Source organism: Algoriphagus sp. Y33 (assembly GCF_014838715.1).
Lineage (GTDB): Bacteria > Bacteroidota > Bacteroidia > Cytophagales > Cyclobacteriaceae > Algoriphagus.
In genome coordinates this window covers 5483427-5598769 of the sequence record NZ_CP061947.1, presented here as the reverse complement: position 1 = coordinate 5598769, position 115343 = coordinate 5483427, and the positions used below count along the sequence as shown (strand labels likewise).

Sequence of the window (115343 nt, the reverse complement as noted above, 5' to 3'; positions counted from 1 at the left end):
TGATTTTGAATACTTCACGAACCTGGATGTTACCGGTGATTACTTCTTCGAATTCCGGCTCAAGCATGCCTTCTATAGCATCCTTGATTTGGTTGATCGCATCGTAGATGATAGAATAATGCCTGATTTCAATCTCTTCCTGTTCTGCAAGTCTCTTCGCATTAGGAGAAGGTCTCACTTGGAATCCGAGGATAATCGCATCAGAAGCTGAAGCAAGCAGTACATCAGATTCAGAAATCTGTCCCACACCTTTGTGGATAATGCTCACTTTCACTTCATCCTTAGAAAGTTTCAGGAGTGAATCAGAAAGTGCTTCTACCGATCCATCCACGTCACCTTTGATAATGATATTGAGTTCCTTGAAGCTACCGATTGCCAAACGACGACCGATCTCATCCAAGGTGATATGCTTCTTGGTTCTTAAGCTTTGCTCTCTCTGGATTTGCTCTCTTGAGTTGGCTATATCCCTAGCTTCGCGCTCAGTATCATAAACTTTGATAATATCACCCGCTTGTGGAGCTCCACCCAGACCAAGCACCTGAACAGGTGTAGATGGTCCAGCTTCTTTTAGCTTTTTACCTTTGTGATCAAACATCGCTTTCACACGACCGTGATGCTGACCGGCTAGAATTATGTCTCCGATTTTCAATGTACCGGCCTGAACCATAATAGTAGATACATAGCCTCGTCCTTTATCCAATGACGCTTCTATAACTGTACCTGCGGCGTTTTTGTCCGGATTGGCTGTGAGTTCCAATACTTCAGATTCTAAGAGAACTTTCTCCAACAAATCATCAATCCCTTCGCCTGTTTTAGCAGAGATATCCTGAGATTGATATTTACCGCCCCACTCTTCTATCAAGAGATTCATGTTTGCAAGCTCTTCTTTGATCTTGGCAGGGTTGGCATTTGGTCTATCTATTTTGTTGATGGCAAAAATCATCGGTACACCGGCAACCTGTGCGTGATTAATCGCTTCTTTGGTCTGAGGCATAATGCTGTCATCAGCCGCAATTACGATAATCGCCACATCCGTGATTTTAGCACCACGGGCACGCATCGCTGTAAATGCTTCGTGTCCCGGAGTATCAAGGAATGCAATCTTATGACCTGTTTTTGTCATTACATCATAAGCACCAATGTGTTGGGTGATTCCCCCCGCCTCATCAGCAGTCACTTTGGACATACGGATGTAATCCAGTAAGGAAGTCTTCCCATGATCGACGTGCCCCATGATGGTGACGATCGGTGCTCTTTCTACCAATTGTTCCGGAGAATCTTTTTCCTCCACCTCAATCTCATCTTCAATTGATTTGGTAAATTCCACCTCATAACCGAACTCATCAGCAATAATTGTAATTGCCTCTGCATCCAAGCGCTGGTTAATCGAAACGAACATACCCAAAGACATGCAAGCAGATATAATCTGATTAACAGTAAGATCCATCAATGCAGCAAGGTCATTCGCTGAAATAAATTCAGTAACCTTTAAGATTTTTACTTCATCTGTTTCAAAATCTACATCTCTATCTCTCTCGGCCTTCTTATCTCTTCGGCTCTTGCCCTTTCCTCCTCCGGCACTTTTACCTTGAAGGCGTGCTAAGGTTTGCTTGATTTGATCCTGTATTTCCTTCTGGGTAGGTTCTGCTTTCTGGGCTCTGACAGGAGCACCACCTCTTGGTTGGTTTGCGCCACGTGGCCCCCCCCCCTGTGGTCTATTTCCAGGACCGGCTCCTCCAGGACGATTTCCTTGCCCAGGAGCTCCTCCCGGCTTATCAATACGCTTACGCGGGCGTTTTTTATCTCTTCCTCTTTCATCAGAGGAAGCTACCGGACCACCTTTCTTCTTAGGTCGGTCAGCAGGAAGTTCTATTTTCCCTAAAACTGTAAGTCCCTTAAGAGACTCTGCTTTTGCAGAAATCAGCTGATCTCCTGCAGCCGGTGCGTTAGGAGTAGTAGGCTTCTGCGGATCAGGCTTTGGTTCTTCTTTCTTCACCTGAGGTGCCGGCGGAACATTCGGCTTTTTCACTTCCTGAGCAGGCTTTGGCTGAGGTTTTGGTTGCTGCTGGGCAGGCTGTTGAGGTTTTCTGGAATCCCCATGTTTTTGACCATACTTATTCTGGCCATGCTGCTTATGCCTAGGGACTGAAGAAGTGTTTTTGCTCAGGTCTATTTTACCCAAAACTTTAATACCCTCTAATTTAGGGGATTCGGTTGAAATTTTCTCTGCTTCGGCAGGCGGAGAAGAAGGTTCAGAAGACGGCGCAGGCTTAGGCTCCTCCACTGCTTTAGGAACAGGTGTAGGTGCAGGGGCCTCCGGCTTAGACTCCTCCTCGACTGCTTTAGGAGCAGGTGCGGGAGTGGGAGTAGGCGCAGGCTCAGGAGTAGGTGCCGGAGTTGGTGTAGGTGCAGGCGTAGGCTCCACTGGTTTTGGCTCCTCCTTTGCAGGTTCCGGCTCTGCAGAAATTGGCTCATGCCGCTTCCCTATAGAGAGGTGCGAAGCCTCCTCTTTATCCAGGGCAGAAGATTTGAATTCCTTATTCAACATTTCAACTTGACTCATGTTGATCTTGGAATTCGGATTATTCTCCACCTCATAGCCCTTTTTAGCCAAGGACTCAACTATGGTTGCCGTACCCACGTTGAGTTTTCTGGCTATCTGGCCTAAACGCATCATTTTTTCTTCTGACATAAGCAAAAACTTCTTTCGAAATCTTAAATAATTAGGGTATTACACGGGGATTATTTCCCGATTTATTGATCAAATTCTTGTCCGAGAATCCTAAATATCTCATCTACAGTCTCTTCTTCAAGCTCTGTTCTTCGAGTCAGGTCCTCTTTAGTCAAGCTCAATACGCTTTTGGCAGTATCTAAGCCTGTCTTTTTTAATTCATCGATGATCCAGCTGTCGATTTCATCAACAAACTCCATCAAATCTACATCTTCTTCTTCGTACTCATTCAACTCACGGAATACATCGATTTCATAACCAATCAATCTACTCGCAAGTTTAATATTGTATCCTCCTTTGCCTATGGCAAGTGATACTTGATCAGGCTTAAGGAAAACAGAAATCCTCTTGGTCTCTTCATTCGCTGTGATCGAAGAAACCTTGGCAGGACTTAATGCTCTAGTGACATACAAATCCAGGTTTTCAGTGTAATTAATCACATCAATATTTTCATTCTGCAATTCTCTTACCACTGCATGAATCCTTGACCCTTTCATTCCCACACAAGCTCCCACAGGATCGATACGATCATCGTATGATTCAACAGCCACTTTCGCTCTTTCTCCCGGCTCTCTTACAATCTTGATGATTGTAATCAATCCATCATATACCTCAGGTACTTCATTCTCAAACAGACGTTCCAGGAAAACCGGAGACGTTCTGGAAAGAATGATTTTCGGATTACCATTAGACATATCCACACGGTGGACAATAGCCTTCACTGTATCTCCTTTTCTGAAGCGATCCTTTGAGATCTGCTCTGCTTTGGGTAAAATCAACTCGTTGCCTTCACCGTCCATAAGAAGAATCTCTCTTCCCAGAATCTGATAAACCTCAGCGCTTACGATTTCACCTACCAGTTCTTCATACTTGTTGTAAAGAATATCTTTTTCGAGATCTTTAATTCGCTGAATCAAGGTCTGGCGAGCCATCTGCACGGCACGTCTTCCGAAAGCTTCCAATTCGATTTTCTCGTAAACTTCTTCTCCTATTTCAAAATCCGGCTCAATCTTACGTGCTTCTGTAAAACTGATTTTATCAAAATCCCAAATATCCTCAGAATTGTCGTCAACAATTTCACGGATACGGAATATCTCAAGGTCACCTTGATCAGCGTTAATGGTCACATCGAAGTTTTCATCAGTTTCAAACTTCTTGCGAATCATTGCCCTGAACACATCTTCCAAGATACGGATCATTGTAGGTCGATCCACATTTTTAGATCTCGCAAATTCAGCGAAGGATTCTATTAAGACTTTGGCATCCATTTTATTTATTTAAAAGATACTTGTACAATTGATTTCTTCATCTCTTCAAAAGGAAGAGATACCTCCTCTTCTGTGGCTTTTTTGCCTTTTTCCTTTTTCTTTTTCACCAGTACTTTCACACCGGTTTCTGTCACTTCAAGTAGTTTGCCCTGAATTTCTTCACCCGAGTTCAAAGAAATCTTTAGCTCCCTGTTGATATTTTTCTGAAATTGTCTCCTACTACTCAAAGGAAAATCCAGCCCTGGGGAAGAGACCTCCAGAATATAAGCTTCAGGCATCATATCTTTTGCCTCCAGCTCTTCCGAAACAGCCCTGCTTAGCTTAGCGCAAGCTTGGATAGTCACCCCTTCATCAGCGTCCAAAAGGATGTTGAGAAGCTTTTTGCCTGATTTCTCAGACATTTTCACCTCTACAATGAAATGACTTTCATCCGGAAGATGCTTCTCTACAATCTCTTCGATAGCTTGTTTCAATTCAGTCATAGTATGCATAATGAAAGAGGGGACCATATGGTGTCCCCTCCAGAAACTTTCGAATACGACGCAAAGGTAAAATAATTTTGCAGTAAAAACAATGAGAGGGCTAAATCAAGAGCTAGAGATAATTAGGTTTTTTTTTGAAATAATCCCGGCAAACTAAGGCTGCCAGAGATTCATTTGATTTTGTTGCCAAAAAATATCCCGATTCTATCAAATTTGTCCCATTAAGATAATAATTTTGCCGACCCCCGTTTAATATGAATGCTTAGCATAGTATATTAAACTCCTAACTCCAATAAATACAATCAATACCTAAAAATGGGATTATTTGACTTTTTCTCTAGTGATATTGCAATTGACCTCGGTACCGCAAATACTCTGATCATTCATAAAGATAAAATCGTAGTTGACGAGCCTTCTATCATCGCAATAGACAAAACCACCAACCGCGTATTGGCAGTGGGTCGTGAAGCGATGAACATGCATGAGAAAACACACGAAAACATAAAGACTATACGTCCACTGAAAGATGGTGTGATTGCCGATTTCTACGCCGCAGAGCAAATGATCAGGGGGTTAATCAAAATGATCCCCGGCCAGAAAAAAGGACTATTCCCCCAATCACATCGCATGGTGATATGTATTCCTTCGGGAATTACTGAAGTGGAAAAAAGAGCAGTACGTGATTCGGCTGAACACGCCGGAGCAAAAGAAGTGTATATGATTTTCGAACCAATCGCCGCGGCAATCGGAATCGGTATCGATATAGAAAAACCTATGGGATCCATGATTGTGGATATCGGAGGAGGTACTACAGAGATTGCTCTGATCGCATTATCGGGTATAGTAGCGGATCAGTCTATCAGGGTGGCGGGAGACACATTCACCAAAGACATCTTGGACTACATGCGCCGTCAGCACAACTTGCTGATCGGTGAGCGTTCTGCCGAAAAGGTGAAAATCGCAATCGGATCGGCGCTGACTGAACTGGACGAGCCTCCGGAAGATTACGAGATCAGAGGCCGTGACTTGATGACTGGGATTCCTAAGGTGATCAAAGTCTCTTATTCTGAAATTGCCTTCTCTCTTGACAAATCGGTTTCGAAAATTGAGGAAGCCGTACTGAAAGCATTGGAGATTTCACCTCCGGAACTCTCTGCGGACATCTATGACAACGGCATTCACCTGACTGGCGGTGGAGCATTGCTGAAAGGTCTGGACAAAAGACTGCATCAAAAGACTAAACTCCCAATCCATATTGCAGAAGATCCGCTTAGAGCTGTGGTGAGAGGAACAGGCACTGCCTTGAAAAACATACAGAATTTCCGAACAGTATTGATGACTTAAACCCAGAATGCTACGCATCCTTCAATTCCTTTATAGTCTAAGGTCTTTCCTCTTATTTGTTTTACTTGAAGTATTGGCGATAGGGTTAATTGTCTCCAATAATTCACCGCAGGGTGCAGCTTTCTTCAATAGTTCCAATGCAGTAACAGGCTCTATTCTCAAAGTCCGTTCGGATATTCTGGATTTCTTTACTCTTGCTGAAGCCAATGAAGTGCTCCTTAGTGAAAATGCTGATTTAATCGGGCATCTTAAGACCATGAATGCTATTCCGGACAGTGCTACTCTCGAATTGGATTCTGCATTTGAGGCACAGTTCAATTTCAAAGGAGCTCGAATTATCAGCAATTCCCTGCGTTTTGCCCAAAACCACATTACCCTTAACAAAGGGGCTAAAGACGGTGTAAGACCTGGAATGGGAGTATTCAACGAACAGGGAGCTATTGGAAGAGTGAAGTCCGTGTCTGAAAATTACTCGGTAGCCATTTCCCTGCTCAACACGGAGATGAGCCTTTCTTCCAAAATCAAGACAAACGGATCATTCGGCACAACCAAGTGGGACGGCAAGGACTCCAAGAAAACCAAGCTTCTCTATGTGCCCCGCCATGTGACCGCTAACGTCGGTGACACAGTCATCACCACTGGATACAGTGCGGTTTTCCCGGAGGGGATCCTTGTAGGCTTCATCGAGAGCATAGATCAAGGTGAAGATCCAAACTATTTGGACATTGTAATAAACCTAAGCACGGATTTCAGCAAGGCTCATTACGTATACCTGGTAGAAAACACTCAATTGGCTGAGCTTGATTCTCTTTACAAGCAATCCGAAATAGAAAATGAATTTTAGAAACCTGATCACTTATGTCTTCTTAGTGACTTGTCTGTTTTTGGTACAGGTTTTACTGCTGAAAAACCTTGCGCTTTTTGGTGTGGCTTTCTGTTTCATTTATTTACTGGGTATTCTGAGTTTCCCCATAAACATGCGGAGCTTTCCCCTCATCCTGATCAGCTTTGGGTTAGGATTGCTTATAGATGTATTTTATGACACACTTGGACTCCACGCAGCGGCCGCGACGCTTATGGCGTTTTTGAGAACTTACTGGCTCAAAGCCATCAGCCCAAATGGCGGGTATGATGATGCGAATAACCCTACCCTCCCGGAAATGGGAATTGGCTGGTATATAAGCTATTCATTGCCTTTGGTTTTTGCCTTTTCATTGACGTTTTTCATTGCCGATCAATGGGGTACCGGAGGATTATATGGCGTACTAAACAAAAGTCTTTTCTCTTCCATATTTACAGTCATTTTGGCTATAATTGTACAACTACTGTTCTTCAAACGTAGGAGAGGAATCTGATGAACGACCAAAGGCCCGTAGTAATAATCATCTTTGTATTCTTGGTAGGTTTGGTTCTATTGACCAAGCTATTTATGATACAAGTGATGGACGACAGCTTCACAAAAAGAGCTGAGCGGAACGCCATTCAACGAGTGGTGGATCACCCCTATCGAGGACTGGTATATGACCGCAAGGGAAAACTACTCGTATACAACAATCCCATTTTTGATTTGATGATCGTGCCTAAAGAGTTTCAAGTGGGAGATACTACCCGTTTCTTGGAACTTTTTGGGATTACCAAAGAGCATTTGATCGAATCCTATCAAGCTGCCCGAAAATACTCTTACGTAAAGCCTTCTACTTTCATCAAGCAGATTTCTACCAATGATTTTGCCAGAATCCAGGATTTTCTGATCGATTACCCGGGACTCTTCATTACTACCCGGTCAGTACGTTCCTATCCCGAGCCGGTAGCTTCCCATGCTCTCGGCTACATAGGCGAGATCAGTGGCAGACAACTGGAACGCGACAGTTCTAAATATTACACACAGGGAGACTATGTGGGGCTGAGTGGAATGGAACGCTTCTATGAGGATCAGCTCCGCGGTACCAAAGGGGTAAAATATAAGATGGTCAACGTGCGTGGGGTTGACAAAGGTCCTTTCAAAGAAGGGGAATATGACACCGCATCTATAGCAGGGCGCAATATCAACTCTTCCATAGATCTGGAACTACAGAAATATGGGGAAAAGCTAATGATGGGAAAAACAGGATCAGTAGTAGCCATTGAACCAAAAACCGGGGAAATTCTATCCATGATCTCCGCTCCTTTTTATGACCCAAACAGCCTGACAGGATCTGATTTTGGCAAAAGCTATACTGCTCTAAATAAGTTGGAAACAAAGCCTTTGTTCAATCGCCCTATCATGGCTACTTATCCCCCAGGCTCTATCTTTAAAATTGTCCAAAGCCTAATAGGCCTTCAAGAAGGTATTTTGACCCCTGAGACTACCTTTGCCTGCAACAGGTCTTTGGTTGCATGCCATAATCACCCTTCACCCGTCAATCTATTTGGTGCAATCCGAAACTCCTGTAATCCGTACTATCACCAGGCTTTCCGTCAGATTATCAATCAGGAAGTATCTAGCAATACCTTCAAGGATACGGAAATTGGGCTTAACGCCTGGAGAGAGCAGGTGTTAAAATTTGGGCTTGGCTCCCCGCTAGGAGTAGATATGCCAAATGAAAAGAAAGGTTTGGTGCCAAACAGTGCCTATTATGATCATTATTATGGCAATGGCCGCTGGAAATACTCCACCATCTACTCTTTGTCAATAGGGCAGGGAGAATTATTGGTCACACCGCTTCAAATGGCTAATTTGGCTGCAATTTTTGCCAATAAAGGTTTTTACTATACTCCCCACTTGATAAGATCAATTGACGGAGACAAGAATCAAATTCCCCAAGAATACCTGACCAAGCATGAAGTAGGTGTGGATGCGCACCATTTTGACATGGTACAGGACGCTATGGTACAGGCTTTGTTTGGCACAGCCCAGCGTGCACTTATGAAGGATATTCAAATCGCAGGAAAAACCGGAACTGCACAAAATCCCCATGGAGAAGATCACTCCGTGTTTATTGCTTTTGCCCCAAAAGAAAATCCTCAAATAGCGATAGCCGTCTATGTGGAAAATGCAGGATGGGGAGGCAGAGCCGCAGCAAGTACAGCTTCTCTGATGATAGAAAAATATCTAAAGGACAGTATCTCCCGGCCTGAACTTGAGCAATACGTCATGACAGGAAATTTCATTTATTAATGCGCGAAAAGGATATCAACATAAATCGGGTGGATTGGGTCACCGTTATGATCTATTTCGCATTGGTAATGGTAGGTTGGTTTAATATCTATGCCGCAGTCTACGACGGACAAGTAGATAAAAGCATCTTCGATACCTCCATCAATTCCGGAGTCCAACTGGTATGGATAGGAACAGCAATCGCGATTATCATCGTAATCATGGCTGCGGATTACCGGCTCTTCGAAAATCTGGCTATCCCCCTATATCTGGTAATGCTGGTATTGTTGCTACTCACTCCTTTTCTGGGAAAAGAAGTAAATGGGCAGATACTCTCGATTGGCATTGGCTCTTTTCGTATCCAACCTGGGGAGTTTGCCAAATTTGCAACCGCATTGGCATTGGCCAAGTTTATGGAAAGACCAACCTTTGATCTCTCCAAAACCCAATATCAACTACAGGCATTCGGTGTGCTCTTATTGCCGATAGTATTTATCATTCTTCAGCCGGATACAGGTACTGCAATGGTGTATTTCTCCTTTTTGATCATGTTCTATCGTGAAGGTCTTCCGCAAAAATATTATGTGCTTGGTATCGGTTTAATCGCATTGGTTTTGCTCGCTTTGGGGATAGAAAACAATCTTTATCTGGCAGGAGCGATTGTGGTGATAGTCATCATCCTAATTCTGCTGGGAAAAAAGACCCCTCAGCAGATTATCGCATTCAGTCTGATAGGTATAGGGTTGATAGCATTCACCTACAGCCTTGATTATGTAGTATCCAAGCTCCCCCAGCATCAGCAAAACAGAGTTATGGTGCTGTTCAACCCTGACCTTGATCCGCTTGGCGTCGGCTGGAATGTCACTCAGTCGAAAATAGCGATTGGTTCAGGGGGACTTACAGGAAAAGGTTATTTGCAGGGCACCCAGACCAAGTTTGACTTTGTCCCAGAGCAACATACCGATTTCATCTTTTGTACTTTAGGTGAAGAATTTGGCTGGCTAGGCAGCCTAGTAGTAATTTCACTGTTTGTAGCTTTGCTTACCAGATTGGTTTTTATGGCTGAGCGCCAAAAGAATAGATTCAATAGAATATATGGTTACGGCGTGATTTCAATCCTGACATTCCACTTCATGATCAATATCGCCATGACCATTGGTCTATTCCCTGTGGTAGGGATTCCGTTGCCTTTCTTAAGTTATGGAGGTTCTTCGCTGTGGTCATTTACCATTTTGCTCTTTATCTTCATCAAAATGGACAGTGCCAGAGCGCTTCAGTTGGGTAGAATGGGTTAAGAATCCAGCAGTTTATTTAGCCAAATTTGCTTCTGTGGCTCCCTATATCTGATTGCAAACGGCGTATGAAAATGATGTGTCTTCAAGAAATTAATCTGGAGATCCCTCCATTCCAAGTCGGTAGAGATCGCATTCATATTTTTTAATTCCTCGAACAACTTCCGGCTGGTTTGGGGATAATCATCCCTGCCCAAGTAATCCAAATCAGCGTCACAAATGATCCGTTGAAGATGGGTTTGCGGTTTTTGGGGAATTCTGGTGGCCATCACCAACCCCTTTACAATCTCTATATCTTTCTGATTCACTCCCAGATCCTTCAAAATAGTCTCTGCCATACCCGCCCCCACTTCTTCATGATTCTCCGAGCCTTTGAGAAAACCCATATCGTGAACAATCGCTCCGACTCTAAGCAAGTACCGCTCTTTCTCCGGAAGCTTTTCCCGCCTGATGTACTGATTACACACATTCAATACATCCAGAGTATGGTCAAGCGCATGGTACGTCAATTCCTTGGGTAGATTAGCCTCAAGATTGGAGAGAACTTGATTACGAAGCGTGCGATATCCTTTCATGGACGAAACAGGGCTAATTGCTAAAAAGCTGTCTTTATGGCATAATACAGGATAAAGACAAACATCAGAGCAATGTTAAACGATAAATATCGAACGGAAAGGTTGACATTTCTGAACTTTGCTGCCGTGATCTTGGCGTTGATATAAACTTGCTCCCCTAACTGATCAAAGAGCGGCCGCCTGCTGGTGTTTACTTTTTCCAGCTCTTTCACATAATCTTTAATCGGGCCATAGGAGGAAATAATGTTCCCAAAAAAGAAAACGCTCTTGTCATAATTGGTCTCAATCTGCGGCATAAAGCATCTGAAACTATAATAAATAGAAACCACAGTGAATACAAACCAAGCTCCCATGAATCCGTATGTGAGAACATCTGAAGAAGCCAACGCTATCAGATGCTCATAAAACTGAAAAAAGACATTCATCAATAACCCATAAAAAGACAACACTAAGCCGGCTTTGATCTCAGAAGCTTTGATCAAATCACGCAAATACATAATCAGATACCAGTAATTATCCACTGCATCTATACCCGGGTCCAACGGGGGCAAGTCTTTCAGGTCTTGAAGTTTCTTACGCATTGGGTGAAAAATGCTTATTCAAAATTATCGACATGTAAAAACAAGATAATCTGTCAATTAAGCAATTCCTATAAATTAAGGAGATTTGATTGTTTAAAAAGAAAAAAGAGCTAGAAATCAGCTCTTTGCAATTCCCCGATAGCATGATATTACACTTCGAATTTTCTATAAACCAGCAAGAGAAATTCCTGCACGGGTTCCGCATCTGATTCCCATCGCAGCTCCGAAGCATAACGCGAATTTACCAAGCCTATAGCCTCATCAAATGAGTTACACTTATCTATTGATTTAAGCGCATGCTTGAGCAAATCAGCATTTCCGTCAAAAAGCACTTTGGTAAACATAAAGCGCTGATTGATGGCAAGACTTTCTGCCAGCTCGCCCATGATCCCTTTCATTCCTTTATAAGAGAGGGTTTCAAATTTAGCTCTCAAATTATAAGGGTCTAGTGTCCCCACAGTCCCGTTAGTATAGGTGGCCTGAACTGGCCTAATCGCCTCAGGTTCCTCTATCTTCATCCGCCCAGGTTCTACATGCTTAATGTCTGAGGTCTCTATTTCTACCTGATCGAAAAAGGAACTTTTAGATTCTTCTTCTTTACTTAGCCCAGAAGTCGGGGCAGCGGGGGGATCTATGGATTCCTGAACCAAATAGGCATCCAGGTCAAATGGCTTTACGTCTCCAAATGTAGCCAGCAGTAAATTCACCGATTCCAAAGACTCCTTTATCACCTGATAATTGGCGGCCACTGCACGCAGATATGCACTCTTATCATGCCCAAACCCAGCCTTATCTATTAGGAATGAAACCACTTGGTCATGCCATTTGTAGTACTTCTTGTTTTCCTTCAGAAATTCGTTGATTTGCCCCACCGGAGCTTTAGAAATCTCATTTTGGTAAAAGGTAACCGGATCAGTCGCAAGCTGAACAGCCTGTTGCACAGCTGTAGACAGTAGCGGCTGCAATTGCTCTTTTTCAATTTTGATTCTTCTGGAAAGCACGTTCATAAACTCAGTCAACGCCTCATGCACCGTAATGTCCCTGTAATCAAAATATGGGCTGCTTTTGAGCTTCGCCAGCTCTTCTTGCCACAGTTCAAACAGTCTTTTGATAATAAAAAAATTCACCTGGGTACTATTGGTCAACTGTACGATATCCTGCCCAGTCATGTATTGTTTGGTGGAGAAAAATTGCCCACAGACAATTGCGGCATAGTCTTCGGCGTATTTTTCTAAATAATTGCTGTTAATTTGAGTTGTCATTGAAGAGTGGTGTTTACAAAAGTCAACGAACAAATGCCTCAAATCGTTATAGAGAATCTATTTAATCTGAGGATCGATTCCATTAGCTTTCATCGTAAAGTTATCGAAATTATTCATGAAAACGGTATAGATTGGATGCATGCCTGCGGGAAAAAGGGCAGATGTACTACTTGTAAAATCATCCTAAAATCCGGTGAAGAGCATCTCTCCCCTCCTACCAAGTCTGAGCTTGATTTTCTACATCAAGGCCGGTTGAAGGTTGGAGAAAGGTTGGCTTGTCAGGCGGAACTCCGCACAGGTGAGATTGTCGTCAGGGTGGGCGAATTCAATAAGTTTCCACATATAAAGTATAGCGAATAGCATCAGTCATGTTTATAGAACCTTCCATTGGAAAGCTGAAATCTTCAGGGAACAAAGGTCAGATCGAAGTGATTTGTGGATCCATGTTTTCCGGTAAAACTGAAGAGTTGATCCGTCGTCTGAACCGTGCCCGTATTGCAAAGCAAAAGGTCGAAATATTCAAACCTGCAATCGATAAGCGTTACGATGAGAATGATGTGGTTTCTCACAATGACAACTCCATCCGCTCCACACCGGTAAATTTCGCCAACGACATCTTGTTACTGAGCGGGGATTGTGATGTAGTGGGGATAGATGAAGTGCAGTTTTTTGATGAACAGATTGTACCGGTAGCTCAAAAACTTGCCAATCAGGGTAAGCGTGTAATCCTTGCCGGACTTGACATGGATTTTGAAGGCAATCCCTTTGAGCCCATGCCAAAACTTATGGCCATAGCAGAATATGTCACCAAGGTAAATGCCATTTGCATGAAATGCGGGGGATTGGCAGCATTCTCATTTCGACTATCCGATGCTAAGGAGAAAGTGGTTCTGGGAGAAAAGGAAAGCTATGAGGCGAGATGTAGAAGGTGTTTTTATGAAGATAAAAAGTAGTCGGATGTGAAATGTCCGATGTGGGAATCTAAGAAAAACAGACCAACTTAGAGTCGTGTTCTCTGTTAACAGGCCGTGTACGCTTTGGCCAAGTAGATGTCTCCAGAAGCCCATTTGAATAAGACTTCACAAACTGGATAAATTATAGGATTGTATTACTTAGAATCCGCAGAGATTTGCGCACTTTTCTACGTAAATCTGCGGGAAAGATGAAAGGATGCTCAAAAAGACCCAAGGGATAGTTCTCAGCTCCATTAGATATAAAGAAACGAGTATTATCGTGAAGATATTTACGCGGGAACTCGGACTTAAGTCCTACTTGGTGAACGGTGTAAGATCTCAGGGCAGCAAATCAAAAATAGCTTTGTACCAACCGCTCACCCTATTGGAACTGGTAGTCTACGACAAAGACAGTGGTGGTTTGCAGCGAATCTCCGAGGCCCGGCTGCATAGAGCGAACCAGTTGATACCGTTTGATTTTAGTAGGACAGGAATTGCGCTTTTTCTTACCGAAGTGATCAGTAAGTCTATCTATGAAAATTATCAGAATGAATTACTTTTTGATTTTCTCAGAGAATGCGTCATAAGATTGGATAGCAAGGATGCTCGCTTGGGACAGTTTCCGTTGATTTTCCTTATCGAAAAAGCAAAATTTTTGGGCTTTGCACCGGAAGAAGCTCTTGGATTTTTGTCAGAAAGCCGGTCACAACCATTTTCTCACTCTGAGCTAACCCAAGCTGAAATTTATTTAACAGCACTGATGAATGACTCTTTTTCCAATGAAACCAGAATAAGCAAATCACTCCGTCAGAAGCTTTTAGATCACCTGCTTGACTTCTATAGTCAGCACTTGGATAATCCCGGAAACTGGAAGTCTTTGGAGATTTTGAGACAATTAAACAGCTAATCTCAACTATATCACTGAAATAAAGGTTAATCCCAAATAATTACTTGCTAAATACAAACTCATAAGTTAATATTGTGACATCACCGTGAATGAACAAGCCAGCCCACTTTTGGCTTGAGTATTTCCTGCAGATCTTTTTTGCTCAGAAAATCATCCACGATCTCAAATACCGCATTTACTACATTTTATTTATTTCATCCCCTCTTTATGTACAACATAGAAGAACTCAGAGTCAGATTACTATCTGAACTGAAGGAAATCGCTGAGGAGCTAGGTGTCAAAAACCGCAAATCTCTAAAGAAAGACGAACTCGTCTATGCTATCCTTGACCAACAAGCCATCACCCCGGAGCAAGCTTTACCCAAAAAGAAGCCTTCGACCGCCGTAGAGCCAGCTAAAGCACCTGAAATACCTGCAGAAGGACCAAAGCCCGCTGCTGCAGCTGCACCCAAACCCTCCGAAGAACCGGAATACAAGCCGAAGTTCAAAAGACAAAACGTAACGGCAATTCCAAAGTCAGAGGAAACGCCATCCCAAGAGCAGAAAAACGCACCGGAACCTAAGAACAGTGACACTAAGTCTGACTGGAAAGCTAAAAAAGAAGCGCAGCCGGAACGCCCGGAAAGAAAACCACTCCCTCAGCCTGAGTCAAACACTGAAGAACCAAAAACTTTTAGACCTAGGCGTAAAGCTGTGGAAGAAGTAGAAACTACGGCATCACCGGAAGTCAAAGAAGGAAAATCCGCACCTATCACTAAACCTGCACAAGTTAAGTCTGAACAGGAAATCGAACTTCCGAAAAGAAGAAATTTCAAATCGCCCGATGAAGTAATGGCTCCTACAGCCGAAACAGTGCCTCATTCAAACCGCAGACGCCCGGGAGTGAATCCTAGGGAATTTGATGGAGTGATAGACAATGAGGGCGTTTTGGAAATGATGCAGGAAGGCTACGGATTCCTTCGTTCATTGGATTACAACTACCTTGCTTCCCCTGACGATATCTACGTATCGCCAAGCCAGGTAAAACTTTTTGGTTTGAAAACCGGCGACCATATCAAAGGATCAATCCGCCCACCAAAAGAAGGTGAGAAATACTTTGCCCTCCTGAAAATCGCCACTGTAAACGGCAAGACCACGGATGAGATCAGAGACCGTGTTCCCTTTGAATACCTGACTCCCCTTTTCCCGGAAGAAAGATTAAACTTATCTACCACCGGTGATAAATTCTCCACACGGGTAGTGGATCTATTTGCTCCTATCGGAAAAGGACAAAGAGGCATGATCGTAGCCCAACCCAAAACAGGAAAAACTGTTTTGCTACAGCAGATCGCAAATGCTATTACAAAAAATCATCCCGAAGTCCACTTAATGATCTTGCTGATCGATGAGCGGCCTGAGGAAGTGACCGATATGGCTCGATCAGTAAATGCAGAGGTGATCTCCTCCACATTTGACGAGACAGCTGACAGGCATGTAAAAGTATCAAATATCGTATTGGAAAAAGCCAAGCGTATGGTAGAAGTAGGCCATGATGTGGTTATCCTGTTGGATTCCATTACCAGACTTGCCAGAGCACATAATACAGTAGTACCAAGCTCGGGAAAAATCCTTTCCGGTGGTGTGGATGCCAATGCGCTCCACAAGCCGAAGCGTTTCTTCGGAGCAGCACGAAACGTAGAGAACGGTGGTTCACTGACTATCATTGCTACTGCATTGGTGGAGACAGGCTCCAAAATGGATGAGGTGATCTTTGAAGAATTCAAAGGAACAGGCAATATGGAACTTGCCCTGGACCGTAAGCTTGCCAATAGAAGAATCTACCCATCCATCGATGTACTTAACTCAGGCACCCGTCGTGAGGATCTTCTCATGGACAAAGAAGAAATGCAGCGTGTGTGGATCCTTCGTAAGCTGATGAGTGACATGAACTCTCAAGAGTCTATGGAATTCTTACTGCAGCGAATGAAAGGAACGCGTGACAATGCCGAGTTCTTAATCAGCATGAATGGATAACCCTCCATTTCATTTATAAGGAAGCCCTTGACTTTTTAGATCAAGGGCTTTTTTCGTTTTTAGCAAAAATCCAAGCCAGATCTTAACAAATTCGGTTTTTTATATTTCAATTCTATATATCCTGTTTTCTGCCATTAAGGAAATAAAAGCAATATAGGATTTGGTAAACTCTAGCATTGAGGCTGCCTCGCTGTGGCGGATCACCCGTCATGCCCGCCCTCAACATACTGGCAGGGGTCTTCCTGCCAGTAAGGCAAGGAAAATACGGCTACTGGTATCATTGGGGATATACATATTTCATATTATTCTTCTTCGTCTTCCTTCTTAGGCACCGCCGGTTGGCCAAGTCCTACAGCTCCTCTTAATCCGCTAAAAGTAGCTCTCCACCATCCTCCAAAAATAAATTTGGACTTATCCCGCTCAAAATAAACCTGAGATACCACCCTTCGATTAAACAACTTGCGTGGGTTGCTTTTCTTAGTTATAATATTTGCCAAGAAAGTCATCACTCCAAGCTTTCCCCTGCCCCGTTGAAGGGTCAGTGAATCCACAAATTCTATTTTCAAATTCTCATACCGAAAGTTCATTTTACCCACTGCTGCGTCATCATCCATTTTGAAACCCCATTTACCATCGGTTACTTTCCCATCGAGAATCCTTATAAAGGAACCCCTTGTCAGTATACTGTTCAACTTGGTCAGATCGAATTTTCCCAGCTCCACGTCCACATCCATCGGATAAGGGTATCCAAACTGCATGTCGGCTGCTAACGTAACATCCCCATCTCCCATCAATTGAGCTGTAGCATACAATAAACTAGATTTCAACGGAAATTCATCCTTGCTTTTTCGCATCATAAAAGGAGCTATAAAAGCATTCAGATCTTCAAATCGAATAGACCCAGGCAGCAAGGACTTGGGTCCAAACTCTTGATATCGAATAATACCATTACTCACTACTACCGAGTCCAGTTCCATATCAAATGGGGAATTCTCCATCAAATATTGAGGCATGGGTTTGACTACTCCTTTTTTAAGCGGAATTCTCTTATCCCTGAAAACATCCAAGTTCAAACCTTCAAGCCTTAGTGCATGAGCCTTCAGGTTCTTATTGCCAAAATACGCTTCGAAGTCTATTTCCTCCAGTTTAATCCTAGCCACAAAAGCATCCAACACATCGTCTTGATAACCTTTTGTACGCGAAGACTCGTACCGCCCCAGTACAGGGCGGTAATACACGCTATCCAAAATAAGTGCATTATCCAGATATCTGATTTTTCCGATACTTAATCTGCCAAGGCTGTCTTTGGTGTAGATATGATAATTGGTAAGCGATAGACTCAAGTCCCTTTCCAAAAGAAGCCGTGGGCTTACCCCAATACTTTTTTTCATCAAATCCAGATTCAGATCCTCCAATCCAACACTAACATTGCTGAATGCCATTCTTGGGATCGGGCCGGTTTCTTTATTGTGCAGGACAATGTTACCCTTGCTGATCTGCACATCCTGCAGTAGAATAGATTCTATCAATCCGCCATTCTTAGTGCTTGACGAATCTGCCTTTAGTTTTGAATTCCGCGATTTGCTTACCGTATCGAGGTAAATATCGATTTTGGGATTCATCAGTCTAAGCTGCGTAAAGTCAATCACGCCCGTGGATTGAATCTCCCGAATGGTATTATTTCTCACGCCCAATTCATCGATTCTTGCCGAAAAAATAGGAGCTCCCGGATTACCCGATGTAGTGCTCGGGACTATTTCAAAGTTAGAAAATATAGTTTCATCTGCCGTATTATCCACATATAGATCAGAGAACCTTATGGTATGGATACTATCAGGCAGTGTGTATGAGAAATCCTTCAGCGTTAGATTGATCTTGTCAAATAAACTAGCGATGTCCTTTTGAGCATTTGCTGCAGAATCTAAATTCAAGCCTGTTATCCCCAGGTCAAAATCAGTCTGAATAGATTCAAAATCATCTCTCCCTACCCTGTAATTCAGACTCAATTTCGAGTTTTTAGCTTCTATTGCTCTGATGGAAACCAACTCAATAGATTTTGGAAGGGTTTTAGCCTCTCCTTGCCCGGCATTCTCTTCCACGACTTCTTTTTGATAATCCTTATTAATCTCCAATTTAATATCACTTCCATCAACGGCAAGCATATCTAATTGCAACTGATTTTCAAATAAGAATAATTCTATATCCACACCCTTTAGAGATAAGCTGGGAAGATTCAGCGACAACGCGATCTTGCTTTTGATTGAAGGACTGGGTCTTAATGTAAGGTTATCTATCTCAATCGTTTTAGACTTGGAATTAAACCGGAGCCCATCTGTATCCACCTCATAGTTCCCGCCAGCCACGTTGAAATCGTATTTTCTAAGGATCAGATCGATCTCATCCGCGAAAAACGTCCTCCCGGGGCTCTTAGCCAATCCTTTCTCCAGATAAAAGCCTTTCAAATTTAATGATAAGCTATCCTCACTTAGGGAAATATCCTTCTTGCCTGCGAAATTTTTGTACTGTACCTGACCATCGCTAAAGCTTATAGAGTCAATCTGTATTGTAGAAAAATAGGATGTAAGCAAGTCTTGAACTTCACCGGATGATTCTACCTGTATCCCGGCTACACCTGTGCTCTTCTTTCTAAATCTTGTGAAATTTGCCACAGGGGATGGTATCAAAATTTGATTTACCATCAACTTTTCATTCAAATATGCAGACATCAAATCAATTCCCTCCACACGAAACTCAGGGATGGATATATCCATAATCACAGACTTCCCATAAGAATCAAGAATTACCTGTATTGAGTCCGGCTTCTCAGGCCTTAGGGTGAAATTATTAACCACCACTAGGGAACGCTTGGAATCTATCAAGACTTTATCGGCCAGAAACTCGTGGAGATTATCCCGTAATTTCAACCTGTACTTATCCAAACTAAGCACCATTTCCTCCGCAAGGAACTGGTTTCTCATATCGTTGCTCGAATTGGGTTGCAAAAAGACTTTCTCAAGTAATAGGCTGAATTTCTCAAAACCTATGTCATCGCTTCTCACTCCCTTTTCATTCTTGATCTGCACTTCCCCATCTTTAAGGTCCATTTTCCCAATGGCAACCTCATTCATATAACCTTCCAGAAGCTCCTTTACAGGTACGCCATTTAGATTTTCATCACGCTGACTGAGCTCTGTGATCTCCACTCTCGGGGATTGAACCACCATCTCTTCAATAGTAAAAACCCCCTCGTTGTACAACCGCTTCAAATTGGTATTTGACAGCACCATTTTAGGCAGGGAGATACGCATAATATGATCTGCCTGCGTAATATCCAAAGCGTCTTCCCGGGGCTCCATACGCACATTCTCAATGACAATTTCATCTTTGAAAGACGATACGCTCACCCTGTCTCCATAGATCACATGGACATTATCAGACAGATACAAGTCAGCCTTTTCAATATCCATAGCAGCATCCTGTCCATAGAAAAACTGATCCTTCTTTTTGGATTTATCTTCCCCTAAATAAAAATTGATCATCTTGAAATCAAGCTTGTTGATATCAATTCGGTTTTTGAGCGTATCTGTCACGCTATGTGTGATGAATTTCCCATTATTCACAGACAACTCCTTTACTGTAAATGACTTAAGAATCCCTTCAATCAGTTCATTTAGATCTCCTGTGGCTGTACTGTCTTTTTCAGAGGAATCATTATTCTGTACCCTAAATTCCGGATCGTTTAGGATAATCTCATCAATTCTGACATCCGAAGTCCTAAACGCTTCATTCAGATCGACATTCCCAACCCGCAACTCACTCAGGTAAACATCATAATAAGCCTTACTTTCTATGGATTTATCCGAATTGAGGTTAAACCCATTTATATCAATCACATTATCCAAGGAACTTATATATACCTTCTCAGAGCGGATGGAATGCACACCATCGGGGAGGGGAAAATTCACATTCTCAAGATCAAACTCAAACCCTTTGGCATTGAACGGAGTCGTCCATTCATCCTTCGTTGCCCAGTTGATGTCCTTTATTAACAGCCTGGTATTTTCCGCGTTGAGAGAATTATGACTTAAAAAATTCAAAAAGAACAAATCGGCATGATCAATCTCCATCTCACTGATAAAAACACCCGTGAAATTTGTTTTGTCAACCAGCTTTTTAACTTCATCCTCAAGTGCTTTTATCGGAGAGCTTTTACTATATCTTTCATTTGCCCTCTCTGAATTTACGTTAGGGGGCAAATCCATGCTGATATTTGGATTGTCAAACTCCAATCTGCCTACATATAAAACTCTCTCTGAAAAGTCATACCATAGGTTTTTGAGAGCCAGTTGATCTAAAGTCAGGTCAAACAACGCCTGATTTTGGTCAGGCTTTCGTTCCCCTTTAGGTTTCATCACAATACCATCCATGAATACTCCACGGCGTATCAAGGACAATCTAACTCTATTGAAGTCAACTACATAAACATCTTTTGCCGCTTCATTGATTTTTCTTCTTGCCCAGTTGGAGAGCATCAGATTGGAACCAAAGTAGACTACGAATTCCAGAAAAAGTATGGCCAGAAAAATAAACATGAACCATCTCAGAACCTTCTTTCTCAGAGGATGCCTGGAATGCTTCTCTTTGTGTTCTTCTGTCATTCAGTTGGTTTTTGTCTAAAATAGGCATTTAACGACAAATGTAAACGAAAAAAGCAGCACTAATGTGCTGCTTTTTCTATGCTGTAGGAGAAGGATTCGAACCTCCACGGGGCAGTTAGGCAATAGTCCGGTAGAATTACGCTTTATCCTTCCGACCCCGATAGTTATCGGGGCAGGATCCCCACCCCCGAGACAGGAGGGCTTGTCTGCCAGTTTCAACATCCTACAATGATACTTAATACTACCGGCCTTTTGCCGGCAAGCTGATGCCTCACTCTAGCTAGCTAGTATAGAAACACAAAGGTTCAATAGGTCTGAGAAAGCAAGGTTTCATAAATACCGAAGGAAGCAAATCCCGACAGATATAAATTTTGCTGGGTCAAAATTAGAAATACCAATCGTTTATTAAAATTATAATAACATTTAATTATTTTTTTTACAGTATTTATATCAATTAGTCAATAAAAATATCATTATACTAATTTTCAGACCCAATTCAATATCATAATTACTAATTCATTAATATAGCCAGTGTACATTTATACAAAATCTTATTGGGAAAAAGTCTCGAAGTTCCAAATTAAAAAAGAAACCAAATTTAAAAAGGGCATAAAAAAAACCATGAAACAAAATTTCATGGTTTTAGTCAATTAACAATAAACCCAAAATAACCTGCTGTAGGAGAAGGATTCGAACCTCCACGGAGTAGTTAGGCAAATTTACGAGCTCGCTAAATGCTTTATCCTATGACCTCCACCCCCGAGACAGGAGGGCTTGTCTGCCAATTTCAACATCCTACAGTGTAGTGTAATTTCAATGTATTTTGAGTGCTTACCGTTTGTTTGCTCTCTTTGTATGATTCAAATATAGCAGGTCGGTTTGTTTATTAAAAATAATTCAAAAATAAAACTGAATTTTTACAGTTTTTTTAATGAAATCGTTTGAAATATACCGTATCGTTAAAAATGAGTTTAGTATTGTACCAAATATTGACTATTTTTCAATGGAAGACCCAAATATTGCGAAAACAGCCTTGAAATGGTCTTTTTATTACGAAAAACGCATTCTTTTAGTCCTAAAATTACTCAATCAGCAATATCAACACCCTATTCGAAGTGTACATAATTTTCCCATTTGTCCAAAACCGTCTGAAAATCTTCCGGAAGCGGAGCTTCAAAATATAGTTTTTCCTTGGTCACAGGATGTATGAAACCCAAAGACTTTGCATGTAATGCCTGTCTTGGCAAAAGATTAAACGCATTGTGGACAAAGGTCTTATACTTAGAAAACTGAGTCCCCTTCCGTATTTTATCCCCACCATAGGTTGCATCGTTGAAAAGCGGATGCCCCAAATACTTCATGTGGGCCCGGATTTGATGTGTTCGCCCGGTTTCCAGATTGCATTGAATCAGCGACACATAGCGCAGCCTATCCAATACTTTCCAATGGGTCACCGCATGTTTACCCTGACTTCCGTCCGGAAATACGTCCATTATCTTTCTGTTTTTGGCACTCCTGCCTACATTTCCGACCACTGTACCTTCATCCTCTTCCATCTCTCCCCACACCAGTGCCAAATAAGTCCGCTCTATCGTATGGCGGAAAAATTGCGATGCCAAATGGGTCATGGTCTCTTCAGATTTGGCTATCACAAGCAGCCCCGAAGTATCCTTATCGATGCGGTGCACCAATCCAGGCCTCCCTTCATTACCTTTCATCTCCGGGAGATTCTGAAAATAAAACACCAAAGCGTTCACCAAAGTACCCGTCCAGTTGCCATGAGCAGGATGGACTACCATTCCCGCAGGTTTATTCACCACTAACAGATGCTCATCTTCATAGACTATATCCAGCGGAATATCTTCGGGAACCACCTCTGTATCACGTGGCGGCTTACCCATCAGCACACGGATGTCATCCAGCGGCTTTACTTTGTAGCTACCTTTGATTGACTCCCCATTTACCTGGATCGCACCTGCATCTATGGCCTGTTGGATTTTATTTCGGGTGGCAAAGGCTATTTTGTCTGTCAAGAATTTATCAATCCTAGTTGGAGTCTGTCCTTTGTCAATTACAAATTTGTAATGTTCATAAAGTTCTAACTCTTCCTCATCAAAATCTTCGTCTGCTTGCATGCTCATGCTGCAAAAATAAGCTTATCAAGCTTAACTTTAGCACTTCTGTAAAAAAGTGCCACAAATGCTTCTTCCAAATCCAGTCCCAATCCAATTCATTAACCATCCTATCCTTGTAGAAAAAGGAATTAAACTGGCCATTAAGCGTTTGGATTTGGTGCACCCAGACATTTCCGGAAACAAATTCTTCAAGCTTAAATACAATCTGGAGCAAGCTAAAAAAGAAAGAAAAACCAAGATTCTGACCTTCGGAGGGGCATTTTCAAATCATATCTTCGCCACCTCAGAAGCTGCGAAAGCTGAAAACCTTCAAGCCATCGGCATTATACGGGGAGAACGGACAGAACCTCTCAATGCCACGCTGGTGCACGCCGAAAGGCTTGGCATGCACCTACACTTTATTGACAGAACTGCCTACAGAAATAAAGCAGAACCTGCATTTATAGCGGGTCTGAAAGAAAAATTCGGAGATTTCTACCTGATTCCTGAAGGAGGAACCAATGAACTGGCCATAAAAGGAACCCAAACGATTCTAGGTTTGGAAGATCGTCAATTCTCCCACATCTGCTCATCAATCGGTACAGGAGGTACTTTTTCAGGGCTATATTCTTCACTGTCCAGTAACCAAAAGCTGCTTGGTTTCTCTTCTCTAAAAGGTGAATTTATACGTACGGAAATCTCTGATCTGATTGGTGAATACCGTCTGGTCAGCCAAGGATCGTATGAGATTTTTACCAATTACCACTTTAGAGGCTACGCCAAATACACCCAAGAATTAATCGATTTCATCCGATGGTTTTATGAGGCTTTTGGAATAGTGCTGGATCCGGTTTACACAGGTAAAATGGCATTTGGAACCTGGGACTTGATCCAAAAGGATTATTTCTCCGAAAACTCAAAAATCCTGATGATCCATTCCGGCGGGTTACAGGGGAATGTGGGATTTATGGAAAGGACAGGAATTAAACTCCCGAATCTTTCAGCGTAAAATAATCGGCAGATTCCTGAGGGTGAATCTGAAGCACATTGGCCAGAACCAACCGGACCAATGTTTTGGATGCCATAAATCTTGACAGATTGGCCAACTTAGCAAATTCATTGAGTGTGATTTTATCGGACTCGTCAAGAGCCTTCATTAGGATTTCTTCATTTCTCCCATAAGTAAAAACCATATCTCTGGGAGTTTTTCCTCTCCTCAAAATCTCCCATACCTCCCTACTCGCCTTCACAGAGCGGTCCGCCACACGGATGAAAGCCTGCTTTCTGTCTTTCTCTTTAAGATAATGTGGACGCTGGGCACTTACCGGAACCGTGAAGATTGCCACACCCTTCTTCTCATTTAATTTCAGTGAATACAACTCGTATTCCAACCTTGGAAAAACAAGCTCCTTAATGGCCTTTTCCATCACAAAAATCTCCTCTTCTATGTAGCGCTGACCGCTCACAGTCCCATCATCCTCCACTCCTATCAGCAGATCTCCTCCCGAGGTATTGGCGAAGGCAATCAGTTCACGGACAATTTTCTCGGGAAAAGCCGCTTTCTTCTTAAATTCGATTCTCAGCCCCTCACCTCTGGCAGCGAGTACCCTCACATCCTGCAGCGTCATTTTTGTAAATTTTCAGTAGAAATGATGATGAATGAACGGTTTAAGATTGGGAATGTTAGTAAAAGGAGCAACTAGCCTCTCTAGTAATGATCAGAGGAAGAAGAAATAAATATATAAACCGTCCACTTTATACATCCGGACCAGTAACACAAACTCAATAGCGCACTTTGCATATCTCTGGCAGCCTATGCGGTAAAGCTCCCTACTTGCTTACTCCCCGATTCAATTGTTCCAATCTGGATTTTTGGGATTGCCATTCGTCCCGAAGGCGTGCAGCTTCCATGAAATTTAGTTCCTTTGCGGCTTTCTCCATCAGCTTCTGTGTTTGCTGAATCAGCTTCTCCAGCTTATCCTTACTTAAGTATTGCACCACAGGGTCTGCTACCATTCTTTCTTCGCCTGGCATAGGTTCGGCATAGAACTTTGCGTTTTTCTTTGAATCCGCCACCTTGGTCTGGCCCATGATTTTATCATGGGATTTCACTACCGTAGTAGGCGTGATACCATGTTCGGTATTGTATTCAATCTGTATTGCCCGCCTTCTTTTCGTCTCATCAATCGCCAATTGCATAGAATGGGTGATTTTATCCGCATACATAATCACCCGTCCTTCAGAATTACGGGCTGCACGTCCGATAGTCTGCACCAGGCTACGTTCATTTCTCAAGAAACCTTCCTTGTCAGCATCAAGAATTGCCACCAGAGAGACTTCCGGTAGATCCAATCCTTCTCTCAGCAAATTCACCCCCACTAGTACATCAAAGATCCCCAGACGTAATTCACGCAAGATCTCCACCCGATCCAGAGTCTTCACCTCGGAGTGTATATACCGGGACTTCACGCCTGCCCTTTCAAGGAATTTCTGAAGTTCTTCAGCCATCCGTTTTGTCAATGTAGTCACCAGTGTTCTCGCCCCAGCTTTAATTGTCTGGTCTATTTCCTCCAGCAGATCATCAATCTGATTTTGACTTGGTCTCACTTCAATGGTCGGATCCAAAAGCCCCGTTGGGCGTATGATTTGCTCTACCACCACTCCTTCTGTCAACGACAATTCATAATCCGCCGGAGTAGCAGATACGTAGATCACCTGATTGGTTAGTTCTTGAAATTCCTCGAACTTCAAAGGCCGATTATCCAATGCTGAAGGAAGTCTAAAACCAAAATCCACCAAGTTGACTTTTCTGGATCTATCACCGCCCCACATGGCACGTACCTGCGGTAAAGTCACATGGCTTTCATCTACAACTAACAGAAAATCATCCGGAAAATAATCTATCAGGCAGAATGGTCTCGCTCCGGGGGCTCTTCTGTCAAAATACCTTGAGTAATTCTCCACCCCAGAACAGTAGCCCAGTTCACGCATCATTTCCAGATCGAATTCTGTTCGTTCCTGAAGCCGTTTTGCCTCAGCGAAACGACCTTCTCTTTCAAAGAAATTTACCTGATCCACCATGTCATGTTGTATTTCATGAATGGCAGTTTGCAATGTATCCTTACCTGTTACAAATAAATTGGCAGGAAATATCGAGATGATCTTTTCGTCATTTAGTTTTTTGCCTGTAGCCGGATCAAAACGCTGAATCGCCTCGATCTCATCTCCCCAGAAGAAAATCCTGTATCCCCAATCCGCATAAGCTACAAAGATATCCACTGTATCTCCTTTCACCCGAAAAGTTCCCCGTGTCAGCTCATGCTGGGTTCTGCTATATAAAATATCTACGAGCTTGAAAAGAAACTGATTCCTTGGAATTCTATCTCCTTCCTGAAGTCTTATGACATTTTTTCCGAACTCATCGGGATTTCCTATACCATAAATACAGGATACAGATGCCACCACGATCACATCTCTACGTCCTGTCAGTAATGCCGAAGAAGCACTCAACCGAAGTTTCTCAATCTCCTCGTTGATCGAAAGATCCTTCTCTATATAAGTCCCCGAAGTAGGGATAAATGCTTCCGGCTGATAATAATCGTAGTAAGAAATAAAGTATTCGACGGCATTTTCAGGGAAAAACTGCTTGAACTCTCCATATAGCTGAGCCGCTAAGGTCTTGTTATGACTTAGGACCAGGGTTGGCTTCTGCGTCTGCTGAATCAGATTGGCTACAGTAAACGTTTTGCCTGAACCTGTCACACCTAGCAAAACCTGCGCCTGATCGCCATTATTCACACCTGCGGTCAGCTGTTCTATAGCTTTCGGCTGATCGCCTGTAGGTTGATAATCTGAGGTAAGTTTGAATTCCATATGTTGTGTCCGAAAATACCCAACACCAATCCCCTATGCAAAAGTTTGATTAAGAAAGAATTTCTATAGGGAGACTGATTGAGGAAAAAGGGTTTCGACTCCGCTCAACCTGACAATGCTGTGTCACCTTGTGCGAAGCCGAAAGATTATTTCACCTTCTTAAACTTCCCAAGATTATAATACAAATAGTTCGTCCTAAGAATAATTACCAAAAGCAAGGGGACAAGACTGGGATGAAAAGACTGCCAACCCAAAATCCAGAAAACCACAGCCGCATCCGCCATGATCAAGGCAAAAAGCAAATAGTGCAATACCCAGGGTTTAACGGTTTTTTTGAGCAAAGCCAGCGCCAACACCAGATGCCCCGGAAAAGCCCATAGAATATTCCAGTTCCACTTGGTAGATGGAATCAATGAGTAAACCCAAAGCCAAGCCATCACTAAGCCTATAACCCCCAATATTCCAAATAAGGACACATCAAAACCTATATAGAGCTTTTTCTTCTTGAAGCCTACAAAGGTGAGGACTGTAAAAATGATCGCTACCACCCAAAAGATCCAATAAGGGTTGACTGCTCCAAAAGAGCCTTCCGGTTTTTCAAAATCCAAAATAGCCCTACTTTCTTTTACCAACGGACGGGAAGGACCATCTCCTTGGATCTCTGCTCTCGAAAAGGCTCCCTCAACATATTTTGGCAAAAATTGTTCTTCCAACGGTGTAGCGTCTCTGTCTAGACGGGAGCCCAATGCCAAATCAATCCCCAGATCGGACCAAGTCATATAATAGACCATTTCATCGATCAGCTCACGAAAGCTCTTATCCACAGCTTCCTGTTCCTCATCATGCCAGACCAGCTGATCCCCCAGCACTGCACTGATAGCGTCCCTCACTCTGGTGGCGCAATTATCAAAGAAAAAATCGTAGCGATAAGCTCTGTTCTCAGGCAAATAATTTGTCTCCAGAAATCTGATCAAATCCAATTTCTGCTGCTCATTGAGATCAAGAATTTGCTCCCGCACACTTCTGTTAAAATAATCATACTCTGCAATAAAGCGATCAAAAGTGGAAACAGAGAGATAATAATCAAGCCTGCCACCGGCAAAATTCAACACAAAATTAGGTGCGCCGAAGTCAAAAGTACCGTAGTTGAATACCATATCTCTGCCCGTAGTGAGGTCAATCACCCTTATTCCACTATGGCCAAATGAGCTGTAAATCTCCTCTCCCGGATCGCAAGTAAGCAAACTTATTTGGTATTGATCTGCAATCACAGGACACAAACCACTGACAGTCAGTAAAAAAAATAAACTAACAACTGTTTTTTTCAAAATCATCTCACTAAATTGATAAACGCTTTTTTCAGATACCTTTTTTTGGATGGAAAGACAGGGCCATACATCAGCCCAAGAGGCAATTTTTCCATGCCGAATATACTTCATATTCCCGGCAGTTGTTTTCTGGTGTCTATGTTTCCACACTTCATTTTGTCAAGAAATCGGTTCCTGCCGAACAGTTGCTTCGGGAAATTTTGAAAATCCGGCGATATGGCAAGTATACGATGGATCAACATGGGCAGCCGTTACCATAAAGCCTACCTTTCTAAATGATATTTACATAGATCAAACTCACACAGTCACTCTGACAGGCAACGAGGAAGTGAAAAGCTTATTCATTAATGCTGAAACAAATGCAGGAGAAAAATTGAATCTGAATGGATTCAATTTAAACGTGTACGGAACACTACAGGCTTTTTCCGGATCCGCACCCGGTATTCCGTCAGGATCATGGAATAGCCAAAACTGGATCGGTAATTCTGCCGCAAGCACCATCACTTTCAAAGGTACTTCAAGGACAATTATCCAAAAAAATACTTGGAGTGGATTTACTACACAAAGTCGGTATTCAGTAATATTTGATCCCGGAGAGGGGAGTACTCTGACAATTGAAGAGCCTTTTAAAGCTGTTAAGTTCATTGTTAGATCAGGGATACTGTTTCAAAAGTCGGATGATTCTGTAGTTCCCAATTTTTGCTCAACCCTTTCCTTTAATACCGAAACGACCTTCTATCCTTCTGGACCATTCGGTGACTTCATCATTGAACCAAACGGAACATTAATTACTGAATGCAATCAGAATATAATAGCCAGATCAATTTCAGGATCAGTGAGTGCCAACCTCTTCGATCTCCAGCCCGGAGGTGAGCTAATACTTTCAGGAACCTCTCCACAAATTGAAGCTGCAAATCTGGAATTAAACGGAAAAGTTACATTTAGAAAAAACTCAGGTTCTCAAAATTTTATATCCAAGTCCTTCCCAGGTTCAGCAGTGCCCGTCACATTTCACGATCTGGAGATTCAAGGTTCCCAGGATGTCATCCTCCCGGCTACTTTGTTTCTTCGGGGCAATATGACTCAATCAGGTTCAGGGCAATTTATTGCAAACAACACGCATCTAACACTGGAGGAGTCCCATAATCAAGACATTGCAGGCTTTTCACTAAGCCCACAAGATTTGACAGTGAATAAGTCGGGAGGCAAGGTTATCTTAGAAGACAACTTGTTTGTTATCAGAAACTTAACAATGGAAGACGGGGTTTTGAACTTCCAAGACAACACCCTAACCATTAACAGCTCTAATGCGGGCCTTCTAAATTATCAAAGCGGATCTTGGGAGAACCTAGCTTCTTTCACTTACGCCAATGCTCCTACTGTCTTTACAGCCACAAACGGCACTTTCCCATTTGGTGATAGATACCAAGGTGGTATTCGAAAAGTTCAGCTTCTCGGTACAAATTCAGGCGGAAATCTAACCGTCAACTATACTGAATATTCAGGAGCTGATTACGCTCCCGATTTCAATGACACAGATGGAACACCCATACTTTACCGCCTTTTCAGCTACTTCGATTTCTCTGGGCTAAACCCAAGCTCAACTCCCTTGGATCTGAAAATCTCTGCAGACAAATTGATCGTCGATGAACCGGAAGATCTCCGATTGGTTGGCACCGGATATGCTACTCCCGGGAGCCACATCGAAAGTACAGATGAAGTCAACCTTTGGGCAATCCGAAATCTGACTTTTGACGATCTTCCGGGCAGAAACTTCACTGTCGGCAGCACCACTACACTCAGCATATTGCCGATCACTTGGCTCTCTGTTTCTGCCAAACCCGAAAATAATTTCGTCCAAATTCAATGGTTAATAGCTGCTGAAAAAGATATTGAAAAATTTGAAATCTATAGCTCAGAAAACCCGTTGGATACACTTGTGAAAATCGGGGAATTGCCTAGTCTAGGCAATTCTGACGTACCCGTATCCTATTCCTATAAAGATGAAACCCTTCGAAGCTTCTCTCCAATCTACTATCAAATTAAAAGTGTAGATATTTCGGGACATATTAATTGGAGCAACACAGTCCGGTTAGAGAATAGCCACGAAGCGATAAATAATCAATTCTCAATTTTCCCAAGCCCTCATCTGTCCGGAAAAATCCACTTAACACTACCCGAAGGTCTTAATCCCCAAAATGCGCAAATCAGTATTTTTACCAGTCAGGGACGTTTGGTTTCATCCTTTAGTTATAATGAATTTCTACTTTTAGAAAAATTAGAACATACAAATCCGGGTTTTTATGTAATCATCATCTCAACCCCTAAAATTACCGCCCAAATCAAATGGATTAAGCTCTAACACTCATTTTTACGGAATCAGCTTGGCCAAATAGACTTTACACCATTTTTTTTATCTTAGCCAGTCAAACCCAACCTATTCCTATGACCATTATTCTTGTATTACTCAGTATTGCTATTTTAGTGCTGCTGATAGTCTGGGCAAAGCTCAATCCATTTTTAGCATTTCTGATATCATCCATTGTTGCAGGATTTCTTTTGGGACTTCCCGCAGACCAGATAGCCGGCTCTGTGCAGCGGGGGATGGGAGGATTACTCGGAGACTTGGTCATAGTGATCGTCATGGGCGCCATGCTTGGCAAACTGGTAGCAGAAAGTGGAGCTGCACAAAAGATTGCAGGTGTGTTGATGAAAATTTTTGGGGAGAAACACATTACTTGGGCGATGTCCTTTACCGGACTGATCGTCGGCATTCCACTTTTCTATAATGTAGGTTTTGTGCTCTTAGTACCCTTGGCTTTCACGGTAGCATACCAGTACAAAATCTCTGCAGTTTATGTAGGCATTCCACTGCTGGCTGCACTATCTGTCACTCACGGATTTCTTCCCCCACACCCATCCCCCGCAGCTTTGGTAGCCCAATTTGACGCGAATATGGGTTTAACTCTGTTTTACGGCTTTTCGATAGCTATTCCTACTATTGTAATAGCAGGTCCTCTTTTCGCACGGACTCTGAAAAACATGAAAGCCAGCCCACTCAAAACTTTTCAGGCAGAAACCAAACCTGAATCAGAACTCCCAAGTTCGGCAAATAGCTTTTTCACCGCTTTGCTCCCTGTATTTTTACTGGTAGGCACTACGGCATTGAACCTAAACATTTCTGAGGAAAGCAACCTCGCTCCTATCGTTGCATTTGTGGCAGATCCGGGAATAGTCATGTTGATCTCTGTACTTATTGCCACCTATACCTTGGGGTTAAGAAGAAACTTTGGTATGAAGCAGATCATGGAAATCTATACAGTAGCGACTAAAGATATCGCCATGATTTTATTGATCGTAGCAGGTGCCGGCGCATTAAAGCAGATTTTTACCGATACTGGCGTCAGTCTGGTAATCGCAGAAGGATTGCAATCATGGGACATCCATCCGCTGATCCTAGCTTGGATTATTACCGCCATTATTAGAGTATGCGTCGGCTCAGCGACTGTTGCCGGATTGACTACAGCGGGCATTATCGCTCCACTTGTAACTACAATGAATGTGGATCCGAATCTCTTGGTACTTTCCATCGGAGCAGGAAGCCTGATGTTCTCACACTTCAACGATGCCGGATTCTGGATGTATAAGGAGTTTTTCAATGTAAGCATCAAAGACACCATCAAATCATGGTCTCTGATGGAAACCATCGTAGCCGTAGCCGGCTTGGCAGGGGTTCTGATCCTCGACATTTTTGTATAATTTTACCGAAAAACTAAACTAAATGGAATCTCCTGAAAGTAATTTCTCAAAATTGAGCCTCTCTCTTCCACCAGCTCCGAAACCTCTGGGTGTATATAAGCCCTGTCTGATTGACGGCAAATATCTATACCTATCAGGTCATGGTACAGTACAGGATGACGGCAGCCTGATAATGGGAAGAATCGGTGAACAGCTTGATATAGAAGAAGGGAAACTTGCTGCAAGACAGGTAGGACTGGCGATGCTTGCTACCATCAAAGCAAATCTTGGCTCTCTCAATCGTGTGAAACGTGTGATAAAAGTCTTGGGTATGGTCAACTGCGTGTCTACTTTCGAACGCCATCCCTATGTGATCAACGGATGCAGCGAGTTGTTCGCACAGGTTTGGGGAGAGGAATATGGGATAGGCGTACGATCCGCTGTTGGAATGGGGACGCTACCCGATAATATCCCAGTGGAAATAGAAGCAATGTTTGAACTACATGAAGGTGCTTAAGCCTAAAAGAGAGCCCTGATAGTTTTAAAGGCAGCTTGGCCTGTGGTCGAACGCAGACCAAGCTCGCATACTTGCAGGAGGGACCTAAGGCTCTACCAGTGCCTTGTACGATTCGAATACACTCATCACATCTTTGACATAGTTGACTGCCAAATGCCCTTTGGCGAAGCCGCTTTTGACAATAGGATCCCGGTAATAATCGGGATCACTTTTCAATTCCAAGAATTTCGACACTGAAGACCAAGCCTGCGTATTCTTCCCATATTTCAAAGTCAATCTCCAAGCATCTTCCACGTGTCCATGGCCAATATTGTAAGAAGCCAACACGAATTTCAAACGCTCACCGGTATCAGGCACCCTTTCCATCCAAAATTTATCCAGATATCTCAAATACCGAACTCCTCCCATTAAAGATTGTGAGGGATCGTTAGGATTGTCTACCCCAAATCGCTCTAGAGTGACTGGCATCAATTGAAGCAATCCCTTTGCACCGGCATAAGAGGTAGCTACCGTATCAAATCTCGACTCTTTATAAACCAAGGAGGCCAACAACCGCCAATCCCAGCCTAGCTGTTCCGCTCCATTTTTGATAATGTCATCATATACAGAAATCTGATTGCCTGCCAAAGAGGAAAAGGGACTATTACTTCTAAAATAGCTGTTTTTAGAATTTAGAAAATACTTAGCATACAAATCAGGAATGAATCGCTCTTGCTTATCTTCCAACCAGTGATTCAATGAAGCCAAAAGTTTGGGCGAACTCTCCCTCACCATCCAAGCCACGTCGCTTTCAGCCCGGACTTTCCAAGAGATATCCAATCCCCCATAGTAGGTCGCATTCGCTTGGGCAATATTCTGATCAGCTATAGTCCATTTGATCTTGCCCTCGGCCACTTGATCAATTAGCGTTTCTTCATGCTCGAGAGTGGGAATAATTGTATAATTCAGCTGAAGTGAATCTTTAATGCTGCAAAGTTGTGATTTATAAATTGTCCCTTCGCGAACATATATAGTGTCGGAAGCAAGTTGATCCCAGGAAGTAATTTTTCCGGAAGATTCATTGCCCACCAGAACTGTGTTCATTTTTCCCAGAGGAAGTGAAAAAGATGCTTTTTCAGCTCTCTCCATATTCTTTTCAAGGTTCATGGCCATCAAATCCACTTTACCATCGTTCAGGTATTCGAAGGCCCTATCTATATCCGACACCATGACTAAATGCAATTGGACATTCAATCTTTTGGCAAGATCTCGGAGAAGCTCATACTCATAGCCCATTCTCCGTCCACGATAGATGTAATAGCCGGTAGAATTATTATCCACTGCTGCACGGATAAATCCACGATTTTGGATCCCTTGAAGATCAAGCAAGTAGGCTTCCTTTCTGATTACAGAACCAAAATTCTTCTCAATGAAGGTGCACTGTACACCAAAAAGAAGCAGAGTCAATATTGAGGAAAACAGAATTAGTACTTTTTTCATTCACAAGAGCCATTAGGCTCCGGATGTTACGAATGCCCATTTGGCAAATGCTGTGCCAAAATAAAAACAACCCATTCGTTAAAAAAAACGAAGAAAAAAACGAAGGCTATTGTATAAGCCTTCGTTTTCTAACTAATCTTCTGAAGGCAATACAAAACTCTCTGAGCTGTTTTGGAAAAAAATCTTCCCGGAAAGCCTTCTCAATTCGATTTCTTGCTCCTTGATATTAAAAATTGATGTAATCAATCTGTTCTCCGCAGTAAGTAAATTCACCTGCGCATCCCTGAATTCAAGGTAAGAAGCAATCCCCAATCTAAACCTTTCCAAGGCGATTTCGGAGCTTTCTTTAGCTACGGCATAATTCTTTCGCTCTACCTCCAATAAGTTTCGGTTGGTGATGTATGTGTTGAAAGCACGGTGAATGTCAGAGCGGAGCTGAATCTCGTATTGATCCACTGCATAAGACTGGATTTTCTGCTGAACTTTCGCATTTTGGATCCTTCTGTTTAGGGTAAACCCATTGAAGATATTCAACTGAATATTGCCTCCGTAATTAAATCCGGATCGCTGGTTCTGCGTCAGTATTCCAGCATCTGAGTTGGAAGTATTCGTTGAATACGTTCCATTAAGATTGATCACCGGAAGTCTTGAAGCCCGAAGTTCTTTCATCTGAAGATATGCCACATTTTCCTGGCGTTGCGTGATTAAATAGTTCTTATTTTCCAGAAAAGCATTTTCCTCCAAGTCCTGCAAAAGCAATGGTTCTCCTATAAGGATAGTATCATTCACTGTGAAATGTTCATCAGGGTTTAAAGCCATCAATTCATTAAGATTAACTCTAGCATTTTGAATCACTTGCTCCTGTCCCAGCAGTAAACTTAAATCCGAATTGTAATCCACCTCAGCGGTAAGAAAGTCCCGCTTCCCCGCTCCCCCTAGTGAATACTGCGCTTCCGCTATATCTAATCTGGCTTGACTGAGCTCAAGAGTACGTTCTAAAACTTCATATCGCTGAAGCTCCAACACCAAGGTGTAGTAGGCAGAGGAAATACCTGCAACTGTGTTTTCCACAGCGATTTTTGCGTCCAACTCAGAGATTTCAGTCAAAACCCCCAAACGCTTCATGACAATAAAACTCTCTGGCCGGAAACCATAAATAGCGGCCATACTGAAATTTTTTGACCGGGATTTTGCGTTGTCTATGGTTCTGGGGTCAGGATCAGTGGCAAAAACCTGCTCCACATCCTCCGTGCTATATGTTCGTGTATATACAGCATCCAAAACCGGCAAAAGGTAATCCCCCGCACCTATGCGTTGATTTCCCTCTTGAAGTGCGATTGTCTCTACAGCAATTTTCACATCAAGGTTTTTTTCCAAACCAATGGTAATAGCTTTCTCCAAATCCAGAGCTTCATTACTTTGGGCATATAGGCTTGTTCCGAAAATACTCAATAAGAGCAATAGGCTTAGTTTCTTCATCAAATTCTGGCTAATCTTCCTTCTTTGGAAGTGAGATAAGTATATATGGCAGGGATGACAAAAAGAGTCAAGATAGTAGCAAAGGCCAATCCACCAATCACGGCGGCTCCCATTGGCACTCGACTTTCGGCTCCCGCTCCCAATCCAAGAGCAATAGGCAAAATCCCCAATATAGTGGACAAACTTGTCATCAAGATCGGTCTGAATCGGGCTACAGCTGCTCCAAAAATCGCTTCATGAACAGTCATTCCGGTAGCTTTTCTCTGGTTTGCGAATTCCACGATTAGAATACCGTTTTTGGTTACCAGACCTATCAGCATGATAATACCAATCTGACTGAAAATATTAAGGGTAAACCCACTTAACCACAAGGTAAAAAGTGCTCCAAAGAGTGCCAACGGTACCGTAAACATGATTGTAAGTGGATCCAAGAAGCTCTCAAACTGGGCGGAAAGCACAAGATAGATCAAAACCAAAGCAAATAGGAATGCAAACAACAAACTGTTTGAGCTTTCCCTAAACTCCTTGGAAGGACCTGATACATCAGTAGTGAATGAGTCGTCTAAAACTTCGCTCGCTATACGATCCATTTCCTTCAAGCCATCTCCAATTGTATAACCTTCAGCTAGGTTAGCAGATACTGTTCCTGCTACGAATCGATTGAATCTATATAGTTGTGGAGGAGTGCTTTTTTCTGTCACAGTTACCAAATTATCCAGTTGAACCAATGATCCATTTTCGGCCCGAACATAAAGCATTCTTAGGTTCACCGGCTCATTTCTGTCCTCCAGTCTCATTTCACCTACAACTTGATATTGCTTGCCATTCTTGATGAAATAAGCGAATCGCTGCCCAGAATAGGACAACTGCAATGTTCTAGCTATCTCCTGGACAGAAACCCCTATGTTTCTGGCTTTTGCCCGATCAATTTCTATTTCCAGCTCAGGCTTGGTAAATTTCAAATTGATGTCGGAGAAAATAAACACCTCGCTTTTGCCCACTTCCTCCATAAACACAGGAATCACTTCTTTCAGCCTTTCCAAGGTAGGTGCTTGCAACACATATTGCACAGGTAGGCCTCCACGACTGTTCCCTATAGATTGAGCTTGAGAGGCGAAGGCTCTAACGGAAGTGTAGTTTTTCAATTTTTGATTAATCAGATTGAAATATTCCCCCTGAGTTTTTTCTCTATCCTCTGCATTACTTAAAATAAATCGCACAAATCCCGAATTAGTACTGGATGAACCGAATCCCGGGGAAGTCACAGAAATCAATCCTTTCACATCCTCCTTCGGATAATCTGTTTTGAAATCCTCTACCATTTGGTCAATCACCCTATCCATATATCCAAAAGTGGCTCCTTCAGGCCCTGTAAGGTTAATGCGGATCTCGCCCCTATCTTCCGTAGGAGTCAATTCACTTGGGATCTGATTGAACAGCCAGTAAATCCCAAAACCCATAAGTCCCACTAAGACAAAAGAAAACCAGCGGACTTTCATAAACCATCCCAACCCTGTTTCGTATTTATCGTTGATCCATACGAATACCGGCTCCGTTACATTGTAAAACTTATTATGCTTTTCTCTCCTTTTCAATAGCTTAGAGCTAAGCATGGGGGTCATGGTCAGTGCCACAAATGAGGAGATAATCACAGCACCCGCTACTACAATTCCAAACTCACGGAATAAGCGTCCCGTTGTGCCTGTCAAGAATATTACAGGAAGAAAGACTGCCGCAAGTGCTACTGTTGTGGCAATTACTGCAAAGAAAATTTCCTCAGATCCCTTCTCAGCAGCTTTCTGTGGTTCCTCACCCTTTTCTATTCGGGAATAGATATTTTCCAACACCACAATAGCATCATCTACGACTAGTCCAATCGACAGGACTATTCCCAAAAGTGTAAGTACGTTGATGGAAAAATCCATCAGATACATGATGAAAAATACCCCCACAAGGGAGATAGGAATCGTAAGTACCGGAATAAAAGTCGTTCGCCAATCACGGAGAAAGAGGAAGATAATCGCCACAACAAGGACAAATGCAGTGATAATCGTCTCCTGAACCTCAGAGATGGAGCTACGGATATACTGGGTAGAATCAAAACCAATCTCAAGACCTACATCAGCAGGGAGATCTTTCTTGATAAACTCTAATCTCCTATAAAATTCATCTACAATTTCTATACTGTTAGAGCCCGGAAGAGGCACCAACACTACCCCCACCATCGGTACTCCATCTCTCTTCAGTACTGTCCGTTCATTCAATGCTGACAATTCCGCTTTCCCCACATCCTGAAACCGGACAATATTGTTCTGGTCTTCTTTGATGATCAAATCATTGAATTCCTGAGGGCTACTTAATCTACTTTTGGTACGGACAGAAAGTTCTATCGTCTCACCCTCAATTCTTCCGGAAGGGAGCTCGACATTTTCACTTTGAACCTTGGAGAGCACGTCCAGAGGAGTTACACCGTAGGAGGCCATTTTCAACGGATCCATCCTCAATCGAATTGCGTACTCTTTTTCTCCCCAAATCTGCACCCGGCTTACTCCGGGAATGGTCTGAAGTCTTTCTTTGAAAACATTCTGTGCAATATCCGACAGGTCTAATAAGCTTCTCTCGTCACTTTTCACATTCAAAAAAACGATTGGCTGAGAATCCGCATCCGCTTTGGAGACCACGGGGGGTTCTGCATCAGGAGGAAGGTTTCGCTGTGCTCCGGAGACCTTATCCCGCACATCATTTGCGGCAGCCTCCAAATCAGCCCCCACATCAAATTCTACAGTAATGCTACTTGCACCATCGTTACTCGTAGAAGTAAGAGATTTGATACCCTGAATACCATTGATCGCTTCTTCAAGAGGTTCTGTGATCTGCGCCTCAATCACATCCGCATTCGCACCTACGTAGGTTGTCCTTACATTAATTACAGGGGGATCAACACTCGGAAATTCCCTGACTCCCAACAGAGAGATCCCAATCGCCCCAAAAAGTATGATGACCAAGGACATCACAATGGCCAATACCGGCCTGTTGATACTTACATTTGATAAGCTTGACATGTTAGTTGATTTGAGTGAATTCAACAGGTGTTCCTGTCCTTGCTTGCAATACACCGGTGGTGAGTACCAGATCTCCCACATTCAAACCACTCATGATCTGAACATGTGTATCTGTACGGGTACCGATCTCTACTTTTCGCTCCTCAGCTTTATTATCGGCACCAACTACGAAAACTTTATAGCCCTGTAATTCAGGAATCACAGATTCGGAAGGCACCATCAGCGCATCTTCCGTTTCCGCCAATACAAATCGAATTCTAACAAACATCCCCGGCAAAAATTTTCTATCCTTGTTTGGACTCTCAGCTCTCAGTTTAAGTGTACGGGTAGCTGCATCTATCTGATTTTCAAAGGCAAAAACCTTTCCCACCACTTCCTCAGGCGAGGACTCGTTGGAGAAATAGATGGATGAACCCAACGTCACTTGGTTGGCATAGCGCTCAGGAATCGAAAACTCTATTTTGATTGGGTCGATATTCACAAAGTTAGCAATGATGTCACTTGTAGCAATTACAGATCCTTCACTGACCTGCCTCAGTCCCAAAATCCCATTAAAAGGAGCCCTGATAACCGTTTTGGAAAGCTGGGCCTCTACCAATTTCAAGTCAGAAAGTGTGGTATTGTATTGATTTAGAACAATATCATACTCTTCCTGGCTAATTGCCTCACGGGCCAAAAGTTGCTTCTGCCGATTCTCCTGACTTTCAAAAAGTTTTTGTGTGTACTCCAGTCTCTGATATTGTGCCTGTAGTTCGTCATCGTTCAGGTAGAGGAGTGGAGTTCCTTTACTTACATACTGCCCCTCTTTAAAAGCAATTTTAGTCACCAAGCCTGAAATCTCCGTCCGAAGATCCACGGACTCGTTAGGAAGGATGGTGCCTGTCACCGAAAGTTGGTTCCTTAGTGTCTCACGTTCAAGCTTCACTACTCTTACAGGCAACTTGGAATTGACATCAGGCCCTGCACCCACAGAGGCAACCCCCGTATCATTGCTTTTACGAGTGTCCAATCTAGGGTAAAAGTATGCGGAGGCTGCAATCAAGATTACCCCAATGATCAATATGGTCTTAGTTTGCTTTTTCATGTAGAAAAGTGATAGGCTTTTTAGGTTTGGTTTTGGATAAATGCGAGTGAAATCCGGTTAAACTCCCTGGGTCTTTCCACATTCACTACATGGCCGCATTTTTCCAAAATAGTTAGAACTGAGGTTTTGTGTGTTTTAATTACATTCTTTACGGGTTCCAGAAACATTACATCCTGATCTCCCATCACATACAACGTGGGGATCCCAAGATCGGATTCCTTGAAGTATTGAAGAAGCGGATTAATCCCCTTTGTCAACTGAAACCACCTGATAAATTCCTTTTGACACAGCTTTTGTGCTTCCCTGACAAATATATTTCTTGACTCTGCATGCTGCTTTCTGGGCATGATCACAAAAGCAAACAGTCTGTAAAGCCACATATAGGGGATCACACGCTTAAATGCGCTCCCCAAGGAGACCAATATTCTGGACTGAGTGGTCAATCGCGTGACCGCTCCTGCCAACACAAGTGATTTAACCCGCCATTGCTCAAGCTCTGCCAATTGACGCACAATTATCGTCCCCAATGACACCCCCATAAAATGGGCAGGCGGGATTTCCAGATGGTCAAGAACTTCAACCACATCTAGTGTGACCGTTTCAAAAGTATATTCCTCGTTATAAATTGCCTGAGGGAGATCGGCAGACTTGCCGTGCCCGCGAAGATCAACCAAAAGAAGATTGTACTTTTCTCTGAAATCCTTAAGCTGCTTAAACCACACCGCAGACGATCCTCCAGCCCCATGTATAAACACGACCCATTCCTTACTCACCGAATGAGAGAATATTTTGTAGTACAACATGATAGGTTAACCTTGGGATCATTCTTAAGGTTGTCAGATTACAAAAATAACTTAGAATAAGCAGTAAAAAGCAATAAAACTTACTGGTGGCGAATCTCCACTATCAATGGAAAAAAAAGAGGATGCTGAAGGCACTTCGTAGACATCTCAAAAAATATTATATGATTATCCGCAATGATACCAGTAGCCTCATTTTCTTTGGTGTAACGGCAGGAAGACCGATGACAGAAGACCGAAGTGGCCTCGGCGCTAGTGTTTTCCAAATCCTATAATGCTTTAGTCTCTTTACTGCCAGAAAAGCGGATATACATAAAATATTACCTTCTTTCAAACTAAGAATAATTTTAAATGAAATTAAATCCAACCGCCCAAAGTAACATCGGATGCATAATTGCATTCTTATACAACAAAAAAGCATCCCCGAAAAGGGATGCTTTTTAACTATTGGAAAATATTACGATTAATCAAATGTATATCTGATACCGATTTGTCCTCTCCATCTTGAAAGAAAATCACTGACAAAATATGGCTTCCCGTCATTTAATCCTGATCCAGTATATTCATACACAGGAGTTCTGGTGGATCCATTAACATCAACTCGGTCTAAATCTATCACAGAGAACGCATTGTTGCTTATACCATACTGTCTACCCCATTCTTGATTAATAAGATTACCCAAATTCATGACATCAAAAGTAAAGGTCAGTCTATGATTAGTTTCGTCTTTTGTATTCAACTTGATTTCATGCATCAAACGAACATCCAATTGATTTGTCCAAGGCAGTCTGTTAGAGTTTCTTTCAGCGTAGCCCCCTCTGTTTTCACTTAAATACTTATCATTTTCAATGTATGCATTGAATGCATTCCATTGTGCATCTTGCTCAGCCTGCGTGCCGACAAACTGAATTTCATTTCTAGAGGCGGGGATGTAAATCAAATCATTCCCGAAAGTTCTATCGTTATTCAAATCACCATTGACAACATAAGAGAAAGGAATACCTGACTGCCCATTATAGAAGGCAGAAACAGTTGTGGCAGATCCACCGGTATATTGGATCTTATAACCCAATGAAGCAACTACTCTAGATCTAACATCAAAATCCGCAAAGCCTATTTCTGCGTTATTTCCTCCATTGACCTGCTCTACATATCTCCAGTTGGAGAACGCTTGGCTAGAGGTACCACCGTTAACATCTTTTGATCTTCCATAAGTATAAGCTACACTTGAAGTAAGACCGGATTCGAAGCTCTTCTGCAACTGAGCTGTCAAGTTATATGCAAAGCCCTTGTTTGTGTTTGTCAACAAGATCACATCGTTATAATCCGAATTTGCGTAATTTCTATCGAAGTAAATTCTGTCATCAGCTCCTGACAAAGTTCCATCTTCTAGCTTATTGAGGTTTTTAAAATCAATATTCTTAAGGTTTTTTGTGTATATCGCTTCGAATGTACCGATAATTCCGCCAGGCAATACATGATCGATTGCAGCATTTGCTCTGAATACCTGAGGAAATTTAAAATCCTTGTCAGTTACATTAATTTCAGACACACCCAAAGATTTTCCTACATCAGCAGCATCTGCTTGATTGAATGGATCTGGCTGAAAATTAAATCCGTCGGGGTAATCCCCCGTAGAAGTTTCTGAACTTCTAAACAATGCTACTCTACCAAATTCATTCCCTGTATTGGTGTATTGGTTAGATATCCATACAAAAGGAACACGTCCGGTAAATAGTCCTAATCCACCTCTAACTTGAGTTTTCCCATCATCATTCACATCCCAGTTGAAACCAACTCTAGGTGAAACCATCAATTGAGATCCCGGCACTTGATCCGTAGCCACTCCAGACTCTGCAAAGTCACTGTTAAAAGCTGTATTGACAGAAGGCTTATCAGAAAATGTTGGAATATCCAATCTTATTCCGGCCGTAATTTTCACATTTGGCTTCCATTGATATTCATCCTGTGCATAAAAACCCAACTGGAAAGCATTGAATTCTGCTCCTTGCTGAGGATTATCAGTTCTGGAATAAGAATAGTCATAACTTCTTGGCAACACCTCATCAGCTGTACCTACTGTCTCCCAATCCTCCAATGAATAGTAGGAATAAGCTCCATAATTCTGTCTGATAAATAAGTTGTAAGTAGAATAGAACTCATTATGTGTACCGAATGTCAAGGTATGCTTTCCCTTATAGACAGTAAAGTTATCCGTAACGGTAAACACATCCTGATCCAACTGATTTGCTACCGAGAAAGCCTCAGACCCCATATTGATAGAACGTCCACCTGACAATCTGATATTAACAGCCGGGAAAGGAGACCCCAAAGGGTTTCTATCATCCCTTACAGTAGTATATCCGATACGCAATTCATTGGACATGTTATTGCTTAACCTACTTGTCCATTCAAATACAGATGTATTTGTAGTAGATGGGAAGAAGATGCCGCTATTGAAAAAGTTTACAGCATTAGGGCTTCTAGAAATACTAATTTGCTCTCCATACACATAGGAGTGCCTTAAGGTAATCTTATTTTTATCGTTTACATTCCAGTCCAATCTGGCAAAAAACTTCTCAGAACTCTGACTGCTACTGTATGCTCCATAAGATCCTGGATCATATCCTAACCTTTGGGCAACAGACTGGGCTCTATCTAGCTCATCTACCGTAATATTAGAACCTCCTGATGCACTAGTCGGGTCAAAAAGAACAGGGGAGGAATTTCTGGTGACTTCACCGTTTACAAAGAAGAACAATTTGTTCTTAATGATCGGGCCGCCCAATCTGAAACCCGCTTGATAGTCTGTATAATCATCCAATTTGGTTCTAGCTTCATTTGGGCTTTTACCTACGAGGTTTTGATTATTCCCAAAATAGAAAACAGAGCCTTCAAAACTATTTGTCCCTGATCTGGTTACTGCGTTAATACCGCCACCGGTGAATCCACCTAGCTTCACATCATACGGAGCAATTACCACCTGCACTTCATCAATTGCATCCAATGAGATCGGATTAACTCCTGTTTGACCACCGTTTGTACCATTTCCTGCAAGACCAAAAACATCATTGTTTACCGTTCCATCAATAGCAAATTGGTTGTATCTGTTGTTTTGGCCACCAAAGGAAACACCACTTCCAGCTGTAGAAGCCTGAGGCGTAAGTCTTACGAAGTCATTTACACTTCTTGAAATAGAAGGAAGATCCGATAATTGTTGATTTCCTATGTTAGTGGCAGCACCGGTACGATCTGAATTCATCACACCACTGCTACTGCCCAATACCTCAACGGTTTCAAGCTCTACACCGTCAGACAAAACTGCATTGAGTGAATAGGTCTGTCCCAATCCCAAAACTATCCCTTCATAAGATCGATTCTCATATCCCACAAATGAAATAGTAACAGTGTATGGTCCGCCCACTCTTAAGTTGGGTAAAACAAACCGACCATCCAAATCACTGACAGAACCATAACGGGTACCTGAAGGTACGTGGGTCGCCACAACATTGGCTCCGGGTAAAGTTTCTCCACTTGCCTCCGTCACAGTGCCCTGCATATTCGCAGAAGTAACACCCTGTGCCATCAACAATCCTGAGCTCAGGACCATAAGAAACAATACACTAAGACTTTTAAGTAAATTTTGCCTCATAATTTGTACGTTTTGATATAAATTGGTTCGAAATAAATTTCAACAGCAAAGGTAAATTCACCTTTTTGCTTGTAAGGGTACTTACCGTTAAATTTTACTCCCCAAATTTCACAATTTTTAACAATTTGTTAACAAAGAAAGGTGAATATTATTCTGTTTTAAATGCAAAAAATATGTTTGACATACTTCTGATCATGTAAAACGCCCCTAAATTGGAAGAATATTCTAAGATTAGCCCTGACCATTATCAAATTGTTAAGACAAGTTTTCACCAAATTAATGTTGGTAAAAAGATTTCAGCTCAAACTTTTACCCATTATATTTCCAATCCCCCAAAATTTATAACACCTTGAAAAAGAAAAATATACTGTGGCTATACCTATTTTTATTCGCTACCCTTACTGATATTGCCTTTATAATAGAGCAGAAGCAAGACCTTCGATTTTATTCCAAACCTTTGATAATTGCAGGGTTAATTAGCTATTTCTACCACATTACTAAACCTATTTCCAGCACTTTACTGGTAAAAGCAATAATTGGAGCTTTAATTTTCTCCCTGCTCGGCGACATTCTACTATTATGGGACCATCTTTTTATCTATGGAATCGGTGCCTTCCTACTAGTGCATGTCTGCTATATTATCGGATTCAAAGTAGCCCAAAAAGCCTCGGAGTCTATTCTGAATGTGAATTTCATAAAAACCTTCTTCATCAACCTGCCAATTTATTTCTTGGCCGCTTTCACTTTTTATATGATCAATCCCAATCTGGGAGCATATAAAACCCCGGTGATCGTGTATATCATCCTCATTGTAAGCATGCTTACCACAGCTCGGGAGCGGTTTGGAAAATGCAATCCGGCTTCTTTTTGGCAAGTGTTTATCGGAGCCTGCCTATTCTTTGTCTCCAATGGCGTTATTGCGTTGGACAAATTCTACCAGCCAATTCCGGATGCAGGAATTATCGTTATGGGCACTTATGCCATCGCCCAACTTATGATTGTAATGGGAATCAGATCGCATATTATACAGCCTACTTTAAAGTAGAAAATGTCTGAGTCGCTTACCGGAAGTAATTTATGCTGCTAGTCAAAAGACCATTACCAAAGACTACCTCTAAAGTGGTAGTTCTACTGAAAGGCGTCATTTAAATCTATCCCGGCCTTTATCCAACAGCCTCGATGCCTTTATTTAAAGCGCATATCTAAGCGTAAAGGCCGCTTCGTCCTCCCAAAACTTCGTGAAGTTGGTGAAATTATAGGCAGGCTTCCAATAAAGACCTACATAGAAACTACTTCTGTTGATGTTGTATTCCAATCCTACTATCGCGTCAATGCCGTAGGCATTGTAGTCTTGATCTATCTTATCCACCCATGGAGGCTCTCCCTTTCCGTCTTGCCACATGCCATAATGAGCCCCTCCCCCAACGTACCATTCAAGCCCTCTGAATTCTCTAATATCCATGTGATGTTCGTACAACGCCGCCGCAACCCAGCCCTTCCACCTTCTATAGACAAGAAGGTCAACAGCTCCTTCCTCAGAAACAAACTGCTTTACAGTCCCGCCAATATTGGTTCCGCCTGTAATTCCAATCATAGTATTGTAATCCCGCATCTGCGCCATACAATCTACAGCAGATGAAAACACAAGAGAAAATACAGCGACTGTCGCCAAGAAAATAAACCGCATGAAATAATCAATTTAATAACTGATCAAAAAGTAATGATATTTTCCGGGGTAATGCAATAATCAAGGGGGATATCATGCAATTCGGACGGAATACCCGATTCAGCCGAAAAAAAACTCAATCCGATCTTCAAAACCGAATGGTCTAAGGAATCCAAAAAAACATCGTAATATCCCTTGCCAAAACCTATCCTATTACCGTATTGATCAAAAGCCAACAATGGCACAAAAACCACTTGGATCGACTTGCTGGATACCAACTCAAAATCTTCGGGAACGGGAATGCCCCATTTATCCAATTGAAACTTCGTATACGGCTTTAAAAGCAAAGTCTCTAAAAAAAGTGTATCTGCCCCGACTCTAGAGGTATAAATGGTACTCCCCCTATTTTCCAGATAAGCTTTGATAGGATAAGTATTGATCTCCCGATGTCTGGGAATAGGAAAAAACAAATGAAAATGTTTGAGTTCCTCTCTTTTACTCAAAAAAGCCATCACACGGCAAGTAATCTGAAGAGATTTCTTCTCCAATTCCTCCTCAGTCAATGCTGCTCGAAGGCCTTTATAAAAAATTCTTAGCTGATGTTTATCAAGACTCATGGGCCAATACCATCATTCTAAAATCCAATGGATCAAAGCAGTCTAAAAGCTCGGAGATCAAATCAGGGTTGCTCAGGTAAAACTGCATCATATTCACGACCCGCTCCTGTGGGCTGCCTCCCGGCTTCACCGACTCCTGAATACAACAGGCACGTGCGATCTGTGTATGCAACCTACGCTCCTCTGCCTTTCGGAGTTTGCTCACCATCTGATCAATAATCTTCAATGAGCGGACCTTGCCTGCTTCAAAGGCATTTTCCAAACCCTTCTCCAGATGTCCCGCCTCCTTTCCTTTTGCATCAAAAAGAGCAGAAATCACCTCTTTCTGCTCAGCCAATTCAATATCCATACTGGCTTCTGACTTTACAAACGTATTTTTCCACTGATCCAAATCAACAAAAAGATCTTCCACTCCCCAGTTCAGTTGCTTCATTTTACGCTGCACTTTCCCACTGAGAAGCAAAGCAAAATTACGTGGTAACAATACAGGAAAAGGAACTCCAAAATGACCAAAAACATCCTTCAACTGGAGCCAATACACTACCTCCGCAGGTCCACCCAAATAAGCAAGATTTGGCAGAATCACCTCTTGATACAAAGGACGCAATACCACATTCGGACTAAATCGCCCGGGATGCTCTTCTACTAACGCTCTCATTTCTTCATCTGTAAAGCGCAACTCAGTATTCACCACACCAAAACCGGATTCTGTCTTTTCAATACGCTCCCTAATACCTTTGTCCAGATAGAAAAAATTGATCTCGCGTGGAAATATCTGACTACTATAACCTAATTCCTCCAATTCCTTCGTAACCTTAGTCGCTTTCTCAAAGGGCTTATGCTCAAACAAATCCGAGAGAATTACTTCAGAAAATTCTCTTTTCAATGCAGTATTATCACCATCCACTACCACCAACCCTTCTTCCCCGAAGAGCGAATTGACATACTTGCGTACTGCTTCTGATAAAGTCTTGGAAGTATTGTAAGCTTCCAAGAATACTTCAGGAGCAAAGGGAACTGACTTAAGAAACTCCTTGAACCCCTTATCCAATTCAAAATCCCCCACAGCTCCTGTCTGTTCTGAATTCCACTGATATTTCTTGCCATCAAGCTTGAAGTAATTTATCTCGTCAAAATCATGATCCTCCGTCGCCATCCAGTATACAGGCACAAACTTGTAATTCGGATACGTCCCCGCCAATTTCTTGGCAAGGTTGATCGTCGAGACAATTTTATAAATAAAGTATAACGGTCCGGTAAACAGGTTTAGTTGATGTCCCGTAGTCACCGTAAATGTGAAATCCGAAGCCAGCGACTCAATATTGGCGGATACAGCATAGCTCACTTCCTGATTGGCGTATTGCTCCTGCAGTGCTTCAAGCAAAACCTTTCTCTTATGATGCGAAAAACTCTTCTGTTCAATAGCATCCTTAAAGCTTTCCAGCTTTGGAGAATAGCTGTAAAAAGGTCTTAGCTCTTTCTTCTCTCCCAAATAATCCAAAAAAAACTGTGAAAACTGTCCGGTTCGATGGAGTTCTACGCAATGTTTTTTCATAGGGATTTTTGCTGAAGGTTATATTGGAGCACTAACTTTGGCAAGTCTTCCAAAGTTCGCTTTTTTTTCCAAAAAGTCAGAAATGCTTATACCAAAGGAATTGTTTGTGGTTAAACTGGAGTTTTAACACGAAGGTTTACATAAAATCGCCTCCCTGATTAGCCAAAATTGGCAATTATCTTAGCTTTGCAAGCTACAATTATGCTACCCTACCAAAGATTTTTCCTAGACAACGGGCTTGAAGTGATCGTCCACGAGGATCATGGCAGTAAAATCGCCGTTTTCAACCTCCTTTATAAAGTCGGATCCCGAAATGAAAAACCCGGTAAAACCGGACTTGCCCACTTCTTCGAACATTTGATGTTTGGAAGCTCAGCCAATGTTCCGGTCTTTGACCGGGAACTTGAACGAGTTGGTGGTGCCTGCAATGCATTTACCAGTCCAGACATCACCAATTATTACATTACCCTTCCTGCAGCGAATCTGGAGACAGCTTTTTGGCTGGAGTCAGACCGCATGCTACAATTAACACTGAGTGAGAAAACCATAGAAACTCAGCGGAAAGTAGTGATGGAAGAGTACAAGCAACGCTACCTCAACCAGCCCTATGGCGACGTGTTCCATCACTTGCGGGGCTTGGCTTTTGACTCTCACCCCTATCGCTGGCCTACCATCGGCCAGAATCTGGATGATATAATCAACTATACACAAGAAGATGTTTGGGCCTTTTACCAGGCAAATTACCGACCTGACAATGCCGTACTGGTGGTAGCCGGTGCAGTGTCTCAAGCAGAAGTGGAGCGGCTGTCCAAGAAATGGTTTGAGCCTATCCCGAATCTTTCCAAATCTAATCTCCACATTCCGGTTGAGCCGGTTCAAACCGCCAAAAGAGTCAAAAAAATAGAGGCAGCTGTACCCACAGATGCCTTATATAAAGCCTATAAAATGCCTGCCAAATTGGCTCAGGGATATTTGGAAGCTGATTTGGTTACTGATATCATTGGCTTTGGAAAATCTTCCCTCCTGGAGCAAACCCTAGTGAAAAACGGAAAATTATTTGCAGCAGTCGGGGCATATATTCTAGGCTCTGTGGATCCGGGGTTATTGATTTTCTCCGGAAAAATGGAATCCGGTGTATCTGCAGAAGAAGCTGAAAATGCACTAGACGAAGTCGTTTCAAAATTTCTGACTACCGAGGTTTCCGATTACACGCTTCAAAAGGTAAAGAATCAAGGGGAAGCCATGAAAACTTACGAATCCATTCAAGTTCTCAACCGGGCAATGAATCTTGCGAACTATGCCCAGTTAGGAAATCCCGAGTTGTACAATGAGGAATTTGACAACAAATCAAATATAAAGGGAGATGAAATCATGGCTTGGGCAAACCGCCTGATCCGTGAAGAAAACTCCTCGGTCTTATATTATAAATCTGTACCTGCATGAACAAATTCAGAATAGGTTTTGGCTACGATGTCCATCAACTCAAAGAAGGTTACGACTTCTGGCTGGGTGGAATCAAATTAGAACATGAAAAGGGTGCAGTCGGCCATTCCGATGCAGATGTTTTGATCCATGTCATATGTGATGCCCTCCTTGGCGCTGCCAATCTGCGTGACATAGGCTATCATTTTTCCGATCAAGATCCAAAATTCAAAGGCATAGACAGCAAAATCCTCCTTGCCGAGGTTATGGTTCTTCTTCGTGAAGCGGGATACGAAGTAGGTAACCTGGATACGACGATTTGCCTGCAATTACCAAAAGTCAATCCACATATTCCCACGATGAAAAAATGTCTGGCGGAAGTGATGAATGTCTCAGAAAATGACATTTCCATCAAAGCTACTACCACGGAAAAACTGGGATTTGTAGGCAGAGAGGAAGGAGTATCGGCTTATTGTTCAGCTTTAATTTACTCAATATGAGCGAAAATCTGAAAATTATCACTACGGAAGACGGTTCGCATTCTTTATATAATGAAGCGTTGAAAGAAACCTACCACAGTTTTCATGGGGCTTTCAAAGAATCCATTCACGTATTTATGCTCTACGGTCTGGACAGTTGGGCAATAAATAATCCCAACAAAAAACCCCTACGCATATTTGAAGTTGGGTTCGGGACAGGTCTAAACGCCTGGCTTACCTTAGTCTGGGCAGAACAAAACCAGATCCCCGTACTTTACCATAGTATTGAGCCGTTTCCGCTGACTGAAGACCTCTATTCCCAGTTGAACTATGGTGATATGGACGATGCTATTTTTCATTACAAGCCTTATTTGCAGCGGTTGCATAAGGCTGACTGGAACAAGGGCATAATCATGTCCGAATATTTCAATATGAAGAAAGAGAAGACCACGCTTCAGGATGTGGTTCTTTACCCAACTGATGTGATTTTCTATGATGCTTTTGCTCCGAGTAAACAGCCTGAAATGTGGCAAAAAGACGTACTTGCCAAAGTATGTTCATCGTTGAATCCGGGTGGGATATTCACCACTTACTGCGCTACCGGCCAACTGAAAAGAGATCTGAAGGAATTGGGTTTAGAAGTGGAAACCTTACCCGGGCCTCCAGGCAAAAAAGAAATGACAAGGGGCTGGAAAAAGTAAACAAGTGAAATCCCTTGCATCCTGTGGCATTTTTGTTGTAAGTATGTTAATCGCTGTATTCCTTTATATTAGAAGTAACCAGTTCATGAACTTCCCGAAATAGCGGAGTTCAGTCACTTATCCTCTTAAGAAAATGACCTTCGGAATAATTCTATTGATTTTAAAGCTATTTATCCCACAATTCACAGAAGCCGGCCAGGCTAAACTGGAAAAAATGGTTCAGGAACGAGACATGCTCACCCAGCAATGGAAAGAATCAGAACGTAAAAAATCAGGAATATTCGGTAACCGAACCAAAAAGGACATGATCGAAACGAATGAATGGCTGGAGCGGATCATTCAAAAGGACAATTTGATTATGGATGAACTCCGGATGATCGGCAAAATCGAAACTACAACTGCAACCCAAACCGGAGAGGACTACAAGGCTATTGCTTTCAAACAGGAAAAAGATGTACAAGCACTTAAAAGAGCCTTGGCAGATAGAGATAAATCCATTGAGAAGATGCTTGCCAATAGAAGAACCTTTGAATGGACTACTGTCATTTTTTTCCTAAGCACGCTAGGACTTGGATTTGTAGTCTATAAAAAAGTAATCAAAGCATGACAAAAAAAAGCTGGCTACAACAAGATATTGACACAACCAGCTTTTTTACATGTTTTTTAATCAGCTCTCAGGTATTCTATCGCATCAAAAGGGACATCGCAAGGAAGAAATTCTTCAGGGCAATCCTCCTGAAAGATCATCTTAGTTCTATTATCTACAAAAGAAATAGTAGCAGTCGGTATTCGGAAATAATCGACTATACCATCCACTAACTCCTCCTTTGGCACGTAAAAATCTTCCTCTCTATAATCAATCCAAGAAGTTAGGTCAGGGGAATAAATAAAAGTACTCCCATCCCATTCGTAACCATCATCATAATAAGACCGATAGCCTAAATCCGGCCCAGTTTCAAAATCTCTTACTGTAGTTCTGAACTGATAGACACTGTCATTTTTGAATTCGAGTGTATTTACCACCCAATAGTCCACCGAATCGACAAAATAACGATTTTCCCAAGTCCCAACTAACCGGTTTGGAAGCTCTTCATTATCCTTGTCACAAGCAAAAAAACAAAAGGACATGAAGAGGAGTGTAAATAAGGAAAGATGTTTCATAGCCGAAAAGAAGTTTGGTTAATATCCACCAAAACGGTACAATTGTTCAATTCGCTACAAAACAAGGATAAAAACCCTTATCCATTCAATCTCGCAATCGGAGTCCTTCCTCCTTTAGTTTTTGCTTCTAATGACACAAGGATTTCAGCGTCCATTGGAAGAAACACATCAACGCGGGAACCGAACTTAATAAATCCGAATTCTCCGCCCTGTTCTAGTGTAGATCCCGGTTTCACATACCATTTTATTCTTCTTGCCAATGCTCCGGCTATTTGCCTTACGAGCAGTTTGGTCCCATTCTCATGTTTCACCACCATGGTAGTACGTTCATTCTCCGTACTTGACTTAGGATGCCAGGCAACCAAGTATTTGCCCGGGTGGTACTGAAAAAATTCTACTATGCCTTTGATCGGAGATCTGGTGATATGCACGTTGATTGGCGACATGAAAATCGACACTTGCCTGCGGTTTTCTTTCAGATACTCCCCTTCAAATGTCTCTTCAATGACTACTACTTTACCATCTACCGGAGCATACACCAGACTTTCATCAGATGGTAACTGGATAATCGGACTTCTGAAAAACTGGAGGATTATCAGATAGCCCACAATACTCCCCAAAACGGCAACATTGGAAAGCACCCTGGCATCCGGCATAAAGTAGATGATCAGGTAATTACCGGCCACTAAGATAATCAGTAGCCAAAACAACAAAACTCTTCCTTCTCTGTGTATAGTCATAATATAAGTCGTATTAATCTATAAATCAACTACTTACAATCGTTTTCAAAAATGATAGAACAACGATTTTGCAAACAAGTATTGATTTCCGTGCAATTTACGGGCATTTGCATTGAGAAAAAAATATTTCGTTTGGGCACAAAAATGCCCTGAGATGATCAGGGCTATTACTTTTCCTTTTTTCGTTTAGATTTAGACTTTTTCTTTTTAATTTGGTTAGTCAAGAGACTTTCGTTCTCCTTCTTTTCCTCCAATTCAAACGATATGGATTTGTTGTCGGTATCTAGCTCGATTTTAAATCTCGAATTATTTTTAATCCCATCGTGAGCTTCATTTAGGATCATAACCTTTCCCTCATCTGTCAAATTACTAGCCTTGAGATCCTGTTTTTGGGTACACGCCCGCAATTGTTACCTCCCCGTTTCTAATAGCTAGTACATAACAAAGTCTATATGCTCCACTGCCTCCAAAATACCTCTTTATAAAATGAAAATTTTCATTATCCAAGCATAACCTAGAGCCTGATTCCCAATCTTGAGGCTTAGAATGGCTAACCAAATACTCATAAAACAATAGCCTTAAATTTGAATAGCTAGGCTTTTTCTCCAGCTTTTCAATATCAGTTTTAACTCTATCGGTACAAAAAAAAATCAATTGTCAAGGAGTGAGAATTTGTCACATATATCCTTGAAGGCGGGGTTGTTTGGTAGTCTAAAAAAGATTGCATGAACATCATCAATCGTCTCTTCTAGAATAAGGATATTGCTCTCTAGTAGCTCAGTCGCGTCTGGGCACTTCTCTCTGAAATCTTGAGTAAGAATTCTATCCTTAAAATTATTAAGTTTCTGAGTTGTTCCTCTAGACATATCCAAAAGGCTATTCAAAGCTTTTAGTGTCCTCTCATTCGGCTTGTTATATTGCCAAGTAAGATCTTGCAACCCTTCAATAATATCAATGATCAAAGGCACAATCTCTTGAATCCTGTTTATGCCAGCAGAAAATGAATCCAGATATTTATCAACAACTTCCTGAGGATCTAAAATTTGCTGAATGGAAAATGAACTATCCTCCAACTCCCGTTTAGTCCTTGAAATATTTTTAGGGACAGCAGTGCTCATATGTAGTTAAGATTTGTCGTTAAAAAAAGTATGCGAAAGTAAGGCCAAATAACAGGAATGCAATAAGATTTAACATTTTAGCGTCACTTTTCTTACACTTTGCGTTACTATTCTATACATTTTATGTACGTAAAACAAGAGTTTTAGGGTTTAAAAATTAAAATTCTTCAACTTAACCGGCGGCAACACCACGTAATGAGGTTACTTAAAGTCTCCCATTCAGCCATTCAGTAAAATATTCTGGTTAACGGTCCCGTTTACAAAAACTTCCCATATCAAAGCTGGTTAAAAATCCATATCAGGAATACAATAAGCAGGATTAATAGTATTACCGCCAAAATTTTAGCCCCTGTAGTGTCAGAATCTTTTCTGACCTGGTCAATAACCGAGGATAGATCAAAATCATAGGGCGTACCGGGGCTTTTATCAGAATAAATCTTCAATGCCTCTTCTTTTTGCCCGAATCGTAAGCCTTTACAACTTCTTGCTTGCAAAGCAATTCCTTTACTTCACTATCAGACTTTTCTTTGGCTGCTTGAATCTTAGGACCCCATGTATGCCCACAAGACAAACAATAGACTTTTATTTTTCCGCTGCCATGAGTTCCGGCAAGAGCGCCAACAGATCCCGCAACCAAAGCTCCAGCTTATGCCTTTCCTCCACTGAATCCTTTCTTTTGGGCGGTTACTTGTTCGGATGAGCATTTGGGACATTTTACCATTGCGTTTTATTTAAGCGACACAATTTTAATGATTTGAAAATCAATTCTATGCACCATAATTAATAGTTTTCCTTCAAAATCAATATCTTGATCTGATAAATAAAGTGATATACCCAGACAACCCGCCAACCCTTACAGCAAATATTCCAAAAGGAAAGCTAGGAGGGAGTTTTAGGAGCGATATGCTAAAATGTCCCCTGAAGAACGTACAAAAATAGATAATTCAAGTGGAGGGATACTTTTACTTATCGTGGTTGTAGTTTTCGGGCTAGCGTTTTTATTTGGAGGAACTGAAGGGCTTTCCTGCGCTGCAAAATGGGCTTCGAGATGAGTGAAATAAAAGACCCTAAATTTTGGGCTTCAATCTGTGCTTGGGCGGTACCTGTAGTAATATTGGTAGGAGTTTCAGCCTCTAGGGCACTTTGTTGGAATGTCTCTGAAACTTTCACATTCGTAGGCGCATTGGCGGGACCGTTTGCTGCTCTAGCAGGTTTTTTTTATATCTATGCAACCTTTCAATTACAAAGTGATCAATTCAGGGAGGATCAAACTAACCAGATGTTTTTTAGACTACTTGATTCCTTTATCCTACTGCGGGACAGGATACATTATAATGGTGATTCAGTTTATAGGAATATGTTAATTAAAACCGGGAATTCAGAGGAAGAATTGAAATCAGTTCAAGGAGAAGAGTCTTTTAGCTTACATAATGGGTTTCTTGGGTTTTGGGCAACATCATCAGGGGGATGGCGAGTATTGGCAAAAAATATTTTTGATAAGCGGGGCAATGATTATGAATATGTCCCATATCGAAAAGGATTTACAATGGAAACATCCAGCCAAAAAGAAATAAAGTTCTTATTCCAAGCGACTTTAGATGAGGCTTCTTTCGGTAGCTATTTGAGGTCTATAAAATACCTCTTGGGATTTTGCCTTAAAAACAACAAGCCTGAATTTCTGTCAATTATAGAAGCTAACCAAGGTAGGGATGAAAGAGTTTTTCTTTTCTACTATTTGAGTCTAATTGAAAAGCCGGGTCTTAGGGATTTCCTCGTTGAAAACGGATATCTTCAAAGTGTTGCAAAGAAGCATCTGCTGAGCAAAAATCATTACAAGTTTTTGTACAAAGAGTCTAATCCCTCTTCAGAAAAATGATTAAAAGGCGTGGAGAAATCTCCACGCCCCAAAGATAAAATAATCTATCGTTAGAAAAGGCTTAGAATCCCCCTCTGTATGTATACGTCTTCGCTACTTTATCAATTGCAACAATATATGCCGCTATTCTCATCGGGACATCGTATTTCTGGGAGGCCTGATAAACCACTTCAAACGAGTCTTTCATGATTCGATCAGATCGGCGGTTGACACGGTCAGCAGTCCACTTGTATCCCAGTCTGTTCTGAACCCACTCGAAATAAGAAACGGTCACCCCGCCAGCATTCGCCAAGATATCAGGTACAGCCATGATTCCTTTTTCATTGATAATGGCATCAGCTTTTGCCGAAGTAGGTCCGTTGGCACCTTCTACGATAAGCTTTGCTTTGATATCATTCACATTATGAATAGTAATCACATCTTCCACCGCAGCCGGTACGAGCACATCTACTTCCAGTGTCAGAAGATCTCCCGCATCCAGCATTTTTTCTCCCCCCAAAAAACCTTCCAGATTGCCTCCATTTGCATCGCGGTATTCAATAGCTTCTACGATATTGATTCCTTTCTCATTGTAAAAAGCTCCGGTATGATCGGAGATTGCCACGATCTTCAAGCCCCTTTCTTCCAATAATCTGGCTGCCCAAGAGCCTACATTCCCAAATCCCTGAACAGCACATGTTGCCTGAAATGGATTGATTTTTAGTTTTTGCATAGCCGCCAGTGCAGTAACCATAACGCCCCGACCGGTAGCCTCTGTTCTTCCCAAAGATCCTCCTAGTACCAATGGCTTGCCTGTCACTACCGAACTTACTGTCATACCTTTTGCTTTGGAATATTCATCCATAAGCCAAGCCATTTCTCTTGGACCAGTCCCCATATCCGGAGCAGGAATATCTTTGTCGGGGCCGATGACGTCGATCATCGCCATCGTATAAGCTCTTACAAGCCGCTCAATTTCTCCCTTAGACATTTCCCTGGGGTTACATCTCACACCGCCTTTACCGCCTCCGTAAGGAATATCCACCACCGCACATTTCCAAGTCATCCAAGCCGCCAGCGCACGCACCTCATCGATGTGCACATCAGGAGCAAAGCGGATACCGCCTTTTGCAGGCCCTAGAATGTTGGAGTGGATTACCCGTGTGCCTTCGAAGACCTGGATTTTACCATTGTCCATCGTGATAGGAAGGGATACGATAACTTGTTTGGCTGGATTTTTCAGAACATTGTACACCTCGTCTGAGAGGCCGAGCTTTTCAGCTGCAATGTTGAATCTTTCCATCATTGACTCCAAAGGATTCTCTTTATCCTTAATCGGAGCCGGTTCAATGTAAGCCATATTCGGGTTTGATTTAGTTATTCAAATACGATGCAATATTAAGCAGATTTTCAATCAGGAGGGCTTCAAATTAGAATATTTTCAAAAAGGCAGTGATAAATGGAGCCGAAAGTAACAATCCGTCAAATCGGTCCATAAATCCACCGTGACCGGGAAGTCCTCTCCCGGAATCTTTAATCTCAATGGACCGCTTAAATAGGGATTCAATCAGATCTCCATAAGTTCCTGCAATTATGATAATCCCTGCAATTACCAGCCATTTCCAGTCTTCTATTACGTGAAAATATCGTGTCAGGATGAAAGCCACTCCTATTGCTGAAAAAGCTCCCCCTAAAAAGCCTTCCCAAGACTTCTTAGGCGAAACCCGTTCGAATAACTTAGTCTTGCCAAATTTTGTTCCCGCAAAATAGGCTCCCGTATCGCTAGCCCAGAGAATCAACAAACAGCCAATGATAATCTCGTAATTATAGGTAGCATCTACTGAAAATACTGCAAGATTCAGCAGGGAAAACGGCACCGCCACGTAGAAAAGACCCAAAAAAGTATACGCAACTCCGGTGAAGGGTTTTTTGTCTGTTTTGCGATAAAGCTTAATAAAAAAGGTAAGTGAGACTATCGGAAAGATAAGATAAAAATATTTCCCGGACAGATGCTCCTTCTCCACCATAAAGGTCAAGCAGAAAATCATCAGTCCCAGAAAGGTGCCGAAACTCTTCAGAGGAAGCATCCCATCAAGTCCGCTCAGTTTATAGAACTCCATTTGGGAAAACCCTAAAATCCCCGCAAACACAAGAAAATACGTCCAGTCAGAATAAATACATCCCCCAACGATAATCAATGCTCCAAACAACGCCGTGATGGCTCTCTGCCCCAGATTACTGTAATTGTTGATACTAAAACGTGATCTCATTCTGGATTAGGTTAGTTGCCAACATCATATCTTCGTGCTGCACATGCACCTCGTAATTCCCAAAAATCTGATATACTGTTTCCTTTTTATTCAACACTACGGCCTGAATTTGATGCTCCTCCAAAATACTTCTGACAATCTCAGCCCTCACTTGCATAGGACTTTCAAACACCTTGTTCCAGTTCTCCATCGGGTTTATTTATTTTCTTAAAGTAAAAGATTCCTGCCAAAAGAACCAATAAGCCTACAATAGCCGCAGGATAAGATACCGTATCTGTCGATTCCATATCAAAATCAATCATCCCTTGGTTAGAAGCATAGACCATCAATATCGTAAAGGTATTATTCACAATATGGGCTAATATCGGATAGGTAAGGCTACCGGAATAGTAATAAAGGTAACCAAACATCCCACCCAAAAACAATCGAGGCAGAAAACCATAGAATTGAGCATGTATTGCAGAAAAGATAAACGCAGTCAACCAAATACCCACATGGGCATTACCTGTGTACTGATGCATCTTGGGCTGAATCAGCCCCCGGAAAAACATTTCCTCACCGATTCCGGCAAGTATACCGATCACCACTACCCCCATCAAAAGCTCCGGGATTGACTGAAAATCGGTCAGGAAAAGCGTAAACTTAAGTAATTGATCCTCCATCTCCTTCATCCAAGACTCTATCCCCGACATAGATTCAGGAAAAATCAACTGGGAATTCCAATAAATAAGCAATCCATTGAAAAGCATTCCCCCTAAAGTGATTAACAAAACCAAGCCCCCGCCTGAGACATTAAACCGTGACAATTGGATTTCCCAATGAAGATCCACTTTATCAATGTAATGAATGATCACATAAGCGGCTACCCAAAAGCCAATTCCAGAACCGATTCCCTGAATAAAAAGTATGGCCATCCGACCATTCTCTGCTGAAAAATCTCCCGTCATCAGCCCCAAAATCTCCTGAATAGATAAATTAAAAAGAAAAGGAGCAACTGCCAGTGCAACAGACTGAAGAACCAACAAAATGCCTATTGTAACTAAAACAATGACTATCAAGGACAAAAGCCAGTTCTTCCGCTTAGCTATTTCTGAATCCGTTTCGTATATCTCCATAATTGGGGTAAATTTACGGCAAATTTAAAATAAGAAGTGGTTAAGATAGGAAACTTGGAGTTAGGGGACTTCCCCTTGTTGCTCGCACCGATGGAAGATGTCAGTGATCCGCCATTCAGGGCTGTGTGCAAGCAGAACGGAGCGGATCTGATGTACACAGAATTTATCAGTTCGGAAGGTTTGATCCGTGACGCAGCTAAGAGCGTGGCTAAACTGGATATTTTTGATTACGAGAGACCTATTGGGATTCAGATCTTTGGCAACGAGATCGATTCCATGCGAGAAGCGGCAGCTATCGTCGAAGAAGCTCAGCCAGACATTTTGGATATCAATTATGGCTGTCCGGTAAACAAAGTAGCCTGCAAAGGTGCCGGTGCCGGGATTCTTCTGGACATAGACAAGATGGTCTCCATGACTGCGGAAATCGTGAAAGCCGTAAACATCCCTGTGACAGTCAAGACACGTCTTGGGTGGGACAATGATACCATCCGCATCGTAGAAGTAGCAGAGCGGCTTCAAGACGTGGGAATCCAGGCCATCAGCATACATGCACGTACGCGAAAACAGATGTACAAGGGCGAGGCAGACTGGAGTTACCTGAATAAAGTGAAAGAGAACCCACGCCTACACATCCCTGTATTCGGAAACGGAGACATAGATTCACCTGAGAAGGCGCAAGAATACAAGGATAAATATAACGTGGATGGCATGATGATCGGCAGAGCATCTATCGGATACCCCTGGATTTTCAATGAGATCAAGCATTTTCTAGCTACCGGAGAAAAGCTTGCCCTTCCGGGATTGGAAGAAAGAATTGCCGTAGCAACGAAACACTTGGATTTTTCTGTAGAATGGAAAGGCCCAAAACTCGGGATTCTTGAAATGAGGAGACACTACACGAATTACTTCAGAGGAATGCCAAACTTCAAGCAATACCGTGCCGAAATGGTTACTGCTGAATCATACGAACATGTCTGTGAGATATTAGAGCAAATCTCTGATGTCTATGCTGATCACGTTTTTTAGAAGCAATAAAGATGAAAAGTGGTAAGGTTGAAAGGTTAGCTTCAACTTTACCACTAGACTCAGCCAGATGACAATCTTCGGAAAAGCATGCTTGATTTAAATCGTTATTCCTTGAATCAGAAAGTATGCAACAAAAAATCGGATAAATGGATATGCTGCACGCCTTCAACGGATTCTTTCCAAAAATCATCCAGTGTGACCACAAATTTTGGATATTGATCCTTGACAGACAAAAGTGTGGAAAATTCCCGCTCGACTGTTTGCTCGCTTTCCAGCTTATATGCCACTTGGGCATATATTTTTTGCCCTTGTTTCTCCGCTATGAAGTCAATTTCTTTATCAATGTATTTTCCTACATAAACGGTGTATCCTCTTCTTTTGAATTCCAAGTAAACAATGTTTTCCAAAATACCCGAAATCATTCTATCCCGATAACCCATGGTAGCGTAGAGTAAGCCCACATCGCTCAAATAGAATTTCTCTTGGGTCTTCAAAATTTCCTTCCCTTTGATATCATACCGGGATGCACGGTATAAAATAAAAGCACCCTCCAACGCATTGAGATAATTATATACCGTATTGATATCTATTTTCCGTTGTTGGCTTTTGAAGTAGTCAGCTACATTTTTGCCGGAAAAAGTATTGCCAATATTGTCAAAAGCATATTTGACAATCCTCTCCAATAGCTCCACATCCCTTATTTTGTAGCGTTGTACCGTGTCTCGGAGGATGACAGAAGAATAGATATCATACACTACTTTATAGGCTGTTTCTACTGAATAATCAGCGGTATGTATTACAGGAAAGCCACCCAAACGCAAATAGGAAAGAAATGCGGTTTTGTTATCAGCTTTTTCTTTTGGGAAATAGGCAGACCTAAATTGTAAATATTCGGAAAAAGAAAGCGTATAAACGGGAATCTCCACATAGCGTCCAGCCAAATAGGTAGCCAACTCAGAAGACAATAGATGGGAATTGGATCCGGTGAGGTAAATATCCACATCAAAATCCACCAAAAATGAGTTGACAGCTTTTTCCCATTCCACCACCTCTTGGATTTCATCCAGAAGCAAGTACGTTTTCTTCCCTTTTTGTATCCTGTCTGCGACATAATTGTGTAACTGTGCAGCTGTGCGCAATTCGGAAAAAGTAAAACTTTCCAAGTTGATCAAAACGATTTGATCGACACCGATCCCCCTTGACAACAACTCTTCCTTGAGTAGCAATAGGGAGGTGGACTTGCCACTTCTTCTTATTCCTGTCAGGATTTTGATCTGTGGCTTGTCGATGAATTCTCTTAATTGTTCGAAATAAGTCGTTCTTGAAATCATTTTTTATGGTTATAACCATAAAATTAACAATAAATTTGATTTAAAAAATGGTTATAAACATAAAAACTTTCTTGATTTGATGGGTTTGTTTGGCTATACCCATAAACTTTTAACTGTTACCGGCATATTTTACAATGCAATTTGCCATGGTAAAATCAGGAGCATCCAAATACTTGTTTTATTGCCAGTTCAGCTTGGCTATACAAATGTAAGAACCCGTTCACTCTTCCCAATTTGTAGATAGCTGTCAATTGATGTCTAACTTCCAATTTTCTCCGGCACTTGGTAAGAAACTTTTCTAGGGTTTTGCTTCCTTTGCAAAGCAGACAATCCTCTGTCATAGCCGATGCCCACTACCACTACCGACAACAATCTCAAGAACTGGGGTTTACTTATCCTTTTGTCTCTCATTTGGGGCAGCTCATTTATCCTTATCAAAAGAGGTCTGGAAGTATTTTCAGCAGGAGAAGTCGGAGCCTATAGAATAGTAGCTGCGGCTACATTTCTGCTCCCCTTGTCTATTCCAAGGATCAGGAAACTTGATAAAAACCAGATCAAAAATCTAATCATCGTGGGATTGGTTGGAAGTTTTATTCCTGCTTTTCTTTTCGCAAAAGCCCAAACCCAACTTAGCAGCTCACTTACAGGCGTACTGAATGCGCTGACTCCCCTATCCGTAGTGGTCATAGGCGCATTGTTTTTCCACTCCAAAATCACACTAAGAAATGCTATAGGTTTAGCGATTGCATTTATCGGAGTTTTCGTGCTAGTCACTGTCAAAGAGGGATCAGGATTCGGGGCTTTTACGGACATCAACTCGCATGCATTCTATGTGATCTTAGCCTGTATCTGCTATGGATTCAATCTGAATATTATCAAATACCGCTTTCAAAAACTCAAACCCATAGAGATCACTGCTATCTCCCTGATCATGGTTTTACCGGCGGCACTGATCTATTTGATGGCCGGCACACAATTTTCTTACAAAGTGGTGAATGTAACAGGGGCACTCCCTGCTTTGGGGTACCTTACTATACTGGGCGTGATGGGCACAGCTATCGCATTAATTATTTTCAATGTGATGGTAAAGACGGCTACTCCGGTCTTTGCCGCCTCGGTGACCTATATTATACCTATTGTGGCCATCTTTTGGGGAGTGCTTGACGGGGAAGTTCTATTGCTGGGCCATTACATCGGTATAGTGGCTGTCATTGTAGGTGTATGGGTGGGAAATCGAAAGAAGTAACTCAATCTTTTTTTGACTCATAAATCTTCTTCTCTTTTTTACTCATTTCCGCCGTTATTACCTCCATCGGATGCACCACCTCTATTTCTTGCATTTCGGAGATGTCTGACTCCCCTCCCTTGAAAACAAACTTGATAGGATCCATCTTATACCTGAGCCTACCTTTTCCATCCTTCGCAGGCTTCATATTTGCCACCCGCACATGAAACCCCGAATTGTAGTCTTCCCCAGCAGATTCGGCGATCACATCACCCGGAAAAACCACCTGCCCCAGCTTCACTTTTTCACTCCCGGGTCTCAAAACCATTATCTTGGTAAGTGAGCCATCCCCATGGAAAAGTTCTATGTAGTTTTCTCCACGATCAAAATCCAAATTATTCTTATCCGCATAGTTATCCATACTGATCTCTGAAACTACCCCCTTGCGGGGTGCAACAATCTCAGTAGGCAACCCAAACCTAAAGGAAACTCCCACATAGTCTTTATTCTCCTCTTTAGGCCGAAGACGGTTTTCGATATGAGTCAAACGAATTCCAGTAGCAATAGTCCCTTCCGGCAGAGGAATCAGATACAGGGGTTCAATTTTCGATTTCGAAAAATAATCGCCCTTAATAAAAGAATAAGTGTAACGCATATTAGTTGCCTGGCCTTCAGTTCTAGGCTTAAGTGTAGATACTTTAGATTTGCCCGGACGGGCCATTACCAAGCCTGAAGACCCAATAGGAAGTATATTGGTGAGATCTGAATAATCAATCAAAATAGTATAGGGAACCTGAGCTGAATTGATAGCGTAGATCTCAATACTGCCGTCATCTTTCCGCTCTGTATCCATAGTGATTTGAGCAATACAGATTTGACTGAAAAAGAAGACACAAAGCAGAACTAGAATTGGGCGCATAAGTAAGTTTGTTTTGGTGTGAAAAATGAGTTGATCCAACTAACCGAAAAGAATCAAGTTCAGTAAAGCAAACTCCAAACTAGTGATTTTGTGAAATCACATCAAACTAAAGAGAAAAAAGGTAAACAATCAATTATAGCAGGCCTATTCCCACTTCATCCGTTTTCGCCACGCAAATGCCAGCTTGGGCAACTGTTGATAGCTATTAATCCCAGCTTTTACTCCTTGAGTCTTTAAGAAGACATCATTGGTCTTTCTACTCAATTCAATCGAATAAGCTTTGATTGCCTCACTTGCTTTCTGTAAGGAAATGAGATCATTCCGCAGCCCACGATCCAGCGTTTTTACCCATACTTTGTACTCTTCAGGAGCCATTCTATAATAATCTCTAATCTGATAAGTAAGCAATCTCAATTGCCCTGAATAACGTAATAAGGGGTCATCCGAATTTGTGCAGATCACCCAAGCGATAAAATTAGCCTCCCCCTCATCTGTCACTCCATAACTGTGAGCCATCTCATGAGCCACAGTGAATGGTTGCTCCAACGCATGCAAGGTAGGATCGATGTAACTTTCTCCGGTAAAAGGAAAATAAATACCTAGGATACCCATTTTTCTCATAAATCCCGGGGGTGGGAAAAGCTTGGTTCTAGGCCTTCCTGTAAAATTCAACCCCAACATATCAAGATTCGCTGCGATGTTGGCCCGGACGAGCTTCTCCAGCTCGGGATAAGGCATGATCTCTTCGATAGCCAGTGTGTCCCCAGTAAGAAAATTCCGGTACTGCTGCGCAAGACGTTGCGTGATCAGCAACTCGCTTTTCAACTCCTCCAAATTCATGGCTTGTGGCTTGAGTCCCAATTGTTGCACTATAGGGGTCCGCTGATAGTTAAACCCCCAAAGAAAAAGGAAAAAGAAGACAAGGGCACCAAGTCCATTGGCTAGAGCCCGGAATGAGTAGAACACCCTATTTCTCCAGCCTTTTCTTTTGCGTAACCTCAAAAAATATATGAGCAGAACGAGCATCACCGATACTATAAACAAATAAACGCTGGGGAAAGGCAATCTTCCCAGCGTCATATCTATTACATTCCGAATTCCCGGAAAGAAAATTCTTGAATAAATTTCGTCCGTAGCATCTGGGTTTTGAGCCGCCAAATAACGTATTCCCAAAGCAATAACTCCAAGAATCGCCCAGGACCAATCTCTTTTCCCCATATAACTTTAGCTTATACTCCCTCAGCCACCACTTCCTTCACTTCATCAGGAAGCATTCTGGTAAGAAGATTCTGAATACCCGCTTTCAAAGTGACAGTACTGGAAGGACAGCCCGAGCATGAGCCTTGCAACTGAACTTTGACCACACCATCATGGAAAGAATGAAAAACGATAGCTCCTCCATCTTGCTCTACAGCCGGGCGAATATACTCATCCAAAATTCCCTTGATCTTCTTTACCACCTCAGAATCATTCTCATCAAAAAGCGGATCTTTCTCAAAAGCTACGGGAACGGGAGCCTTGCCTGCCTCTAGGTATTGCTTGATGTGATCTCGAACTATACCCTGAATCTCGGCCCACTCTACACTCTCCGATTTGGTGACCGTCACAAAATTTGAGGCGATAAATACACGTTCCACTGCGGCAAAATTGAACAATTCCTGAGCCAATGGGCTTATTTTGGCACCTTCAGCATCCGGAAAATCAAAACTTACCCCCTCATCCACCAACATAAAGTTGGCTACAAATTTCAAAGAATTGGGATTCGGATTAGCCTCCATGTAGAGGTGAACAGGTCTTGCTTGTGCTTGTAGCATGGTATTCTTGATTTTTACTTAGAAAACCGAATTACCGGCATTAAGTTCCGGTAAATCAGATTTTCATTTTTATCATTACCCTCAAAATCTCTGAGCCACCAAATTCAGCTATTGCAGACAAGAGGATTTGAGTGTCTTAACTGCCATAACTGACAGAAGGTTTTCGAATTACTGCTTATAAGGCTCGCCCGTAGCAGCGTACCAGATACCTCCATAAAGGTGCTTTAAGAAATCAGGATCTTCCCAGGCAGACTCCACATGGCCTAGCGCAGTATAGAACACTCTTCCGCCATCAAATTCATGATACCAAGCCATAGGATGGTTGTCACCATTTCCCTTGGCTACTTTATACGTACTTTCATCCGCTTTGATCAGAACCTTGATGTCAGGATTAATTTCTTTGAACTCATACAATTCATCTGTCCACAGCCAGTTTTTCGGCAGATGCCATGTAGATGGATGTGTCTGATCCACTACGTCAAGTCTTAGCGTCTGCTGTGCAGGATGGGAAAGAAAATAGGCTCCTATCATCTTATTGTACCAAGGCCACTCGTATTCAGTATCAGTAGCAGAGTGGATCCCCACTACACCTTTGCCACTTTGAACGTATCGCTGAAAAGCAGCCTTTTGCTCATCATTAAAGATCGTGCCCGTGGTAGAAGTCAAAATCACCACATCATATTTTTCCAATTTTTCGTCGGTAAATTCACCGGCATCTTCAGTAGTGTACACACTGAAAACCTGGGTTTTTCCCATTTTTTTCAACGCGGCTACTGCCTCAGGAATGGACTGGTGGCGGAAGCCGGCAGTTTTACTGAAAACCAATGCTTTGAATTGCTGCGCCGGAGCCGCCAATATTGCGCTGAAAATAAGCCCAAGGACCAGGGCTGTTCGTTTTAAGGTCATAGGATTTTGAGTTGTTAGATTGTTGAAAATTGTTAATTGAATATTGAATTTGAGAATTGACTAGTACTACTTGACAATAGCAAACTTTTCTCCTGCTTCTTTTCGGGAAAAAGCATTGAAGTGCCACCATTCCGAACCTATTCCCGAGAAGCCATTTGCCTTCATTACTTTTCGCAGAATATCCCTGTTAGCTATCTGATCTGCTGTGAGCTTTCCTTCCGACAGCATTTGCTTTTCACGGTCAGGATATGCAGGATAGCCAAAGTAATCGTACCCAGTACCCATATCCAGCGTGGAGTCAGATTTTGTGTCAAATATTGTCAAATCCACAGCGACTCCGAAATTGTGCAAGCTGCCTTTTTTAGGGTCTGCGACATAAAGCGGCTTTATGCTATCCGGTTTGTCCAGATTGTCCCAAAGAATCTGCTGCACGCTCAAGGGGCGTACTCCATCATAGACTAGCAAGATGTAATCAGGAAACTGACCCCGGAGCATTTCTTGGGCATTTTTCAACCGGTCTGCTACTTCAGGCTGGAGATAAGCCTTGGTCAGATCACCATACACGTCCTTCCCAAAGAAATTATCCGTGGTGGAATATTTCAGTTCGACTTTTATACCGGGAATTACCTCTTCCACATCCACCAATCCCTGGGAAATCAGCTTTTCTTCCAACTGTGGCTTTTTTACTTCCAACTCTACTTCTTTGACAGGATCCAACACTTTTCGCTGCTGCTCAGAGAAAATTTCCTGATCGCTTTTTTGTGCTGTACCACAGGCAGCTAAAACCAAGAATAAGGGAAAATAATATTTCTTCACGATCAAGAATCTCTTTTTACGATAGTAGCCGAAGCCTGTGCTGTCGGTAAAACCACCACATCGGCAATCGTCACATGCGCAGGCCTAGTTACCGCAAATTCTACGATATCTGCAATATCCTGAGCTACCAATGGTTCCAATCCTTGATAAACAGTCTCTGCACGGCTATCATCTCCTTTGAAACGGACTAGGGAAAATTCAGTTTCTACCAAGCCCGGATGAATCGCCACCACACGGATACCAAAAGGATTCAAGTCCATTCTCATTCCCTTTGTGATGGCATCTACAGCATGCTTGGAACCGCAATACACACTTCCATTGGGATAGACTTCCTTGCCTGCGATGGAACCTATATTGATAATCATTCCTGATTTTCTTTCTGTCATTCCGGGGATAACTGCTCTGGACACATACAAAAGTCCCTTCACATTGATATCCAACATTGCATCCCAATCATCCAAATTGGCAGAATGAACAGGATCCATACCGTGGGCATTTCCTGCATTATTGATCAGCACGTCTATAGCTTTCCATTTCTCGGGAAGATTATCGAGGATCTCCTTTACTTTTTCCCGATCCCGGACGTCAAATACCAAAGGCAAAAAATCAATATCCTGAGGCAATTCAGACTTCAATTCCTCAAGTCGGTTTCCACGCCTTCCCGTGGCGATGATGTTATACCCGATTTTGGCGAGGGTGATCGCCGCAGCTTTTCCGATTCCAGACGTCGCTCCTGTGACTAAGGCAATTTTGTTTTTCATGCTGAAAGTTAAAAAATTATCAATGGACAATTTTCACTAGTCAATGAGCAAATTTGAAGTTTAAAAACCTCCCTTACTGCTTTTCAATTTCCAACCTGCTACTGAAAATTCAGATAAACAGTAATTGATTTTCTTCTAATCGACTCAATGGCCGCTTGAAGATCAGTACGGGTATTTTCTACCTGATAGACATTCATCAAGCCGTGGGAAAAACGGATTTCCGGGGCAAACTTGAAGTATTTGAAATAAATTTCAAACCCCATTCCAGCTTCAAGAGAGACATCCCGTCCTGTCATGACGATATCATCTACATTAGCTTCATCCTGACTTTTGGTCCGAAACTGATAGCTTGCCCCTCCCAGCCAATACATCCGGGTATTGTTGAACCTCACGGAACGATATTTCAAAAGCAAAGGCAACTCTACCATCGTGGCTTCAGAACTATAAACCTGAACTCCTCCCTGAGATAATTCATTACTCCCATCAGTAATAATTAAACTGGGATCCACATCTTCGTTAAAATAGGTCACTTCGGTCTTATATTCATAAAACCCCACCTTAGGAGTGAAAAGCAAAATTAGCTGGTCATGGAATTGTAGCATTCCCAAAAATCCCAGCGAAAAACCCGGTGTATATTTAGGCTGTATACTCCGTACATCGGAGGAAGCATTGTCATCAAAATAAAGATCAGAATACTTCATCTGATACGTACTGTTATGAGCAGCAAGGAAAAACCCATAGGAAAACGTCTTATTATCTGAGCTAGACGCCGATGACAAGCCAAACATCCCCTGCCCAAATGTCGGCATCGCTGCCAAGAAAGAGGCTACAGCGAATAGGACTACTTTGTCCCTACGTAGATTGAGCTTATTCCAAATGTAAGTGGTTTGCATAGGTTGCTTGTGAATCCGACTTTATTCATAATTCTCAGAAAATCCATTCCATCCGGAAAAGCCTGTACTGACTCAGGTAGATAAGTGTAAGCAGAATTGTCTTTGGAAACAATCTTGCCAATCTGCGGAAGAATCGCCTTGGAATAGAAAGCATACGCCTGCTTCATCGGAGCTTTTCTTGGCTTGCTGAATTCTAGGATCACCGCCTTGCCTCCCGGCTTCAGTACACGATACATATCCGCCAACCCTTTCTCCAGATTTTCAAAGTTTCTAACTCCAAATGAAACGATAACCGCATCAAACTTATTATCCTCAAAAAGCAGCCCTTCCGAATCCCCAAGCTGAAGCTCAATTTTATCCTCAAGCCCTTTTTTCCTCAATTTCTTACGGCCTTCCTCCAGCATTCCCTCAGAAATATCCACTCCGATGATCTTATCAGGATTCAACGAAAGCGCTTCAATTGCGAAGTCTCCCGTTCCCGTGGCAATATCCAAGATCAGTTTAGGCTGATCATCTTTCAGATATTTAATTGCTTTTCTTCTCCAAGTGATATCAATTCCCATGCTGAGCACGTGATTGAGCAAATCATATTTGCCGGAGATGTTATTGAACATTTCAGCAACTTGATCTTTTTTGGAATCTTGCTTGTCTTTGTAAGGAACTACCGCCATCAGAATTCTGTCTTTGAAAGAGCAATAATAGGGAAGAAACACGAGGAATGGAAAAAAGTAACTATCCAAAGCAAGTAAATCACCTTTAACAATCCTCAATTGAGTAACCCTTCGGGGGTTACTTTTTTTAGGTCTAATTTGAGAATATCAACTTTCCCATTTCGAACCCTCGAAGGTTTTTGGTAAAAGCGAATTCTCCGCGATGATCGCTCCAAAATCCTTTTCAGATATTGTCGTACTTTTGTATACAAAGAAAAATAGATGATCAAAACAGCCACCTTCGTAGTCAGCAACGCAGATCCCAGCAATTGTCCCAGACCAGACCGTGCTGAGATTGCTTTTATCGGCAGATCAAATGTGGGCAAAAGCTCACTGATCAATATGCTGGTCAACCAAAAGAGTTTGGCAAAGACCTCCCAAAAACCCGGTAAAACCCAATTGATCAACCACTTCATGATCAATGACAAGTGGTACATGGTCGATCTTCCCGGATATGGCTTCGCCAAAGTAAACCTGAAGATAAAACAAGGCTGGGAGAACATGATTTCAACCTATCTGACAAAACGAGAAAACCTCTGCGGCGTATTTGTTCTGATAGACAGCCGATTAGAACCTCAACAGATTGATTTGGAATTTTTGCTTTGGTGTGTAAGCCAAGAAGTTCCTACGGCGTTGGTGTTCACTAAGGCGGATAAGCAGTCCAGGGCAAAAACTGATCAGAATATTCAGAAATTTCTGAAGAAGACCAGAGAAATCTTTGAAGAAGAGCCCGATTACTTTATCACCAGTGCAGAAACAAACAGTGGCAAAGTAGAACTGACGAAGTTTATCGAAGAACTGGTAACAGAATATAAAGCTGGGTAAATCATTTGATTGATAATCCTATATTTGCAGCCTCGAAAAAATAAACCAAATGAATTTTAAAGATCTTGCCACCGTAGCCGGTAAACCCGGTTTGTTCAAAGTTTTGAAGCCTTCACGCACAGGGGTAATCCTGGAGAGCATGGACGCAAAAAAAACCAAACTCGTTGCAGGCATGTCCCAGCGTGTATCTATTCTTAGTGATATTTCAATCTATACATTGACTGAAGAGGGTGCTGAGCCGCTGGAATCCGTGATGAAAAAGATTGAAGCTGAATTCAAAGGGGATTTGGGTCTGGATGCCAATCCTGATGATTCTGAGCTTAGAGCTTTCATGAAGCACGTTCTTCCTGAAGTAGACGAAGCGAGAGTTTACACCTCAGATATCAAGAAACTGATCAATTGGTACAACTTACTTAAAGTACAGGCTCCCGAAGTATTACAGAAAACTGAGGAGGAAAAACCTGTAGAGACTAAGTCAGAAGAAAAATCAGACAACTAATACTCCAGCCCCGAAAAGACTCGGGGCTTTTTTGATACCGGCATGAGTGAATCCCTATCCCAAGAAACTTTTCTGCTGCTGCAAAAGGATTTTGACTTTCCCGAAAGTCTAACTGAATTTGATGAAGAAAAGGCGATCGCTACACTATCCAAAGTCATCGCTTACATGCTCGATAGAGAGTTTGAGCACTTGCTTCAAGTTTGCTACCGAATAGACCTTGGAGAAGAAAAGCTCAAGAAAATTCTCCATGAATCCGAACCTGACCAAGTCGCCCCTGATTTGGCCAGAGCACTCTGGAATAGACAAAAGCAAAAAGTGCAAATCAGAAAAAAATATGCTGAAAATGAATAAAAAGGTTTACGTCTGTTTTATGAGGGTCTAATGCCAATTTTCACTATTTTACACATTCTTTTCTAACCCATTTTTCTCTATGAAAACATTTTCCAAACTCCCTTATCTAGTTATGCTGGCCAGCCTCATTACTTTAGGGTCATGTAGCGAAGATGATGACAAAGATCCTCCGAAGTCAGCTACTGAACTGATCGGGTCAGGTGAAGCTTGGAAATTCAGCAGCGCATCAGCTGGCGGTATTCCTATCACCTCCGCAATTCCCGCATGTTTCTTGGACAATCAGATTACTTTTGATTACAATGAAAGTGGAAATACAGGCGTTGTAGATGCCGGTGCCAATAAATGCAGTGAATCCGAGCCACAGACAGCCGATTTCGAGTGGTCATACAGTGAATCAACTTCCATATTAACAGTGGATACCGAGTTACTTGACATTCCCGGGGCTACCGGAGATATTAAAGTTGTCAGCGTGACTGCCGATACATTGGTACTTACTCAAAGTGTAGCTATTACAGGTCTGGGGCCACAAGAAGTGACACTTACCTTAGTGCATTGATTAAAAAAAATCAAATCTTTCCATAAAAAGGAAATAGACCTTGTTCTTGTGAGCGCTTGGTTTATTTCCTTCTTTTGTTTCCTACCCAATACGAACACCATGGCAAACCCTATCTGGATTATGACTTCTGCTTTTGACCAACTCACCTTGGATCAAACAGTAGAGAAAGCAATAGAAATCGGCGTGCAAGGACTTGACCTTTGCGTTTTCAGAAAAGATGGCACACGCGATGATTTTGTGGCCACACATCTGGACTATGAAAATTTCGGATCCGAGCAAGCCAAAAAACTCATTGAAAAATTCAACGGTGCCAAACTTCGCCTTTCTATAGGAGCTTTTGACAACCTCATCGGTGGAGATCCTGCTGAGCGGGTCAAAAATCAAACCCATCTCCTGCGATTGATAAGAATGGCTTATTTACTTGGCGGAGATGAAAACGATGTGAAAGTCGGGACATTCGTAGGCTATAATCACGAACTTGGAAACCAGGAAGGCGGTTTTGAAAAAAATCTCCTGGAATACCGAAAGGTATTTGGCCCCATCATCCGCTATGCAAACAGCCTTGGAGTGACTGTATTGTATGAAAACTGTCCTATGGAAGGCTGGAGAAGCTCGGGCCACTTTGGCACGTTTAATAACCTTCCGGGGGTTTTGGCAGCACGGAAAATCATGTATGAATTCATTCCGGAGTCCAATCACGGAGAAATCTACGATCCTTCGCATGACATATGGCAGCACACTGATCCCGTGGAAGTGATCAAAAACACCGACATGAAACGGCTGAAACGAATCCACGTCAAATCTACACGAAACAATCCCGATCCCTTCTGGGGCAATATGTATCCCATGCAGGAAATCAAAGCTGAATGGGCTGAAAAAGCAGGAATCACTTCCAGTACCAATCCTTGGGACAGGCACCACTACGAGGCTACTTTGCCCGGATTTGGTCTAGGCGACTCGATGGATTGGCGGGCATTTGTGAATATGCTAAAGGAGAAAAATTTCACGGGTCCCTTTGAAATCGAAAACGAAGCAGCACTTTCCAAACAAACCGGTAAAATGGGAGCCATAGTCCAAGGCTGCAAAGCTGCAGTTCAGAATCTCGCTCCCTTGCTCTATGAATTAAGTGATGAAGGATGGACATATCCTGAAGCAGAATACAAACCTCTTTTGGAAGTCAATCCTGCCGATGTACCGCTGATGACAATGGAGAAATTATGAGGTATTAAATCAGAAGTTTGAAAATTTAATAGTTTACGTTTTTAACGTAAACTATTTTCTTTTATAAAAAGAAACTTTTATACTTTAGTAAAATAAACTGTATCTTTGAGGAAACAATGGCCTCACCTTATGATACTTAAAGAAGAAATAGCATCGGCAGTTGCAGGGCAAAAAAAGGTGGTGCTCAAGAACAACTCAGTAACCAAGAGAGAAGCTGCCAAGAATTTAAAGCCTTCCAGCACACATATAGCCGTAATCACGGGAATACGCCGTTGTGGAAAAAGCACGCTAATGCGGCAAATCATCTCAGAAACCCCGACAGATTTTTCCTACTTCAACTTTGAGGATCCACGGATATTTGGTTTTGAAATAGGGGACTTCCCAAAACTAGATGAGGTATTTGGAGCGGAAAACTCCACCTATTTCTTTGATGAAATACAAAACGTACCGGGCTGGGAGGTCTATGTCCGTCAGCTACATGATCGAGGAGAAAAAGTCTATGTCACCGGCTCGAATGCATCATTGCTCAGTCGAGAACTTGGGACAAGACTTACGGGCCGTTACTTAGCCCATGAGATATTTCCCTTTTCTTACCGGGAATTTTTGGAATACAATGCAAGACCGGATGAACAGGCAAGTTTTGAAGAGTATTTGAACTCCGGCGGATTTCCGGAATATCTGCGTGACAAAAACCCTGAGGTATTACAAAACTTACTCAAGGACATCGTCTTCAGAGACATCGCCATACGATATAGCATAAAAAACACCAAAACGCTGATGGACATCACGCTTTTCCTGATATCCAATGTAGGAAAAGAGATGAGCTTCAATAGTCTTAAAAAAACTTTTGAGGTAGGCTCAGCTACTACTGTCTCCGACTATTTGTCTTGGCTAGAAGATGCCTATTTACTGTTTTTTCTGCCAAGATTCAGTTGGTCTGCTAAAAGCATCTCCAAGAATCCAAAGAAAGTTTACTGTATAGACACCGGATTTGCCAAGGCAAATTCCTTGAGCTTTAGCAAAGATCAAGGCAGGTTATTAGAAAATCTCGTGTATATCTTGCTCAGAAAAACAAGGTTGAAAACCTACTATTTCAGGGAGAACAAGGAGTGCGATTTTGTGGTTTTTGAAGATGATTCTTGCAAATGGCTTATACAAGTCACAGAAAGAATCCATCTCGACAATCAAAAGCGCGAAGTGGATGGACTTACAGAAGCTATGGAGTTTTTTGGAAAAACCGAAGGCTTTATCCTCACGCTTGATCAAAGGGATACACTTTCTTCAAAGGGAAGAACCTTCCGAATACTTCCTGTCAAAGAGTTTCTTGCCGAATACTTAAATAAACCCTAGGTAACTCACAAACTCGCTTCGTACCCGGTATCTACCTTAAGGTCAAATCCCTCTGACGCTTGGACCGCCAGCACGTCACATCTTTCATTTTCGATATTCCCCGCATGTCCTTTTACCCAGATAAACTTGGGTTTGTATTTCAGATGAAGTGGGATATACCGAAGCCAAAGATCCGGATTCTTTTTGTCTTTAAAACCTTTCTTTTGCCAACCCCAAATCCAGCCTTTTTCCACAGAGTCGACCACATACTTGCTATCGGAATAGATCTGCACAGGAAACTCATCTGTGGTAAGTGCCTGAAGTGCACGAATCACAGCCAAGAGCTCCATGCGATTGTTGGTAGTTAGGCGGAATCCTTCAGAAAGTTCTTTTCGATGCTTATTGAATTTCAGTACAGCGCCATAGCCGCCCGGGCCAGGATTGCCTTTGGCTGCACCGTCAGTGTAAATGGAAATCATGGGACAAAGTTAACTAAAAATCGTCTAGACAATCAGCTTAAAGCCCCGATTCTATGCCCGGAAAGGCATTTGTCTTGAAAATCTTGACTGCGATGGATAGCAAAATAATCCCAAAAATTCTTCTTAGGACATCCAAACCCGTTTTGCCGATTTTTCGCTCCAGCCAGCCTGTGCTTTTCAGCACGATGTAAACCAAGATCAAATTTAGGAGGATTCCTATCGCAATGTTAATCTGGGCAAACTCAGCTTTCAGAGTCAAAATCGTAGTCAATGTTCCCGCGCCCGCAATCAATGGAAAAGCGATTGGTACAATGGAAGCACTGTCTTTGGCATCGGGATCCGATTTGAAAAGCTCGATCCCAAGGATCATTTCAGCTCCGATCGCAAAAATGATCAATGCACCTGCAATCGCAAAATCCTCCACACCTATTCCGAAAAGACTCAAAATTGATTTGCCTGCAAAAAGAAACAATATCATCAAAACCCCTGCTGCCAAGGCGGCTTTTTCGGATTGAATATGTCCCACTTTCTGTCTGAGATTGACGATAATCGGTATAGATCCGAGGATATCAATCACCGAGAAAAGGATTAAAGACACAGATAAAATTTCCTTCAAATCAAACATGCCGCGAAAGTAGGAAAATAACGGTTGAGGTTTTCAAAACCTCGTAGGTTTTTAAATTACGGAATAGTTAAGAAAGAAGGTTTTATTACCTTAAATTCTCTATTCCTCTAAAGAATATTCATCAGGTAAATAATCCTCCAACATATTTTCATGAATTTTTAAAAACTCAGGAATACCTCCAAACCAAATTCTCTTGAAACCTTTTGAGTATCAATACAAAAAGGTCCAAGTCTGAAGAGCCTGTAAAGTTGTTTAGAAACTGCGCCCTGCGAATACCTTCGTGTTCTTTGTGGTTAAAACCGACCTAGAAACTTAATCAACTTATCCATTTCTGCATTAGTAATCGCAGGGAAATTTGCTACCCGGAAGCTCGTTGGTTTATGAGGCCCATAACCTGATCCAAGTTGCATTCCCTCTTTTTCGGCATCTTTCTTTACCGAAGCGATCAACTCCTCAGAGCCTGTTACTGCCAAGACGGTAGTGCTTCTCGTTTCTGCATTATCCACCAGCATCCGAAGGGACTTAGACTGAGCCACTGCAGTTTCCAACTTTTGCATACGTCCACGGAGATTGGCATCGATATGCTGAACTTCTTCCAGATCTTTCAAAACCCGATTGAGTAAATAGATCCCAAGTACATTGGGGGTATAGTGTGTCTGATAACCGGCAGCATTTTCCAGCATAAAACTCAAGCTGTTATACCTTCCTTTTTCTCCCTTGCTTTCACATTTCTCTATGGCTTTGGGTGAAAGAATAAGTATTCCCAAGCCCGCCGGAAGACCGAAGCATTTTTGTACCGATGCATACCAAATATCCGCCAATTCAAAATCCAATTCTATCCCGGCCATGGAAGAAGTCGTATCCACTGCAAGCATTTTCTCGGGATATTTATCTTTAATAGACCTAATCACCGACATCGGTACCTGAGTCGCATTGGCAGTTTCATTTTGCGTGAGCGCAATCACATCAAAGTCTCCTGAGATCTCCATTGATGCCACATCTATTGCTTCATTCGCTTCGATTTTCAGTCCATCAGTAGCAGGGTTGATATGCTTTGCAAAGCCTATCCATTTTTTTCCAAATGAACCTGAATAAATATGAAAACTAGCCTGCTGCACTATGGACTGGGTGATAATCTCCCAATTCTCGGTAGCACTGGAGGTGAAGAGCAGTTTGTAATCTTCCGGCATGTGAAGCTTCTCACGCATCAGTTGTTCGGTCTCTTGGTACAAAGACATAAACGCACTGCTCCGATGATTGGCGCTTAGAATACCTTCATTGTAGGCATCTTGCAAATAAGTAGGTAGGGCATCGTAAACTTTGGATGGCCCGGGTGCAAATGTGAGCATAGGTTGTTCGGTTATAGGAAATAGCGGATTCCAAGTTCGTAGCCCTTTAGGCCAAGTCCGGAGATCATTCCGACGCAGGACTTGGAAATAATGCTTTTGTGGCGGAATTCTTCCCGCTTATAGATGTTCGAGATATGTACTTCCAGCGTAGGCGTAGTCACCCCGGCGATGGCATCGGATATAGCCACCGAAGTATGGGTATAGCCACCTGCATTGAGCAGAATTGCATCAAAGGAAAACCCAACTTCGTGAATCTTATTAATCAGCTCTCCCTCCACATTGCTTTGGTAGTAGTGAAGTTCAACTTCAGAAAAAGTACTTTTTAATTCTTCGAAATATTCTTCAAACGAAGTGCTTCCATAGACTTCAGGCTCTCTTTTCCCAAGAAGATTAAGATTCGGGCCGTTAATGATCAGGATTTTCAAAACAAAATTCGGTTTGATGGATATCGGCTCAAAGTTAAAAGGATTTTCAGGTTTTAAAGTGGAAAGGATAGAAGGTTTTAAGGTTGAAAAACATTCTTATGAAAGAGAAACTTTTGTGTATGATTTTTCGTAATTTGGTGTATAAATACTGATGTTATGAGAACTAATATTGAAATTGATGAGGAATTGATGAATGAAATTCTTGATAAGACTGCCCTTAAAACCAAAAAAGAGGTTGTCGATAAAGCACTGCGTGAATTCTTACGTAAAATCAAACTCCGTGAATTGAGTGATCTAAGGGGAAAAATCATTTGGGAAGGAAAACTTGACGAAATGAGAGAGAGCTAATACGATGCTTGTTCTTCCTGACACCTCTATTTGGATCAATTTTTTTAATAATCCTTATTCAGTTATCTCTGAAAGACTAGATACACTAATCGATGAGGATTTAATTGTTATTTGCCCTCCTATTTATCAGGAGATTCTGCAGGGAACAAAAGACGAAAAGGACTTTCGAATTCTTTCCCAAAAATTATCAAGTTTGACTCGCCTAAATGCCGATCCATACGAAGCAGCCTTAGGTTCAGTTCAAATCTATTCAGGTTTGAGACAAAAAGGGGTAACTATCCGCAAAAGCAATGACTGCTTGATTGCTTGGTATGCAGTTAAGTACAATGTCCCAATTTGGCATCAGGATAGAGATTTTGACATGATCGCCAATCAAGGAATATTGAAAATTTTCAAAATTTGAATTTCCAATTTTTAGCCATTCCAATCTTCCAATGAGTAGTCTTTGGCAAAACCACATCAAGCAATTCCGACATTACCTCAAACTTGAGCGCTCACTTAGTGGGAATTCTATTGATGCTTATGCCCGTGATGTGGAAAAACTCGCAAAATACAGTGATGCAAATTTTCCCGATCAAAGCCCTTTGACACTGGAACTGGAACATCTGAGAAAGTTTGTAAACGAGCTCGCCAAACTCGAAATATCAGAATACACCCACGCCAGAATTGTATCAGGAATCAAGGCTTTTTACAAATACCTGATGTATGAGGACAGAATCACCGAAGATCCTGCCCAGCTACTCGAAGCTCCAAAACTTGGAAGAAAACTCCCCGATACGCTAAGCTATCAGGAAATTGTGCAGCTTTTGGAGGCAATTCCACTTGGTGAGCCTGAAGGCCATCGTAACCGTGCAATACTGGAGATGCTTTACAGTTCAGGCTTGCGGGTATCCGAACTTACAGAATTAAAAAAAGGACAGGTGTTTGAAGACGTCGGGTTTCTGAGGGTGACGGGCAAGGGAAATAAAGAACGCCTGGTCCCCATAGGAAAGGATGCACTGAAATACCTGAATATCTATAAAGATGAGGTTCGGGTACATCAACCCATCGCCAAAGGCCATGAAGAATATGTTTTTCTGAACCGAAGAGGCAAGAAACTTTCCAGGGTAATGATCTTCCTGATTATCAAAAAGACCGCTGAGCAAGCAGGAATAGAAAAAAATATTTCCCCACACACCTTCAGGCATTCCTTTGCCACGCATCTTATCGAAGGAGGAGCCGATCTACGTGCTGTGCAGGAAATGCTTGGCCATGAAAGCATTACGACCACAGAAATCTATACGCACTTGGATAGGGATTATTTGAGGCAGGTGCTGACTGATTTTCATCCTAGGAAATAAATGATGGATGTTGGAGGCCGGATGTCGGATGCTGAAAAAAAGAATAGTTTTGCAACAAATTAATTTCCTAGTCCTTATGAAATGCCTTCTTGCGCTCTTATTGCTTATTTTTTCATTCTCACTCACACATGCTCAAGACGCTCCTGTGACTACCAATAGAGTAGAGATCCACACTGGATTACTGGGTGTTTGGCTAAACAAGGAATATAGACTTTCGGATCAATTAGCTATAAGAACTGAAGTTGGTCTTGATGCTGGGCTATGGTGGAACACTTATGATTCAGGATATATTTTTACCCCTGTATTTACGGCTGAACCTAGATGGTATTATAATCTAGAAAAGCGAGCCAAAAAAGGAAGGACAACAAAAGGGAACTTTGGCAACTTTTTCTCATTGAAAACCAGTTTCCATCCTGATCTATTTATCATTTCAAATTACTACGACAAAAGAGTTCCTGATTTATCTATCATACCAACCTGGGGAATCCGTCGTGCAGTATCACGTCAGTTTATATTTGAGACAGGTATTGGACTTGGATACATTCACTATTTCCAAAAATCCTACGGTTACACTTCTAATGAGGGAGAGTTAGCAGCAAATCTTCATATACGTTTCGGATACAGGTTATGATTCTGCTTCAACCTATCTAAATTGTTACCGATCTACTTTCTTTCAAAATGAGAAAAAATAATTATACACCTTATGAAAAAAGGGATTTTACTGCTATTTACCCTAATAGCATTTTCCGCTTGCACTTCTACCAAGATTTACCCTAGAATCAGCTGTCATATTTGCTTAGCACAACAAGATGGAGTTTTACTACTTCCGCTAAACTGGAAAGAAAGCTTTAGGCGGCTCTCTATCTCAGAACAGAACCGGTTGGAAAAAATGATTGTGGAGATCTTTCAGGACGAGGGCTTTACCAACGTGACAATATATGATCAAATGGAGTACGAGCTTCTAAATGCGGGCATCAAAGATGTCAATGATCCTATTCAGCGGGCCAACATTAACCTAGAGTTGGGAATCCCATATCTCTTGGGACTTAGCTTAGGAGAATTGGCTTGGTCTGGAAATTGGGAAAGAACTGATCCGTCAGACTTTAATTCTCCCAGCTATTGGGAGAGCGACACCCATATCAAAAGTTTCCTTCGAGTGGCACTGATGGAAACCGCCACCGGTGATATTATTTCTGATTATGCTATAGAAACCACGATAAACGGACTTCCTATTCCCATAGGCGATGGTCAAACTATGGATTTGAATTTCGGCTCTCTTTATAAGGCAGTCTCAATTTCTACCCGAAAGGGGGTCAAAAACTTGATGAAGGATTGCGGATGCTGATTTCAAGACACAAAATACAAGTAGCGAGAAAAAGAAATCAGGATCCTACTCTGATTTTAGGCTTCCCCCACATATTCAACCCTCAATAGATTAGGCTAGAAATTCTTATAGATTTTGAGGGGATTGATTTTGTATCAAAATAGGATAAGAAAACACCTATATTGAAGACTATGAAACAAGTATTTATCTTACTTTTTTTACTGGTGACTAGTTTACTTCCAAATGATTCCAATAAGAAGCACAAGTCTTTCCGCGAGGACTTCTCCAAATCCACATTAAAGAATTTTCGATACGGTTCGACTGGGAGACATGCCGATTCTAAACATACAACAATAGGAGTTCCGTCTCCCTCTGAGTCGAAAACTCAGATTCTTTCTTTCAAACTCAATCCAGAAGAAAAAGCCGGACCTGGCAAGGGCCCTGAGATTATCTCCAAGCACTTCACTCATTTCGGAACTTACTTCACTAGGCTTAAAGTACCCGATGCAACAAAAAAACAGCCGAATCTAGGTGCTGTGGTCGGTTATTTCACCTACCATGAAGACCGAAAAAAAGGTCTTAGCGAAATCGACTTCGAATGGCTGCTAGCTAACCCAAAAATTATATACATAGGTACATGGACTGGTAAGCACGGCAAGCTGCAGCGCATCGGAAGGATCATCAATCTGGCAGAGGGAAAAATCATAGAAACAATCTCAAAAGTGGGTTTCAATGGGACACCAACACCTTTAACCGGTTCACAAAATATCCCCGAAAGTATTCCTGCTATCGAAAATTACGATGCTTCGTCCCAATTTTATACCTATGGATTTGATTGGGAGAGTGACAGGATCCAATGGTGGATGTTACACCCTGAAACCGCTGACACACTAGTGCTTTGGGATTATCAGGGGTCTCAGCTCGGGATTCCCCTGCATGAGTCCAAGTATAGAATGAACTTTTGGCATACAGAGGATTGGGCTGTGGAAGAAAATCCAAATTCACTTGAAAAACCGAAATTCCCATTCGAGCTGGAAGTGGATTGGATGGAGTATAAGAGGAACTGAAGTAAATCAGAAATATTGTTCACTCGGGCAAGCCTTAGAATCATGCAGTCCAATCTAATAAGAAACAGTTTTCCATGGATCCAATTTGCAAGTCTTTGTGATCCATTTGCTCTCCTTGTTATTCAACCCAAGCTCTTTCGAGCTTGGGTTTCACTTTTTAAAATTCCACCCGATAACTCAAAATAGGAATCAATGGTGCTTGATAGGAAGTTTTGATCTCTCCATCCATAGCTTCAAAATAGCTGCCGTAGATATTTTTTCGGTTACTGGCATTCTGGATATCCAGTGCCCAGGTTCGGGTGGACTTAGGTTTGTTTTTCTTTAAGCTAAAACGAAGATCTGTGCGGAAATAAGCGGGATTCTGATCGGTATAGGCGAGATGATCATAATATACCTCCTCCCCTTTTTCAATGGATTCTTCCAGATTGATCGGTGTAGTGCGCAGCCCACCCGTGTAGATCGCACGGACATTCAGTCCGAGAATTCTTTCTCTTTTGAGTTTGTACTCTTTACCGGCAGTCAGCGTCACATTGAAATTGCCATTGTAGGCCGTATTTCTCCAAACATCCTCATTGGTTTTGTATTTGGAGCTGTACAGAGAAGTGGAGAGCAGGAAGTACAGGTCATTGTGCATAAACTGCTCCAACGTGAGCTCAACTCCGTAGTTTCTCCCAAACCCCTCATTTACCAGTGGATCTGTGGCAAAAGCCCATTGCTGATTGATGATGGAATAGGTCTCATCTGCACCACTTTTAATCGGAATGTCAAACAAATGCTGGTAATAGGTCTCCACTTTCACCCGTAGGTAAGGCGTCAACGAGCGATCATAGCCCAGCACAAAATGATGCGATTTGCTCAGCCCAAGATCTTCATTTGGAAGAATAATCTGTCCATTCACTTCCTGTTCAGCAAAGTACGTTCCCAGTGGCTGCGTCTGACTATGCAGCCCATACCCGAAGCTCAACCGCTGCTTTTCGTCCAGCACATAGGAAGCACTGACCCGGGGCTCGACCGAGTTTGAATTGTTCAGCAAAAGCTGCAGGTAATGCAGTCCTACATTGAAAGTCAAGCGCTCGCCGGGACGGTAGTTGAGTTGGGAGAAAGCCTGAATACTCTGTGTATTTCCTTTGGAATTGATATTGGTCTTTAAGCCTCTCATACCTTCTTCGAAGTCATCTTCACGCAGATTGTAATACAATTGATTTACATAGACACCACTTCTCAAATTCGCTTTTGCAGAAAATTTGGTATTCAAAACAGAACTGAAAGTGATCTTGGAATTGCTGTATTTGTTATAATAGCGATCCTGAAACTGTAAGTTGTCATCTAATCGTGAAGAGGTAGTCCCCAAGCCATTTCCTGAGGCCAACACAGTGGTTTGGAGGAAATTTGCCTCATTCAAACTATAGGAATGTTTGATTCCTGCAGCACCGGTATTGGAAAAGAAAGTGCTTCCATAGCGATCTTCTTCAGATTCCCAGTTCAGTGAATCCGTGAGTGCATTTCCCTTCTGATCACTAAGCCCTCCAAATCCAAAAAGAGTAATGTTGCTTTTCGATCCGGTTGGCAGATAGATATTAAAGGACAAATCCTGAAAATTGGTCACAAAATCGCCCAAAGGCAACCCAATATTCGAAAGCAATGAAAGAGTGGAATAGCGGTAGTTGACAAGGTATGACCCCTTGTAATTTTTGGCAATAGGCCCTTCTGCGGCCAAGTCCAAACCAAGAATTCCTGCCTGGATCGTGAACTCCCTGTTTTCATTATTCCCTTTTCGAAGATTTAGATCAAATGCTCCCGAAAGTGCATTGCCGTATTCTGCAGGAAAAGCCCCTGTCAAGAAATCGGAATTGGCCAGCAACTGCGAACTCAAGATGGATATGCCGCCTCCTGAAGTACCTGGATTGACAAAGTGATTGGGATTTGGGATATCGATCCCTTCCATTCTCCAAAGCAGGCCATTGGGACTGTTGCCGCGGATCGAGATATTGTTATTGCCATCGTCCGTACCTGTAACACCCGAGAAGGAAGTTGCCATACGTCCGGGATCATTTACCGCAGCGGCAAATTTCCTTGTTTCCTCTACGGAGAACGTTCTTCCGCTCACCTGAATCATATCGTTGACAGTTCGGTCCTTCTCTGTAGCAGTCACAACGAATTCGTCGATTTGAGTGACGTTTTCTTCCAGCGGAATTGTAAGAACTACTTCCTTCCCTGAATTGAGCTGGATAGTTGGGCTAATAATTTCCTTAAAGCCCATAAAATTCACTTTGAGTGAATATGTACCCAATGGCAACCCTGTGAGTTTGAAATCTCCATGCACATCCGAAGAAGTCCCGATCACAGGATCTGAGCCTAAAACCATTACCGTAGCACCGGGCATAGGTGCCTTGGTGATTTGGTCGATCACCGTGCCGCGGATAGTCTGTGTAAGTTGTTGTGCTTGGAGGGGATTGATTGCCATGAAAAATAACACCGCAAAAACCTTAGTAAACGAATGCATATTAATGTGTTTAGTTTGGTTCTTTGACAAGAGGAGGAGGATTTACCCTTAGTGGGGGAAAGAATTTTCACGCAAAAGCGCGATATTTTATACCTCTGTTGAAGTCTACTACCGTAGGCAGCAAGGGACAACTTTTTAAAATGGCTTGGTCAGAGGTTCGTCACTGCCATGATCGGGCTTGTCATCGCCGGAAGACAGCGTATGATAAAAATTCTGATACAGGTATTCAGGAAAGAATTACTAAAGGGAATTCCCACTGTGAATTGGTCGCCTGAGAATGCTTTTCAGTTATAAAAGTTTATAATCAACGACTTGCGAAAAAATGAACAAGTTTCGGGTCATTGGCAATTGGGACTGGGGCTTCAGCCAATTCTTGCCTTGATATCAACCAACCCCTACTTGGTCAAGGCATTTAATGCCTCGTCAACAGATGCAACAAAATTCACCTGTCTCCCCTTGTTGCTTTCGTAAATAAAATCTCTCAGGCTGTTGCTCGTAAATCCGGTAAAACCGCCCACCACTGCTAGACTAATCCGATAATTCGAAAACTTTTGAAGAATCTCGCCCGCCATTTTATTCTTTAAGTCAAAAAAATCTGCAGTGATATTTTCTAGATGCAGAATGATTTTATCGAAGCCTTGATAATAAATATCACCCATCAGATCCAATGCATCTTCCGTGTTTTGTATTACTGTCTTATCTGAAATCACTTCCGCAATCTCTGTTTCACCTATTTTGTGAGTTTGTATGTTCATTGTTTTTGTATGTGAATTTCATGAAATATTTTAAGGTTCAACTTATAATAGTCTCTGACTACACCATCTAAGGAATCTTTATGGGCTTTAATCGATGTAGCATCTTGTGCTACAAGGTGGTAAGCCGAGGAAAAAAGCAAAAAAGTGGAAACCAATAATTGAAAATACACTTTCAGTTTTTGTTGTATCTAATACGCTTCAAAATCAACGAATATCTGTTGGTATAGGGCTTATCGGATGTTGTGAAAATAACGAAATAGTTTTGAGTGAGAATACGGACATTGGTTGGAAAAAGTTGATATTTACCGTTTTCTGCAAGCTACCTAACCAAAAAAAGCTGTCACATTTCTGCAACAGCCTCTTCAGTATATTTTGTTTAACTTACTTCTTTACTGCCAACTGAATAGACAATTCTGTCAATTGTTCATCAGCTATACTGCTAGGCGAATCAATCATCACATCTCTACCGGAGTTATTCTTAGGGAAAGCGATGTAATCCCTGATGGAATCCGATCCTCCAAAAATCGCACAGAGTCTGTCAAATCCAAAGGCTATTCCCCCATGTGGCGGTGCTCCGTATTCGAACGCCTCCATTAGGAAACCAAACTGCTTTTGTGCCTCTTCTTCAGAAAATCCAAGATGCTTAAACATCAATTGCTGCGTTGCCCGGTCGTGAATACGGATGGAACCGCCTCCGATTTCCACACCATTGATTACCAAATCATAGGCATTTGCTCTTACTGATCCGGGATCTGAATCCAGCAATGGAATATCTTCTTTCTTAGGGGAAGTGAATGGATGGTGCATCGCGTGGAAGCGATTGGTCTCCTCATCCCACTCCAGCAATGGAAAGTCCATCACCCATAGTGGTTTGAAAACCGTGCGGTCACGAAGACCTAGGTCTTCACCCATTTTTAGACGAAGTTCGGAGAGCTGCTTACGGACTTTATCCGCATCACCACTCAAAATCAACATCAAGTCTCCCTGTGCTGCTCCAAATGCATCTGCCCAATCCTGAAGATCATCAGCAGAGTAGAACTTATCTACCGTAGACTTGATTGTACCGTCAGCATTGTATTTGGCGTACACCATGCCTTTGGCTCCGATCTGAGGGCGTTTTACCCAGTCAGTCAGTGCGTCCAGTTGTTTACGGGTATATTCTGCCGCTCCTTTGGCACAGATCCCCACTACCAACTCCGCTTGGTCAAAAATGCTGAATCCTTTTCCCTTGGCAAGGTCATTCAGCTCTACAAATTTCATTTCAAATCGAAGATCCGGCTTGTCATTACCATAATATTTCATGGCATCAGCGTACGTCATCCGCTTCACTTCTTCCAGCTCCACACCTTTTACGGTGCTGAAAAGATGCTTGGTCAGGCCTTCGAACGTATTCAGGATATCCTCCTGATCCACAAAAGACATTTCGCAGTCTATCTGGGTAAACTCAGGCTGACGATCTGCTCTCAAATCCTCGTCGCGGAAACATTTTACAATCTGAAAATACCTGTCGAAACCGGAAACCATCAGCAGTTGCTTAAAAGTCTGTGGAGACTGGGGCAATGCATAGAATTCACCCGGGTTTGTGCGGCTAGGCACCACGAAGTCACGAGCGCCTTCCGGGGTGGACTTGATCAAAACCGGTGTCTCCACTTCAATGAAAGCTTGGGCATCCATGTATTTACGTGTCTCCTGCATCATTTTGTGACGCAGTTGGAGCTTTTCTCTCACCACGTTTCTCCGTAGATCCAGGTATCTGTATTTCATGCGGAGCTCATCCCCGCCGTCAGTTTCATCTTCAATGATAAATGGTGGAACTTTCGCAGCATTCAATACTTCAAGTGCCGTTACTTTAATCTCGATAGCACCGGTAGGAATTTTATCATTTTTAGAGGTTCGCTCGATTACCTTACCGGTCGTCTGAACTACAAATTCCCTTCCTAATTCCGCTGCTTTTTCCAACAGTGCCTTTTCGCTGGAATCCTCTTCAAAAATCAACTGTGTCAAACCATATCGATCGCGTAGATCGACCCAGATTAAACCTCCTTTATTTCTTACCCGCTGCACCCAGCCGGCAAGGGTTACTTCTTGATTTACGTGATCAAGGCGAAGTTCGCCACAAGTATGCGTTCTCAGCATGTTTATTTAGTTTTTTTTGGGATGTCAAAGATAAAGAAATGACCGTGAGAACACACGAATCATTGGATGATTAGCAATCTTTTCCCAATTTCTTTGAAATTCTCAAAGAAATTGGGAAAAGATCTTCAAGAAAAAGTAAAGTTTATTCAACGTATTAAGAAGTTTACCTTAATAAGTAGTGTGAAAATAAAATAATAACTCCGTTTCCTTCGTTGGTATGATAGTTGGAGAGGGGCAATCAAAAGGTTTACGCCTCAAAGCTTGGAATAAAAGCCCTTTTTTGCTTGATTGAACTAAATTTCACCTTCCCTAAATAGTATAGAGTAATGAAAAAGACTTGGATAGGAATTGCAGCACTGGTTATTCTTATTGGCGCAGCATCTTCACTCCAATTTTTCAGCCTCCCTTTTCAAGCAGAAAAGGAAGCAGAAATCGTAGAACCACCTCTAATTGATTCTCTGGAGAATCAGGTTTTTCTCTACGGAATCAACGTCACCGGGCTGAATATTGTAGAAGGAACCGTGAGTAAAAACCAGACACTCGGGTCTATTCTTGCCCCTTTCAATGTCCCCTATCAGATTATAGACCAAATCGCCAAAAAGTCAAAGGAGATTTTTGATGTGAGGGGGATCGCTGCAAACAAGAAATTTACAGTGGTGACCCCTGCCGATTCCACCAAGGCTCAATTTTTCATCTACGAGCCAAACCCCTCAGAATATGTGGTGTTTAATCTAGACTCCATTGATATTTACAAAGCAGAAAAACCGGTGGAATATAGAACCAAAGAAGCCGGTGGAATTATCAACTCCAACCTTTCTGCCGATATGACCGGTCAAGGCGTGACTTATGACATCATTGATCAGTTTGCAGATTTGTACGGCTGGTCAATAGATTTTGGAGCTTTGCAAAAAGGAGACAAATACAAAGTATCTTATCAGGAAAAAATAATTGACGGAATCGTAGTCGGAGTTTCAGACATCCAAACGGCATTTTTCGAACATAAAGGAGAACCATATTATGCGATCCCTTTTGAGCAAAATGGAGAGATCAACTTCTACGATCAAGATGGAAACAGCTTCAAAAAAGCTTTTTTGAGAGACCCGCTAAAATACTCCAGAATCAGCTCAAGATATAACCTGAGAAGATTTCACCCAGTACAGAAGCGATACAAAGCTCACTTAGGAACCGATTATGCCGCACCAAAAGGAACAGAGATTCGCTCTGTAGGCGAAGGCACGGTAACAGATGCCCGCTATACTTCGGCCAACGGAAATTATGTGAAAATCAAGCATAACGGCACCTATACCACTCAGTACTTACATATGTCAAAGATTGCCAAAGGCATAAAGCCCGGAACGAGAATCAGACAAGGTCAGGTGATCGGCTACGTGGGAAGTACCGGTTTGGCGACCGGACCACATCTTTGTTTCAGATTTTGGAAAAATGGTAAACAAGAAGACTGGTTAAAGGAGAAAATACCGCCTTCTGAGCCGATCGAAGCAAAGTACAGAATGGCTTTTGAGTCTAAAAAAACTGAATATATGGAGCGACTGGCATCCATCAGAATTCCCGGTGAGCCTGAAATATTGGTAGCAGAGGCACCAAAGCCTACTACTCCACCGAAAGGGGAGTAATAGTGTGAAAAAATACACTAGCGCAAGTTTCAGGATTTGCGCTTTTTTTACTTTTAAACCACAAAGATTCTAAGGGTTCACAGTTTTAGTCTTATTTCTTCGTTGGAATTAGTCCTTCAGACTTGAATCAGAACAGATTGGATTACAGCTGAAGACTTTTCTCAGATTACCTAACTTGCACAGCACATATCCAATTCTAATCCCGTGGAAGCAGATCAACTAATACGAGTAAATAAATACCTAAGTGAAGTAGGCTTTTGCTCCAGAAGGGCTGCCGACAAACTCTTGGAAGAAGGCAGAATTACCATCAACGGCAAAGTCCCTGAATTGGGAACAAAGGTGGGAGTAAATGATGTGGTAGCAGTAGACGGTGAACCTGTGGGAAAACCTATTCAGACTCATACCTATATAGCATTCAACAAGCCTGTGGGAATAGTCAGCACAACAGATACAAAAGGAGAAAAAGATAATATTATAGATTTTATAGGCCATCCAAAGCGTATTTTTCCTATAGGCCGTTTAGATAAAGACAGTGAAGGGCTGATTCTCCTTACCAGCGAGGGTGATATTGTCAATAAGATCCTTCGCTCCAAAAACAACCATGAAAAGGAATACATTGTCACTGTGGATAGACCTGTGAATGATGAGTTTATCAGACTGATGGGATCAGGGGTCCCGATCTTGGATACAGTGACAGACCCTTGCGACGTAGAAAGAATCAGTAAATTCAAATTCCGGATTATCTTAACCCAGGGACTCAATCGCCAGATCCGAAGAATGTGCGAGCATTTCGGTTTTAAAGTAGTCCAATTGAAGCGCATCAGGATCATGAATGTGCATTTGGATATTCCGGTTGGAAAATGGAGAGACCTCACTGAAAAGGAGCTTTCAGAAATTAAGGAGATGGTCTCGGATAGTTCGAAGACTTTTGATTAAGTATTGATTAACCTTGAAAAGTGCAAAGTTTTATGAAAAGGAAGGAGGATTTTATCCAACCTTTTTCATTTACTCTTTTTCGAGATAGTACTTTAATTGTTTTTAACCCAGTTCGACATAGCAGACACAAACAAAGGCCAGAAAAAAAAACTGAATACCAAACCAAAAAATATCTTCTTTTTCTAGTCCTATGCCTACCGGTCTTTGGCTAACAAAAAATCACAAGCGAAACGTCAACACAGTTTCCAATTAAATTCTATTTTCCCCATTTCCACCACTTAAGAGGTTGAGCGGAATATACTAAGGATCCCGAAAAAGACTAAATAAATATCCCCTTACTTCCTATTCCCTTTCCATTCTGCCTTTTTATCAGAATCTGTAATAGTCCAGATTCCCTCCGCTATATTTCCAGACATATGTCCTGTGAAGTAAGCCCCACTTGACGCAGTTCCAGTGACTACGCACAAATTTCCTCTTTTTTCCAAAATACCATAAACTTCGTAAGTTTCATTAAATACTTCAGAAGTAGTCATCCCGAATATATGGCCTTCTTGGGTTATAGTCATATTCCAAGCACCTTTGTCATCTGATCCTATATAAGTCCCGCTCCATTCTCCCTGGAACTCGGAAACTAAAATTTCATCCTCATAATTAATTGAGCACGAAACAGACACAAGCGCTATTACTATTTCTACCAACAATACAACTTTTTTCATTTTATTTTCCTGAATATATTTCTGTTCTAATAGCTTGTAGCTGTTCACATGAAGAATTTCTTCCTACTAGGGTCTTGTGATGACAAGCCAACCTCTAAATCATATTACCATTTTGAATAATGTAATTAGTCGTAAATATACATTTTTTTGCATTATGAAAACATAAAAAATTATTTGAAATACATTTTTATTTATATAATTTACTTAAAAGCGGAATCGGGCAGCTACGACTTAACTTCTTCTACATTAACTCAAAAATGATTTCTGAGCTTTTTAAGCTAAGTGAAGCTGCTGTTGCTCGTCTAGCGATGAAATGTCATCTGCACTGATGTCGCTTCCTATCAGCCCGGTTTTAGAAAAATCTTTAAACTGAAAATTATGCTGAGGGAATTCTTTAAACAATTGATTGCCATCAATTGGAGATGAGGGAATACTCTGTCATAGCACAGTAAAATTAAAAATGCTGCAAAAAGAATGTCAATTGGGTATTAACTTACATCGACTGGATTAGAGTTTGTCTGCTGAATACCAGAAAAAAATTGTAATAGGAAACCGAAAGTGCTATTTCCCTAGATTTTAATCTTTAGTTTCAAGGTTGTAGAATTTGAAAGGCATGCAGGACACTATAAACAATGCCAACGGGATTTTGGCAAAATTCAGCGTATTTGAAATCTAAAAACCCGCATTCACCACACTTCATTGTAGCGCTAAATAAAAAAAATCCCGCTTGAAGCGGGATTACCGTATTTTCAGACTCGCTCGAGTCCCGTAGACTGCGCTCTCGACTTGATCGCTTGTACTACTCTCTCCGAAGGTTGAAGCTGGATCTGATCCATTTGCTCTATTGTGCTCAGCATTTCTACATACTCCTGCATTAGTGAATCATCACTATGCAGGGCTTGCACTAAGAGTTCTTGCTCTACCTCCGACATCTCCCGGTAAATATACCTTACCAGATCATTTGGGGTAAATGGTTTTATCATATGCAAAATTTAGTTGTTTCATCTTCTTCCGCAAGTGGATCAGCGCATATCGCATTCTTCCAAGAGCGGTATTTATACTTACGCCGGTCTGCTCTGCAATCTCCTGGAAACTCATATCCAAGTAATGCCGCATAATCAAGACCTGTTTTTGAGCCTCAGGAAGCTCCTCTATCAGACGCTTCACCAACTCAATATTTTCTTCTCTTACCTGTCGATCTTCCACATTTTCCTCCGCAAACTTGAGCGAATTGAAAATATTCGAACCATCCTCCATCAGGATGGAAGGATATCTTTTGGCCTTTCGAAAATAATCAATGGCCAGATTATGAGATATCCGCATCACCCAAGGCTGAAACTTGCCCTCCTCGTTGTATTTGTCAGAGTTAAGTGTTTTGACCACTTTCACAAATACATCCTGGAGCAAATCCTCAGCTACCTTCTGATCCTTAACGATCAGAAAAATGGTGCTATACATTTTACTTTGGTAGCGATCTACTAATAAATCAAAGGCTGCATCACTACCATTTCGATACTGTGCAATCAATTCGCTGTCCTTTGGACCAATTCGTTTACTCATTTTAAGTTGGTTTATTATAAACGTAAAGGTCTAGACCATAGTATCAGTTAAGAGTGAAAGAAAAAGAAACTGTTTAAAAGTATGATTTCGAATACAACTGTGCAAAGAAAACACAAGGATTTTATCCCATAAACTTATCTACAAGAATAATCCAAATTTAATATTACAGAAACAGCAATGTGCAAAACTTTATTTAGAACGGGGCTTGCTTCTACTTCTTCAGAACCAATGTTTATGCCAAAAAATGTTAAAGTCTACTCCTCAATCAAAGTAATTAGCGATACTCCAAACAGGAGATTTCAATGGCAATGTGTAACTTCGCACAGACAGACATTTAATAATACGACAATGGAATTGAGTGGAAAAGTAATCCAAAAACTACCCGAAGTAGGTGGAAATTCAAAAAGTGGCAACGCATGGAGAAAGCAGGAATTCATCCTTGAAACAGGAGGGCAATATCCAAAAAAAGTATGTGTGGCTCTCTGGGGAGACAAAATCGATCAATTTTCTGTAAATGCAGGAGAAAATGTGACGTTGAGTATAGATGTGGAAAGCCGTGAGTACAACGGACGCTGGTATACTGAAGTGAAAGCATACAAAGTAGATAGAGCCGGTGGAGCAGGATCTGCCAATTCAGCAATGCCTGAGGTAGACAGTTTTCACTCAGAAGGAGAAGAGGACAAATTGCCATTCTAAAACACAAATGCCAAATGTGGGACGATTTCGATGATGATGAGGCTGACTGGGATGAGGACGATGAGTTTGATGCACGTAAGGAGCACCAAAACATTTACAAGCATCCCTTGATGAAAAAGTCTAAGGATATATTTGCCTTGACCCGTGCCCTAGTGGGGAGTTTGGATGAGGCGAGAAAAGAGCTTTACGGCAATATTATGCTGGAGGATACTACTACAATGATTAGCAGATTCAGTGGAGCAGAAGGTGCTTCCGACTATGTCTTGAAAATGGAGAAAGCTGTAGTCATGAAAGTACATGCAAAAAGTCTCTATTCCATGACCTATCAACTTGGAATGGAGGGAACCCACGCAGAAGAACATTTAGAACTTCTCAGAGAAGCTATAGAGGAATATCGTTTACTCTTTATTGAGTGGATTAAGGGTTTTGACCCTAACGAAAAAAATGATGACGGCTGGGGAATCTTTACTGATTAGCCAGATCCAAACTGAAATCCAAAATAGGCACCTGCCCCCATCAGTAGTAAGGCAATCCCTCCCAACAGGACCAATACATCCAGGGGAATTTCCCAAGGGACATCCCCTATCTTAAATCGAATTATCTTTTTCCAATTCATGGCAATGAATTAAAATGCGGCTTTCCAGCCGCATTTTTTATTTCTTTAATAGCTCTTTCCACCCCTTAGCCTCTATCTGGGCGGCGGATTCTTCCACTTTCTCCTTGAGCGTTTTTTTGTAAGCATCTAAGTTCTCCCCTACTTTAGGGTCAAAAGAACCTACAATTGATGCTGCCAAAATCCCTGCATTTTTCCCTCCGTTCAAAGCTACTGTCGCTACGGGGATTCCACCAGGCATTTGCAAAATCGACAAAATACTATCCCAGCCATCAATGGAATTTGAGCTTTTGATAGGAACTCCGATCACCGGCAGACTTGTCATCGATGCCACCATTCCGGGCAAATGCGCAGCTCCGCCGGCTCCTGCTACGATTACTTTGATCCCACGCTCACGCGCCGAATGGGCATAATCAATCATCCGCTGTGGTGTACGATGGGCAGAAACCACCGTCAACTCATAGCTTACACCCAATTCTTCAAGCATTTGTGCCGCTTCAGCCATAATGGGAAGATCCGATTGGCTTCCCATAATAATACCTACCTGTGGTTTCATTGTATAGCTTTAATTTTGATTAACTCTTTTATCCGTTGCGCTTTTTCCTTCAAGCCTGAAATCGTATCTGCCAAAATGGTCACATGTCCCATTTTCCTAAATGGCGTGGTGATTTTCTTCCCATACAAATGAATGTAGACACCTTGCTCTGCCATCGCCTCATCCTTTCCTTCTATCAAAACAGGGCCGTCATAACCATCTTCTCCCAGTAAGTTAATCATTGCTGCCGGACATCTCAAATCCGGATTTCCCAGTGGCCAGTTCATGACTGCCCGCAAATGCTGTTCAAATTGGGAAGTAAAATTCGCCTCTATGGTATGGTGCCCACTGTTATGAGTCCTTGGGGCTACTTCATTCACCAGAACTTGCCCATCCTTAGTCACAAACATTTCCACGGCAAGAATACCAACCATTCCCAACTTAAGAATTACATCCTTCGCAATTTGTTCTGCCTTCTCTGCTATCTCTTGGGAAATTTCCGCCGGAGCAAAAAGAAACTCAACCAAGTTGGCCGTTGGGTGAAAAGCACATTCCACAGCAGGGTATACCACCAGCTCTCCCGATTCATTCCTAGCCACGGTCACCGCAATTTCCTTTTCAAAATCAATCAATTTCTCCAAAAGCCCGGGAGCATCGAAGGCATTCTCCAAATCTGCATCTGTTCTCAAAACCTGAACGCCTCTCCCATCATAGCCTTCTTTGCCCAACTTATTCACAGCGGGAAGAAAATCAGCGTTATGGATAACATCAGCTTTGTCTACCGTAAGAATAAAGTCAGCGGTAGGAATTCCGTGCAATTGGTAAAATTGCTTTTGTTTTCTTTTATCCTTGATGAGACTTAAGATATCAGGTTGTGGATAAACTTTCTTTCCTTCCCGCTGCAATTGTTCAAGTGCTTCCGTATTAACACTTTCAATCTCCACCGTAATCACATCACAGCTATGTCCAAAAGCATAAACCGTATCAAAATCCTTAAGTGAGCCCACTGTAAAACGCTGTGCCAGATCCTTGCAAGGTGCATTTGGATCCGGGTCCAAGATGTGGATATCTTGATTGTAATTGATCGCCGACTGAATAAGCATGCGGCCCAATTGACCTCCTCCGAGGACACCCAAAACGGGGGATTGCGATGGTATAGCCATAGTTAAATTGTAATCGAAAATAAATCAATCTCATCGAAAAGGGGATTTACTTCTCTTCTTGAAAACGAATCCCCATTAATTCCATGAGCTTATGTGCATTGAAACTCGGGCATGCCCCCCGTTTTATTTTGTAATCAAAATCAATAGACTGGTCGTGTATCTCGGAATGAAAACTGAAGTTATTTACCGAACTCATCCTTGTTTCCAATTCTGCCAATTCTATATCATGGGTACTGATGATCCCCAACGCCTCAGTACTGTCCACCTGCCTGATCAGTGCTTCCGATCCTGCAATCCGGTCTTCTGTATTCGTCCCTTTCAGAATTTCATCCAACAAGAAAAAGATCTGCTCCCCATTTTCTATTCTCTCTATCAATTGCTTGATACGGCTCAGCTCGGCATAAAAGGAACTTACGCTTTCTCCCAAATTATCGGTATTCCTCATACTGGTGTAAAGCTGAAATGCAGAGAAGCCAAATTCCTCGGCAAAAGGCTTCAAACCTAGGTTGACTAACACACAATTAATTCCCAACGTTCGCATGAAAGTGGTTTTTCCGCTCATATTAGCTCCCGTGAGCAAAATAATTCGTTGTTGCCCATCAATAATAAAATCATTTGGTACAGCCACACCAGGCTCAAGCAAAGGATGCGAAACCACTTTACCTATCAATCCTTTCTCCACGTGGATTACTTTTCCCTTTCCGCCAACTTCACTTTCAAAAGCTCCCAGGGAAATCAACACTTCCCACTCCACCAACCGAGCAGGGAAATCAGCAATGAGATTTCCGTAATTTCTTTTCCAAGAAACTAACCTGAGGTATAATAACAGATCAGTCCAAAAAAATAAGTTCAAAGGAATATATAATAAATTTATTCGATTCTGAATCCACAAGCCCAGCCCATCCAGTTGATCAAAAAGTGTAGAAGCTTTGACCTCTTTGGTGAGAAATGGTGCCTGCATCTTCTTCAGAAGCGACGACTCTAGTGGCTCTTTTTCCAATACAGCAAGCCAATAACGATATGTTTTTAGCTGATCTCTGCTGGGAATCGACTCAGCTGCTCTTTTTAAGGGCCTGAACACCATTCCCAGAAACACCATCCCAATTAATATCCAGACACCAATCAATGCAGCCGGAATAAACCCCAGATATCCTAAGACCGAAAAAACAAGTCCTCCGATGGGGCCAACAAAGGCAAAAACAGTAATCAAAAACGTATTTTTATCTTCCTCATGCAGCCATTTAATCCATCCCGAATTTGATCTCTCCTCATTATAAAAAGCCATCCCTATGCTTTCCATAGCAAGAAGAAAATTTGGTTTTGAAGCCAACTCTGCAGAAGCTTCACGAAATGTCTCCGCTCTGGCCAAATCAATTCCGGATTTCATCTTTTCTGCCAACGCCTCTTTTCCATCCTTGGAAACGGTATGGTTCAGAAGCTGAAAAAGAGAATGATCTCCAAAGAGATCCAGATCATTGGAAAATGGATGTGCTTTCTCCTGAAATTCTATTCCACTATTTAGCTCTTTAAGCTTTCTGGCTATCCTTTTTTGACTATTGTCATTCATTTTCTCCAAGGCCAGATAAATAGCTTCTTGGTCTTTCTGATCATTATATTTTCTAATCAAAGAAATAAAAACAACAACCGAAATCCCAAAAAACAACAACCAAACCGGGTTATCCGAAACCGACAATACAAATAGGCCCCCCATTGCCAAAAAGACAATCAAGCGTAAAAAAGACAAGGTTCCTGCCTTGCTTTTTACCGTTTTCAATTTCTCCGGGAGATTGGAATTTTCAAAATCAAATCCTTTCATGCCCAAAGATAGGAATTGAATTAAGGTAACTAATCAAATTGGCGCAATCCTTGCCTCCTTTCCATTTTTATAGTGAAGTAAGTAGTTGACGTTTCACATTAACTAAAATGCCCCTATGAAAAACAGTAACCCCAAAAAAAACCATGAAAAACCCACGGATGTAGAGGAATGGGATCTTTCCGAAGGTATGGGAATACTGCCGACAGACATTCCTTTTACGCAGAACATAGGATGTGTGGGAGCGAAGATAAAGAAACCGGATCACGCTCCGGAAAAGACAAATAAAAACTAACCAATCACCAATTTAACAACTCAATGAAAAAATTATTCAACCCAGCACTGCTATTTCTGATGATCACAGGAGCTATCTACGTCTCAAGCTGCGATTCTACAAATGATGCCCCTGAACCGGATCTTTCTGTAGTAGAAGAAGACATAAAAGTTAACATGGCCTTCGAAGATTTAGACAACCTCACGCTCACAGTTCTCAGCAATTCTGGCCTTAGTGCAAGAACCACAGCAGACGTACCCGCAGGCAATCTCTGCGAGGGCGCTTTAGTAACCATAGATGAAGAAGCCAAGAAGATCACCGTTGATTTCGGAGATGGCTGCACCAGCACAGGCGGTGTAACTAGAAAAGGAATAGTAATGATCTCCTACACAGCAAATTTATTGTTCACAGGAGCAAAAATCACTACTACATTTGATGGCTATGAGGTAGATGGTCTTAAAGTAGAAGGTACCAGAATCCTTACTAACAAAGGAGCCAACCTGGAAACGAATACAATTAACTTGGAAGTAAAAATCCAAAGCGGTAAAGTGATTTGGCCTGATGACACCTATGCGTCCATAGTAAGCGATCAGCTCCGCGATATCAAACTTGGGACTCAAGGCGAATATGAAGTATCGATAACAGGTACAGCTGCAGGTACAAGCCGTGGAGGATTTGACTACACTTCCTCCACTTCAGATGCATTGGTATACAAAAAAAGCTGCATAGAGTCTGGAGTTACTGTCCCAATTTCAGGAATCATGAATTTTCAATTCAGAGGAATCGAGGCTTCAGTGGATTACGGAGATGGCACTTGTGATAAGCTGGCTACCATCACTTATCCAAATGGCTCTAAACAAGTGACTTTTGATTAAGTACCTTGTGTAAAGAAATCAAAGCGGCTATCTTTTTGAGGTAGCCTTTTTTTATAGAAAAATTTAACGCAGCCCATGTATTACCAATTCTATTGGGAAATATATGCTTCAAAATCAGTCAGGTTCTGAGAAGCTCTAAGCTACAGTCACAGAAATTGATTCAAGCTCATATTTTAACCCTAAAAAGAGGCTATCATTAATGAGGTTCTTGTCAGGTTGAATAAGAAAAATTTAGAATTTACAAAAGAGTAGGGACAGCAAGGTAATTAGGGACAAATTAAGGTCATCCTGAGCGAAGTCGAAGAGTTCTCGACTTCGCTCGGACTGAGACAATACCAATACCTGCTCACTCAGATTAAATCCGTCATTGGTAGCAGCTTGCCTCGCCTTGGCGGGAAGTCGAAGCCTTTTATGTGCTAATTAAGCCCATTTCTACTTTCCGCCACAGCGTGGCAAGCTGCTCAATGTGACAATTATGACTTAGGGACAGCCTTTTTTTATTTTGAAGGTGTTTTTTTAAGAATTTGATTCTTCTTCCGCTGCTTTATCTTTAATTTGGTGAACAACCCGCTGAGGAAAAGGAATTTCAATACCTGCTTTTTCAAACTCAGAATTAATTGACTCCATTCCATCGAAATGGACAGGCCACAAGTCACTTGCGTTAGCCCAAACTCTCACTACTAGATCCAACGAACTATCTCCGAAATTCGTCAACGCTACAAAAGGTGCAGGATCTTTAAGGACACGAGGATCGTTTTCAAAGATATTCAGTAAAATCTCTTTTGCCTGTTTGATGTTGGTACCGTATGCCACTCCCACGTTTATCTCTGTTCTTCTCGTCTCTTGGGTACTCATATTAACGATATCTGAATTGGCCAAACTACCATTGGGGATAATTACCTCTTTGTTGTCAAAAGTCATCAGGTGTGTGTACAAAATCTGTATTTTGGCGATCTTCCCGGTATGTCCTTGCGCAACTACTATGTCACCTACCTGAAAGGGCTTAAAGCCTAAGATCAATATACCTCCGGCAAAATTGGAAAGAGAGCCCTGTAAAGCCAAGCCTATGGCTAAACCTGCGGCACCAAAGATAGCAACTAAAGAGCCCAAAGGCGCCCCGAGGATATTTGCAACTCCAACGAAAAGCACCATATACAATACCACCTTGGCAAAACCAAAAACAAACTCATTTAAAGAGGGGTTGTTATCCCTCCTCTCCAAAAAGTGTTTCAAACCATTCAGGGCTTTACTTACAATAAATTTACCGACGAAATAAAAAATTAAGGCAAATAATATTCTCGGTACAATCACATAAGCTAAGTCAATAGCTTTCTCATAAAATACATTGATGGTTTCCTGGGAAATTTCCATTTTTAAACTTTTTTGGTTGGTTATCTTTTAAAATATAATGTTCACTTGCCAGCGAAAAGCCCAATGCCAGCGTATTTCGAAACGGTCAATCTGAGCAGATCTTAATATTCCCTCCCAATCTACCTTAGAAAAACTTCTCAAAACAGACAAGGGAGCATCGTTTTGCACCATCTTTGATTCGCTAAATATCCGGGTAAGCCACTTGATACTATAATAAGCCAAGGGATGTCTGTGCAGGTCGTTAATTACAATACCCAAGCGGGATTTTTCCCGAAGAGATTTCAGCAATTCAACTAATTCGCTATCAGTAAAATGATGTGTAAAGAGCGTGCAAGTAGAGATATCTACTTTTTCTTCGGAGAATTCCGGTTCGAAAACATTTTGAACTCTCCATCTGACTTTGGGTAAATCAGTTAACCTAGCCGACGCAAGGGCAATAATGTTCCTGTTGGCATCGATGCCTGTAAAGTTAACCTCTTTTTTTTGACTTTTTGCCCATTCATCCATCACTCTGATCATGTCTCCACCTCCACAGCCTATATCCGCCACGACATAGGAACGCTGTGGATAACTCCTGAAAACCTTTGCCAATCCAGAGGTGGTTACATAGTTCCCCCCGAGCCAGCGGTTGATGGTTTTCAACTCCCGCAAGGTTTGCTCCAGCTCTTCACCCGAACAACTGAAGTCGTCCATCAACTCCTTTTTCTCACTTCTGTGCGCAAATTTACCCATCACTTTTCCAGAAGTAAAGTCTCTAACGTAAGCCCGGGGCCAAAACCCATAGCAAGTATATCTCCCTGAATTTCCTCATCATTTATCATCTTCTCCAACACAAAAAGTATAGTGGCAGAAGACATATTTCCAAACTGACTCAGTACTTCCATAGCATGAGCATTCACAGAGACGGGTAGCCCAAATGCCTCTTGTACTTTTTGTAAAATCTGCTTTCCTCCAGGATGGATGGCAAAGTTATCCACAGTGGACAACTTGAATTTTTTTTCGAATTTTTCCTTCAATTGCTGAATCCCCTGATCCAATAGTAAAGGAATATACTTGCTCAGCCGCATTTCAAAACCAAAATCACCGATCCCCCAAGCCATATCCTCTTCCCCTTCCCTCAGCACCTGACTTAGATAGGTTTTTATTTTCAATCCGGATGCGGATCTCATCACCAAAGCTGCGGCTGCCCCATCTCCAAAAAGTGAATTGGCAAGCACGTTGTCTTCAACATACTCTTTTTGGAAATGAAGTGTACAAAGCTCTACGGAAACCAGCATTACCTTAGCGCCAGGCTCCGCTCTTACTATTTTGTCTGCCAACTTCAATCCAGTAAATGCAGCGTAGCACCCCATAAAATGCACACAATATCGCTCCACAGAATCATCCAGTGCAAGCCGTTTCATTAAATCCAGTTCTACTCCGGGAGCAACCATCCCTGTGCAGGAGACCAAAATCAAGTGAGTGATTTCTGAAGCTTTTATTTCTGTTTTGGCAAGACAATTTGTAACTGCATCTTCGCATAGTTGCGGGGCGGTTTGCCGAAAAACCTCCATTCTTGCCTTGGTACCTGGGAAAGGTTCAAAATCTTTAGTCTTGGCAAAAAAGGTAAATTCTTCGGGATCAGCTTTCTCAAAATCGCCCAGCACGCTATATCGGCTGGAAATCCCGGATTTTCTATACAAAAAACCCAATTTTCTCGCCTCCAGCCCATCTAGCTGATGAGCTCTCTGCATAAAGCCCGCAATGACAGCTTGATCTATGGGTTTTCCCGGATTTGCCAGACCAATACTAACTAAACTGATATCCATAGGAAGAAATTTAGGTTCTGGAAACATATCATTTTGCTTAGTATAGTTGGTTTCTTCATCAGGTTTTCCAAAACGATGCCTAAATATTCCATCCCATGCATATTTCATTTGATCAAGTTACTCGAATATATCTAAATTGGCTGAATGCATTGTAACCTTCCCGACTTGGAAAAGTTACAACCCAAATCTAATCCACGTTATGATTTCCCTTTCCAGCCTTAAACATCTTCGAATTCCTTTTTCGCTCTTTTTGATGCCTGTATTCTTCTTTGCGCTAGCACTTACCCCCAATCATAATGAGTCAAGAATAGTATGGGTTTTCATTGCTATTCACCTGTTTTTATACCCATCAAGCAACGGTTACAACAGTTATTTTGACAAGGATGAGGAAAGTATTGGTGGGCTGAAGTGCCCTCCAAAAGTGACCAAAGATCTGTATTGGCTTTCGTTGATATTTTTCCTAATTGCCATAAGTATTGGAGCTTCCATCAACTTCAGTTTTGCTCTTATGCTTCTGCTGTACGGATTGGTAAGCATGGCTTATTCACATCCTTCCATCCGTATCAAAAAGTATCCATGGCTGAGCTGGTTTATTGCTGGCTTGTTCCAAGGCTATTTCACCTTTGCCATGGCATATGCAGGACTCAGCGATTTGAGTTGGGAAGTGTTAATCAAGCCTCACGTAGCAATTCCGGGACTATTGACGAGTTTGATGCTATGGGGAAATTACCCCTTGACGCAAGTTTATCAACATGGCGAAGACAGCAGAAGAGGTGACCATACATTAAGTCTAGTGTTAGGCATCAAAGGTACTTTTCTCTTTTCGGCTTTGGCTTTTATGATTACAGGAGCAGCCTTTGCATGGTATTTTCTTGAGCGAAATCAAACCCAAATCCTTTGGCTTTACCTCGCTGCGATGATGCCGATAATGCTTTATTTTCTGGCTTGGTTTAGCTTTATCAGGCTGAATCCAATAAAATATGCGAATTACAATTGGGCGATGGGGATGAATTATTTCTCTGCACTTGCGCTGAATGCTTTTTTTATTTATTACTTCCTCGAAAACACCCAAATTTTGCAGGCATTAGGCTACTAAAAAGGCTTTCCATGCGTGTTTTTTATAATCTGCGTGGCTACAAAGGGCATGTGTTGAATCAGCTTCCCCGTGAAAACCGAAGCTTGTTTAGCACCAAAGAGCCGCTGCACTTTCCGTCCGAGCCAGAGCCTTCGTTCAAAATGTGATTTCCAGGAATTCTCATACCTGACTTCAATTTCTCTTCTTGATCTCCCTGCTATAATTGCTTCTGCCGCCAACTTCCCTGACTGGATTGCCATAGCCATCCCATTTCCACACAGTGGGGTAATTAAACCTGCCGAATCCCCCGCCATGAGAATATGATTCTCTACAGGATTCTTTCTCTCAAAATTAATCTCATTAATTACTTCGGGCTTTTCGAAGAGAAACTCACTTTCCGTAAACACGCTCCTCAGATTAGGATTTTTCCACAGAATCTCTTTCTCCATTGCAGCAATTGACCCGTACTTCCTGAGATGATCCCGATTACCCAAATAGCATAAATTAGCCTTCCCATCCTCAATCCCATTCAACCCACAATAGCCCCCTTCGAAGTTATGCAGTGCGACGGACTTTTGATCAATGTCTGTTTTGATGTGATATTTCACCCCGATGTATGGACTTCTTTTTTGGATAAATCCCCGCTCCATAGTTTTGTCAAGTTTAGATCTTTTCCCGAAAGCACCTATCACATAGTCAGCTGTCAATAACCCACCGTCCGCCAACTCTAGCAGAAACTGATTTTCTCTGTCATCAAACACTGCAGATTCTACCTGAGCTCCCGTTTTTACCCCACTACCTTTTTCTACTGTTTTCTGATAAAGATGCTCGTCCAGTACGTAGCGGCTGATGCCAAAACCACCCAAATCCAATGGAATAGACACACGTTTTCCTGAGGTGTCAGAAAACAAGAATTTACTAACCTGCGGAAAGTTATAGTGCATAGGCATAAGATTTTCCCTGGTCAAAAAATCAAGCACTTCATTGGACAGATATTCTCCGCAAACCCGGTGAAAGGGGTATCGCTTCTTTTCGACCAGAAGAACTTCCTGCCCATTTTTGGCCAATAAATAGGCCGCTATCAGACCGGCCAAGCCTCCTCCGATTACTACTATTTTATGTTTATCGCTCACCGAACCGCCTTTAATTTTATATATATACCGCTTATCAAAAAGCAATGCTCCTTATAGATGGTTTCAGGAAATTCGTGGTTTAGATACAGCTAAACCAACTATTCACTATGAGAAGCCCCATACCCAAATTACTTAGGAGAATAACTCTACTAATAGGCTTACTGGGTGTCATGTTTTATTCTACGGATTCTTTTGCTCAGAAAAAGAAGAAAAAAGACTCCAAGAAAGAAACTTCTAATCCAGCTACACCCGCAAAACCAAAAGCCACTGATTCAGAACCTAAGCCATATAAGGAAGTAATTACAACAAAGGCAAAATCAAAAGAAGGTCTTTTCAAAGTTCATCAGATTGAAGATAAGTATTACTACGAGATTCCGGATTCTCTTCTGGGAAGAGATATGCTTATGGTCACTACTATTGCCAAAACCGCCGATGGTCTAGGCTATGGCGGTGAGCGTACCAACACACTGATGCTTCGTTGGGAAAAGAACAACAATGACATCCACCTGAAAGTGATCTCTGTCAATAACTATGCGGCAGATTCACTGCCTATCGCGCTGGCGGTAAAAAACTCCAACCTAGAACCATTGCTGCACAAATTTGCCATCAAATCCCTTGCTACGGATTCTACAGGGATTGTGATCGAAGTGACAGATTTGTGGGCGAAGGATGTGCAAGCGCTAGGACTTCCTAAGCGACAGCGTACTCAATACAAAGTAACCCGTCTGGATACTGACAGATCTTACATCGAACATGTCCATACCTACCCGATCAATATCGAAGCAAGGTACGTAATGACATACATTGCCAGCGAACCTCCTTCAAACAGCTCAACAGGCTCTATCACACTTGAGATGAACTCTTCTATGTTGCTTCTGCCGAAAGAACCGATGAAACAGCGATTGGGGGATCAGCGTGTAGGCTGGTTCAGCAGATCGATAGTTGATTATGGAGCTGACGCGCAGAAAGCGCAGCGTCGTACTTTCCTTGACAGATGGAGATTGGAAGTGAAGGATGAGGACATAGAGAAATTTAAGGCAGGTGAATTGGTTGAACCTAAAAAACAAATTGTTTTTTACATTGACCCGGCTACTCCCAAGCAGTGGATTCCTTACTTAATCGCAGGTGTGGAAGACTGGCAAGTTGCATTTGAAGCTGCCGGTTTCAAAAATGCCATCATTGCCAAACTGGCCCCTAGCAAAGAAGAAGATCCTGATTGGAGCCCGGAAGATGCCCGATATTCTGTGATCCGCTATTTTGCTTCTGATATACAGAATGCTTACGGCCCTCACGTATCTGATCCGAGGTCAGGGGAAATTCTGGAATCGGATATCGGATGGTATCATAATGTGATGAACTTGCTGAGAAACTGGTTCTTTATCCAGACCGCAGCCATCAATCCTGATGCACGTAGCGTACAGTTCAAAGATGAAGTAATGGGAAAATTGGTTCAATTTGTCTCATCTCATGAGGTGGGACATACACTTGGACTTCCTCACAATTTCGCTTCTTCCCATGCTTATCCCGTGGAGAAACTAAGAGATGCTGAATTTACCAAAACCATGGGAACAGCTCCTTCGATAATGGATTATGCTAGATTCAACTACATCGCCCAACCCGGTGATGAAGGTGTCAGCCTAATGCCCAATGTAGGCCCGTATGACAAATATGCTGTCGCTTGGGGTTACAGACCAATCCCTGATGCCGCCACTCCGGAAGATGAATTAAAGACCTTGGATCAATGGATCTTGGAAAAGCAAGGTGATCCAATTTACAGGTATGGCCGTCAGGGAAATAGCTACGACCCAACTGCCCAGAGTGAAGATTTGGGGGACAACTCCATGAAAGCATCCGGGTACGGCATTGCAAACTTAAAACGTATCGTCCCAAACCTAATGGAATGGACTAAGGAGACCGACAGACCATACAAGGATTTTGACGATTTGGAAGAAATGTATGGCCAGGTAGTCACACAATTCAACAGATACATGGGGCATGTGAAAACCAACATAGGCGGTGTAGCTGAAGTGTACAGAGCGACCGGACAGGATTTGCCGGTATACACTCACACTGCAAAAGATATTCAGAAATCAGCGGTAGCATTCTTGAACTCAGAACTGTTCACTACACCGAAATGGTTAATGCAGTATGATATTTTTGCCCGAACTGAAGATTTTGGGGCTCTGGAAAGAATCAGAGGGGTTCAGACAAATACGCTGAATGCTGTGCTTGAGATGGGCAGGCTTGGCCGTGTGATCGAAAACGAAGCCTTGAACGGTAACGAGGCGTACAAAATCACTGAATTATTTGATGACTTAAGGAAAGGCATCTGGTCTGAACTTCCATCGGGAAAAACCATCGATGTACACAGAAGAGCATTACAGCGAGCCTACATTGAGCGTATGGAATACTTAATGACAAGTGATGAACCTACTGTACCGGAGGCATATCGAAGATATGTGGGTACCCAGATCAATGCTTCCCAGTCGGACATCAGACCCATGGCCAGGGGAGAATTGAAACTAGTGCAAAGAGATATCAAATCCGCTATCTCCAGAACTTCGGATAGAATGTCTAAACTGCACTTAGAAGATGCATTGGAAAGAGTAAACGCTATTCTTGACCCCAAGTAAGACAAGAAAGAAAAATGAATAAGTTAAATGGGTGCCGGATCGGTGCCCATTTTTTTGTTTAGTACTACTTTGAATCAGCGGATTGGATCCATTTGAAGAACTTAAACTAGTGTAGCTAGTGTAGTGTTAACCAAAACCTGTCAGGTTTACATCATCGATTTTTGATAAATAAGTAGCTTTTTACGGTTCTAATAGCAAAACCTGATAGGTTTATCAGATCCTTTTTACACTTAACAAACACTAGTTCTCCCCATTACTGAGCAATCCGGAGTTTTTAAAAAAAATAATTGTGTTTTCGGTCAACTGTACGTAGGTTGTCTGCTTCAATGATTAAAGTTTAAATTTGCTGACTCGTCAAGCTGAGTTTTGTATCCAAAAAGCACTTAAGCCGTACTACAAAACCACCGCACCTTTGCAAGAGAATATTCACATTAAATCGAGCATGTCGAAAGTGACACATACTGGAATGATTATTTGCCATGCGACCTGCAGGGATTCCCTATCCGAAGACAGGGCGGGCATCTACCCTTTGAAAAACAATTAAAAACAGATGAAATGAATTTTTGATTAATTTTGTTTTAAATACATGAATATGTCATCTCCTCTCTCTATACTTCAAAGCCATAAACTGCGCATTACTGACTGTCGCCAAGAGATTATTCGTGAATTTTTGGATAAGCAAGTGGCACTAGCTCACTCGGATTTAGAAGATTCATTGGACAGCCAGTTTGACCGGGTCACGATTTACCGCACCCTAAAGACTTTTGTAGACAAAGACGTGGTGCACAAGGTACTAGACGATAGCGGAGCTACTAAATATGCCCTCTGCTCACATGAAGAAGAAAATCATAACCACGAACATGTGCACTTCAAATGTGAAACCTGTGGTGAAACTACCTGTCTGGAGGCTATAGTGCTTCCAAACATTAAGCTTCCGAAAGGGTTTCAAAAGAAAGAAATGAGTTTACTAGTGCAGGGTGTCTGCAATAAGTGCCATTAAAACTCCATCGGTTCGGGAATCCTTGATTTGGGAGAATCACTGGGCCATTGTACGCCTGGAGGCAGATCTATCTTGGGCGGGGTGAAATCCTCAACTCCACCATCTCCATCATCTTCACGGTTGTTGCCCTTTTTTATAGAGTTTTTGGTCATGGTAGCCATCACGTATATCAAGATAACATACGCCAAACCACAAAGAATCAAATCAATCACAAGACTGCTCATAGCTAAAAGTTTGATATAAGATAATTGAATACAAGATTTAAATCAATGGTAATGCCGATTTGTTTTCTAAGAAAGAAGTTTTTTATGATTTAATCCGGCTTGCTAATTCCCTAGGATAGGTGGATATTTGCGATCTGAAATAGAAAAGTGATGATCGTAAAAACAAAAAAATACCAACTCCCAACCGGCACCTACATCAAAATGGCTCTGGTCAATATTTTGAAAGAGCAGTGGTGGGTAATCCCAATCGCGCTGGTGATCATGTGCGGTTATTTCTGGATTCCTTCGATTTGGTGGATAATCGGTGCGTTGATAGCTTATGGCCTTTACGTGTTGTTCTGGGCGATTCAGTTTACAGGAGTAACGCAGATGGAGCAAAACAAAGTGATATTTGACAAGATGGCTTACGAGATCGACAGCCGCCAGATCTTGATGAAGATCAACACCAAGCAGGGAATGCCCGTGCAGTGGAATATGATCAAAAATGCCGAGGTAAGAAAAGACGCTTATGTACTATACATGTCCAAAGCCCAGTTTATCCACCTTCCTTTCCGGATTTTTAACTCTGACAATGAGCGGAAATTTATGGAAACAATATTAAAGCGTAAGGAGCTGATCAAATAACTACCTCCCCATTCTATAGCAAAAGCCTCCCACATTGGGGAGGCTTTTTGCATTTTTAACCACAAAGCCCACCAAGGAACACAAAGGTTAGGAGCTGTCGCCCCATAGAGACGAAATCTTTGTAGAATTGTAGTTTTTTTCTTGATCGTTGAAATTGAAAATTGATCATTTTTTTTTATGTATATACGCTTTTCTGCCAGTAAAACAATAAAAGCATCATAGGGTTCGGAAAACACTAGCGTCAAAGGCCACTTCGGTCACCCGTCTTCGGTCTTCCGTCCAGTAAAGCAAAGAGAATATGGTTACTGGCATCATTACGGATAATCACATTTTTTTAACCACATAGAGCATAGCAATCATAGATGAGCTCCGTATTTCAACAAGTCCAAGTCAGGAGGCTTGAATTGGGAGGTGCTTTTTTGAACCACAAAGCCTACCAAGAAAGTGCAAAGAATGCAGTTACCATATCTCCTCAGAATCCGGGCTTGGACTTAGCCGTCACATTCAAAATCTCATTTTATCTTCTCCATTATCACCTCTATCGCCTTATCCAGCTGCTTTTGACTACCATCAAGTCTATCCACAAATCCTTCATCTACCCGAATATCAGGTTCTACACCGTCCTTTTCCAGATTTCTCCCGTCCAGCGTGTAGCATCCCCAAGCCGGGAGCCTGTAAAAAGAACCATCCACCAAGCCCTGCCCCGATGTGAAGATAATCCAGCGATAGGTTTCAGTTCCTACGATGGTTCCCAAACCCAATTCCTTGAAACCTGCTGCGGTCATCTCCGCATCCGAAAGGGATTGCTCATTGATTAGGAGTACAATTGGTTTGTCAGCCGGAGAGAAATTCGGCTGGTTCGTCAGCTTACCATCACGGTATTTCCATTGCAGATAGTTCTTCTGGCTAAGAAACTGCAGCACTTTATCGTGGACATTCCCTCCGGTATTATAGCGCAGATCCAGGATAAGCCCCTCCCGATTACCTTTCATAGAGACCATTTTCTCCAGAAAATGCTGCAACTCGCCTCCTCCCATATTCTTCATGTGGATGTATGAGATTTTATCCCCCGACTTCCCGTCCACATAAGCTTCATTTTGATCCATCCACTCATCGTAAAGCCAAGTTTTCATTTCTCCCATGGAAGCAGGATGAACTTTCAACATGACTTCCTCACCCTTTCTGTCAAAAGTCAATGTCAGTTCCTCTGTCATGGTAGGCACGGCAAAATATTGCTCTCTATTCAGATTTGGGTCGATTTTCACTCCATTTACCGCCAACAATTGATCTCCCGGCATTACAGGCATAGGCTCAAGATCGGCAGGGCTGTGCTTCAAAACACGGTTGACCGTATATGGCTTGTCCTCATCAAATACTATCCCGGCATTCATCGAACGTGTGCCGAAATAACCTTTTTCTTCTTCCCCGTAGGAGTTAAAACCAAAATGAGAGGTATTCAACTCACCCAGCATATCATTGAAAATAGTGCGGAGGTGCTCACGGCTGGTTACGTATGGTAAAAACTCAGCATAGCGATCACGTAACTCCTCCCAACTTTCCCCATGAAAATCACCGTCATAGAAGTTTTGCTCCATTCCGGCCCAAGCTTCGTAATACATCTGTTCAAACTCGTCGCCCAGCTTCTTGTCAAAAGCCTGAGAGATCTTAATTTCCTCTGTCTTGTTGCTCGCCGGATCAAGCGTATACACTCTTCCCCCTGCCAATAGGTACATCTTATCTTTAGCCTCTACCAGTTCAAAACCGTAGACTTTGTCATCACTGACTTTCTCCGTTTTGGTTTTTTCAAAATCCTCCAAGGTAGTCTTCCACAGTTTGGAATCTCCCTGATCATGATTTGAGGTATAGAAGACCCATATTTTGTCCTCTTTTTGATGAACCACAGGACTGGACTGCTGCCCAAAAGACGGGCCTACCAGTTCCAATCTATCCATTAAGTCTCCCAGGGTGATCTTTACTTTCGGAGAAGACTTATCTTCCTTTTCCTTGTTATCTTTTTCCCTATCTTCCTTTTTCTTTTCGTCATCGGCTGACTCTTCTTTGAATAATGCTGCGACTTTATCCGACTTGAATAGCTCCGCAAACTTATCCAGCTTCATCCTGTAAATATGCGCATCAGTAGTTCCATAAGGATAACTCGCATGGGTACGATCTGAGGAAAAGTAAATGTATTTGCCATCGGGAGACCAATAAGGTGATGTTTCTGTCACGAATGTCTCTGTTAAGTTGATAGTCTTCCGAGACGCTCTGTGATAGACGATCACTTCCCGCTCAAAATTCCGGATTGGACTGAAAACCACGTATTCATCATCCGGCGATAGGTAGGCATTTGGAGTGTAAAGTCCCCATAGCTCATCTTCGACGAGTGTTTTGCTATTCATTGTTTTGAGATCTATCTCACGCACTTCATTTCTTCCACCTATGTATATTCCGAGTGTTCGATCCTTATTCAACGTCAGTTGACGATTCTTGAATTTATCATCAGTCAGTTGCTTCTCCTCTTTGGGATTTTGGGCTGAGGTAGTGAACCAATTATGATATCCCTTGACCGTACGTGAATAAATAAGTGTTTTGTTGTCTGCCAGCCACTTCACTTCTCCCACAGCTTCTTTTGGATCTGTAGGAATTTTCTGCACAAATTTCCCTTTTACATCTGAGATAAAAAGAACACCCCGGGACACAAAAGCCATCTTATTCCCATCGGGCGACACATCAAAATTGGCAATATTTCCGGCTACCTGCCGCGTAAGCTCCTTTTGGAGTGTTTGGTTTTGATAGATGGAAATGATCGGCTGAGAGGTGTTGCCTGTTTCTACATCATAGACAAAAACCTGATAATCCTTTCGAAAGACAATTTTCTCCCCGTTTGCACTCACCTTTGGCCACATGATAGAAGCCGGGAAGTCTGTCAACTGTGTTTTGGCAGTTTCCTTAAATGTGTATAAGTTATATTCTCCGTTGGCCTCATCGGATTGAAAATACACGTTTCCATTTCGATCTATGGTCGCTCCAAAGTCCTTCCCTTCGTAGTCTGTGTACTGCGAAAACTTCTTCGTTGCCGGATTGTAAGACTTAATATCGGGGTTGTATTCTCCTTTGTAGCGTTTTCTGTGAGCAAAATTCTTGCTTTCCCATGTTTCGTTGAAGTAAATTTCCCCTGTATTGGGCTGGACTACCGCTCCGTGAACGGTATTGAAATAATGTGGAAAAAGTCGCTTTGGTGTAGAACCGGTTAGTTCGATTTCATAGGTCGAAAAGTTATTGTAGCGATTGGAAGTAAAATAAATCTTATCACTCTCCCAGCTCCAGGATTCCACTTCATCTGCCGCCTCATGGAATGTCAATTGCCGTATTTCCCCACCCTCCATCGGCATTAGAAAAATGTCTTTGTTGCCATACTGCTCAGAAGTAAATGCCAGCCATTTTCCATCTGGGGAGACCGCCGGCTTGCTCTCGATCCCTTCCATAGCAGTCAAACGCAATGAAGAACCTCCGTTCACAGGAACTTTCCAAAGATCTCCCTCAAAGCTGAAAACAATTTCCTTAGCATCCGGCGTCAGCGTGGGATCAAGAATAAAAAAGGGGGCTGAGGATTGGGCAAATCCCAGATTGACTCCACAGAAAAGCGTGAAAGCAGTTATAAATTTTTTCATATATCGGGGTTCAACATGTTTGTAAAAGGAAATTAAGTTTATTCCCTGAAATAGGAAAGGAAAAATACTACGGGCAGTATTACTTATTTTTGTGCATGACCATCAAACTGATCGCAATCGGCAAGACTGACAATCAAGCAATCCTTTCTCTGATAGAGGAATACAGCAAACGTCTGAATTTTTACATCAAGTTTGAATTTGACGTTATTCCTGATCTCAAAAGCACCAAATCACTTTCAGAAACACTTCAGAAAGAAAAAGAGGGGGAATTGATTCTAAAGAAACTAGTTCCTTCCGATGAACTGATCTTACTGGATGAACATGGCAAAGGCTACAGTTCGATGGATTTTTCCCAGTTCCTTCAGAAGAAAATGAATTCGGGCTTGAAACAGCTTATTTTCGTCATCGGAGGCCCATACGGCTTTTCTGAGGGAGTTTACGCAAGGGCAAACGGCAAACTTTCCATCTCCAAAATGACTTTTTCCCATCAGATGATCCGTCCATTTTTCATCGAGCAATTATACCGGGGATTCACAATTCTTCGAAACGAACCCTACCATCACGAATAATCCATTTATTGGTTCGAAGATGTGATGTGAATCGAAAGATATGAAGATTGGGGATCAAAGAAATGCATGAAGGGAATATGGGGTTAAGGGTGTCGGCTGATAGGTTATGTATTTATAGTTAAAGGTTAATAGGTAGTGCGGGGAGAATCTAAATTGATTTGTCTCTAAAATTCTGTAGAAACGAAGCAATACCGACAGCCATGTAACCTTCAGGCGGCCAAAATAGAACACAAATTCTCTCTGATTTGTGAACGTAGATACAATCTATGCTCAAGCTAGTCTCTAATATTAAGTTCAACTTAGACTTTGTCAGAAGGGGAAAAAAGAATAGATGGTAGGCGGCAAAAAACACATAAAGCCACACCTTTTATCAGTAAAACCTATCAAATGAATAGGGATATTCCTCATCCATAATCTTTAGCATTTTTATGACAAAAGTATGACAATACCGATTAATCGATGGAATTACAGAATGTGACAAAAGGGCTGCCGGAAGATATTCTGCTTTCAATCCGCTGTACTGTTCTTAAACAATCATGATTGACTTTGTAACCGAAAATCCAACCGTTCGTGGCGACAAGAAGATATGAGTAGCCCAGCAACCCCAGCGGGATGGAAGCTTTGTAGCCGGGTATGGAATCCTGAGGAACGAAGGATGGAATGCCCGGTAAAACAACAAAAAAGGTCATTGCCTCGGCCACAAGGAAAAGTGGTAAACGAAAGTTTCTGCCAAGGAGGATTTAAAGATCTGGATTAATAGGAAAGCCCATAAAACCATGATTACATTCCCGACAATCATTGCGCTCTGATCTGCGGAATTCCAGTCTAAAATTCGGAGTTTGCGAAACCTGGAAGGTTATCGATAAAGTACAGTAAGAACGGGCAGGGACATTGGTCAGAACCCCACCCAGCACTATCAGTGTAGATTAATGAATTCTGCAGTAAGCTTGGGCCTTCTTTGTAATGGAAGTAACCATTATCCCATTTTCAATAAATTAATCGCAACGATTCCTAATTAGTTTATTCTTCTCCATTAGAGGAAATCAAAGTGCTTGACTAGTTAAAAAAGATGCCAAAATTACTTTTGCAAAAAAGTAAGATTGCCATATCAATAGGACACTCACTTTCCTCAATTAGGCTACAAATGTCCCTGATTTGGCTACAAGGATGTTATAGCCAATAATGAATTTTGCTGTACTAAATCAACTATTGAAAAATAATGCAAACAAATGACACGAAAACAGCACTCGTAACGGGTGCAAATACCGGTATTGGTTTTCAAATAGCCAAAGCCCTTGTAGAGAATGGCTATAGGGTGTATATAGGTGCCCGTAATTTACAAAAAGGGGAAACAGCCGCAACCGAAATTGGTAATAACGCAAAAGCAATTCAACTGGATATTGCTGACAAAAATTCCATCAATAAGGCTGTAGCGCAAATAGAAAGTGAATTTGGATATCTTACTTTACTAGTCAATAACGCAGCCGTCTCACACGCCGGTAAAGCGGGACGCACCATGGAAGAGATACTTGGAGCACAACGTGCCAGCATTGCACCGATAAGTGAGATGAAAACCGTTTGGGAAACCAATGTGTTTGGAACACTCGCTTTAACGCAGGCTATTTTACCATTGTTGAAAAAAGCAGCAGCAGCACGTATTGTTACAGTTTCCAGTGCCTTAGGCTCTCTAGGGTTAAATTCAAACCCTGCCAATCCTTACCGTTCAGGATTTGATGCGGTATATGGTGCTTCAAAAACTGCGCTAAATGGGGTTTTCCTTTCTTTGGCTAATGAGTTGGAAGATTCCAACATCAAAGTCCATCTGGTTAGTCCGGGTTTTACCGCCACGGCACTCAACAATTTTCAAGGAACTGATACAGTGGAAGAAGGTTCTCTTGAACCGATAAGAGTGGCATTGGCAGAAGATCTGCCAACAGGAAGTTTTACCGGACCCCCAGATTTTTCCGGAGAAAACAACCTTGTACCATGGTAAATATGTAGACAAAATCAAAAACCTATGGCCCTATTCCTGCCATAGGTTTTGTTGATAAACTTATAAAATAAAAAACAAGAAAGATAAACTCATGGAAAAAGCCAAAGATAAGTCTTCGAATATAAGCAAAATCCACTCCTACTTTTTACCTATTATTCCCAAATGAGTATTGCTAAAGCTATCATAGTATTTCAAGCCATATCCCAATGCTCTGTCAAACGAAATATGGGCAAAAAGAATGATTGCTGCTAGTTTCCAATAGTCATCATCATAAGTCAATGCATAGCAAGCAACTAATGCTGCTACAAAACGATGATGTAACAAGTTGTAAGTGAATGCTCCAACTTTGGGATTAATTAGGTAACCCATCATCCCAATGTCAGGCAATAATAATAGGGCAGGAAACCACCACCATGAAAAATTTAAATTGTTGAATAGAAATATGCAAAACAAAAACAAAGCAATCTCCTCTAATTTCAACAATGATTTCATATATGTAATGTAAGTTCTTAATTGGCCTGGGACTCACAAGATTACTTTATCCATTCCCTATTGGGATTATTTGAATAAAATCATCATGTCCATTTCATGTTAAATTGATTTTATTTTTGCTAAACAAAAGTAATTATAACTCTAACAATTGTTCAAAAGTTCTTCTTGCACGTTTAGATTTTCGACCAAGCGAACTATTTTTCTTTCATAACTAAGTCCGCAAAGCTCCACTATAACCATTCTAATTTTTACTACGTTTACTTTTCCTATCCTAATTCTTCGGTTTAAGGTTTCCTCCCATAGCATTTTCCACTATTTCAGCTATTCGCTTTTGTCTGGTTTCGGGATATTGGGATTGATGGCTATGTTTACTGTATTGGCAACTAAATATCCAATGCCTACAATCAATGACAATTCAATGGCAGATTGGTAAGAATCAATTTTTAAAGCATATATTAAAATTGCAGTAGTAATTGTAATAACAAACGAACAAATTGCTGGACCTATTATAAAAATAGGTGCAGGTTTTTGGTCTGCTTGGTTTTCTTTTCCCAGTGAAATTAGGTATTGCTTTTTGAAAAGTAATGTAAACCATAATGCACCAAGCATAAAATAAGGCACGAAAGCCGCAAATACGCCAAGCCAATTAATTTCTGAAATTGAATTTATCATATCTTTTGTTTCTTTTGAAAGCTAATTCATTTAACAACCGTGGCCTCTAACTCTATGGTACAAGTTGCAAAAAGTCCTTTTACTTCGAACCCTGTTGTGGCCTGTTGTATGCCATATTGTTGAAGAAATGGAACATACACATCCATACACGTTGTAAAAAACTCGTTCATGTCGGTCGTATAAATATTTAGTCTTACGATGTTTTTACACTCATAGCCCGATTCACTTATTAATTGTTCCAAATTTGCGATTGTCTGAATAAGCTGGCTTCGCATATCAGCAGAGCTTGGAATTCCATTAGCGTCTATAGCTACTTGTCCTGAACAGTACAGTGTACCTTCTACATTTTTAACCTCTACAGCTTGTACTGAATTTGTGCTTTTACCCCAAGCCCAAGGGTCGAATGTCATCTTTTCCATTTTACTTTTTTTTAAAATTGTTTGTCGTTATTGACAATTCAAAAGTAAAATGGTCATATGACAACCCTATGTCAGAGGTCGAAAAAGGATTAGTAAAATTTATCGAAGTATTCTTGTAAGGTCATTTTATGTTGCTCAAATTTCTCCGTAAGGACATGCATTTTCGTGATTCTGTCCAAACGGAAATATCTAAATTCTTTTCGCAAACGACACCAAGCAATGAGTAGCCAATTTTCTGTTGTACTAATTAATGCGAATGGCTCAACTATTCGACTTGTTGAGAT

At 41.9% G+C, this 115343-nt stretch carries 105 protein-coding genes (2 of these 105 cut by a window edge); 45 read left to right on the top strand and 60 right to left on the bottom strand.

Features of this window, described 5'->3' with window-relative positions; all coding sequences use genetic code 11:
- The 3 genes from infB to rimP all read right to left on the bottom strand — a co-directional run.
- Positions 1-2692, bottom strand: partial view of a translation initiation factor IF-2 gene (gene infB / locus ID165_RS22990; RefSeq protein WP_225586877.1) — the 5' portion only. Its footprint begins 251 nt before the window's first position; only the first 2692 of its 2943 coding nucleotides appear in the window; the start codon lies at positions 2690-2692; its stop codon lies beyond the left edge, outside the window.
- A 62-nt stretch (positions 2693-2754) separates the two neighbouring features.
- Positions 2755-3999 carry a transcription termination factor NusA gene (gene nusA, locus ID165_RS22985; protein ID WP_192347758.1) on the bottom strand — a complete coding sequence of 415 codons (1245 nt, stop codon included), beginning with the start codon at positions 3997-3999 and terminating at the stop codon, positions 2755-2757.
- Between the two features lie 5 nt (positions 4000-4004).
- Positions 4005-4481: a ribosome maturation factor RimP gene (gene rimP / locus ID165_RS22980; protein WP_192347757.1), complete on the bottom strand. Its 477-nt coding sequence runs from the start codon at positions 4479-4481 to the stop codon at positions 4005-4007.
- A 315-nt stretch (positions 4482-4796) separates the two neighbouring features.
- On the opposite strand from rimP, the gene ID165_RS22975 reads away from it, so the two are divergent.
- From ID165_RS22975 to rodA, 5 genes are read left to right on the top strand one after another with little or no spacing between them, the layout of a single operon-like run.
- Entirely contained in the window at positions 4797-5825 is a 1029-nt protein-coding gene (locus ID165_RS22975; RefSeq protein ID WP_111318777.1) for a rod shape-determining protein, read from the top strand.
- Between the two features lie 7 nt (positions 5826-5832).
- Positions 5833-6669, top strand: coding sequence for a rod shape-determining protein MreC (mreC, locus tag ID165_RS22970; RefSeq protein ID WP_192347756.1), 837 nt, complete (start codon positions 5833-5835; stop codon positions 6667-6669).
- Complete coding sequence (locus ID165_RS22965) at positions 6659-7180, top strand: rod shape-determining protein MreD (protein WP_192347755.1); 522 nt, start codon at positions 6659-6661, stop codon at positions 7178-7180. Before mreC ends, ID165_RS22965 begins: the two co-directional genes overlap by 11 nt.
- Positions 7180-8982, top strand: a complete 1803-nt coding sequence (gene mrdA / locus ID165_RS22960) for a penicillin-binding protein 2 (protein WP_192347754.1) — start codon at positions 7180-7182, stop codon at positions 8980-8982. Before ID165_RS22965 ends, mrdA begins: the two co-directional genes overlap by 1 nt.
- Positions 8982-10256: a rod shape-determining protein RodA gene (gene rodA, locus ID165_RS22955; protein WP_192347753.1), complete on the top strand. Its 1275-nt coding sequence runs from the start codon at positions 8982-8984 to the stop codon at positions 10254-10256. The genes mrdA and rodA overlap by 1 nt, the downstream gene beginning before the upstream one ends.
- Here the strand turns inward: rodA and ID165_RS22950 are convergent.
- The 3 genes from ID165_RS22950 to ID165_RS22940 form a co-directional block, all read right to left on the bottom strand.
- Positions 10253-10828, bottom strand: a complete 576-nt coding sequence (locus tag ID165_RS22950) for an HD domain-containing protein (RefSeq protein WP_192347752.1) — start codon at positions 10826-10828, stop codon at positions 10253-10255. The genes rodA and ID165_RS22950 overlap by 4 nt on opposite strands.
- Before the next feature lie 20 nt (positions 10829-10848).
- Positions 10849-11409, bottom strand: a complete 561-nt coding sequence (locus ID165_RS22945) for a Pycsar system effector family protein (protein WP_192347751.1) — start codon at positions 11407-11409, stop codon at positions 10849-10851.
- A 149-nt stretch (positions 11410-11558) separates the two neighbouring features.
- On the bottom strand, positions 11559-12671 hold the full coding sequence (locus ID165_RS22940; RefSeq protein ID WP_192347750.1) for a hypothetical protein: 1113 nt from the start codon (positions 12669-12671) through the stop codon (positions 11559-11561).
- A gap of 33 nt (positions 12672-12704) precedes the next feature.
- Between ID165_RS22940 and ID165_RS22935 the strand changes: the two genes are divergently transcribed.
- From ID165_RS22935 to rho, 4 genes are all read left to right on the top strand, one after another.
- On the top strand, positions 12705-13031 hold the full coding sequence (locus ID165_RS22935) for a 2Fe-2S iron-sulfur cluster-binding protein (RefSeq protein ID WP_192347749.1): 327 nt from the start codon (positions 12705-12707) through the stop codon (positions 13029-13031).
- Positions 13032-13039: 8 nt separating this feature from the next.
- The gene (locus tag ID165_RS22930) at positions 13040-13624 is read left to right on the top strand and encodes a thymidine kinase (RefSeq protein WP_192347748.1); all 585 of its coding nucleotides are present in this window, start codon (positions 13040-13042) and stop codon (positions 13622-13624) included.
- Positions 13625-13841: 217 nt separating this feature from the next.
- Complete coding sequence (gene recO / locus ID165_RS22925; protein WP_192347747.1) at positions 13842-14531, top strand: DNA repair protein RecO; 690 nt, start codon at positions 13842-13844, stop codon at positions 14529-14531.
- A 207-nt stretch (positions 14532-14738) separates the two neighbouring features.
- Complete coding sequence (gene rho, locus ID165_RS22920) at positions 14739-16544, top strand: transcription termination factor Rho (RefSeq protein WP_192347746.1); 1806 nt, start codon at positions 14739-14741, stop codon at positions 16542-16544.
- Between the two features lie 302 nt (positions 16545-16846).
- Here rho and ID165_RS22915 read toward each other — a convergent pair whose 3' ends face one another.
- Positions 16847-21202: a hypothetical protein gene (locus ID165_RS22915; protein ID WP_192347745.1), complete on the bottom strand. Its 4356-nt coding sequence runs from the start codon at positions 21200-21202 to the stop codon at positions 16847-16849.
- Between the two features lie 1106 nt (positions 21203-22308).
- Complete coding sequence (locus ID165_RS22910; RefSeq protein ID WP_192347744.1) at positions 22309-23343, bottom strand: RluA family pseudouridine synthase; 1035 nt, start codon at positions 23341-23343, stop codon at positions 22309-22311.
- Positions 23344-23401: 58 nt separating this feature from the next.
- Between ID165_RS22910 and ID165_RS22905 the strand changes: the two genes are divergently transcribed.
- Entirely contained in the window at positions 23402-24325 is a 924-nt protein-coding gene (locus ID165_RS22905; protein ID WP_192347743.1) for a 1-aminocyclopropane-1-carboxylate deaminase/D-cysteine desulfhydrase, read from the top strand.
- Here the strand turns inward: ID165_RS22905 and ID165_RS22900 are convergent.
- The 3 genes from ID165_RS22900 to ID165_RS22890 form a co-directional block, all read right to left on the bottom strand.
- On the bottom strand, positions 24300-24944 hold the full coding sequence (locus ID165_RS22900) for a helix-turn-helix domain-containing protein (protein WP_192347742.1): 645 nt from the start codon (positions 24942-24944) through the stop codon (positions 24300-24302). The genes ID165_RS22905 and ID165_RS22900 overlap by 26 nt on opposite strands.
- A gap of 202 nt (positions 24945-25146) precedes the next feature.
- Complete coding sequence (uvrB, locus tag ID165_RS22895) at positions 25147-27189, bottom strand: excinuclease ABC subunit UvrB (protein ID WP_192347741.1); 2043 nt, start codon at positions 27187-27189, stop codon at positions 25147-25149.
- Between the two features lie 146 nt (positions 27190-27335).
- Positions 27336-28523: a DUF4105 domain-containing protein gene (locus ID165_RS22890; protein WP_192347740.1), complete on the bottom strand. Its 1188-nt coding sequence runs from the start codon at positions 28521-28523 to the stop codon at positions 27336-27338.
- 43 nt (positions 28524-28566) lie between these two features.
- Between ID165_RS22890 and ID165_RS22885 the strand changes: the two genes are divergently transcribed.
- The 3 genes from ID165_RS22885 to ID165_RS22875 all read left to right on the top strand — a co-directional run bounded on the left by ID165_RS22885 (position 28567) and on the right by ID165_RS22875 (position 32772).
- Positions 28567-30879, top strand: coding sequence for a T9SS type A sorting domain-containing protein (locus ID165_RS22885; RefSeq protein ID WP_192347739.1), 2313 nt, complete (start codon positions 28567-28569; stop codon positions 30877-30879).
- 83 nt (positions 30880-30962) lie between these two features.
- The gene (locus ID165_RS22880) at positions 30963-32276 is read left to right on the top strand and encodes a gluconate:H+ symporter (RefSeq protein ID WP_192347738.1); all 1314 of its coding nucleotides are present in this window, start codon (positions 30963-30965) and stop codon (positions 32274-32276) included.
- Positions 32277-32298: 22 nt separating this feature from the next.
- Positions 32299-32772: a RidA family protein gene (locus ID165_RS22875; protein WP_192347737.1), complete on the top strand. Its 474-nt coding sequence runs from the start codon at positions 32299-32301 to the stop codon at positions 32770-32772.
- 84 nt (positions 32773-32856) lie between these two features.
- Here ID165_RS22875 and ID165_RS22870 read toward each other — a convergent pair whose 3' ends face one another.
- From ID165_RS22870 to ID165_RS22845, 6 genes are all read right to left on the bottom strand, one after another.
- The gene (locus tag ID165_RS22870; RefSeq protein WP_192347736.1) at positions 32857-34251 is read right to left on the bottom strand and encodes a transporter substrate-binding domain-containing protein; all 1395 of its coding nucleotides are present in this window, start codon (positions 34249-34251) and stop codon (positions 32857-32859) included.
- 132 nt (positions 34252-34383) lie between these two features.
- Positions 34384-35730 carry a TolC family protein gene (locus ID165_RS22865; protein WP_192347735.1) on the bottom strand — a complete coding sequence of 449 codons (1347 nt, stop codon included), beginning with the start codon at positions 35728-35730 and terminating at the stop codon, positions 34384-34386.
- A complete protein-coding gene (locus ID165_RS22860; RefSeq protein ID WP_192347734.1) occupies positions 35730-38792 on the bottom strand; it encodes an efflux RND transporter permease subunit in 3063 nt (1020 codons plus the stop codon). The genes ID165_RS22865 and ID165_RS22860 overlap by 1 nt, the downstream gene beginning before the upstream one ends.
- Before the next feature lies 1 nt (position 38793).
- Entirely contained in the window at positions 38794-39876 is a 1083-nt protein-coding gene (locus ID165_RS22855) for an efflux RND transporter periplasmic adaptor subunit (RefSeq protein WP_192347733.1), read from the bottom strand.
- Between the two features lie 20 nt (positions 39877-39896).
- Positions 39897-40679: an alpha/beta fold hydrolase gene (locus ID165_RS22850; protein WP_192347732.1), complete on the bottom strand. Its 783-nt coding sequence runs from the start codon at positions 40677-40679 to the stop codon at positions 39897-39899.
- A gap of 460 nt (positions 40680-41139) precedes the next feature.
- The gene (locus ID165_RS22845; RefSeq protein WP_192347731.1) at positions 41140-44328 is read right to left on the bottom strand and encodes a TonB-dependent receptor; all 3189 of its coding nucleotides are present in this window, start codon (positions 44326-44328) and stop codon (positions 41140-41142) included.
- Between the two features lie 349 nt (positions 44329-44677).
- Between ID165_RS22845 and ID165_RS22840 the strand changes: the two genes are divergently transcribed.
- Positions 44678-45373: a lysoplasmalogenase gene (locus ID165_RS22840; RefSeq protein WP_192347730.1), complete on the top strand. Its 696-nt coding sequence runs from the start codon at positions 44678-44680 to the stop codon at positions 45371-45373.
- A 144-nt stretch (positions 45374-45517) separates the two neighbouring features.
- Here ID165_RS22840 and ID165_RS22835 read toward each other — a convergent pair whose 3' ends face one another.
- From ID165_RS22835 to bshC, 3 genes are read right to left on the bottom strand one after another with little or no spacing between them, the layout of a single operon-like run.
- Positions 45518-46015 (bottom strand): hypothetical protein, encoded by a 498-nt coding sequence (locus ID165_RS22835; protein WP_192347729.1) that lies wholly within the window; start codon positions 46013-46015, stop codon positions 45518-45520.
- 23 nt (positions 46016-46038) lie between these two features.
- Positions 46039-46611 (bottom strand): 5-formyltetrahydrofolate cyclo-ligase, encoded by a 573-nt coding sequence (locus ID165_RS22830; RefSeq protein WP_192347728.1) that lies wholly within the window; start codon positions 46609-46611, stop codon positions 46039-46041.
- A complete protein-coding gene (bshC, locus tag ID165_RS22825) occupies positions 46601-48166 on the bottom strand; it encodes a bacillithiol biosynthesis cysteine-adding enzyme BshC (protein WP_192347727.1) in 1566 nt (521 codons plus the stop codon). The genes ID165_RS22830 and bshC overlap by 11 nt, the downstream gene beginning before the upstream one ends.
- A gap of 201 nt (positions 48167-48367) precedes the next feature.
- Here bshC and ID165_RS22820 point away from each other — a divergent pair, with 201 nt between their 5' ends.
- The 4 genes from ID165_RS22820 to ID165_RS22805 all read left to right on the top strand — a co-directional run bounded on the left by ID165_RS22820 (position 48368) and on the right by ID165_RS22805 (position 51375).
- The gene (locus tag ID165_RS22820; RefSeq protein WP_192347726.1) at positions 48368-49609 is read left to right on the top strand and encodes a pitrilysin family protein; all 1242 of its coding nucleotides are present in this window, start codon (positions 48368-48370) and stop codon (positions 49607-49609) included.
- Positions 49606-50088, top strand: coding sequence for a 2-C-methyl-D-erythritol 2,4-cyclodiphosphate synthase (ispF, locus tag ID165_RS22815; protein ID WP_057939632.1), 483 nt, complete (start codon positions 49606-49608; stop codon positions 50086-50088). Before ID165_RS22820 ends, ispF begins: the two co-directional genes overlap by 4 nt.
- Positions 50085-50768, top strand: coding sequence for a tRNA (5-methylaminomethyl-2-thiouridine)(34)-methyltransferase MnmD (gene mnmD / locus ID165_RS22810; RefSeq protein ID WP_192347725.1), 684 nt, complete (start codon positions 50085-50087; stop codon positions 50766-50768). The genes ispF and mnmD overlap by 4 nt, the downstream gene beginning before the upstream one ends.
- 133 nt (positions 50769-50901) lie before the next feature.
- Positions 50902-51375 carry a Clp protease ClpB gene (locus ID165_RS22805; RefSeq protein WP_192347724.1) on the top strand — a complete coding sequence of 158 codons (474 nt, stop codon included), beginning with the start codon at positions 50902-50904 and terminating at the stop codon, positions 51373-51375.
- Positions 51376-51431: 56 nt separating this feature from the next.
- On the opposite strand, the gene ID165_RS22800 is transcribed toward ID165_RS22805, so the two are convergent.
- The 3 genes from ID165_RS22800 to ID165_RS22790 form a co-directional block, all read right to left on the bottom strand.
- Positions 51432-51929 carry a hypothetical protein gene (locus tag ID165_RS22800; RefSeq protein ID WP_192347723.1) on the bottom strand — a complete coding sequence of 166 codons (498 nt, stop codon included), beginning with the start codon at positions 51927-51929 and terminating at the stop codon, positions 51432-51434.
- A 77-nt stretch (positions 51930-52006) separates the two neighbouring features.
- Positions 52007-52669, bottom strand: a complete 663-nt coding sequence (locus tag ID165_RS22795; RefSeq protein ID WP_192347722.1) for a phosphatidylserine decarboxylase family protein — start codon at positions 52667-52669, stop codon at positions 52007-52009.
- 650 nt (positions 52670-53319) lie between these two features.
- A complete protein-coding gene (locus ID165_RS22790; protein WP_192347721.1) occupies positions 53320-53787 on the bottom strand; it encodes a hypothetical protein in 468 nt (155 codons plus the stop codon).
- A gap of 1048 nt (positions 53788-54835) precedes the next feature.
- Between ID165_RS22790 and ID165_RS22785 the strand changes: the two genes are divergently transcribed.
- Entirely contained in the window at positions 54836-55663 is an 828-nt protein-coding gene (locus tag ID165_RS22785) for a hypothetical protein (protein ID WP_192347720.1), read from the top strand.
- Positions 55664-55724: 61 nt separating this feature from the next.
- Here ID165_RS22785 and ID165_RS22780 read toward each other — a convergent pair whose 3' ends face one another.
- From ID165_RS22780 to ID165_RS22765, 4 genes are all read right to left on the bottom strand, one after another.
- Positions 55725-57002, bottom strand: a complete 1278-nt coding sequence (locus ID165_RS22780; RefSeq protein ID WP_192347719.1) for a Glu/Leu/Phe/Val dehydrogenase — start codon at positions 57000-57002, stop codon at positions 55725-55727.
- A gap of 70 nt (positions 57003-57072) precedes the next feature.
- Positions 57073-57912, bottom strand: a complete 840-nt coding sequence (locus ID165_RS22775) for a phosphatidate cytidylyltransferase (protein WP_192347718.1) — start codon at positions 57910-57912, stop codon at positions 57073-57075.
- Positions 57896-58102: a putative signal transducing protein gene (locus tag ID165_RS22770; RefSeq protein ID WP_192347717.1), complete on the bottom strand. Its 207-nt coding sequence runs from the start codon at positions 58100-58102 to the stop codon at positions 57896-57898. The genes ID165_RS22775 and ID165_RS22770 overlap by 17 nt, the downstream gene beginning before the upstream one ends.
- Positions 58077-59027, bottom strand: a complete 951-nt coding sequence (locus ID165_RS22765) for a CPBP family intramembrane glutamic endopeptidase (protein WP_192347716.1) — start codon at positions 59025-59027, stop codon at positions 58077-58079. The genes ID165_RS22770 and ID165_RS22765 overlap by 26 nt, the downstream gene beginning before the upstream one ends.
- 36 nt (positions 59028-59063) lie before the next feature.
- Between ID165_RS22765 and dusB the strand changes: the two genes are divergently transcribed.
- A complete protein-coding gene (dusB, locus tag ID165_RS22760) occupies positions 59064-60053 on the top strand; it encodes a tRNA dihydrouridine synthase DusB (protein WP_192347715.1) in 990 nt (329 codons plus the stop codon).
- Positions 60054-60169: 116 nt separating this feature from the next.
- On the opposite strand, the gene ID165_RS22755 is transcribed toward dusB, so the two are convergent.
- Complete coding sequence (locus ID165_RS22755; RefSeq protein WP_192347714.1) at positions 60170-61384, bottom strand: ATP-binding protein; 1215 nt, start codon at positions 61382-61384, stop codon at positions 60170-60172.
- Positions 61385-61730: 346 nt separating this feature from the next.
- On the opposite strand from ID165_RS22755, the gene ID165_RS22750 reads away from it, so the two are divergent.
- Entirely contained in the window at positions 61731-62630 is a 900-nt protein-coding gene (locus tag ID165_RS22750; protein WP_192347713.1) for a DMT family transporter, read from the top strand.
- Position 62631: 1 nt separating this feature from the next.
- On the opposite strand, the gene ID165_RS22745 is transcribed toward ID165_RS22750, so the two are convergent.
- From ID165_RS22745 to ubiE, 8 genes are all read right to left on the bottom strand, one after another.
- Positions 62632-63528, bottom strand: a complete 897-nt coding sequence (locus ID165_RS22745; RefSeq protein WP_192347712.1) for a hypothetical protein — start codon at positions 63526-63528, stop codon at positions 62632-62634.
- A 144-nt stretch (positions 63529-63672) separates the two neighbouring features.
- Positions 63673-64746: a DUF3810 domain-containing protein gene (locus ID165_RS22740; protein ID WP_192347711.1), complete on the bottom strand. Its 1074-nt coding sequence runs from the start codon at positions 64744-64746 to the stop codon at positions 63673-63675.
- A gap of 11 nt (positions 64747-64757) precedes the next feature.
- Positions 64758-65342 (bottom strand): NifU family protein, encoded by a 585-nt coding sequence (locus tag ID165_RS22735; protein ID WP_192347710.1) that lies wholly within the window; start codon positions 65340-65342, stop codon positions 64758-64760.
- Between the two features lie 168 nt (positions 65343-65510).
- Positions 65511-66248 (bottom strand): ThuA domain-containing protein, encoded by a 738-nt coding sequence (locus ID165_RS22730; protein WP_192347709.1) that lies wholly within the window; start codon positions 66246-66248, stop codon positions 65511-65513.
- 66 nt (positions 66249-66314) lie between these two features.
- Complete coding sequence (locus ID165_RS22725; RefSeq protein ID WP_192347708.1) at positions 66315-67064, bottom strand: M15 family metallopeptidase; 750 nt, start codon at positions 67062-67064, stop codon at positions 66315-66317.
- Between the two features lie 2 nt (positions 67065-67066).
- Positions 67067-67825 (bottom strand): SDR family NAD(P)-dependent oxidoreductase, encoded by a 759-nt coding sequence (locus ID165_RS22720; protein ID WP_192347707.1) that lies wholly within the window; start codon positions 67823-67825, stop codon positions 67067-67069.
- A 98-nt stretch (positions 67826-67923) separates the two neighbouring features.
- Positions 67924-68718: an outer membrane beta-barrel protein gene (locus ID165_RS22715; RefSeq protein ID WP_192347706.1), complete on the bottom strand. Its 795-nt coding sequence runs from the start codon at positions 68716-68718 to the stop codon at positions 67924-67926.
- Positions 68667-69389: a bifunctional demethylmenaquinone methyltransferase/2-methoxy-6-polyprenyl-1,4-benzoquinol methylase UbiE gene (gene ubiE, locus ID165_RS22710; protein WP_192351726.1), complete on the bottom strand. Its 723-nt coding sequence runs from the start codon at positions 69387-69389 to the stop codon at positions 68667-68669. Before ubiE ends, ID165_RS22715 begins: the two co-directional genes overlap by 52 nt.
- 261 nt (positions 69390-69650) lie before the next feature.
- On the opposite strand from ubiE, the gene yihA reads away from it, so the two are divergent.
- The 6 genes from yihA to ID165_RS22680 all read left to right on the top strand — a co-directional run bounded on the left by yihA (position 69651) and on the right by ID165_RS22680 (position 74230).
- A complete protein-coding gene (yihA, locus tag ID165_RS22705; RefSeq protein ID WP_192347705.1) occupies positions 69651-70253 on the top strand; it encodes a ribosome biogenesis GTP-binding protein YihA/YsxC in 603 nt (200 codons plus the stop codon).
- Between the two features lie 49 nt (positions 70254-70302).
- Positions 70303-70752: a DUF5606 domain-containing protein gene (locus tag ID165_RS22700; RefSeq protein WP_192347704.1), complete on the top strand. Its 450-nt coding sequence runs from the start codon at positions 70303-70305 to the stop codon at positions 70750-70752.
- Positions 70753-70794: 42 nt separating this feature from the next.
- Positions 70795-71103, top strand: a complete 309-nt coding sequence (locus ID165_RS22695) for a hypothetical protein (protein WP_192347703.1) — start codon at positions 70795-70797, stop codon at positions 71101-71103.
- Between the two features lie 79 nt (positions 71104-71182).
- Positions 71183-71659 (top strand): lipocalin family protein, encoded by a 477-nt coding sequence (locus ID165_RS22690; RefSeq protein ID WP_192347702.1) that lies wholly within the window; start codon positions 71183-71185, stop codon positions 71657-71659.
- Positions 71660-71758: 99 nt separating this feature from the next.
- Positions 71759-72880 carry a sugar phosphate isomerase/epimerase gene (locus ID165_RS22685; protein WP_192347701.1) on the top strand — a complete coding sequence of 374 codons (1122 nt, stop codon included), beginning with the start codon at positions 71759-71761 and terminating at the stop codon, positions 72878-72880.
- A 129-nt stretch (positions 72881-73009) separates the two neighbouring features.
- Positions 73010-74230, top strand: a complete 1221-nt coding sequence (locus tag ID165_RS22680) for an ATP-binding protein (RefSeq protein ID WP_192347700.1) — start codon at positions 73010-73012, stop codon at positions 74228-74230.
- A 5-nt stretch (positions 74231-74235) separates the two neighbouring features.
- Here ID165_RS22680 and rnhA read toward each other — a convergent pair whose 3' ends face one another.
- The 4 genes from rnhA to aroQ all read right to left on the bottom strand — a co-directional run bounded on the left by rnhA (position 74236) and on the right by aroQ (position 77087).
- Positions 74236-74688: a ribonuclease HI gene (gene rnhA / locus ID165_RS22675; protein WP_192347699.1), complete on the bottom strand. Its 453-nt coding sequence runs from the start codon at positions 74686-74688 to the stop codon at positions 74236-74238.
- Positions 74689-74725: 37 nt separating this feature from the next.
- Positions 74726-75313, bottom strand: coding sequence for a MarC family protein (locus ID165_RS22670; protein WP_192347698.1), 588 nt, complete (start codon positions 75311-75313; stop codon positions 74726-74728).
- 293 nt (positions 75314-75606) lie between these two features.
- The gene (locus ID165_RS22665) at positions 75607-76662 is read right to left on the bottom strand and encodes an aminotransferase class V-fold PLP-dependent enzyme (protein ID WP_192347697.1); all 1056 of its coding nucleotides are present in this window, start codon (positions 76660-76662) and stop codon (positions 75607-75609) included.
- A gap of 11 nt (positions 76663-76673) precedes the next feature.
- Entirely contained in the window at positions 76674-77087 is a 414-nt protein-coding gene (gene aroQ / locus ID165_RS22660; RefSeq protein ID WP_192347696.1) for a type II 3-dehydroquinate dehydratase, read from the bottom strand.
- Between the two features lie 156 nt (positions 77088-77243).
- Here aroQ and ID165_RS22655 point away from each other — a divergent pair, with 156 nt between their 5' ends.
- The 6 genes from ID165_RS22655 to ID165_RS22630 all read left to right on the top strand — a co-directional run bounded on the left by ID165_RS22655 (position 77244) and on the right by ID165_RS22630 (position 81166).
- The gene (locus ID165_RS22655) at positions 77244-77435 is read left to right on the top strand and encodes a type II toxin-antitoxin system VapB family antitoxin (protein WP_192347695.1); all 192 of its coding nucleotides are present in this window, start codon (positions 77244-77246) and stop codon (positions 77433-77435) included.
- A gap of 4 nt (positions 77436-77439) precedes the next feature.
- A complete protein-coding gene (locus tag ID165_RS22650) occupies positions 77440-77838 on the top strand; it encodes a PIN domain-containing protein (protein WP_192347694.1) in 399 nt (132 codons plus the stop codon).
- A gap of 31 nt (positions 77839-77869) precedes the next feature.
- Positions 77870-78775, top strand: coding sequence for a site-specific tyrosine recombinase XerD (xerD, locus tag ID165_RS22645; RefSeq protein WP_192347693.1), 906 nt, complete (start codon positions 77870-77872; stop codon positions 78773-78775).
- A 76-nt stretch (positions 78776-78851) separates the two neighbouring features.
- Positions 78852-79406 (top strand): DUF3575 domain-containing protein, encoded by a 555-nt coding sequence (locus ID165_RS22640; protein WP_192347692.1) that lies wholly within the window; start codon positions 78852-78854, stop codon positions 79404-79406.
- 72 nt (positions 79407-79478) lie between these two features.
- Positions 79479-80120, top strand: a complete 642-nt coding sequence (locus tag ID165_RS22635; RefSeq protein WP_192347691.1) for a hypothetical protein — start codon at positions 79479-79481, stop codon at positions 80118-80120.
- Between the two features lie 170 nt (positions 80121-80290).
- Positions 80291-81166, top strand: coding sequence for a glycoside hydrolase family 16 protein (locus tag ID165_RS22630; protein WP_192347690.1), 876 nt, complete (start codon positions 80291-80293; stop codon positions 81164-81166).
- 157 nt (positions 81167-81323) lie between these two features.
- Here the strand turns inward: ID165_RS22630 and ID165_RS22625 are convergent, their stop codons facing one another.
- The 3 genes from ID165_RS22625 to aspS form a co-directional block, all read right to left on the bottom strand.
- Positions 81324-83669, bottom strand: a complete 2346-nt coding sequence (locus ID165_RS22625; protein ID WP_192347689.1) for a TonB-dependent receptor — start codon at positions 83667-83669, stop codon at positions 81324-81326.
- 395 nt (positions 83670-84064) lie between these two features.
- On the bottom strand, positions 84065-84424 hold the full coding sequence (locus ID165_RS22620) for a DUF4180 domain-containing protein (RefSeq protein WP_192347688.1): 360 nt from the start codon (positions 84422-84424) through the stop codon (positions 84065-84067).
- A 381-nt stretch (positions 84425-84805) separates the two neighbouring features.
- Complete coding sequence (aspS, locus tag ID165_RS22615; protein ID WP_192347687.1) at positions 84806-86560, bottom strand: aspartate--tRNA ligase; 1755 nt, start codon at positions 86558-86560, stop codon at positions 84806-84808.
- 326 nt (positions 86561-86886) lie between these two features.
- Here aspS and ID165_RS22610 point away from each other — a divergent pair, with 326 nt between their 5' ends.
- Both ID165_RS22610 and rluF read left to right on the top strand, forming a co-directional pair.
- The gene (locus ID165_RS22610) at positions 86887-88194 is read left to right on the top strand and encodes a peptidoglycan DD-metalloendopeptidase family protein (RefSeq protein WP_192347686.1); all 1308 of its coding nucleotides are present in this window, start codon (positions 86887-86889) and stop codon (positions 88192-88194) included.
- Positions 88195-88398: 204 nt separating this feature from the next.
- The gene (gene rluF / locus ID165_RS22605; protein ID WP_192347685.1) at positions 88399-89130 is read left to right on the top strand and encodes a 23S rRNA pseudouridine(2604) synthase RluF; all 732 of its coding nucleotides are present in this window, start codon (positions 88399-88401) and stop codon (positions 89128-89130) included.
- A gap of 335 nt (positions 89131-89465) precedes the next feature.
- Here rluF and ID165_RS22600 read toward each other — a convergent pair whose 3' ends face one another.
- The 3 genes from ID165_RS22600 to ID165_RS22590 form a co-directional block, all read right to left on the bottom strand.
- A complete protein-coding gene (locus tag ID165_RS22600) occupies positions 89466-89894 on the bottom strand; it encodes a hypothetical protein (RefSeq protein WP_192347684.1) in 429 nt (142 codons plus the stop codon).
- Positions 89895-90595: 701 nt separating this feature from the next.
- Positions 90596-90829 carry a hypothetical protein gene (locus tag ID165_RS22595; protein ID WP_192347683.1) on the bottom strand — a complete coding sequence of 78 codons (234 nt, stop codon included), beginning with the start codon at positions 90827-90829 and terminating at the stop codon, positions 90596-90598.
- Positions 90804-91406 (bottom strand): RNA polymerase sigma factor, encoded by a 603-nt coding sequence (locus ID165_RS22590; RefSeq protein ID WP_192347682.1) that lies wholly within the window; start codon positions 91404-91406, stop codon positions 90804-90806. The genes ID165_RS22595 and ID165_RS22590 overlap by 26 nt, the downstream gene beginning before the upstream one ends.
- A gap of 348 nt (positions 91407-91754) precedes the next feature.
- Here ID165_RS22590 and ID165_RS22585 point away from each other — a divergent pair, with 348 nt between their 5' ends.
- Both ID165_RS22585 and ID165_RS22580 read left to right on the top strand, forming a co-directional pair.
- Positions 91755-92102 carry a DUF3127 domain-containing protein gene (locus tag ID165_RS22585; RefSeq protein ID WP_192347681.1) on the top strand — a complete coding sequence of 116 codons (348 nt, stop codon included), beginning with the start codon at positions 91755-91757 and terminating at the stop codon, positions 92100-92102.
- 14 nt (positions 92103-92116) lie between these two features.
- Positions 92117-92578: a hypothetical protein gene (locus ID165_RS22580; protein WP_192347680.1), complete on the top strand. Its 462-nt coding sequence runs from the start codon at positions 92117-92119 to the stop codon at positions 92576-92578.
- On the opposite strand, the gene ID165_RS22575 is transcribed toward ID165_RS22580, so the two are convergent.
- The 4 genes from ID165_RS22575 to ID165_RS22560 are packed head-to-tail and all read right to left on the bottom strand — an operon-like array spanning position 92575 to position 96229.
- The gene (locus tag ID165_RS22575) at positions 92575-92718 is read right to left on the bottom strand and encodes a hypothetical protein (protein ID WP_192347679.1); all 144 of its coding nucleotides are present in this window, start codon (positions 92716-92718) and stop codon (positions 92575-92577) included. The genes ID165_RS22580 and ID165_RS22575 overlap by 4 nt on opposite strands.
- A gap of 37 nt (positions 92719-92755) precedes the next feature.
- Positions 92756-93271 carry a 5-(carboxyamino)imidazole ribonucleotide mutase gene (purE, locus tag ID165_RS22570; RefSeq protein WP_192347678.1) on the bottom strand — a complete coding sequence of 172 codons (516 nt, stop codon included), beginning with the start codon at positions 93269-93271 and terminating at the stop codon, positions 92756-92758.
- Positions 93268-94413 carry a 5-(carboxyamino)imidazole ribonucleotide synthase gene (locus tag ID165_RS22565; RefSeq protein ID WP_192347677.1) on the bottom strand — a complete coding sequence of 382 codons (1146 nt, stop codon included), beginning with the start codon at positions 94411-94413 and terminating at the stop codon, positions 93268-93270. Before ID165_RS22565 ends, purE begins: the two co-directional genes overlap by 4 nt.
- 46 nt (positions 94414-94459) lie before the next feature.
- A complete protein-coding gene (locus ID165_RS22560; RefSeq protein ID WP_192347676.1) occupies positions 94460-96229 on the bottom strand; it encodes a DNA mismatch repair protein in 1770 nt (589 codons plus the stop codon).
- 115 nt (positions 96230-96344) lie between these two features.
- Between ID165_RS22560 and ID165_RS22555 the strand changes: the two genes are divergently transcribed.
- Together ID165_RS22555 and ID165_RS22550 are read left to right on the top strand one after the other, a co-directional pair.
- Positions 96345-96521 (top strand): hypothetical protein, encoded by a 177-nt coding sequence (locus tag ID165_RS22555; RefSeq protein ID WP_192347675.1) that lies wholly within the window; start codon positions 96345-96347, stop codon positions 96519-96521.
- A gap of 23 nt (positions 96522-96544) precedes the next feature.
- Entirely contained in the window at positions 96545-97375 is an 831-nt protein-coding gene (locus tag ID165_RS22550; RefSeq protein WP_192347674.1) for a hypothetical protein, read from the top strand.
- A 516-nt stretch (positions 97376-97891) separates the two neighbouring features.
- Here the strand turns inward: ID165_RS22550 and ID165_RS22545 are convergent.
- The 3 genes from ID165_RS22545 to ID165_RS22535 are packed head-to-tail and all read right to left on the bottom strand — an operon-like array spanning position 97892 to position 100662.
- Entirely contained in the window at positions 97892-98746 is an 855-nt protein-coding gene (locus tag ID165_RS22545; protein ID WP_192347673.1) for a mechanosensitive ion channel family protein, read from the bottom strand.
- Between the two features lie 27 nt (positions 98747-98773).
- Positions 98774-99478, bottom strand: coding sequence for a methyltransferase domain-containing protein (locus ID165_RS22540; RefSeq protein WP_192347672.1), 705 nt, complete (start codon positions 99476-99478; stop codon positions 98774-98776).
- Positions 99478-100662, bottom strand: a complete 1185-nt coding sequence (locus ID165_RS22535) for a type III polyketide synthase (RefSeq protein ID WP_370539716.1) — start codon at positions 100660-100662, stop codon at positions 99478-99480. Before ID165_RS22535 ends, ID165_RS22540 begins: the two co-directional genes overlap by 1 nt.
- Before the next feature lie 91 nt (positions 100663-100753).
- On the opposite strand from ID165_RS22535, the gene ID165_RS22530 reads away from it, so the two are divergent.
- On the top strand, positions 100754-101650 hold the full coding sequence (locus ID165_RS22530; protein WP_192347671.1) for a UbiA family prenyltransferase: 897 nt from the start codon (positions 100754-100756) through the stop codon (positions 101648-101650).
- Here ID165_RS22530 and ID165_RS22525 read toward each other — a convergent pair.
- On the bottom strand, positions 101647-102762 hold the full coding sequence (locus ID165_RS22525) for an NAD(P)/FAD-dependent oxidoreductase (RefSeq protein WP_192347670.1): 1116 nt from the start codon (positions 102760-102762) through the stop codon (positions 101647-101649). The genes ID165_RS22530 and ID165_RS22525 overlap by 4 nt on opposite strands.
- 107 nt (positions 102763-102869) lie before the next feature.
- Between ID165_RS22525 and ID165_RS22520 the strand changes: the two genes are divergently transcribed.
- Entirely contained in the window at positions 102870-105395 is a 2526-nt protein-coding gene (locus tag ID165_RS22520; RefSeq protein ID WP_192347669.1) for a zinc-dependent metalloprotease, read from the top strand.
- 592 nt (positions 105396-105987) lie between these two features.
- The gene (locus tag ID165_RS22515; protein WP_192347668.1) at positions 105988-106395 is read left to right on the top strand and encodes a Fur family transcriptional regulator; all 408 of its coding nucleotides are present in this window, start codon (positions 105988-105990) and stop codon (positions 106393-106395) included.
- Here the strand turns inward: ID165_RS22515 and ID165_RS22510 are convergent.
- On the bottom strand, positions 106392-106619 hold the full coding sequence (locus tag ID165_RS22510) for a hypothetical protein (protein ID WP_192347667.1): 228 nt from the start codon (positions 106617-106619) through the stop codon (positions 106392-106394). The genes ID165_RS22515 and ID165_RS22510 overlap by 4 nt on opposite strands.
- Before the next feature lie 150 nt (positions 106620-106769).
- Between ID165_RS22510 and ID165_RS22505 the strand changes: the two genes are divergently transcribed.
- Entirely contained in the window at positions 106770-107243 is a 474-nt protein-coding gene (locus tag ID165_RS22505; protein ID WP_192347666.1) for a YcxB family protein, read from the top strand.
- A 512-nt stretch (positions 107244-107755) separates the two neighbouring features.
- On the opposite strand, the gene ID165_RS22500 is transcribed toward ID165_RS22505, so the two are convergent.
- Positions 107756-110914 (bottom strand): S41 family peptidase, encoded by a 3159-nt coding sequence (locus tag ID165_RS22500; RefSeq protein ID WP_192347665.1) that lies wholly within the window; start codon positions 110912-110914, stop codon positions 107756-107758.
- A gap of 95 nt (positions 110915-111009) precedes the next feature.
- Between ID165_RS22500 and rlmH the strand changes: the two genes are divergently transcribed.
- Together rlmH and ID165_RS22490 are read left to right on the top strand one after the other, a co-directional pair.
- Positions 111010-111483 carry a 23S rRNA (pseudouridine(1915)-N(3))-methyltransferase RlmH gene (gene rlmH / locus ID165_RS22495; RefSeq protein WP_192347664.1) on the top strand — a complete coding sequence of 158 codons (474 nt, stop codon included), beginning with the start codon at positions 111010-111012 and terminating at the stop codon, positions 111481-111483.
- A 1219-nt stretch (positions 111484-112702) separates the two neighbouring features.
- Complete coding sequence (locus ID165_RS22490; RefSeq protein WP_192347663.1) at positions 112703-113476, top strand: SDR family NAD(P)-dependent oxidoreductase; 774 nt, start codon at positions 112703-112705, stop codon at positions 113474-113476.
- A gap of 138 nt (positions 113477-113614) precedes the next feature.
- Here the strand turns inward: ID165_RS22490 and ID165_RS22485 are convergent, their stop codons facing one another.
- The 4 genes from ID165_RS22485 to ID165_RS27175 form a co-directional block, all read right to left on the bottom strand.
- Entirely contained in the window at positions 113615-113968 is a 354-nt protein-coding gene (locus tag ID165_RS22485; protein WP_192347662.1) for a DUF4260 domain-containing protein, read from the bottom strand.
- A 321-nt stretch (positions 113969-114289) separates the two neighbouring features.
- Entirely contained in the window at positions 114290-114640 is a 351-nt protein-coding gene (locus ID165_RS22480; RefSeq protein WP_192347661.1) for a DUF1761 domain-containing protein, read from the bottom strand.
- Positions 114641-114666: 26 nt separating this feature from the next.
- A complete protein-coding gene (locus tag ID165_RS22475; protein ID WP_192347660.1) occupies positions 114667-115059 on the bottom strand; it encodes a RidA family protein in 393 nt (130 codons plus the stop codon).
- A gap of 89 nt (positions 115060-115148) precedes the next feature.
- Positions 115149-115343 carry the end of a helix-turn-helix transcriptional regulator gene (locus tag ID165_RS27175; protein WP_370539715.1) on the bottom strand. The gene runs 225 nt beyond the window's last position, so the window shows 195 of its 420 coding nt (coding positions 226-420); the start codon falls outside the window, past its right edge — the gene reads right to left on this strand; the stop codon is at positions 115149-115151.

Excerpts from the sequence above, each read along its gene's own strand:
- ID165_RS22715 (WP_192347706.1), bottom strand. The coding sequence starts at position 68,718 with ATGCAAACCACTTACATTTGGAATAAGCTCAATCTACGTAGGGACAAA.
- ID165_RS22515 (WP_192347668.1), top strand. The coding sequence starts at position 105,988 with ATGTCATCTCCTCTCTCTATACTTCAAAGCCATAAACTGCGCATTACT.
- ID165_RS22655 (WP_192347695.1), top strand. The coding sequence starts at position 77,244 with ATGAGAACTAATATTGAAATTGATGAGGAATTGATGAATGAAATTCTT.
- ID165_RS22885 (WP_192347739.1), top strand. The coding sequence starts at position 28,567 with ATGGAAAGACAGGGCCATACATCAGCCCAAGAGGCAATTTTTCCATGC.
- ID165_RS22685 (WP_192347701.1), top strand. The coding sequence starts at position 71,759 with ATGGCAAACCCTATCTGGATTATGACTTCTGCTTTTGACCAACTCACC.
- ID165_RS22860 (WP_192347734.1), bottom strand. The coding sequence starts at position 38,792 with ATGTCAAGCTTATCAAATGTAAGTATCAACAGGCCGGTATTGGCCATT.
- ubiE (WP_192351726.1), bottom strand. The coding sequence starts at position 69,389 with ATGGCGGTAGTTCCTTACAAAGACAAGCAAGATTCCAAAAAAGATCAA.
- ID165_RS22965 (WP_192347755.1), top strand. The coding sequence starts at position 6,659 with ATGAATTTTAGAAACCTGATCACTTATGTCTTCTTAGTGACTTGTCTG.
- ID165_RS22865 (WP_192347735.1), bottom strand. The coding sequence starts at position 35,730 with ATGAAGAAACTAAGCCTATTGCTCTTATTGAGTATTTTCGGAACAAGC.
- ID165_RS22630 (WP_192347690.1), top strand. The coding sequence starts at position 80,291 with ATGAAACAAGTATTTATCTTACTTTTTTTACTGGTGACTAGTTTACTT.
- ID165_RS22590 (WP_192347682.1), bottom strand. The coding sequence starts at position 91,406 with ATGAGTAAACGAATTGGTCCAAAGGACAGCGAATTGATTGCACAGTAT.
- mrdA (WP_192347754.1), top strand. The coding sequence starts at position 7,180 with ATGAACGACCAAAGGCCCGTAGTAATAATCATCTTTGTATTCTTGGTA.
- nusA (WP_192347758.1), bottom strand. The coding sequence starts at position 3,999 with ATGGATGCCAAAGTCTTAATAGAATCCTTCGCTGAATTTGCGAGATCT.
- ID165_RS22750 (WP_192347713.1), top strand. The coding sequence starts at position 61,731 with ATGCCCACTACCACTACCGACAACAATCTCAAGAACTGGGGTTTACTT.
- ID165_RS22855 (WP_192347733.1), bottom strand. The coding sequence starts at position 39,876 with ATGAAAAAGCAAACTAAGACCATATTGATCATTGGGGTAATCTTGATT.
- ID165_RS22940 (WP_192347750.1), bottom strand. The coding sequence starts at position 12,671 with ATGACAACTCAAATTAACAGCAATTATTTAGAAAAATACGCCGAAGAC.
- ID165_RS22945 (WP_192347751.1), bottom strand. The coding sequence starts at position 11,409 with ATGCGTAAGAAACTTCAAGACCTGAAAGACTTGCCCCCGTTGGACCCG.
- ID165_RS22580 (WP_192347680.1), top strand. The coding sequence starts at position 92,117 with ATGTGGGACGATTTCGATGATGATGAGGCTGACTGGGATGAGGACGAT.
- ID165_RS22585 (WP_192347681.1), top strand. The coding sequence starts at position 91,755 with ATGGAATTGAGTGGAAAAGTAATCCAAAAACTACCCGAAGTAGGTGGA.
- ID165_RS22485 (WP_192347662.1), bottom strand. The coding sequence starts at position 113,968 with ATGAAATCATTGTTGAAATTAGAGGAGATTGCTTTGTTTTTGTTTTGC.
- ID165_RS22505 (WP_192347666.1), top strand. The coding sequence starts at position 106,770 with ATGATCGTAAAAACAAAAAAATACCAACTCCCAACCGGCACCTACATC.
- mnmD (WP_192347725.1), top strand. The coding sequence starts at position 50,085 with ATGAGCGAAAATCTGAAAATTATCACTACGGAAGACGGTTCGCATTCT.
- ID165_RS22850 (WP_192347732.1), bottom strand. The coding sequence starts at position 40,679 with ATGTTGTACTACAAAATATTCTCTCATTCGGTGAGTAAGGAATGGGTC.
- ID165_RS22475 (WP_192347660.1), bottom strand. The coding sequence starts at position 115,059 with ATGGAAAAGATGACATTCGACCCTTGGGCTTGGGGTAAAAGCACAAAT.
- uvrB (WP_192347741.1), bottom strand. The coding sequence starts at position 27,189 with ATGGAATTCAAACTTACCTCAGATTATCAACCTACAGGCGATCAGCCG.
- ID165_RS22780 (WP_192347719.1), bottom strand. The coding sequence starts at position 57,002 with ATGGCTTACATTGAACCGGCTCCGATTAAGGATAAAGAGAATCCTTTG.
- ID165_RS22790 (WP_192347721.1), bottom strand. The coding sequence starts at position 53,787 with ATGAGCACTGCTGTCCCTAAAAATATTTCAAGGACTAAACGGGAGTTG.
- ID165_RS22730 (WP_192347709.1), bottom strand. The coding sequence starts at position 66,248 with ATGACCTTAAAACGAACAGCCCTGGTCCTTGGGCTTATTTTCAGCGCA.
- ispF (WP_057939632.1), top strand. The coding sequence starts at position 49,606 with ATGAACAAATTCAGAATAGGTTTTGGCTACGATGTCCATCAACTCAAA.
- ID165_RS22870 (WP_192347736.1), bottom strand. The coding sequence starts at position 34,251 with ATGAAAAAAGTACTAATTCTGTTTTCCTCAATATTGACTCTGCTTCTT.
- ID165_RS22735 (WP_192347710.1), bottom strand. The coding sequence starts at position 65,342 with ATGCTACAAGCACAAGCAAGACCTGTTCACCTCTACATGGAGGCTAAT.
- ID165_RS22665 (WP_192347697.1), bottom strand. The coding sequence starts at position 76,662 with ATGCTCACATTTGCACCCGGGCCATCCAAAGTTTACGATGCCCTACCT.
- ID165_RS22880 (WP_192347738.1), top strand. The coding sequence starts at position 30,963 with ATGACCATTATTCTTGTATTACTCAGTATTGCTATTTTAGTGCTGCTG.
- ID165_RS22680 (WP_192347700.1), top strand. The coding sequence starts at position 73,010 with ATGATACTTAAAGAAGAAATAGCATCGGCAGTTGCAGGGCAAAAAAAG.
- ID165_RS22910 (WP_192347744.1), bottom strand. The coding sequence starts at position 23,343 with ATGAGCATGCAAGCAGACGAAGATTTTGATGAGGAAGAGTTAGAACTT.
- ID165_RS22795 (WP_192347722.1), bottom strand. The coding sequence starts at position 52,669 with ATGACTATACACAGAGAAGGAAGAGTTTTGTTGTTTTGGCTACTGATT.
- ID165_RS22745 (WP_192347712.1), bottom strand. The coding sequence starts at position 63,528 with ATGCGCCCAATTCTAGTTCTGCTTTGTGTCTTCTTTTTCAGTCAAATC.
- aspS (WP_192347687.1), bottom strand. The coding sequence starts at position 86,560 with ATGCTGAGAACGCATACTTGTGGCGAACTTCGCCTTGATCACGTAAAT.
- ID165_RS22560 (WP_192347676.1), bottom strand. The coding sequence starts at position 96,229 with ATGAAAGGATTTGATTTTGAAAATTCCAATCTCCCGGAGAAATTGAAA.
- ID165_RS22490 (WP_192347663.1), top strand. The coding sequence starts at position 112,703 with ATGCAAACAAATGACACGAAAACAGCACTCGTAACGGGTGCAAATACC.
- ID165_RS22700 (WP_192347704.1), top strand. The coding sequence starts at position 70,303 with ATGAATTTTAAAGATCTTGCCACCGTAGCCGGTAAACCCGGTTTGTTC.
- bshC (WP_192347727.1), bottom strand. The coding sequence starts at position 48,166 with ATGAAAAAACATTGCGTAGAACTCCATCGAACCGGACAGTTTTCACAG.
- purE (WP_192347678.1), bottom strand. The coding sequence starts at position 93,271 with ATGAAACCACAGGTAGGTATTATTATGGGAAGCCAATCGGATCTTCCC.
- ID165_RS22930 (WP_192347748.1), top strand. The coding sequence starts at position 13,040 with ATGTTTATAGAACCTTCCATTGGAAAGCTGAAATCTTCAGGGAACAAA.
- ID165_RS22805 (WP_192347724.1), top strand. The coding sequence starts at position 50,902 with ATGACCTTCGGAATAATTCTATTGATTTTAAAGCTATTTATCCCACAA.
- ID165_RS22550 (WP_192347674.1), top strand. The coding sequence starts at position 96,545 with ATGAAAAAATTATTCAACCCAGCACTGCTATTTCTGATGATCACAGGA.
- ID165_RS22670 (WP_192347698.1), bottom strand. The coding sequence starts at position 75,313 with ATGTTTGATTTGAAGGAAATTTTATCTGTGTCTTTAATCCTTTTCTCG.
- rodA (WP_192347753.1), top strand. The coding sequence starts at position 8,982 with ATGCGCGAAAAGGATATCAACATAAATCGGGTGGATTGGGTCACCGTT.
- ID165_RS22500 (WP_192347665.1), bottom strand. The coding sequence starts at position 110,914 with ATGAAAAAATTTATAACTGCTTTCACGCTTTTCTGTGGAGTCAATCTG.
- ID165_RS22640 (WP_192347692.1), top strand. The coding sequence starts at position 78,852 with ATGAAATGCCTTCTTGCGCTCTTATTGCTTATTTTTTCATTCTCACTC.
- ID165_RS22755 (WP_192347714.1), bottom strand. The coding sequence starts at position 61,384 with ATGATTTCAAGAACGACTTATTTCGAACAATTAAGAGAATTCATCGAC.
- ID165_RS22820 (WP_192347726.1), top strand. The coding sequence starts at position 48,368 with ATGCTACCCTACCAAAGATTTTTCCTAGACAACGGGCTTGAAGTGATC.
- recO (WP_192347747.1), top strand. The coding sequence starts at position 13,842 with ATGCTCAAAAAGACCCAAGGGATAGTTCTCAGCTCCATTAGATATAAA.
- ID165_RS22540 (WP_192347672.1), bottom strand. The coding sequence starts at position 99,478 with ATGGGTAAATTTGCGCACAGAAGTGAGAAAAAGGAGTTGATGGACGAC.
- ID165_RS22690 (WP_192347702.1), top strand. The coding sequence starts at position 71,183 with ATGAAAACATTTTCCAAACTCCCTTATCTAGTTATGCTGGCCAGCCTC.
- ID165_RS22545 (WP_192347673.1), bottom strand. The coding sequence starts at position 98,746 with ATGGAAATTTCCCAGGAAACCATCAATGTATTTTATGAGAAAGCTATT.
- rnhA (WP_192347699.1), bottom strand. The coding sequence starts at position 74,688 with ATGATTTCCATTTACACTGACGGTGCAGCCAAAGGCAATCCTGGCCCG.
- ID165_RS22720 (WP_192347707.1), bottom strand. The coding sequence starts at position 67,825 with ATGAAAAACAAAATTGCCTTAGTCACAGGAGCGACGTCTGGAATCGGA.
- ID165_RS22625 (WP_192347689.1), bottom strand. The coding sequence starts at position 83,669 with ATGCATTCGTTTACTAAGGTTTTTGCGGTGTTATTTTTCATGGCAATC.
- ID165_RS22765 (WP_192347716.1), bottom strand. The coding sequence starts at position 59,027 with ATGGAGATATACGAAACGGATTCAGAAATAGCTAAGCGGAAGAACTGG.
- ID165_RS22935 (WP_192347749.1), top strand. The coding sequence starts at position 12,705 with ATGCCTCAAATCGTTATAGAGAATCTATTTAATCTGAGGATCGATTCC.
- ID165_RS22480 (WP_192347661.1), bottom strand. The coding sequence starts at position 114,640 with ATGATAAATTCAATTTCAGAAATTAATTGGCTTGGCGTATTTGCGGCT.
- ID165_RS22785 (WP_192347720.1), top strand. The coding sequence starts at position 54,836 with ATGAGTGAAATAAAAGACCCTAAATTTTGGGCTTCAATCTGTGCTTGG.
- ID165_RS22610 (WP_192347686.1), top strand. The coding sequence starts at position 86,887 with ATGAAAAAGACTTGGATAGGAATTGCAGCACTGGTTATTCTTATTGGC.
- xerD (WP_192347693.1), top strand. The coding sequence starts at position 77,870 with ATGAGTAGTCTTTGGCAAAACCACATCAAGCAATTCCGACATTACCTC.
- ID165_RS22830 (WP_192347728.1), bottom strand. The coding sequence starts at position 46,611 with ATGAGTCTTGATAAACATCAGCTAAGAATTTTTTATAAAGGCCTTCGA.
- mreC (WP_192347756.1), top strand. The coding sequence starts at position 5,833 with ATGCTACGCATCCTTCAATTCCTTTATAGTCTAAGGTCTTTCCTCTTA.
- ID165_RS22620 (WP_192347688.1), bottom strand. The coding sequence starts at position 84,424 with ATGAACATACAAACTCACAAAATAGGTGAAACAGAGATTGCGGAAGTG.
- ID165_RS22575 (WP_192347679.1), bottom strand. The coding sequence starts at position 92,718 with ATGAATTGGAAAAAGATAATTCGATTTAAGATAGGGGATGTCCCTTGG.
- ID165_RS22740 (WP_192347711.1), bottom strand. The coding sequence starts at position 64,746 with ATGGGGAAAAGAGATTGGTCCTGGGCGATTCTTGGAGTTATTGCTTTG.
- ID165_RS22975 (WP_111318777.1), top strand. The coding sequence starts at position 4,797 with ATGGGATTATTTGACTTTTTCTCTAGTGATATTGCAATTGACCTCGGT.
- ID165_RS22530 (WP_192347671.1), top strand. The coding sequence starts at position 100,754 with ATGATTTCCCTTTCCAGCCTTAAACATCTTCGAATTCCTTTTTCGCTC.
- ID165_RS22775 (WP_192347718.1), bottom strand. The coding sequence starts at position 57,912 with ATGAGATCACGTTTTAGTATCAACAATTACAGTAATCTGGGGCAGAGA.
- ID165_RS22835 (WP_192347729.1), bottom strand. The coding sequence starts at position 46,015 with ATGCGGTTTATTTTCTTGGCGACAGTCGCTGTATTTTCTCTTGTGTTT.
- ID165_RS22845 (WP_192347731.1), bottom strand. The coding sequence starts at position 44,328 with ATGAGGCAAAATTTACTTAAAAGTCTTAGTGTATTGTTTCTTATGGTC.
- ID165_RS22770 (WP_192347717.1), bottom strand. The coding sequence starts at position 58,102 with ATGGAGAACTGGAACAAGGTGTTTGAAAGTCCTATGCAAGTGAGGGCT.
- ID165_RS22875 (WP_192347737.1), top strand. The coding sequence starts at position 32,299 with ATGGAATCTCCTGAAAGTAATTTCTCAAAATTGAGCCTCTCTCTTCCA.
- ID165_RS22595 (WP_192347683.1), bottom strand. The coding sequence starts at position 90,829 with ATGATAAAACCATTTACCCCAAATGATCTGGTAAGGTATATTTACCGG.
- ID165_RS22915 (WP_192347745.1), bottom strand. The coding sequence starts at position 21,202 with ATGACAGAAGAACACAAAGAGAAGCATTCCAGGCATCCTCTGAGAAAG.
- ID165_RS22695 (WP_192347703.1), top strand. The coding sequence starts at position 70,795 with ATGAGTGAATCCCTATCCCAAGAAACTTTTCTGCTGCTGCAAAAGGAT.
- ID165_RS22890 (WP_192347740.1), bottom strand. The coding sequence starts at position 28,523 with ATGATTTTGAAAAAAACAGTTGTTAGTTTATTTTTTTTACTGACTGTC.
- rho (WP_192347746.1), top strand. The coding sequence starts at position 14,739 with ATGTACAACATAGAAGAACTCAGAGTCAGATTACTATCTGAACTGAAG.
- ID165_RS22900 (WP_192347742.1), bottom strand. The coding sequence starts at position 24,944 with ATGACGCTGCAGGATGTGAGGGTACTCGCTGCCAGAGGTGAGGGGCTG.
- yihA (WP_192347705.1), top strand. The coding sequence starts at position 69,651 with ATGATCAAAACAGCCACCTTCGTAGTCAGCAACGCAGATCCCAGCAAT.
- ID165_RS22905 (WP_192347743.1), top strand. The coding sequence starts at position 23,402 with ATGCTTCTTCCAAATCCAGTCCCAATCCAATTCATTAACCATCCTATC.
- ID165_RS22535 (WP_370539716.1), bottom strand. The coding sequence starts at position 100,662 with ATGAAATATGCATGGGATGGAATATTTAGGCATCGTTTTGGAAAACCT.
- ID165_RS22800 (WP_192347723.1), bottom strand. The coding sequence starts at position 51,929 with ATGAAACATCTTTCCTTATTTACACTCCTCTTCATGTCCTTTTGTTTT.
- rimP (WP_192347757.1), bottom strand. The coding sequence starts at position 4,481 with ATGACTGAATTGAAACAAGCTATCGAAGAGATTGTAGAGAAGCATCTT.
- ID165_RS22635 (WP_192347691.1), top strand. The coding sequence starts at position 79,479 with ATGAAAAAAGGGATTTTACTGCTATTTACCCTAATAGCATTTTCCGCT.
- ID165_RS22950 (WP_192347752.1), bottom strand. The coding sequence starts at position 10,828 with ATGAAAGGATATCGCACGCTTCGTAATCAAGTTCTCTCCAATCTTGAG.
- ID165_RS22555 (WP_192347675.1), top strand. The coding sequence starts at position 96,345 with ATGAAAAACAGTAACCCCAAAAAAAACCATGAAAAACCCACGGATGTA.
- rlmH (WP_192347664.1), top strand. The coding sequence starts at position 111,010 with ATGACCATCAAACTGATCGCAATCGGCAAGACTGACAATCAAGCAATC.
- ID165_RS22650 (WP_192347694.1), top strand. The coding sequence starts at position 77,440 with ATGCTTGTTCTTCCTGACACCTCTATTTGGATCAATTTTTTTAATAAT.
- ID165_RS22510 (WP_192347667.1), bottom strand. The coding sequence starts at position 106,619 with ATGAGCAGTCTTGTGATTGATTTGATTCTTTGTGGTTTGGCGTATGTT.
- ID165_RS22520 (WP_192347669.1), top strand. The coding sequence starts at position 102,870 with ATGAGAAGCCCCATACCCAAATTACTTAGGAGAATAACTCTACTAATA.
- ID165_RS22565 (WP_192347677.1), bottom strand. The coding sequence starts at position 94,413 with ATGGCTATACCATCGCAATCCCCCGTTTTGGGTGTCCTCGGAGGAGGT.